Origin of the sequence: Amycolatopsis nalaikhensis (assembly GCF_030264295.1) — a bacterium.
Taxonomy (GTDB): domain Bacteria; phylum Actinomycetota; class Actinomycetes; order Mycobacteriales; family Pseudonocardiaceae; genus Amycolatopsis; species Amycolatopsis nalaikhensis.
This window is the reverse complement of sequence record NZ_CP127173.1, coordinates 745,518-858,850: the sequence shown is the minus strand read 5'-3', so window position 1 is coordinate 858,850 and position 113,333 is coordinate 745,518. Positions and strand designations below refer to the sequence as shown.

Sequence of the window (113,333 nt, the reverse complement as noted above, 5' to 3'; positions counted from 1 at the left end):
CAGCCCATGGGGCCCGGTGAACCACAGGGTGATCCACTCCGCGCCACGCTGCCAGCCGCGCCGGTAGCCCCGCCGGTCGGACAGTTCCGTGATCGGGATCGGCGGCAACGTGCCGTCCAGGTCCCGGTCCGGACGGGGTGTCCATCCGTACGCGTCGAGATCGGCATGGATGCTCGGGTAGGCCATGTCGGTCGCCCGAGCGTCCGCGTAACCGCGCGCCGCGCGGGACAGGGTGTCCGCGCGCTCGTTGAGCTGGGCCGTGAACCGGCGCAGCCGGTCCGGTGGGATCGGCTGGGAGCTGTGCGCGTCGTCGGTGAGATCCGCAACCAGACACCGCACATCCTCGGCCAGGCCCGCCAACTCGGCGAGGCTGGCCGCTTGCAGCCAGCTCACCCCTTCCGCGGCATCGGCGCGTGCGCGTTCGGAGTCAGCATCCGCACGAGCCGCGCGCAGCGCGTCGGACTCGGTCGGGTAGTGCGCAGTCATGACACGAGCTCGCTTTCACGGGAGGTGGACTCGGCGAGAACGCGGTCAAGCTGGTCGAGGAAGTACTCGACGTCGGAACTCGGCCGCATGGCGTCCACGCTGGGCATGTAGTCGGGCGAGTCGACGCGGTCGGTGTAGACGGAGTGGTCGCACTCGCAGCATTCCGGCGCAGTGACCGGCCACAGTTGGCAACCGACATTGAGTGAGGCAGTCGCCAGAGCACGGTCATGGAACGTCGGCGCCGTGTAGGTGGCGATAGCCGTCACGACCCGTGCGTGCGGGAACCGGGCGAACAGCTCCGCCAACACGTCGTAGTGCGCGTGCCAGCACGCGGAAATCGTGCGTCGTCGCCCGTTGGGGCCGGTGCCGCTGCCCGACCAGGACGCGCTGCCCTTGGCACCCGCGCCCGCGCTGTTGAGCGTCCGCAGGGTGAACCTCGCGCGGGGGCCCGCGCGGTTGCTGCGGTCCTCTCCGGTCCGAACGGTCAGATTCCCGTCATACAGGGAGTCGGACACGTCGCGAACGACACTCTGAACATCGCTGATAGACACGCCATACACAAACATGACCGAACTCCTTTACTTGCGAGGTGATACTTTCTCTGGCGTGCGCGCGGATGAGTCGAACAATCCACAACGAGAACCGTTGCAACCATTACGCGCTGTCCAATCCTTTGTGCCGCACGATGGTGCTAGCTCACGCTCCGAATGCGGTATCGCGCTTTCACTTGCGCGGTGAAGCCGTAGGTGGCGCTGGTGCTCACGCTCACGCGCTCGACAACTTCCGCGCCGTTTTCGCGTGCCCACTTGCGCGCCAGTCGGCCGGCCGTCTGAGAGAGGCCGCGAAGCTGTGCCCCTTCCGTGGTGACCACGATCAGGGTGTCGTCCTGTTTCCACACGTGCGAGTACCACACTTGAGTCTCCGTTTCCGTCGTGTCCCAGCGGTTACGGCACGGCACGCGAATCAACACGCGTGCTGTACCGATGGCGCTGGATTCACTTCACCGTGCGCAGGAACGCGCCTTGATTGGGCTTGCAGCCCGTGAGCGTGCGCGCGAGGTAACTGTTGGCCTCGCGCTTGCTGTAGAACACCGTGATGCCCGTGATGCCGCGCGAATGCCACGCATGGCTATCCGTTGTCACGACCTCGTAGCGCGTGACCTTGCGCGTGGCCGTGATGGTCCACTCGTCAAACCACGCGCCGTCCGATGGGTTGACCACCGATCGGTTGCCGATCGATCCGCGCGCTTGGCTTGCCGTGTCCGCCTGCACGTACCGGTAAAAGGTGCGCCACTCGTACGACAGCGAGTCAGAACGACGTGCGTCGATTGTGAGCCTGTAGCTAGGCATACCTGCCCTTCCTTTCCGTTTGGATGGACCGCTGACCGGTCAAGCGGACAAGTGAGCGCGTAGCAGCTTGAACGCGCCATCGAACGAGCGCCGGACACCGAGCGAACGCCGACCGATTCCCTGTTCGGCCGGAACTTCCGCTACGTAGTCGTCGTGGTTGACGATGCGAATCGCACCGAAATACCCGCTGTTTCGCTTCCAGATCTCGACTCCGCGACCAGGAATTCCCGGATCGGGGCGAATCTCGTATTCGATGAAGAATTCCATCTCGGTCATGATCTCGTCCTTTCTGCGTTGGCCCGTTCGATGTGTTTATGCGGCTGACTGGTAACCCGTGCCGGGGCAATTGGCGAGACCGGGCAGATGGTTGGTTCGGAAGTCGTTCCACGCGCGCTCAGAATTCGCGCGGGCCCGGTTGCGTCCCCTGTCCAGTCGGGTGGGGCCGCGCTGTTGCTCGGCTTGCTGGTTGAGCCGTTGCCGTACTAACCACGTCACTGCTTGCGCCTGGTGCGCCGAAACCCGCTTACCCACGCGATCGGAGATCCGCTCCGCGGCTCGGCGGTAGAGGCTCACCACGTGGTCGTAGTGCCGGCGGTTGACAGAGCCGTCCTTGCGCCGGAAGCCGTCGACCGGCGCGGAGTCGTATTCGTCGGAGGTGAGCGCGCGACCATGCGCCACAGACAGCGCGTGCCGATCGATCACTACGCGCGGCGCGTCCGGATCTTGGTCTCCGCCGAATTCGATCAGGTGGGCAAAGTCGCGGATTTTCGGACCGTTGAGGATGTCCTCATACCGTTCACCGGAGAGCAACCGGTCAGCAGCGTTTTTCTGGCCAGTCGTGGCGAACATCCCGGAACCAGGTCCGCCGATTCCTTTGCGTTCACGGAGCACGCGAGCGGCATTAAGGACGTTGCCGATCCATCCCTGTTGTGGTGAGTAAATCGCGAGCATTCCGGCGCCGAGATGTGCGTCACCGTTGGCGATGGCGGTTGCCACGTGATGCGCGTCGGCATACCAGCGCATTCCTTGCGCGATTTCGTCGGGTGTGGCCTGTTCCCAGTGCCACACGATGTTTTCGTGGCTCACAGGGTGCGCCCGGAACCATGGGTGATCGCTGGGGGCAGGCATTTTCTACTCAGTCCTTTAGGTGTGATCCACGCTCACCGGCGAGTCGTCCCACAAGCGGGACCATCCCGTTTGCGTGGAACGTTCGCCGGCCGTTCGTACGTATTTGTCCAGGGCGAGCAATTCGCGTCGGACTTCTCCGACGTCCAATTGCCACAGTTTGCGGGAGATTTCGTCCCGCACACGGTCAAGGTCAATCGCGCCCGATGATGCGAGGGAACACAGCGCGGACGACATACCTCCGTGCCACTCAGAGGCGATACGTCGTGCTTGTCCATCGGTGATCGTGACGGTGACTACACTCATGTTTGCCCCCTGATTCACGCCGCGACCGGGGTCGCAACCGGGATGGATTCCATGGCGGAAAAATCGAAAATGGCGAGCTGGGCGGTTTCCCGCGCGAGGGTCATTGCTTCCGACAGGTCGGCAGTCACGACGGAAACGTCCAGGTAGACGCGACCGGTCGCAGGGTCGTGCCATCCGCCGAGAACGCGACCGGGTAGCGAAAGAGCGTCTTTTGCTTGCGCGATGTATTCGTGAAGATCGTTGCTGGTCACGGGACGGTCGAAAATGCGTTCGTGTTCCGGGTGTACGGCAACCGCATAGCCGGCACGGACGTCCGACCCGTCGTCAGGCTTGACAGAAAAACCGCCATCTGGAACGGACAGAGCGTCCGCCATAGCGCTAATGCGGGCGGACCAATCGATCAGGGTCATAGTCATGGCGGTACTCCTTTTCGTGTGCGACAAGTGGTTGACTAGTTGCGATTCAGGCCAGTTGTGAACTGGCACCGAAACGCGCAACCCTCACCGTTACGAGATCTCCGCAAAGGGGACACATCCTGTATCCGTGCAATACGGCACTACTCGTGTGATGAGGGTTGCGCGTTCCGATGGCACATTTCCCTGAATCTCTGAACTGTTGGGATAAGCCGTTATGTCTAGCGCGCAATGCAAGGAACCATGCCCGTAAGGGTTTGGCGTGCTATGGGCAGGCGAGAGCGACGCTCTCAAGCCAGAAAAACCCAATGTCGGCAACCGCCTAAAACAACCCCGAACGCCTACACATTGCGACGTTTTTCGGTGCTAGACCACCATTGACTTATCTTGGGGACACACCTGTGGCAGGCATGCCATTTATGCGCGCTACTCCGCTCTATAGCAAGAGCTATACAAATGGTGCTGCAAGCGCAGTTACTACACATTCCCTTTCGGAAATGAGCGTTTGGCTACGCGTCGTTCACCATTCCGCTCTGCACGGATTCGCTGCTGACCGCACGGCCCAAGCCGCTGCCCGCGCTATACGGGACTTAAGGTTGTTGTCGTTAGGAAAGTTGCCGTGGTGATCGACTCGCAGGGACGCCGTGCCCTGGTCCTCGCCGCCTCCTCGGCAGCTGTCCTGCTGACATGTCTATTACACACACAAGTAGGACAGTCCGCAAGAAGGTAGCCCCCGTCGTTACCGGGCCGTTACCTGATCTTGTGAGGGCGCTGGTCAGGCGGCATTCGTGCCAGCAACGCCGCGGCTGCATAGGGAGGCGAGCGAAGCGAGCGACCGGCGCGGCGGAGGCCCCAGCGGACGCGACCGGCGCGGCGGAGGCCCCAGCGGACGCGACCGGCGCGGCGGAGGCCCCAGCGGACGCGACCGGCGCGGCGGAGGCCCCAGCGGACGCGACCGGCGCGGCGGAGGCCCCAGCGGACGCGACCGGCGCGGCGGAGGCCCCAGCGGACGCGACCGGCGCGGCGGAGGCCCCAGCGGACGCGACCGGCGCGGCGGAGGCCCCAGCGGACGCGACCGGCGCGGCGGAGGCCCCAGCGGACGCGACCGGCGCGGCGGAGGCCCCAGCGGACGCGACCGGCGCGGCGGAGGCCCCAGCGGACGCGACCGGCGCGGCGGAGGCCCCAGCGGACGCGACCGGCGCGGCGGAGGCCCCAGCGGACGCGACCGGCGCGGCGGAGGCCCCAGCGGACGCGACCGGCGCGGCGGAGGCCCCAGCGGACGGCTCATCCCGAACGAATTCGCGACAGCGACCGATCTAATCGTGTATTTCCCTACTTCTCGGCAATTCGAGAAACCGAATTAGAGCATGTCTTTTGCAAATACGAATAAGGCGTGTCAAAAGTGCACTAATTGGCCTTGTCAAGCACTATTTGTCATGGGTGAGCGAATTGTTATCAGCGAGATGTCGCGAGCGAGAGTTGATCAAGACGTCACCTTGGTCCTGCGCGAGGATCGTGCGCCACGAAGGGCGAGGTAGAAGCGTGGGGAGACCATTGGGCGGCGGAAAGCCGGGGACAAGGAAACCGAATCTATCGCTCCCAAGGTGACCACAGTTTCGCTGCTCACGGCAGGTGACCACCCACTCAAGCCGACTGTTCACATGCCTGCCGGCCACTGAGTCGGGCGAAGCATCGGTAGGGCTTACGCCTGACGTGACCTGCGCCTTCGGGCTGTCGAGGGGCTACCGCTCTAACAGGTAGCTCGACAGGACAGTCGCTAGGTAGATCACCTGGACGCTGCAGGGTGATCACTTTGAGTGAAGTTGATCTACTACGGTGTCACTCAATGCGGTTGCGCTTGGCTGTCCTGAGTAGAAATACGCTGCGCAGCCTCCCCCGTACGGCGTAACGTGGATGGTCCACAACCGTGATCAACAAGGATGGCTGATGACGACCGAATTATACGCCCTCTTTGGTTAGAAAGGAGGCGATTCTCATTTTTGAAGTTCAAGGCTCGCCTATGCCGCGGGGGCGGGGTGTAGGTGGGCCCTCACCATTCGAGTATGGAGCGTATCGATGGTAACGGGGGGCGCCAGGTATCTGCAGCGTGCGCGGGATCTTCGCCACCTGCTGAATGGCGAGTGGATCTCACACATTTTGGTGGCGCTGAGTGGGGGGCCACTGCATTACAAGGAGCTGTACACCGCGGTCAGGGAATCGAGCAAAGCCTTCGATCCATGGACTGGCTCGGAGCATCCGATTCCGCGGAGAACCCTGGGGCGGACGTTGCGGAGGCTGGAGACGGCGGGGTTGGTCCTGCGTCACGAGGAGCGGGTATTTCCGCGGTCGGTGGTTTACTCGCTGACTCCAGCGGCGACGAAGCTGCTGGTCAGCGTGCGCCCGCTCATTGATTGGGCTGAGGAGCACCTGGACCTGATCGAGCGGTTGCAGAAGGCGCAGGCCGCGAAGAAGGGGCGCAAGCACGCCGACGATGAGCCTCCGGACGACGATCTGCTCGACTGGCTCGACGACCGCGGCCATCCTCCGTTCGGTCAGCTCGCTGCGGCGTTGCCCGCCGCAGACGGGCGCGTGCCACGGCGCTGAAGGAACTCGGCGAGGTTGAGCGTGTCGCTGCTCGGCTGTTGGCCGATGTCGTCGAGCGTGCTGCCGAGGAGCGCGAGCGTGCGCGGGATGGCGTCGTACTGGCCGAGGCGGGCCTGGGTGCGGATGATGTCGCGGTAGATGCTCTCGTTGTACGGGTCCAGCTTCCGGGCGCGCTCTAGCAGCACGAGCGCGGTTTCCGGCTCGGTGTCGCCGTGGAGGCGAATCAGCGCGCTTAGGGCGTCGAGAGCATCGCGGCGGAGGGATTCGCGGACGGGTTCGATCCACGCGGCGCTGAGGTCCTCGGCGAGGTCGCCGCGGTAGAGCTGGATGGCCTCGTGCAGCGGCACCAGGGCGTCGTTGCCGCTGCCGGCGCGTGGGGCCTGCAGGGCAGTGTGGAACCGCGCGATGTCGGTGGTGACGAGTTCGTCGTCCAGCTGGTAGCGGCCGTCGTCGTTGCGGACGAGGTTGGTGATCGTGCCGTCGGTGGCCTTGGTGAGTGCGCGACGCAGCAGTGAGAGCGCGTTGTGCAGGGAGTTGAACGGGCGCGGTGGGCGCGCGTCCGGCCAGACGGCGTCGTTGAGGGCTTCGCGGCGTGCGCCGTGGGGATGCAGAGCGAGGTAGACCAGCACCTCACGCTGCTTCGGTGTCAGCGCGCCGCCGAGCTCCCGTTCCTCGCCGTCGACGTGCAGGACCAGCTCGACGCGGCCCAGCACGCGCAGGGCTAGCGGTCGCTGTGGCACCCGCTCGTCGGCTTGCTCGTCTGCTGCTGGCCGCGCGGACTGGGGCGCGGATGCGCTGGTCGTCGCGAACTCGGCTGAGGTGACCTGCGCAGCTGGTTCGCGGTGGTCGGCGTCCGTGACGGGAGCCGCCGCCGTTGAACCTGGCCGGCCAAGGGCCGGGGCGGGTTGGATGTCGAGCCGTTGCACGGCCGAACGCTGTATATGCTGGTCGTCATCCCTGGTGTCGGGCGGCAGGGTTGATTCGAGCTGCCCCGGCTCGTCGACGTGGTTCTGCTCCGAGCGCGGTGGCTGCCCGTTCGCATGGTCGGCTTCAGCGTCGTCAACGGGCCTCTCGTCGCCTTCGTCGTCTGGGTCGACACGACCGCGGCCTGGGTCCTGGGGTTCGAGGTCGACCGGTCCTTCCGCCTCGCAGAGCACCGTGAACAACTCGGTGGCATCGGTGGCAGGCAGCGTGAACAGGCGTGCTCCGGCCAGGCTGTCGCCGGGGCCGGGGCTGGTCGCGCCGATGGTGCCGTCGGAGCGGACGCGGACGGTCGCGCCGGGACGCCATTGGCTGAGGAGGATACCGGCCATGCCGAGGGTGGAGCCGTTGTCGAGCACGCCTTGCAGTCGGCGTTCGGCGTGTGGGGCCGGGCTGCCGAGCAGGACGAGCGTGGCCGCTGACGGCCGTGGTGTGGTCTCGTCGGTCAGGTGGCGCGTCCGGGTGACCAGCTCGGCTTCCATCTCGTCCAGGGCGGCATCGAGAGAGTCGACCACGCACACCGTGGAGGGCAGGCGGGCGGCATTGGCACCATCGAAGATCAGGGGCAGGTCGGAGGCCGGTAGCAGGACGCGGATGCGTTGGCCGTCCCGGATGTGCTGGGCGAGTAGATGCAGCAGGATCGCGCGGGCCGCGGCGCTCGCCCCCGGCCCGAGCAGTCCGAGACCACGGGTGCTGGCGAGGTTGAGCGCGAGCTCGCGGCCACCGCGCACGCCGACCCGCGCGGGCACGGCCACGGGTTCGTTGTCCGGTTCGATGGCGCCGGCCTCGGTGATGTGGATCCGCACCGGCGCAGGTGCGGTCGCCTCGATGACCTCCACGTCATCCAGGTCGTCCAGACCGTCGTCGCCATCGTTGCCGTCGTGGGCGGTGCGCAAGGCGCGGACTACGGGCGCGATCGGTTGGTGCAGGTCGGAGCGGTCGCCGGAGCCGATCCGGTAGTGCCGGCGGCGCCACATCCGCACCGACACCGCGGCGGCGCTGATCACGCCGGCCAGCAGGAGACTGACGAAGGCGCCGGTCAGCAGGTCCAGGCCGGGCTGCCGGTCGGTCTCCTGCTCGCCGGTGGGAGCGGCGGTGTCGGTGGCGGGGGCCTGGCTGGTGCCCGGCGCGGGTTGCGTGGTGGTCGGTGGCGTTGGCGTGGTGGTTTTCGGTGGTTGGCTGGGTGGGGCCGGCGGCTGTTGCGGGTCGGGTGGTGGCTGCACGGCGGGCGGCGCGGGCGCGGGGACGTAGCCGGTGATCTTCCAGCCGGGGCGGACAAGGTGGGGCTGGGTCAGGGCCCGCCCGTCGGCCTGGACCACCCCGCAGTTGAGCTTGTAGAGCTCGGGCCAGCGGTTGCCGTCACCGAACATCCGCTCGGCGACCCGCCACAGGCTGTCGTAGACCACGGTCCCGCCTTCGCGGTGCGGGAGGCGGACCTCCTCGGTGGCCTTCACCGTCCCCGGCGGTGCCGGGGCAGACCAGTCGAGGGTCGTCGTGCTCTGCTGCTGTGCCGTGGTCGCGGGCTGCGCCGGGCCGGGATGCAACGGGGCTGTGACGGCGGCTGGCGTCAGGTCGCTGGTGAGCACCGTCGCGGTGGCCGGCGGCGTGGTAGGGGTTCGGTTGCCGAGGATCGTGAGGACGATGGTGCCGACCAACGCGGCGGCGAGCCCGCGCAGAGGCCCGCTCGGCCGGAAGTCCGGCCAGGTGATGCCGCGGGCCGCGTCGATGGCGCAGAGGGCGACATCGACGGTGAAGAAGAACCACACGATCCAGCACAAGCACGCCAGGGTGTCGAGCAGGAACTGCGCGCTCATCGGGTTGAGCAGGGTGGCCTCGACTTCGTCCCAGGTGGGGATGTGATCAGGCAGGGGCCAGCCGATGTAGTGCGTGAGTGCCCACGGCAGACCCGCCACCAGCGCGAGCAGCGCCACGGTGGCGAGCAGACCTCGCAGGACCCGGCCGGCGAACTGAACGGTGTTGACCAGCGTCCACCAGGCATGGCGGCCCGCAGTTGGTGGGCGCGGCGGGTTGTGGCGAGAAGTAGGTGATGACGCGGTCACGACGTGCTCGATTCGTTGGCAGTACGGGGTTTACGGCTCGATGTGCACCACCCCACGGACGTCTGCGGGCCGGGTTGCCGGATCTGGTATTTGAGTCCGGTCAGCACGGCCAGGCGACGTCACGTCGCCGCCGCGGGTACCCGCGCGGGCGTGTCCGCGGCGCCGACCGGTGAACCATGGGGCACTGGTGCTGTGGACGTCGGGCTCGCTGCCGACGTCTTTGTCGTGGTGGGTACTTGGCTTGCGGCCTTCTTTGTGGCAGCGGTGCTCCCGGCCGTGCGCTTGCGTTTGGTGCGGCTCGTCTTCCGACTGTCGAGCCATCGCGTGAGGTCTGCGGCTGCGATGTCGGTGAACTTCGCCAGTTCGTCGATGCCGATGACGTCCTGGGCGGCGGCGAGGACGTCGCCGAGCTGTCGCTCGATGTCGTCGAGTTGCTCGGCGACGGCGGCCCGACGCTGCGCCAGCTCGCCGATCTGCTTTGCCGCAGCGGACCTCCTTTCGCTGCGAGCAGCGTCGTTCTCTGCGACGCGACGTTCGATCTCTTCAGGTGTAGCCATAACGGCTCCTTCCGTTGAGGCGCTGCATCAGGTGTGATGCACCTGAGTGCGGTCATGGAATGACTCCGGATATTCCGCGCTGTGGTTGGGCTTGGCCGGTCCCGGAGACGGTGATCGAGCCGACGCCGACCAGGCCGAGCAGTTGCGTGGGCTGGCTGATGGTGATCGTGACGTTGACGGTGTTGCCGGCGACGGACACGGTTCCGCTGCGGCCTGCGGAGGCGAGGTAAGCGCGGGCGGCGGCGCTGGCCTGCTGCGGCGCCAAGCGAAGCGTGCCGTCGGCGCGGTAGGCGGCCAGGTCGATCTCCTGCGCGCCGGCTCGCGCGGCTTCCTGTGCCTCGCCGATCGCGCGGACCTTGGCGGCCAGGGCGAGCCCGCCGTCCAGCACCAGACCGCCGAAGGCGAGGACCGCGGTGACGACGATGACGACGAATGCGGTCACGCGGCCGTCCTCGTCGGTCCGCAACCGTTGCCAAGGCTGCTGTCGCATCGCGGTTGTCCGCCGTGTCATGGCGGGCCTCCCGCGTTGGCGAGGGTGCTGCCGCGCCACACATCCACCGGTGAGGAGAAGCTGGACTGGAAGGTGCGGGATCCTGGGACGCCGAGCATCGTCAGATCGCCCAGGCCGACGGTGCAGGAGACGGTGACGGTGACCGTCGATCCGGGACGGAGGCCCTGGGTATCGGTGGTGACGGACAGGGACTGGCAGGTGATGCCCGCGGAGGCCAGGGCCGCGTCGGCGGTGGCTTGAGCGGCAGCTGTGGCTTGGGACGGGGTGCGCGTCAGGGTGGCGGCGCGGGCGGCTTGGTGCGCGACGTCGTTGATCCGGAGCTTCGTGTCGGCCAGGCGTCCGCACAGCACCACGAAGAGCAGCAGCAGAATCAGCAGCGGGGTGAGCAGCGTGAGCTCCGCCGCGGCGGAACCACGTTCGTCCCGGCGTAGTACGGTCAACCGGGCGCGCATCGGGTGAGTGAGCCTGCGCAGGCTCTGCGGACCGGTCATGGCGCGGCTCCAGCACCGGCCGGCGGGGTAAATTTCTCCACGGGCCCAACGGCTTCGGCATGAACAGTGAACGTGACGAAGGGCACGACGCTCGTCACGGTTCCGGTGATGGTCACCGATGCTTGGTTCGCTCCGCGCTGGGCGTTGACTGAACTTCTCTGCAGTGGACCACTTCCGAGTTGAGACAGGACCCGCTGGGCTTCGGCGTTGCCTGCGGCGGCGCTGCCACCGTGTACCCGCGCGGTGGACAGTGCTTGGGATGCTGCGGACTGGGCGATGTGAGTGGCGTGCATGTACAGCGCGAACTGAGCGATCAGCAGAATCAACAGCAGCAGCACGGGTGTGGCGATCACCAGCTCTACCGTCCCGGCGCCCCGCTCGTCCTTCCGCAACCGGCGCAGGCCCGATCGCACACCCGTCCCATGTGGACGCGCAGTGGTAGTTGCTGCTGCTGCGTGTGGCTGTGCGGGCACTCGGGTCACCGGCCTTAGAGGTTGATGCCGTTGGCCTTCTGCGTGACCTTGACGACGATGATCGCGATCACCGCGATCGCCAGTGCCGCCAGCAGCGCGGTCACGACCACGGCCTCCGTGGAGTAGCCGTTCTCGTCGTGACGCAGCCGCTCCAGCTCGGCGCGGATACGGGTGAGAAGGATCTGGACTTCGGTGAACATCAGCTTCTCCCTTGACTAGTGTCTGGTATGGACAGTTCCTAGAGTCCTCCCAACACTTGAGCGAGTGCCGGAAACCCAATGAAGACAAGGAATCCGCCGAACAGCATCACCACGGGCAGGCTCATTCGTTCGGTGGCTGATTGGGCTTCACCTTCGGCGTCGGTAAGTTCGCGGGTGCGCAGGGCCGTGGCCTTGGCCGCGAGGCTGGCGCGGACGCGGGCGCCCTCGGTGCCGGCCAGGCTGATCGAGGCGGCCAGCTCGGACAGCTGGTGCACGTCGAGTTCGGTGCCGAGCTGACCGAGGGTGGCCCACGGCGTAGTGCGCGTGATGTGGGCGGTGATCAATGCTCGGCGCAGTTGTTGGAAGGCCCAGCCGCGGCCGATGCCGACTGCGTCGGACAGCGCTCCGTCGACCCCTGCGCCGCCCGCGAGCAGAACACGGATCAGGTTCAGGTAGGCGCTCAAGGCGTGGCGGAAGTTCGCCCGCCTGCGTTCGGCTTCCTGCCGCACGGTGAGGTCGGGCAGCAGGAAGCCGCCCACCGCGAGCAGCAGCCCGGCCACCGCTGGCACCTCCCACGACAGCCCGAGGCCGGCCAGCACGAGCACCAGTTCGACCAGAACCGGCAGCAGCAGCCCGGTCAAGGCCAAGGTCGCCTTCTCCGCCAGATGGTGTTGCACGCTCTTACCGGTGACGGCCAGATCACCCCGCAACCGGCGATTCGGCAGACCAAGGGATGCCAGCGGTTTGACGAACGGCTTCCCTACCCGCAGGGCCCAGCCGTCGGAGTCCGCGGTGAGGATCGGTGGCGGTGGTGGTGTCGCGTGCAGCCGGTCGACCAAGGCGCGCAGCGGGGGCCGCGGCGGGAACAACCACACCGCCAGCGCCCACAGCCCGACACCCAACCCGGCGCCCCACAGCAACGCAGAGATCATGACGGCGTCCCCTTCTCGGTGAGCAGCGCGTCGACATCGGCGTCGCGGGCGCGGATCGTGGACAGCTCGGTCAAGAACCGATCCGGCTCCCTAAGCCGCGCAATCCTTGCTAGCCAAGCGAAAGCAGCGGCGAACAAGGCGCCGACGAACAGCAGCATGATCTGGCCGAACGCCGAGTCGTACGGGGCGAGGTAGCCCCGGTTGAGCAGCACCAGCCCGATCGCGAACGCGAGTGTGGTGATCACGATGACTCGCACGCTGGTCCGGGTGCGGGCCCGCCCGGCTTCGACCCGCATCCGCATGGACGCCTGCTCGCGGGCCTCGCCGGCCAGCTCGCCGAGCAGATCCGCCAGCTGCCGGGCTTGGTGTTCGGCGGCCAGCACGAGCGCGGAGATCACCAAGTCGGCGGTCGGATCACGGAGCTGGTCGGCAAGGTGACGCAGCGACGGTGCGAGCCGTTCGCCGCGTTCGAGCCGGACGGCCAGCTCGGTGATCTCCTCCCGGATGGCCTCCGGACAGGCCGGGGCGGTGGCGAGGATGGCCTGCTCCAGGCCAGCGGCGGCGACCAGCGTGTCGCGCAGCATCTCCGTCCAAGACGCGATGGCCTCGATTCGTTCGAGGTTGCGCTTGTGGTCGGTGTTGGACCCGAGAATGCGAGGCAGGCTGACCACCGCGAGCGCGGCGAGGATGGCGCCGACTACCCAGCCGGTCACCGCACCCACGGCCAAACCGGTGATCATCGCTGCCGCCAGCCAGCCGGCGAGCTTGCGGTCGTGGTGGGCGGCCCACCAGGCGCGCCACCGCGACGGCGCCGGACCGCTGCGGGCGGGTCGGCCGCGCAGGCCGGTCCAGATGAGCAGGATGCCGGCGGCCAGGCCAGCGCCGAGCAGCCCGAACAACGCCACGGTCGCAGTCAGTGAGGTCATGGCCGCCACCACCCTTCTCGGCGCTCGGCCAGGTCGGGGTCGTAGCCAGCGGCGGCGAGCAGGTCGAGGGTCTCGGTGCGCAGCGGAGCCCCTGGCACGGCGCGCAGGTCCGGGCCTGGCCGCCAGACCTCGTTGGACACGATCTGCCGGTCATCGGCGTCGACGACCTCGCGGATCGAGGAGACCACCCGCTTGCTCGGGTCGTCGCGTGGCTTATCCAGGTGCACGACAAAGTGAAGGGCGCTGGCCACCAGGAGGTTGGTCGCCTCCATCGAGAGCCGCTCCGGTCCCTGCACGGCGTAGGCGGCGCACTTGAGGAACGCGCCCCGGCTGCTGGAGGAGTGCAGGGTGCCCATGGAGCCGTCATTGCCCATGCTCATCGCGTTGCACATAGGGATGACCTCGGGCCCGCGGACCTCGCCGACGATGACCCGATCTGGGGAGTGGCGCAGGGCCTGCCACACCAGGTCCGACATCGAGATTTCGCCGACGCCTTCCAGGTTGGGCTCGCGGGCCTGCATCGCCATCACGTCGGGGTGGGCGTCGGCGTCCTCGCCCAAGCCGAGCTCGAAGACATCCTCGATGGTGATCAGCCGCTCCCACGGCGGGATCGCCGAACCCATGGCACGCAGCATGGTGGTCTTGCCGATCGCGGTGCCGCCGGTGATCAGCACGTTGCGGCGGGCCTTGACCAACGCGGTAAGAAAGGACTCCAGGGCGAGGTCGATGGTGCCGTTCTCGCGTAGCTCGGGCAGGGTGACCTTGGCGAAGCGGTGCCGGCGGATGGACACGGCCGGGCGGGTGGTGACCGCCATGACCGCCGCAACCCGCTCGCCGGTGGCGAGCTGGAAGTTGACGATCGGGCTGCCGCGGTCGAAGCGTCGCTCTTCCACGCCGCTGCGGGTGGCCAGATCCCGGATCAGCTCGACCAGCTCGGTGTCCGAGCCGACCACCGGTGCTAGGCGGGCCCGGCGGCCGTCGGCGTAGCGGACGAACACCCGGTCGCAGCCGTTGATGTTGATGTTCTCGATCTCCGGGTCTGCCAGAAGGGGTTCCAGGCCGCCCAGGCCGAACACCTCGTCGAGTACCGCCTTGATCACGCGCTGCTCGACCTCCGGCGTGACCAGCATCCCGCCGGTCGCCGAGTTCTTCAGCTCCGCCTGCGCGTGGGCCTCGGCGGCATCTTCCAAGATCAAGGTGGCCAGCTGGCGGCGCTGCTGCGCAGCCATTGGGGCGCGGCCGGCGCTCTCGTCAGCCCGGATGCGTTCACTCAGCTTGTCCGACAGCTCCTGGCGCAGCCGTTGCCGCAGCCGCTCCACGGCCGCGGCTTCGCCGGTGGGCCGGTGGGGCAACTCCGCCGGGCCGGGCAGGTGCCGCCGGGCGAGCTGCGGATCGGCCCCGTTTGCGGTGCTGGACACCCGTGCGTCGTCGAAGGCGTGCGTGCTCATGTCCCGGTGCCGTTTCGTGTCTGCGGGCCAAGGGGCTGCAGGGCCTCACCGGGGGCCGGTGTACCGGGAACGGTCATCCGCGGCGGCGTCACTGGTGGCCTGGCGCCGTTGCCCTGGCCGGCGCGCCAGTGGGCCAGCGTCAGCGTCGCGAGCCGGGCGGCCTCCCGGCCCAGCCTGGACTTCGCGGGGCTGTGCCGGCTGTTGCTGTGGCCACCCAGCACGGCGGCGCCCTTGTCATCGCGCGGCACCCGGCCCATCACTGGAATGCCGAGCACCTGGGACACCTCGCGGGTCGGGTAGCCGTCGCCGACCAGGACGAAGCAGGGCCGGCGGGACCAGCGCTGGGCCTCTTGCAACTTGAGTGCGACGTGCGCAAGTTCGTCATCGTGCGGACGGGCCAGCAGCAACATCGCATCGGAACTCCGGATGATCGGCAGGGCCGGTGAGTCCGGATCCACCCGACCGCAGTCGACGATGACCGTCGTGTCCGGCTGGTCGGCACAACGCCGCAACGGCGCGCAGCCGCCGGACGCGAGCACGGCCAGCGCCGAGCGGGCCTGCTCGGCACCCACCGGTCCGATCACCACCCGCAAACCGCCGGGAAGCTGCTGCGCATGCTGGGCGAGCAGCCGCGGATCGGTGCTGCGCCGGGCCGCCACGGCGAGGGTGACCAGGCTGGGTGTGTCGGTCAGGCGGAAGCGGGCCATCAGGTCACCCCCGGCGGGGTCGGCCTCGACCAAGATCGGGTTCTCGCCCGCCGGCCACCGGGCGCCCAGCGCGGTCGCCAACGTGGTGACACCCGGCGATCCCTTGAGTGAACAGACTGCGACGAGCATCAGCGACCACCTCCTGAGATCGCCACCACGCTGAGCTGGCCCGCAGGTGCCGAGGCCAACGCCCGAGCGTCTGATTCGGACAGTTGCAGCGATACGACCGTGGTCTGTTCGGTCTCGCGGGCGGAGATCCCGGTCACCACCGCGGTCCAGACCGAGGTCTGCCCGCTCGGTGTGCCCGTCGTCGCGCCCTGCGGCGGCGTGGTGAGCACCAGCACCCGCGTTCCAGGCGTCAAATCGGGTGGGAACTGCCCCGATTTCAAGCCCACCGCGGCAATCGCTTGGCCCTGGGCGGGAACCTGTGGCGCGCCGAGCACCGACCGCGTCACCAACGCCCCCGCGGGCAAGCTGAACGCGACCGGCTGTCCCACCACTGTGGACGCCGCGGACGCGGGGACCACGTCCATTCCGGAGTCTGCCGCCATGCTCACCTGCTTGAGGTCCTGCGCGGACAGGACCTGGCCAACCGCGACCGGGCGAGCCAACGCCAGCACGCTTTCCCGGTCGCCCAACTGCATCCCGGCCAGCACACCGCCAGCCGAACACGCCACAACCAGCAGCACTCCCAGCAACAGATGGGGGATGCTGCGGCGCCGGTTGGCGCCGCTCAACCGAGAAGGAGCCTTGCCGGTGCCGTCACGGCCACCCCACGCACTCGCCAACGCGTCCTTAGCGGACGAGTCCTGAGTGGCCGAAACCGAGGTAGTCACCACCAACCTCCTTCAGGCACGAAGCCATCGCGACGCGTCGATGTGTTCCTCGACGAGCCTTGTCCTCACAGGGTGTTCCGTTGTGGCTGCCCGCTTCTGCCGCGCGGAGCAGCGTGCTCCTAGCCGGTCGTGATGCCCTGGCTCTCCGCGACGCGGAACGCCACCGACGCCGACGTGGTCATGTTCGGGAAGACACCGCCCTGGCCGGCGCCAGACCACGTCACGGTCCAGTTCACCGTTGCGGTGACCGGGAACGCTTCGCCGCGTTGGCCGGCCGACGACGTGCGATAGGTGTGGCCGCAATCCGGCGAGCCGCGCTTCGGATCACCACCAGCCGGGAACGGCGTGCCGGGCCCGGTGCACGTCACCGTGCCGCCATCGCCCATCGACCAGGTCACCGAGGTCGGCTTGGCCACGGCGGTCACCGACACGCCCGGTACGGACGCGGTCGCGGACACCTCGCCCCAACTGCTGCGGTCCAGCCACAGCCAGGTCGGCAGGTTCACCAACTGGACGCCGACCGGGTTGGCCTGAATCTTCGGGGTCGGCAGACGCAACTGGTTCTTCGCCTGGGCGGCGAGCTCGGCCGGGGACGGCAGTGGTACGCCGCCGGGCTGCTGGCCATCGGGAATCCACACCGGAGGCCGGTACAGCGCATCTCGGTAACCCGCTCCGGTGCACTTGTAGACATACCAGGCACCACCCGACGGCGGCTGCGCCTGCGCCAGCCGCGGCCCCGCCACCGCGAACCGCGCCGTCGCCGGCTCCGACTGCGGCCGGTACACCGCCGGCTGTGCAGTCACCGCGCCGGACCTAGGCGGGACCGTGTAGGACGCCGGCTGCACACCGCCCGGCGGCGGTCCTTGATAGTCGCTGCGGACGTACTCGCAATGCGCCAGGTTCGTGTTCCCGCCGATGATCTTGTCGCCGCCAGCGTCGGCCTGACCGGTGCTCGGGTTCCGATTCCCCGGCGTGCCGGGCTTGGCGTTTCCGTTGCCCTGGTTGCCAGTTCCGGGCCTCGGATGCTTGCCCGCACCAAGTTCACAGCCAGGGTTCGGGAACTGGCTGCAGTCGGTGTAACCCCAGATGTCGTCGGCCAGAGCAGGAACCGCACTGGCCACTAATGCGGCCATCGTCATACCAGCGACGATCCCTAGACGTTTCAACATGAGCCAAGCCCCTCTACCGCGAAGCGGGTCACTCGCCACGAGCCGTCGGACTGCTTTTTGACTTCCGCCGTGATCGCGCGGCGACCGCCTGGGTTGTCGTTGAGCAGCCGGCCGTCCTTGTACTTCAGCGAGGTCGTGCTGTCACCGCAGTCGGAAATCATGACCGTCGTCGGCTCGCCTGGTGGGTCCACACTGGACACCTGAGGGTTGATCTTGGGCGCCCCTTTGGTGACCACCCCATTGAGGTGATCCGTGTACAGGCTGCGCGTGATCACGCCAAGCGCGTCTCCCGTCGCGTACTTCGCGAGCTCGGGCGACTGCCAATCCGACGTCTCACCAGCCTTCGCCATCGCCTGCCACATCCCGGCATACGCGGCCGTCGCGTGCTGCCGCGCGCTGTCGGCCGGAGACGCCGGTGACGGCGACGTGCTACTCGTCGGCGAGGAGCCGGACACCCCAGTCGCGCCCCCAGGAGTCGAAGACGAGTTCGAACCACTGCACGCCACCAACATCAGCGCCGCGAGTCCGGCCAGAACCAGTCCGACGACACGACGCCCGCGGGCAGCGTGTACGTTGCCCTCGACCACGCGCCCCCCTCCCTCTCGAAGCCAGTGAGTAGGTCCCTTTCGATCTACTGTGTTACACCTCACGTCTACCTGGCGACCCCCAGGAGACCGCAACGTCCCCATGAAGGGACACAGGCGTCCCAACAGCGAAAAGTGGTCAAGATTCACCCAAATGGGCTAATGACATCGTGTCCAAATGGCGCTGAGTAGTAGGTTCACTACACGGAAAGCCGTAACCAGGGGGGCTACAGGGGGTACAGCGTTGACGAGCTCTGTCGCTCTCGCGAGCAGGCGAACGGCCCGAGCTCCACGGTGACCGCGGTCAGCATCGCCGGCTGGGGCCTGGTCGGGCTCGTCGTCGCCAGCGTCCTGCGTATCACCGTCCAAGGAAGCTCGCTCCTCCCTACGGGGTGCGAGCGTCTGGCGCCGCCGGCTATGCTGGAACTGGTCACCGCGGTCCTGTTTTCGGCGCTGGCCTGGCGCATCGGCGCCGTTCCCGACGTGTTCGCCTACTCCTGGCTCGCCGCTTCCGGTGTCCTGCTCGCCGCGATCGACTGGAACTCCCGCACGCTACCCACCAAGCTGATCTGGGCCAGCGGGTGCATCCTCGCCGCGCTCTTCGGCATGGCTGCCCTGCTCAACCGTGACCCGTACCCGCTCATTCACTCCGCCGTCGGCATGGTCACGCTCCTCGCGTTCTACGGAGCGCTCTACTTCCTTCGACCTGGCCAGCTCGGCGGCGGGGATCTCCGGCTTGGGGGCATGCTGGGCCTCGCGCTGGGCTGGACTGGGTGGGCGGCCCTGCTGGCGGGAACACTGCTCGGCTGGCTCGGCGCGGCCATTACGTTGGTTGTGTTGCGCACCGCCCGGCGAATGGAACCGACCAAGGAGATCTCCCTCGGACCGTTCCTCGTCGTAGGTGCGCTCGCCGCGATCCTCATCCAGCCGACGACTTGACGTCCACGAGGCCGGTCTTCCCGGTCGGTGCGGAGTGTTGGTCTTGGCGCCCCAAGGTTCGGGCGCACACCGCGACGCACGCGTAGGGACACGTCAGGCCGCACTCGCTCTCGCGGCTATCGCCGACCTGGGGAACCAGGCTGCTCGCTTCGCGCGTGATAGCCCGCCTCCTGCGGACGTCCGACGGCGTCAGAGTGCGCGACAGCGCCTCCCACATCAGGTCCACCGGCACGTCCTGCTCGTTGGACAAGTCCTCAACGGTGGTTCCGGTAATCCACCGCCTGGCCAACGGACGCATCTCCATGGCCGCGAGTTTGATCCGCGCGGCCCGTCGTCGCGCTGCCATCCGTGCGGCGTCGGAGCGGGTCCGTTGCACCCCTGCGTCGCGTACGAGGCTCTCGACGACTCCGCGCGTACGGCCTGTGCGCTCGGCGACCTCCCGAGCGGAGAGGCCCTGTTGGTAAAGAGCGACCAGGCGCCTGGCCTCCTTGATACGGACCTTGGCCATCCTGTTGGGGCCTTGCCGCACAATGGCGTCCGCGGCATCGAGCACGTCGTAAACCACGCGCGAACCGATCTTCAGGTGCTCGGCGACCTTGGGATAGGACCAGCCTGTCGCGGTGTAGAGGTGGATGATCTGTTGCCGCAGTGGGTCAGGCACGTGCGCGCTCAGTGCCTCGCTGATGGTGCGGTTGATACCCGCCTCGGTGACTACTCGATTGATGGTGCTGGGCGGTCGCCCCACGATCTTGCTGATCTCGATGCTGGAAGTCCAGCGGGTACCAGTCCATGTCTGGTACAGCGCGATAATGCGCTTCTTCTCTCCTGTGGTCAGCCGGCGCTTCTTGCCTCGTGCGACGCCGGCTTTCTCGATGGTGTTTTCCACAGCCGTGCGAGAGCGTCCGACTTGACGAGCGATGGCCGTATTCGTTGGCCACCGTCCGTTGACCTTGGTCAGGTACAGGTCGACAATCGTCTGCTTCTCGGCGGCTGTCAGCCGTGGTGCCCGTGGAGACATGCTGTTGTTCCGTTGGTGCCTAACAACTTCGATGCTCAATAGGGCTAGCTCGCTAGCTTCACGGCAGTGGTGCTGCGCTCGGCAAGGACCTCCGAAGGCAGCTGTCCACTTTCTCGCTGGCGGCGGCTCTTACCAACCTGGGCGCAAGACCGTTTCCCAGATGCACGGACGCGGAAGGAAGTGTTGATCTCGGCAAGTTCCAACGAAAGCGTGCGGCATGAACCGCACCGAGCCAGGTGGTCACGAACCTGCTGTGCCTCCCGCATTGGCAGTCCGCGGCGGGTCCAGGCACCGAGCCGATCGATCGTAGGCTGGCAATGTGTTGCCGTTGCTCCTGGGAGATGCTCTTGTAGATATGCCTGCCGAAGTCCTTCGCGTGCCCGATAAGCCAGTGCGGACACACCATTGGCTGTCAGACCGAGTTTCGGAGCGACCTCTGCTGGTGACCTGCTTTCGATCTCGGTTAGCCAAAGTACCGTCTGCCATCGTTCAGGCAGCCGAGCAAACGCCTTCGCCGCAAGCTCCTTCTCAAGACGGGCCGACGCGGTGTCGTTGAACTGGACACTTACGAGTACTGGGTTCACCGCAGTCGTCATGTCCTCGGCCAGCTCAACCTTCCGGTCCCTCCGCGTTTTGTCGTAAGCGGTGTGACGCAAGGCCGTGAGCAGGTAGGCGCGGAACGCCGAGTCCGGGCCTCGGCCAACTTGCAGGGAACTGAGAACCTTGCTGAATGCCTCCGACACCAGGTCGTCCGCCTCGATGGCCGAACGGGCAAGCTGACGAGCAAGGTTGTACGCGGCGCCAACATGTCGTAGGTACAGCTCGCCGTAGGCCGCGATGTTCCCGCTGCGCACGGCTTTGATCAGCCACTCGTCGTCGGGGGCGATCGCCGATCGAATCGACAAGGACTGCGCTGACGCTGCATCCGTTGGCGCAGAGGGGGCTAGCCCACGCTGATTGGATGAACGTGCCAAGCTCCTGCGGCTTCGGTCACTCGCCTGAGCGTGTTCGATGCAGCCCGCAGTCATTGTGCATCCCGACGTTGAAACTCAGTACCGTCCGGGGCAGCGCCAGCGGTACCACCGGCCGCGATTGCAGCCGAAGTCCTCATCGAGTAGCTCATTGATCGCTCTCCTTGTCGAGGTGACCGGCTATCAGTCGGCATACGAGGTAGTAGTTGTCCAGCACGAATCGGCTGGAGAACGGGCGGTCTTTCAGCGCGTCAGCCAGGGCGGCGCCGTCAGGTGTCTTGGGATACTGATTTGCCCGCGCCGCGCGACGCAGCTGCAGCAGTTCCGCGAGGTGGAGTTCCAGCGGGCCGAGGTCCGGCAATGGTGCTCCGAACCACGCCTCTGCGTTGGGACGGTCGATCCATTCCCAGACGATCACGTCGCTGAGTCCTGCCGGACTCTGAACGGAGGCGAAGTGAAACAGTCGGATGAGGGCGTCTCGGGCACCGGGGACGTCTCGCTTAGCGCTTGTCACGAAGGCACCACTGAGCGGGTAAGGACTCTTGTCCAACGTTCGCACAACGCTCAGGTGCTCCGCAAAAACCAGTGCGAGGCGGTCTGCGGCCGTGATAGGCCCGGAAGGTTGCACCGAAACGCCGAGCACGCCGTGGGTGCGGCGTACGTCCTGTGCCAACACGAGCGGTGACTCGGCAGGCAGGTGCAGCACCCACCTGTCGTTGCCAAGGCGCGCATGTCGCACGACTCCTGGCTGCCACATCAAGGGGCACTCGGAGTCGGCCAGAATCAACATGCCGAGGCGACTCGTGCCGGGGAGCACCGGCATATCGGCCGGCATGAATGTTCGTTCAGGTGGGTGGCTGGCCCGGCTACTCATGGATACGCGACCCCGCAATCGTTCTGGTTCAACACGTTCGGATGTTCCGATCGGTCATGGAGGAACTGGAAAGTTGAGGGGACGACGATGTAACCGCACAGACGGCAGATGCATCGGCCTGTCCTCATTGGACGAGCCGGATGCGGTGAGGCGACTGCGACACGGCCGGACAGGTCGGGGCGCGGGCACGGCCGTGTCGCAGTCGGAGGTCAGGCCGGAGCGGAGCCGCTTCGGAGACCGGGCGATCGATCCCGCCTTCAGAGTCTCCTGACACAGTGCGTCTTCGACGCTGTGGCCTGACAGCCGACCTGGCTCTGGCTCGGGGGAGGCGTCCGGCCTGGCCCAGTCGGCGGCATGGTGGTACTTCATGCTTGTCCGCTTCGGACAAGGCGGGCTGGAACATTTGGCGAGGGAGCGATGACCTGGCCAACTCTCGCTGGAGAGCGAAAAGGTTCGGCAGTTTCCAGTCAACCGCCGTCGGCGAGATGCGCCATCGGTGGAGAGGCGCATCGATGGCAGTGGGCGGCAGGACCAGCCGTTCTCCTAGCGTAAGTTGTCGGCCCACAAGATCAGAGTCATCGAGATCGGACCGTCGTTGGCCTGCCGAAGCGAGCAGGTAGTCCGTGCCGTATGGAGCGGCGATGATCGGCCCAAGCAAGCCGGCGATGCGGAGCGAGTGGATCGCATTCCGCGACACCAGGCCGGGAACCTCGATCGCCTCGACGAAAGATCCGCAGGGTAGAAGTATTGGATACGGTGCCCTGGTCCACACTTCCAGGGCTTCTTCGGCATCCGTGATCTGGTCGTCGCAGAACCCCGAAACGGCTGTGGAGGTTAGCGGCGCAGGACGGACCGGCCAACCATGGCGGACGTAGCTGACAGCCGCTTCACGTACCTCGGTAAGCCACAGTCCGGGCATCGGGTGGGGTGCTCGGGTCATCGTTAGCTCACTCCCAATAGGACGATTCTGAGATGCGGACGGCTCGCCGGCAGTCAGGCACTCTCACTCTCGCGAGTGCCGCGCACGTCGCTGAGATTCCTCGTCGAGTTCAATCGGTCCTGTGTCGGCCTCGTTGGCCGGCCATCCGCCTTCCTCGTCGCCGGAGCCGTTCTCGACAAAGAACTCGTCTCGGGTTCTTCGTGCTGCGTCTCGTGCGCAGAGTTCGCCGTAGACGAAGGTGATCACGACGACCAGTACAACGACGACGAGCGTTTGCCAGCCGGTGATCGTCAGCGGTCCGCATTCAGCCATGACTGCGCTCCTCTTGACAGCAGCAGGCTCGCGCAATGGGTCCGCGAATGATTCGAGATGGCTTCGGCCTGCCAGGTGCGTGTGCTTCAGGTCACCGACTTTCGGAGCCTGCGATCCTGATCACGGCAATGACGAACGATTGTTGAGGCAGGTCTCGACCGGCGATCAGTGGCCTCTGCCACTGTCGTATCCCGAGCTGTTCTTCCTCTGGCGTGGGCAGCACCAACCGTTCTCCACCTTTGTGGACAGTCGCACCGAGACGGAGTAAGTCGACCGCCGTGTCATCGTTGATCGAACGTGGCGAGCCGGTAAGGAACGTCCATCGCTTCCTACCGGAGTCGATGACTACTGGCCCTCCGAACATCGCAATGTCCAGACGCTGCAACACATTCGCCCCGATCGGCGCGGGAGTTGTGACAGCCCCAACGAGGCTGCCGACGTTGAGAAAGATGCACCGGGACGGGAAGTCGAGAGCGACCGGGAACCCGTGGTCGTTGTAGTACTCGCTGCAACGCTGTTGCGTGGGACCAAATGTTGGGCCGTGGGCACCGAGCTGGTCGAGATCGTCAAGCGTAGCGACAGCCACTGCTGATCATCTCCTTTGTGGATACCTGGGAGTGTTCAGCGCGAACCACGCACGCGAGGCTACGGTCGTCCCCTTCACGGCCGCGTGACTGGATTTCCAGTGGCCGATGGTCAGAGCCCGAGGATCAGGCTGGGGGCCGGTTGATGCATGTGGGGGTGCGGAACACTCGATCTGAGGTTTCAGGAACCGCGACCGGCAGACGCAGTCCGTCGTGATCGAACAGGAGCACCTCCGTTCGTATGGTGAGAAGTGCGGGCGTGGCGTCCAGTCGGAAGGTCGGTTGAAGGCCGACGGACAGGTGACGGCGACGGCCGGAGCGATCGTTCGTGCTGTGGTACCTCGGCGGGGAGGCCGCTGTCGGGGGTAGCGGCCTCCCCGCCGAGGGGCTCGTTGACGTGCCCGGCCACGATGCGCGCCAACACCTTGGCGCGCGCAGCTTGGCACCGGCGGTCGCGCCGGCTGTCGAGCCACTTGCATGTGGCCCACGCCAGCCAACCCAGGCCGACAAGAACCATTGCGAGGGCCAGCGCCGCTACGAGCACGTAGATCAGCCACTGCGGCATGCGGACCCCTCTCCTTCGTGGCGGTCGACGGACGGTGTACCGTGTCCGGTCATCTAAAGTCAGATTATCGGAACCCTCTCCGACGCTACTCCGATAATCGGAATTTAGATATGCACCCAAACGGGTGGTTCTGCTTGAGTACGCTGTGTGACCAGCGAGGATGGAACGAGCTCACCGTCCGCTCGGGAAGGGCACCGCATGGCCAAGGTCACGCCGACCGCGAAGAAGCTCCTGCTCGGCAAGGAGATCGAGCACCTGCGCGAGCTCGCAGGCTTGTCGCAGGAGGAAGCGGCAGCGCTGATCGAGAAGGGGCAGAGCAAGATCGCCGCCCTGGAAGCAGGGCAGGCCAGCATCACCCCTGGCGACCTGCTCCTCTTGCTCGACGGCCTCGGCGTGACTGAACAGTGGCACAAGGACGTGCTGCTGGAGCTGCGTCGGAACAACCACCAGCGCGGCAAGTGGACCGGCATCCGCAGCCACTGCAGCGAGCAGTTCCGAACGATGGTGGGCCTGGAGGAGCACTGCGACCTCATCCGCACCGTGGAATGCGAGGTGCCTCCGGGTCTGCTGCAGTGCGAGGCGTTCATCCGCGCGCTCTACAAGCACGCTCACGCTGGCACGGACCTGGACGCTCGCGTTCAAGCGCGGCTGGCGCGGCAAGCGATCTACAAGAAGTCCGACCCACCCGAGGTGGCGTTCGTCATCTCGGAGTCCTCGGTCCGCCGGGAGTACGGACCGCCGGAGGTCATGCGCGAGCAGGTCGAGTACATGATCGAGATGTCGAAGCTGCCTAACGTGCGCCTTCAGCTGCTGCCGTTCAAGACACGCGTGCAGAGTGCCTCGATCGGCAACCGCTTCGTCCTGCTGCGGATCCCTTCGCCGGGAGTCGCAGGCCCACTGGAGTTCGCGTACACCGAGAACGAGGGCGAGCTGCGCTATCTCGACGACAAGACGGCTGTGGCTGCTCACGACAGGGCGTGGTCTCGCCTCACCGGCGCCGCTCTGAGCTTCGAGGCGACCCGGAAGTTCCTGCGTCAGGTGGCCAACGAGTACAACTGAAGCACCACCACCGGCTTTTCAGTCAAGGAGCGCCTCGATGGCCAACAACACCCCACCGGACTTTGCCCCTCACGAGTTCAGCAAGTCCAGCTTCAGCGGCGAGAACGGCAACAACTGCGTGATGGTTGCGCAGCGTGACGGTTGGGCTGCGATCTTGGACAGCAAGGCCGGCCTCGACGGTCCTCGGCTCGTCTTCACGGCTGACGAGTTCGACGCCTTCAAGGCTGGCCTGAGCGCCTCGTTCGACGCCCCGAACTGCTGATGCAGGAGGTGCTTCGATCTTCGATGCTGCCTGGCTCCCACCGCGGCCTCGCGGAGTAGAGCGGTGGCGTGCGGTTGCGCGGTCGAGGCCCAGCGGCTCGTGCCGGCGAGCCGCTTCCTTCCCGTATCGGCAGGCAGTCGGTGGTCTATGCAGGTTCGGTCGGCCCCGGCTGCGCGGGGATCCGACTGGTTGCCAGGTGTACCTGATCCCGGCCGTTGTTCTTGGCCTTGTACAGAACCGAGTCAGCAGCCTGGAGGAGCTCTTCGAGCGTGCCGATCTCCGCGCTGGGGTACATGGCAGCGCCGATGGAGACCGTCAGGTCGTTGATCGTGACCGCCTCTCCCTCCTCGGTCCTCGCTGGGATGACCAGGCCATGGATGCGGCGGCGGATACGTTCGGAGATCCCTCTGACGTTCTCGGCGTCGACCTCGGGCAGAAGGACGATGAACTCCTCGCCGCCGAACCTGCCGGCGGTGTCGTAGTCACGGGTTTCGGCCGCGAGTTCCTGCGCCACTGCCCGGAGCACCTGATCACCAACGATGTGGCCGTAGGTGTCGTTGATGACCTTGAAGTGATCGAGGTCGAGCATGAGGACTGCCATGCCCGTCCCTCGAACCTCGGCGCGCTCCAGTGCGCGTTGGGCCATCTGGTGCCACCACTCCGGGGAGTACAAGCCGGTCTTCGCGTCAGTACGGGCGGCCCGCCGGAACTGGGCAAGAAGAACCCCGCGATGCATCGCCACCAATGCGATCACCACTCCGGCGAGAACCACGGAGTCGCGGACCACCAGGGCGGCGGCAACCAGGCCCAGGCCGAATGCCCCGGCCTCAAGCCAGTGCTCGCTGAAGTTCTCGAACAGCTGAGAAGGCTTGATCTTCGGCGACGAGATCAGGATCGCCGCGAGAACCAGCGCACAGTTGATCATCCACCGGAGTGCTGCGGCGCCCGCCACGACGGCGAGGTCGACCAGGCCGGTCGGCAGCGAGTTTTGGGGAACTCCTGGATACTGGCTCATGCCAAGGGCGAGTACCGCAACCGCGGCCTGCGTGCCGCACAGCACCGTCGAGCACGAGAACGTCCAGCGATACAGCGGAACCGGGCGTTGGCGCGGCCAGACCCGGAGCCACGCGACCGCGTAGGTCAGCACCACCATCCCGGTCGCGAGGATCGGCGGGCAGATCAGCACCGCGGCGAAGGACCAGACCGACTTCGTATCCAGGTACGGGCCTGTGCCGGCGACGAACTCGCGTTGTCGCTCGATCGAGCGGGTCAGCTCGATGTACACCAGGGCGGCAACGGCCAAGAAGGCGAAGTGCATCAAGTCGGCGCGAGTGACCGGCTGAAGGAACGCCGTTGCAGTCGACGCGCCAACCGCAACGGCCCCGACGACCAGTACATAGACAACAACGTGCCGCGGAGCCTGCCACAGGCTCCAGTCAGCGACTCCCCTTCATGGTGTCTTCAGCGTCCGCACCAGCCTTCACCTGCACAAACAGTGCAGCTTTCGCCCGATCTTGGCCAATTCGATCCCACCGTAACCGAATCTGTACCCTGCGTGGGCCCGATGACCAGGGACGATGGTCGAATAGCCGGAATGCACCCGGATAGACCAGCGAGTGAGTTCGCATCCTTGTCGGGGAGGAGGTGAACCGCTGTGCGCGACGTGAACTGGTGACGCAACCCGCCTCGTCCGCCGCAGCCCGCGTGACCTGCGGCGTTGACCAACGACTCACGTAGATGAATGTCCCGTTGATCGCGTCGGGCGTACACCGCTCGCGCACTTCGAGCTGCACCAGGAGGTGAACCACCATGCGCGATGACGTCAACTGGACCCGTTGAGCCACTGTCGGTGATCGACCCTAAGCCAACTAGGTCAACGATCCGCTCAATCATGTCCCCGATCGGCCGCATGCGTCAGCCGCTCATGCTCTCGTCGGTCTCGCCTCGCGGAGCCCGTTGAGGCGAGACCGCGCGAGACCACGACAAGGTGGCGGCGCATGCCGCAACAACGCCGCCGAGAGCTGCGAGCGCGATCACCTTCGACGGTTCGAGCACCTGAGCCAGCAAGCCGGCCATCACGATGGCGATGCCTTGGGATGCACGCAGGGCGGCGACGGCAAGCCCCACAGCCTGGGCTCGGGCATGCTCAGGAGCGGCTTGCACATAGGCCGAATTGGTGATCATGTCGTGTGCGCTGGCAGCGCCGCTGACCGCCCACAACACGACGGTGAGGCCCAGGCCCGGCGCCCACCAGGTGGGCACCAGGAGTGCGCAGGTGATGACCGCCAGCGGGCCCAACAGAGCAAGCCGCCGTTCCGGCTGTATGCGCTTCAGCAGCAGCATGCCGATCACCGTGCCGAGGGGGTTGGCAGCCAACAACCACCCGGCGCCCAGCGTGCCGGCGCCGATCTCAGCCGAGTACGGCACAGCCAGGCCCTCGGCGACAACATAGAAGCCCGAGAGACACGCAATTCCGAGCAGAACCCGGAGCCGACGATCATGCGCGACGAGCCGCACGCCAGCGGCTATTGACCGGCTATGAGGCAATCGACGCTCCGCGTCAGATCGAGCTACAGGTCGGTGTGGTCCGACGCCGAGCCTGATCACCAGGGCGGACACGACGAACGTCGCCGAATCCACCAGGAGCGCGCCAGTCGTGCCGAGGCCGGTCACCACTGCGGCACCCGCACCGAAACCCAGCACGAGTGCGAACTGGTAGGTCATGCTGATCAGCCCGATCCCGACCGTCAGCTGATCACCGCGCAGGATGTCGGGAAGGGCTGCCGTGCGCGCCGCCCCGAACGGCACCGCGAGCAGTTGGACCCCGATCAACAGGGCGATCTGACTGATGAGCGACAGCCCTGGAATGACCATCGCTCCGACGAGCGCGGCCCGCGCGAGGTCCGCGGTGACCATCACCGCCCTCCGCGAGTAGCGGTCAGCGACCACCGACAATGCGGCCCCGCCGATCAGGTCGGGAACGAAGGTCACCGCGTAGGTGAGTGCTGCCCAACCCGCAGAGCGGGTTCGGTCGAAAACTAGAACCGTGAGCGCGACTCGGGCGAGCTGGTCACCCGCCACGGACAGGACGTGTGCAGCCCAGAGTGCCCGGAACTCAGAGTTGCCGAACACGTCCCGATAGGTCGCTGGCTGCGTCATGCCCATCAGAGTCTCCACGCGAAGAGTTCACGGCAAGCTGGCTGGGCACGTTGATTGCTGTCGACCTAACGGGGCCGGAAGCGTGCTCCGACCTGGCTTTGCGCCCGCACAACCCAATCCTTCGGAAGAGGCCGGCGAGCCACATCCACCAGCGAGGCTGCTGCGGCTTCGGTCCAGGTTCGGCGGCAGGCTCGGGAATCTGGGCCGCGAGCTTGGCCGCGCGGGCAGCGGTCCTGGTCGCATCCGCGCGTCGGATCGTCATGGGGCGCTGTTCGGCCCGCGGTACATGAAGATCACTGGGAGGTGGATGCTCAGTGGTCGGCGCATCGGGGTGTTCCGGATGGACGAGCCTCAGCATGGCTTTGAGCGTTAGGTCGACATTTCCCTGATAGAACCAGACAATCGTCTCAGGAGAAAAGATATCGACCTCGCCACGCCTGGGTACGCGAGCCGCGGTAACACGGTTCTCGCCACGAATGTTGACGATGTCGACGTAGTCCTCCCACTCGTATGCTCCGACGATTATGGTCGGCTGGCTGCGACCTCCACAGAAGTAGAGACTGAAGCCGTCCCTGGCGAACTCCCAGAGCAGTTCCTCCGTGTCCGCGGATTCCAGCAGTTTCTTGCCCATGCGCCTAGCCGTCCCAGTCCGAGATGGATGACCGGCGGAGGCGGGAAGCCGGGGGGCTAACTTCCCGTCTCCGCCAGCCTCCGACTACGTCCGGCGGTGCTGTCGGGGTTGACGCCGTCGTGTGCCGGAGGATCTCGCTGCCGAACGTGAGCGGAGTCGATGTGGCCGTTGGCACAGGGAGGAGGGTCATGAGGCTTTCCGGGCTGTAGTTGTCGCGATACCTGCAGCCTGCGCCACAAGTGCAAGATCAGCTATCCCAGGAGCCAGCCGTGTTGCTGGACAAGTCGACCATGCGCTGGACAAAATCTGGACACGGGTCGCCTGATCAGGCTAGATCGTCTTGATACCGACGCCTCCGTAGCACAGCGAGCGGCGAGGATCGGCGATCTCCCGGAAGTCAGGGCGCCACAGTGGGAGGAGGACCACGCCAGGCGACACAAGGTCGAACCCGGCGAAGAACTCGACGATCTGCTCTCGTGTGCGAGCGGTGACCGGGCTCTTGGTGTCCTTGTACAGCTCAACCGCTCGCGCGAGATCGTCCGGGTAGTCGTCGTCCGTCGCGTGAGATATGACCAAGGCGCTGTCCGGGCAGAGCGCATCGCGGTAGGCAGCGACGATGTCCGCAGGGCCCTCCTCATCTCCCAAGAAGTGCAGGGCGGCGCACATGAGAACCGCGGTCGGTTCACGGAAGTCGATCAGCCGCAAGGTCTCGTCGTGCCCGAGCACCGTGGTCGGCTGGCGTAGATCGGCCAGGATGGTCGTCGCGTTCCCGTTGTGTTGGAGCATCAGTTCGCCGTGAGCCACGGCCACCGGGTCGTTGTCGACATATACGACGGTGCAATCAGGGTTCTCGTGCTGCGCGACCTCGTGCACGTTGCCGACCGTGGGGACTCCCGAGCCAAGGTCGAGGAACTGCAGGATGCCGGCCTCGTTGACGAGGTAACGCACAGCCCGGCGGAGAAATGATCGATTGATCCGGGCGATGTCCTTGGCGGGGATGACTTCCAACACTTTGTCGGCTAGCTGTCGATCTGCTGCGAAGTTGTGTCCACCGCCGAGGAAGTAGTCATACATTCGAGCCGCGCTCGGGTGCTCAGTGTCCACTCCTGCCGGAACCCAGGTCTCATCATCGTTCATGGCGCCCGCTCCGCGCTGCTCCATCACTTGGACGACCTGAAGCCGTCGAACCGCTCATTGAGGATTGCTCCACGAGTCGAGCATGCTGCGACGTAGCAAGATCAGCTAGCCCATCCGTGGGCCGACTTTGTGGACATGGCCTGGACACGTTCACAGACGTGAACGGGCGGTGGTGGCCTTCGGGCGTCCACGCAGGCTGTCTTCAGTCGGCGCCCGGATCGAGGGCTGGGCGCTCCTCCTGGTCGAACTCGCCGGCGAGGATTCCACGAGTGAACGCGTCCCATTCGGCCGGCGTGAAGACCAGCACTGGACCTGCTGGATCCGCCGAGCTGCGCATCACCGTGTACACGACGCCGTCGGCGTGCTTTACGAACGCAACCTCGACGTGCCGATCGCGCCGACGGTCGGCGTCGTATCGCTGCCACTCGGCGGACGTCAGGTCAAGTTCTGCCCGGACCTCGGCCTTGTCGTCGTAGATCGGCACACTATCTTCCACGAGGCCCATCGTGCCCGTCCCGGTCGGGTCGCCGGGACACGCGCCCAGGATTCCGTGCAGGTGATTACAGAGAGTGTTATTCGACCGCGAAGGGTAATCATCCACGCCCTGCTGACGAGGACTGGGCTAAGGCGTCACAGCGAGCTCGGTCCGCTCGATCACCTGGGGCACACTGGTCAGCGCAGACAGTTACGCGTCTGGTGACGAGGGAGCAGCTGGAATGCAACAGGTGGAGTTGACGTCTATCGACGGCCTGCGGCTCGACGCCGCGTGGCATCCCGCCCGAGCACAAGGGCACCGAGGTGTGGTGGTCCAAGCCCATGGGATCAACGCCAATATGACCGAAGGCGGGATGTTCGTTCGTCTTGCCGAGCGGCTGGCAGAAGCGGACTTCAACGTGTTGCGGTTCTCGTTCCGGGGACACGGTGACAGCCACGGAACACAACGGGGTATGACGATCGCGGGCGAGATGCTCGACCTGCAGGCCGCCGTCGAGCACATGGTCGGCCGTTTCCCAGGTCCGTTGGCGATTGTGGCATCGAGCTTTGGCGCGGTATCCACGTCGATGTCCCTTCCGTGGCTCGGCGACCGTCTCGGTCGGCTCGCTCTCTGGAACCCCGTGCTGGATCTACAACGCACCTTCGTCACCCCAGAACTGCCGTGGGGTAAGGAAAACTTCAACGTGGAACAGCAGAAGCTGTTGGCCACACAGGGTTTTCTGATGCTGGATGGTGAGTTTGAGGTTGGCAGGGTCCTTTTCGAGGAGTTCCATCACTACGAGCCGCTGAAGTACCTCACGGCGAGCGCGGTCCCCGCTCTTGTGGTGCACGGTGACCAGGACACCGCGGTCTCGTACGAGATCGCACAGCAGGCGGCTGCTGTCAAGCCGAACACCGAGTTCCACACGGTTCGCGGTTCAGACCACGGGTTCGACACGCGGGAACGAGAGGACGAGGCCGTCGCGGTCACGGTGGAATGGCTGATCAACGACCGGGAGTCGGCGTGAACAGCACCTCCCTCTACGCACCCGTGAGTCTCGACAGCAGCAGCATCGTGGGTGAGCACTGCGTCCTGGGCTATCCCAAGGAGGCGCGCCTGCGAGCCGAGCAGCAGAACCCTGGCTCTTCTCTGATTGGTGACCAGGTCACGGTCGGACCGAAGTGCTTGCTGGCCAACCATGTCGTGATCTACGAAGGTGTTCAGATCGGCGCGGATTGCGTGATCGAGGACCGCGTGCGAATCGGGTACAACAGCGTGATCGGCGATCGAACCCGCATCGTCTATGGAGCGTACGTATGTGATCGAGTCGCGATCGGCGTCGACGCGACTGTGGCGGGATTCATCTGTGACGGCACGACTATCGGCGATCGATCCACTGTGATGGGCGAACTGGTGCACGAGTACACCCGCCCCCATGAAGGGTGGTGGGACGTTGATGAGGAACCGCCGGTGATCGAGGCCGACTCGGTGGTCGGCTACGGAGCACGGGTGGTGGGCGGAGTCCGCATCGGCCCGCGCAGCTATGTCGCAGCAGGCGCCGTAGTAACCAAGGACGTGCCGCCTGAGTGCGTTGTGACCGGCGTCAACGTCCAGACCCCGGCTGAGGAATGGAAGGGGCGTCGACTGCAGAACCTGATTGGGCACTGGCAGTCGTTGTCGAAGGCCCGCCTGCCGTGAGGAACGACGTCACGGATCTCGCGCAGGACACCAAGGCCGGGTCAGTAGCAGAGCTTCGTGATCTCGATTGGCCGGCCTGCCTGAACGCTCGCGATTTGGGTGGTCTGCCGACCGCGGTGGCTGGCCGCGTCCGCGAGCAAGCACTGATCCGTTCCGACCGGCTCTCGCGTCTTACCGACGACGGCGTCGAAGCTGTTCGGCGGCTCCGCCCCAGCCGGATCATCGACTTGCGTACCTCCACCCAATGCGAACGGGAGCCTAGCCCGTTCGCTGCCGCCGACATGTACTGCCACATGCCACTGTCGATGCCCCTTGACCCTCCTAATCGCCAGGCCCGCTTGATCGACCGCTACAGGTCCAAGTTGGACCTCTACCCCCACAGGTTCGCGCAAGCTGTAGCAGCTGTGGCAGATGCACCGCCGGGCCCGGTTGTAGTGCACTGCCAGGCTGGCAAGGATCGCACCGGGCTTGTGATCGCGCTGGTTCTCAAAGCCGTTGGTGTTCCCGACGACGCCGTCGCAGTCGACTACGCCGTTAGCTCTGCACGACTCGGCGCCTACTACACAGCGAAGCGAGCCGACATCGAGGATCCAGAGCTGCTGGAGCTCGTTCGTGAGCTCCACAGTGCCCGTGCAGACACGATGGCTTGCACGCTGACCTACCTGCGCGACGAGTTCGGCGGCGTCGAGCCTTATCTGCGCCGCGGGGGCCTCGTCGAACGCCAGCTGGAAGCACTTCAAGAGCGGCTGGTCGTGCGGTCACCGCCTTCGAGTACGAAGGCTCACGTCTAGCTACGGCTCGACGAAATCAGAGTCCTCTGTGTCACTGCCGGCTTCGTCCTTGGGACGCTGATGAACCAGTGGTGGATCAAAGGCCAATGCCTTGAGCTGCTTGGGGAAACGCGCCCGTACGTCGGGACGCGGATGGTCGATGTAGAGGGAGGGCAGGAACTCGTCGATCGGCACGATCGCGTGCTCCAAGTTCGTTGCAAGCAGGATGTCGAGCGCGGATCGGGTAAGCAGATAGCCGAAGGTGCAGTGGCTGTAGGCGGGCGACACGAAACCGGCGGTTACTGGCTGATCTTCTTCAGGCTCAAGGGGAAAACGTCCTAGATAGAGCAAGTCGAATGGGTTGCGGGAGACGACGCGATGTAGTCCGACGAGCAGGTCCTCAAGGAATGTGGATCTGACGATCGCATCGTCTTCGAGGATGACGATGAACTTCTCGTCGCCGGTCTCGGCAGCATGCCGCCAGCAGGCTAGATGTGCCAGCGTGCAGCCGATCTCGCCGTACTTCAGGGGCCTGCTCCACCACGGATTGTCGGACTCGATCTTCCACGGAAAGAGCTTGTAGCCGGCGGATTCCAGCTGATTCCGGGTCAGTTCGTGGCCATCGAAGGATCCGGTCCAGTCCGATGTGAAGGTGACCGGCAAGTCGGGCGGCAGAGTTTTGGTCATCCACGTACGCCGATCTGGGCGCCGAGGCAGATTGATCACGTACGTGCGGAGGTCAGCGGGCGTGATCAATGCGACGGATTCCTCTCCCGGTCCGATCGTCGAGGTAGCGATCGGAGTTGTCGACGACCGCGGTAAACGGTTCGTTGTGTCGGCGAGCAAGCAGGAGCAGCGGGTTGACCATGGTCAGGTCCGTGACGTCGGTGATACCGCCGATCCGCCTGGCCTCGGTCACCAGGACGAAGTCAGCGTCGCCAACTTGCTCGGCGACGTAACGCACGCTCCGCGCGCCGCGCTCGGCTTCGAGCAGACAGCGAGCAGAACCCAGCACACCGAGGGTCAAACACCCACCGAGCAAGAAGACCGTAGTGCCCTGCGCGAGTGTGAGGCGGGTGAACACAGCGAGGTCTTCGAGAAGTTCCTGACGCTGAGTCCACCGTGGCCCCAGAGTCAGCCCGCCCAGACCAGGAACAACCAGGGGGTCGTCCTCGCCAAGCGGGTGAGGTTCGAAGTAGAACGGCAACTGGGGCAGGAACTCCCGGTACTTCGCGTTCCACGGCGGGCCGCCGACGACCACCAGGACATCAGCCTGGGTGTCGTAATACTCAGATGGCGCGAAATCTCGGATCGTCACCGTTGGAGCCAACTGCGCGAACCGCGTCCGCAGGTAGATGAGCGTGTCCAGGTCAGCGAACTTGGCGTACCGGAGGTAGTTCCGGTCGGCTGGCGAGGCGTACTCGGGGAGTTCGTTCTCTGGGATCTCCGAGCACACGATGTCGACCCGAGACCCGTTCGACAGCCGCCAGAAGGCACGAAGGTCGTCCTCCCAGTGCGCAGCGTGGCCGGCCTTGGGTTGAATGTGGTCAGGAACCACGCCGTTGCGAGAGGGCAACATCTGGGGTTGCACCGACACACCGTTATTACTCAAGAGTAGGTAAGCGAGAGTGTCCAGAGCCCGGTCGGCGTGACGACGTACGGTCTTCGCCGCGCACTTCCGCAGCCGCGCCAGCGACTCCTGCCGCTCGGTCAGCGTGGGGTACCGATGCTCGGCGACCAAGTTGAAGTCCACCTCGACGTACAACCGCTCGTCGTCAGCAAGGCCCTCGATCGCCCGACGAAGCACCGCCACGAGCTGGTTCACTTCCTCGACTGAACCAGGCTCGCGGACCGCATCGTTGACGAGATATGCCCGAACGGGGTCAGTGAGCGCGGTGAGCAACGCCGTTGGTCGCGCCAGACCATGACCTTGGCGCAAGCGCTTGAGGCCGTCTTTGACCTCTTCGACGGAGAGTGAGGAGCTGGACACCCTGTCCAGCATATGTCCAGCTCCCCGGCCAGTGACCAGCAACACGGCTACTGAATGGCCTAGTCGATCAAGGCACGGCGCAGCAGGCTGGGACCAGGCGGGAATTCACCTGCCATGTGCAACGAGCAGACCGCTCCACATCTGGGCCGGTCGTGGTCTCCGCTCACCCAGGAGGATGAACGTGCCAGTGGCATCGGCGCTCGCGAAGAACGAGTTCCGCAGTGCGCCTACGCAGACGATTGACATCGTCAGGGGCGGCGCTCCAGTGACCACGCCAGTCGCAAGAGAGCACACGCTCGGGCCGACGACAAACGCGGTCTGAATCAGCCCTCCGCCACCAGGTCAACATCTCCGAGAGAGCTCCCATGGAACAGATGCCTGGCGTGTTCGTCAGCGTGGACGGCCCATCTGGCGTCGGCGTCAGCACGACGGTCCGCGCACTCGGCGAGCGCCTGCGTACGGCTGGGGTGCCCCTGCACCTCACGTCCGAACCGAGCGAAACGGACATCGGCGCGTTGGCTCGTGCGAGGGTCCACGTCGACACGTCGGGGCCAGCCCTCGCATGTTTGTTCGCCGCCGATCGATATCAACGCCTTGAAGCTGAGATCCGACCCCGCCTTGCAGCCGGCGACGTTGTCGTGAGTGACCGGTACGTCCCGACCGGCTTGGTGATGCAGCGACTTGACGGCGTCGAACTGGACTTCCTCCAAGCCATCAACGCCCTGGCCGACCCTCCTGATCTTGCCGTCATTCTCACCGCTGACCCGGACAAGATCGCCGAACGCCTACAACGAGGCGGCCTTCGCAGCCGCTACCACCGCCGTCCGGACATCAGCGTGCAGGAGACCGACCTGTACAGGGACGCTTCCCTCGCATTCGCTGCTGCTGGCGTACAGGTGCTTCGACTGGAGACCAGCCTTTACCCGCCGGACACGCTCGCCTCGATGATCTGCACCCGCATCGAGGCTCTTCGCGCACATCGACACACGCCCGTTCAGCCAGCTTCGGAGCTTGCACCGTGACCGTTTCTCATCACTCATTAACGTCACCGAGCGTCGTCCACCTCGGCGATGACCTGGCCGTTCACCAACTCGGTTGTGGTTCGACGCAGCTCGCTGGAGCTGTCCGGCGGGTCGACCACGGCCGGCTGTCAACCATCCAGATCCGCGCCCCGTGGGGAACCGACGACGCCATGGTCACCCGCGTCCAGACCCCGACCTGCCCTGCGGCGGCGTGATCCGATGGGCGGGATCCGCGAGGTCGTTGCCGTGGTCGTCGCGGCTGACAGCCTTACCGGGCAGGTCGCCACGGCGATCAACGAACTGGCCGCGCACCTCCCGCCTCCGGACGAGCCATGGGCGTGCCCCCTGTGCTCGGCCGAGTCATGGCCATGCTCCCGGTTCCAAACCGCCGCCCACCAGGTGATGACTGCCGGGCTACGGCTTCCCGACTGGATACCGAAGGACCTCCACTCCCGGCTGTGGCCGCAGCCGAGATCCCCCGCCCCACAACCCGCACCACGCCCCCAGTCCGCCCCGCAATCGGATCCCTGGTTCGACGAGGAGTCCTCCCATGGATGAGTGCCTGGCCTCGACCCTCGACACGGCAGTTCTCGAACGCCTGGAGTACCTCGACCGGCTGGTCTCCAAATCCGACGAACCGTCCCGCGCCTCCTTGGCGAAAACGGAGATCACCCGATTGGCCGATGCCTGGCGGGCACTGCTGAAACTGCACGCTCCCAACGAGCATGGCCGCTGCTCGGAATGCTCCGGCTGGCTACGCCCACGCCGACACCCCTGCACCGTGTGGAGCACCGCCTACCAGCACCTGATCGCCGCCGACGGTTCCCCCGCGGCTGGAGCCGGTAGGCATGCGGCTGCCGCCGGACGGCCGGCCGTCGAGATGCTGGGGGCCTCCTGACCGGGCGGCGTGCTGTGGCCCCGACCATGGCGCAACCCCTGGTCCGCTCGACCTCGAACCGAGGACCTGTCCGAGAACACGCTCTGAAAGAGTAACTGAATGACTACAGCCCGAGATGTAAACGCCGACGAGACCACGCAGGCCGATGGGTTGCGCGCGGCGATGGTCACCGAGCTCCGCGAGTTGGGGGTGATCCGTAGTGATCGGGTCGCCACCGCTGTGGGCACCGTGCCGCGGCATCTGTTCGCGCCGGGGGAGCCGTTGGAGCGGGCCTACGCGGCCAAGACCATTCTGCAGACCAAGAGGGACGAGCGAGGCGTGGCCATCAGCATGATCTCGGCCGCGGACATTCAGGCCATGATGCTCGAACAGGCCCAGCTCGAACCCGGCATGCGGGTTCTGGAGATCGGCTCGGGCGGGTACAACGCGGCGCTGATCGCGGAGTTGGTGGGCGAAACTGGTCAGGTCACGACGGTCGACATCGACCCCGAGGTGATCGACCGGACCCGGCGCTGCTTGGCGGCGGCGGGGTACGACCGGGTCAAGGCCGTCGTGGCCGACGCCGACGGCGGTGTACCGGACCATGCGCCGTACGACTGCGTGATCGCCACGACCAGCGCGTGGGACATCCCGCCGGCCTGGACGGACCAGCTTGCCGAGGGAGGACGGATCGTCGTCCCGCTGCGGATGCGCGGCCTGACCCGCTCAGTGGTGTTCGAGCGCGACGGGGACCGGCTGGTGAGCCGGGGCTACGAGTTGTGCAGCTTCGTTCCGATGCAGGGCGTCAACGCCCCGGCCGAGCGCGTGATTCCGCTCGCCGGGGACGAGGTCAGCCTTCGCATCGATGGGGACCAACCGGCCGATGCCGACCGTCTTCGGGAGGCGTTGTCCCAGCCCAGGGTGGAGGCATGGTCCGGAGTCACGGTCAGCGGTGTCGGGCGCTCCGACGGCCTGCACCTGTGGCTGGCGCTCAACCTGCCGAAGTTCGGCGTCCTCACGGCCCAGAAGCAGGCCGCAGCGCGCGGCCTGGTAGCCCACGCCTGGGCTCTGGGGATGCCGACTGCGGTAGGCGAGGACAGCTTCGCCTACCTCGGCCTGCGCGGCGTCACCCCAGACAGGTCGACGTGCGAGTTCGGGGCTTACGGACACGGTCCGGACGCCAAGGACCTCGCTGACCAACTGCTCCAGCACATCCAGTCGTGGGACGGCAGCAACCTCGACGCGACGATCGAGGTGTACCCAGCGGACACCCCGGATGGCCAGCTTCCCGAGGAAGCCTTCGTCCTCAACAAGAAGCACACCCGCGTCGTTATTTCCTGGCCCCACCGAAGGGCCTCCTAAGACCGAGTGCGCACGCTCGGAACCGAACACGATCAGGCAAGGAAGGAGGAGTCTGTGACCGTCCTGATGGATCAGGTGGCAACGGTGCCGGCCGCGCCGGCTGCTGACGCGGAGTTCGACCTCGACGTCAGCATTGTCGAGTCCGGCTCGGTGATCACCGAACTGATGCGACTCACCGACGACAACTGCGGCAGCACCTGCGAAAGCGCCTGCAACAGCTGCCCCTAGCACTTCGACTCGATGATCTGTCGCTGATGCGCGGCCCGGTGGCGCGAGGAACTCGGCCACCGGGCCGACGTACCGGACTCAAGGGATTGCCGTTGTACAGAATCGTCGATGCCGCGCTTGTGCGGGCAGGCGCACTACCGTCCTCATTAGACATTCCGTCCTGGCCGGATCTCACCGGCAACACCGATGAGCACGTCGAGCAGTGGCGCACGTGGTTGCGACAAGTCTGGGACATCAGAGCGATCGCTGACGCCGTCGAGGTAGCCAGCCCAGTGCTGGCCCGCCGCATCCCCGAGGTGTGCGACGGAGACCTCCTACCGCCACGCCAGGTACGACGTGCGGCGCTATCGCTCGCCCGATACGTGCTGCGGGCGACGAGCCGACCGACACCGTTCGGGCTATTTGCTGGTGTCGCTCCAGCTCGGTTTGGCCGCGAACTCCACATCCGCTTCGGGGAGCAACATCAGGCCACGGCGCGCGTCGATTCCGAATGGCTAGCGGCTGTGATCACACGCCTGGAAACGTGCTCCGAGCTCCGGCCACGGCTTCCGGTCGTGCTGAACAATCTGGCGTTCGTCCGCGACGGACGAGTGGTGGTGGGCTGCCAGCAGCAGGCTGGCGCATCCAGTTCGACCGCTCCAGCGGAGGTGTCCGTCCGGCACACCAAGGCGGTCGAGACGGTGATGCAGGCCGCACGGTTTCCCATCCTGATGGCTGATCTGGTCGGCAAGCTGCGGGCCGATTTTCCCACGACGTCTGCACCTGTGATCGAGAGAATGCTGGCCGAGCTTGTGACCCAGCGTCTCCTCATCACCAGTCTGCGTGCGCCGATGACGACATCGGACCCGCTGGCCCATGTTGTCGACGAGTTGGTCGCCGTTGGTGCGCTGGATGTACCGGAGGTGGCCGAGCTCGTAGGGCAGCTTCGCGACACCCATCTCGACCTGTCACGGCACACCCGAGTGCGAATGCCGACGATCGAGCGTGACCTTCGAACCGCTGTGGCAACCAGGATGGACGGAATCTCCGCCAGCGAGCGCCCCCTCGGAGTCGATCTCCGGGTCGACTGCGAGCTCGTACTTCCTCAAGTGGTCGCGCGGGAAGCGGAGGCCGCGGCCGAGGTTCTAACGCGCCTGGCGCCGCATCCCAGCGGAACTCCGGCCTGGCGGGACTTCCACTCCAGGTTTCTCGAACGCTACGGCATGTCCGCATTGGTTCCTGTCAGGGAGATCCTCAACAGCGACACGGGGTTGGGATTTCCTTCCGGGTACCGGGATGCACGCCTGAAGTTGCCATCAGGGCCCGGCATGTCCGAGCGGGACGAGACGTTGTTGGCCCTGGCACAGAAGGCAGGCATCGAGAACTGCATCGAAGTCGTGCTCGACGACAAGATGGTCGCCCAGCTCGCGGGAGACGACGTCAATGCGGTGCAGCCTCATACCGAACTGCGCTTCCGACTGCACGCACCAGAACCGGACGCGCTCGATCGGGGCGAGTTCGATCTCGCCGTCGTGGGGGTGTCCCGCGCAGCTGGAAGCACCACCGGTCGGTTCCTCGACATCCTCGACCCGGTGGACCGCGGACGGATGGTCGACGCCTATGCCGGGCTGCCCACGGTGAACGAGGACGCGATACCGGTGCAGGTGTCGTGTCCGACGCTGTACGTGCGCGCCGAGAACGTCGCTCGCAGTCCGGCGGTCCTGCCGCAGTTGGTGTCTCTGGCCGAACACCGCACACCCGGCGGCGAGTTGATCCCTCTGGACGATCTGGCTGTGACCGGTGACGCGGAGCGCCTGTACTTGATGTCGATCTCCCAGCAACGTCCTGTGGAACCGATGGTGTTCAGCGCCGTCGAGTTCACCAATGCTTCTCACCCGTTCCTTCGGTTCCTCTGCGAGATCAGCACGGCACGCGCCGCCGCGTGCGCCCCGTTCTCGTGGGGAGCTGCCAGCAAATTGCCGTTCCTACCTAGGATTCGATACCGACGGACGATTCTGTCGCCAGCACGATGGACCTTGGCGACCTCCGACCTTCCCGGCCCTGCAGCCGCGTGGCCGGACTGGGTCGAGGATCTGACGGCCTGGCGCCGCCGATACTCGGTTCCTACCTTCGTCTACCTGAGCGACGACGACCGCCGTCTTCAGTTGGATCTTGACGAACCCGCGCACCAGCACCTGCTCCGCGCCGATCTGGACCGCACCGGACGCGCCACCCTGCGCGAGGCACCCGACGCCAACACATTGGGCTGGTGCAACGGACGCGCACACGAGATCGTTGTCCCGCTCCTCGCCACCCAACCGTCACGCCCAGCAAGCAGGAATCGGAACGGGCCAGGCCGCGTGATCGGTACCGAACACGGACATCTGCCAGGTGCCAGCGACTGGCTCTACCTGAAGCTCTACGGCCACCCGGACCGGCAGACCACCATCCTCACCACCCACCTGCCCGACCTGCTCGCCACGTGGGAAAGCCCGCTGGAATGGTGGTTCCTCCGATACGAGGACCCCGAACCCCACCTTCGGCTCCGGCTCCGGCTACCAAGCCCAGACCACTTCGGCGAGACCGCGCGGTGCGTCGGCACCTGGACCGCCGGCCTGCGCCGTCTCGGCCTCGTCGGGCAAGCACAGTTGGACACCTACTACCCCGAAACCGGACGCTTCGGCGACGGCCCGGCGATGGCAGCAGCCGAGTCACTGTTCGCTGCCGACTCAACCGCCGCGGTTGCCCAGCTCACCGCAACTGGTCACCGCGGCGCTCCACACCACTACGCGGTGATCGCCGCGAGTGTGGTTGACCTCGTCATATCTTTCACCGGAGAAGCTCGGCAAGGGCATGCGCTGGCTGATCGAGCACGCCAGAACCAGCTCACACGAGGCCGCGGCTCGGGAGGTGCTCAACCAGGCGGTCCGGCTCGCGGACCCACGTGAGGGCTGGGCCGCGCTGCGCGCAACTCCCGGCGGCGTCGAGACCACAACCGCATGGGCCAGGCGACGCACGGCGTTGACCGCCTACCGCGACGCCCTCGTCGTCTCAGGTGAAACCACCCCGGAGGTGCTGCTTCCCGACTTGGTGCACCTGCATGTGGTCCGCATGCTCGGGCTGTCGCCTGATGCCGAGCGCGCCTGTGCTCGCCTGGCGCGTGCCGCCGCCCTGAGCTGGATGAGCCGAGCACAAGGAGCCTCGTGAGCCGTCCCCATCCGCAGGCGCTCGCCACAGCGGCAGCCATCGCTGACCGCCTGGCCCACCCAAATGCAGTCCGAAGCGTTCACCACGGCAACGGCCGGTCCCGGCCGCAATCGCTCGCCGGAGGTGCGGCGGGTATTGCCTTGCTGCACATCGAACGTGCCCGCGCCGGCCACGGCGACTGGAACACGGCGCACACCTGGTTGACCATCGCCGCACGCGACAATCTCAGCGCCGGCCCCAATGCCAACCTGTACTTCGGCGCCCCAACGCTGGCATTCGTCACACGCGCAGCGGCGGACCGGCCCGGCAAACTCGCACGCGCACTGACCGACCTCGACGCGAGCACCATCGCGCTGACCCGCCGCCGCCTCGACGACGCGCACGCGCGCATTGACCGCGGCGACCAGCCCGCGCTGGCCGAGTTCGACCTCATCCGGGGCCTGGCCGGCCTGGGCTCGTACCACCTGCGGCGCCACCCCGACGACGACGTCACCCGAGCCGTGCTGTCCTACCTCGTCCGGTTGACCGAGCCGCTGCCGGACAACCCAGACGGCCTGCCCGGCTGGTGGACCGACGTTTCTCCGAACGGTGACCCTTCGCCGGATTTTCCCGCTGGACACGGCAACCTTGGCATGTCGCACGGTATCGCCGCCCCGCTCGCGTTGCTGTCCCTCGCCATGCTGCGGGGTGTCGTCGTGGAGGAACACGTCGACGCCATCGCGCGGATTTGCGCCTGGCTGGACACATGGCAGCAAGAGCAGCCCTCCGGTTCATGGTGGCCTGGCTACATCACCCTTGACCATGTCTACAAAGGGCATGTTGAGGAGTCCAGCCACCAACGCCCGTCGTGGTGCTACGGCACTCCTGGCATCGCCCGCGCCCAACAACTTGCCGGCCTGGCGACCGGCAATGTCGCACGACAGCGCGCCGCCGAGGCCGCGATGCTCGGCTGTCTTCAAGCCCCTGATCAACTCGACCGACTCCCCGAAACGGGGCTGTGCCACGGCATGGCCGGCCTGTTCCAGGTCGCATGGCGCATGGCGGCCGACGCCGACACACCGGACATCGCGAATGAGTTGCCGGGTCTGACCGAACGACTGCTCGCCGGACTCGAATCGGCGCCCGAGGATGCGGAATTCCTTGACGGCCACGCGGGGGTGGCACTCGCGCTGCAGACCGCCGGAACCGACACCGCCCCGCTCACGCACTGGGACGCGTGCCTGCTTCTCGCCTAACCGGACGAAGGAACTCCACGAGCATGAACGATGACCTCGATTCGCGCCCCGCGAAGCATTCGTGGCGTCAGGTGTTCATCCACTTCCACGACTACACCGCCGCCGAGCGCATCGGGATCGTCCACATCGGCCCAGAGATGGCCGGCGCCGAGACCGCCGGGGAGATCGCGGCGTGGTTCTTCATGCGGAAAAACCCTTGCTGGCGGCTGCGTTTCCTGCCAGCGCACGACACCACCGAGCAGGACGCAGTGGCCCTTATCCATCAGCGACTCGACACGCTGCAGGCGGCCGGCCACATCGCGAACTGGGTCGAGACCATCTACGAACCAGAGGCGTACGTCTTCGGCGGGACGGCTGGCATGGGCCTGGCGCACCACCTATTCCATAACGACAGCCGACAGATCCTCGCTTACCTCGGCACGCCAGGCGCCAGCACGTCCACCGGTCGCGGCGACCAACGGCGCGAACTGTCCGTGTTGCTGTGCAGCACCCTGATGCGCAGTGCGGGCCAGGACTGGTTCGAACAAGGAGACGTTTGGGCGCGCGTCGCCGACGAACTTCGCCCTGATCCACCCGACACGCCATCGGACCGGCTGAACACCCTGGAAACCAACCTACGACGGCTGATGACCGTCGACGCTGGCCCTGACAGCCCTTTGGTGCAGGAGAGTGGGCCGCTGGCCTTTCTCGCCGAGTGGGTTACGGCCTTTGCCGAAGCAGGCCAGTCACTGGGCGATCACGCTCGCAACGGAACGCTCACTCGTGGCGTGCGAGCTGTCCTCGCCCACCACATCATCTTCCACTGGAACCGACTGGGCCTGCCCTCCACTACGCAAAGCCTGCTCGCCCACACCGCCAAGGCTGTCGTCATGGGCCACGCCGAGGAGGCGACGAGCCAATGATCAACCCCACCGGCCAGTTCGCACGACGATTCCCACTCGTCGCGCGACCCCGCCCGGCCTGTACTCCTCTTGCCCGCCGTGTGGCGGACCTGTGCGACCGCGCCCGCGACGCTGAGCGAAACATCGACACCGCAACTGCTTCCGCCGTGCACAACCTTGCCGCGCTGCTCGCGTCGGACTGCGGCCTACCCGAGCTGGCGCGGCAGTGGTGTCACCGTCAGGCGAACGCATACCTGCGCGCCTGTCCCCTGGACGCGCAGGCAGCACGCCACGCCCTTGAACCACTGGTCAATCTCGCCCGCATGCACATCCGCGACGGCCACGGCGAGCGCGCCTTCGACCTCATCGAAGCCCTCTACACCAGCGTTTCCACCCGCACCGAGACCACGATCGACGGTGTCGACGTCCCCGCTCACCTCACCAACTCCGCGGAAACACACCACGAAGTCCGCCGTTGGCTTTGGACGGTCCTACTGGCCACCGGCGCCCGCGCCCTCGCCATTGCCGGACGCTGGCAAGAAGCCTGCACCCGCCTGCGCAACTACAAGGGCATCGGTCGCCGAATGCTCGATGGCCGCCAGGTCGCCGTCATCGCCAACGCGACATCCGGAAACTCCAAGGCCGCCCTCGCTCTTCTGGACGAAACTGAGCCAGGAGAACCCTGGGAGAACGCCGTGACCGCCTGTCTCACGATCCAATGCCGCGGCGGCGTGGGCACCACGCACCTGGACACCCTCCTCAACCGCTACTACGCACTCAACGCGGCGGCACCCGGCCTGGCCGTTTTCCACATCCGGCTGGGATTGTCCTTCATCGACGCCATCGGCACCCTTGACAATCCGCACGCCAGCCAGATTGCCGCCTCGCTGATCAACCGCGCGATCGCTGCCCAAGACGGATACGCCGCCCGCGATGTTCTCGCCCACGGCGGCGTGCACGATCTCCTCTCCAGCACCCAAGCCCGAGAACTGGTCGACCTCGTCGAAACCTGTGCCCTCGACCGCGGCATCTTCCCCGAATCGCTGCTGGCAGACCTCACGATCGCACTAACCCTCACGGAAGAGGTCATCATCCGCGCGGTAACCCGATCTTCCCCAAATCCTGGACCACGACGCGGCGGGACGCCGGGCCTGCTGCTCAACGAGTGAACTCGACACGAAGGGACGCGCGCAGCGCAGCGAAGTAGAGCGGGTCCTGCGTGACACACCACGCCACGAGTTCCTCCTAGCCGGCACCGGTGACAACTGCCGCCCGGACCCCGTCCTCAACCACGCGCGGCCAGGTCAGCACCCAACGTGACGGCCACGGACAGCAGTCGCTCCCGCATATCGAAGGCGGTCGAGCCGTGCTCACCGTCCAGCGACTCAACGAAGATCCGTGCCCGTTTGGGAGCGATCGTCCACGGGCATCCCAAAGACAAGCCGCAACTGACCCTGGCGGAGGTCCCGAGTCACCACGGCGAGTAGTAGGCGGTAACCGAGGGTACTCGCCCGCAGGTCTCGCTGGCAGTCACTTCGTCTGCTCGGGACGAACGAACTCGACAGATCCCCCTGGGACGTGAAACGACGATGACTTCTGTGACTCTGACGCGGCGACGAGGCCGAGACGATGATTTCGCGACACTGTCGCGGGAGGTTCGGCATGCCGGACTGCTCGACCGGCGGCACGCCTACTACCTGGTCAAGATCATCGCGAACCTGGCCGTGTTCGCCGCCGGCTGGGTGGCGTTCGTAGCGATCGGCGACTCGTGGTGGCAGCTGCTCACCGCCGTGTTCTTCGCGGCCATGTTCGCCCAGCTCGCGTTTATCGGCCACGACGCCGGGCACAAGCAGATCTTCCGCGACCGCCGCACCAACGACGCCGTGGGCTACCTGCACGGCGGCCTGGTCGGACTCAGCTACGACTGGTGGGTCGGTAAGCACACCCGCCACCACGCCAACCCCAACCACGAGGACGACGACCCGGACCTCGACATCCCCGCACTGGCCTTCACCCGCGACCAGGCACGGAACAAGCGCGGGTTCCTGCGCTGGATGGCCAAGCACCAAGCTGCCCTGTTCTTCCCGCTGTTGCTGCTCGAAGGGCTGAACCTGCACTGGTCGAGCATCAAGCACGTGTGGCGCGGTGACGGCAGGGCGCGTGGGCTCGAAGCGGGCCTGCTGATCGCACACCTGGCCGCGTACCTGACCGCTGTGTTCGCCGTGCTGTCGCCGCTGACCGGGCTGGCGTTCATCGCCGTGCACCAGGGACTATGGGGTGTCTACATGGGATGTTCCTTCGCGCCCAACCACAAGGGAATGCCCACCCTGCCACCGGGTCACCGGCTGGACTACCTACGCAAACAGGTCCTGACGTCCCGTAACGTGTCCGGCGGCCGATGGGTGGACTTCGTCCTCGGTGGACTCAACTACCAGACCGAGCACCATCTGTTTCCCAGCATGCCGCGCCCCAACCTGCGCCGGGCCCAGGCACTCGTTCAGGGCTTCTGCGACCGCCACCGCATCGACTACGCCCAATGCGGACTCGTGCGCTCCTACGGGTACGTCCTACGCCACCTGCGCGCCGTCGGCGCTCCACTTCGACACGAAACGGAGGCAAGGACGATATGACACGCCATGAACCGCGACTGGAGATGAAACCTGCCGGCGCCGCCATCGGCAGCGTGGACGGCGGCTGGTGGCCACGGTCGGCTCGATCCGACAACGGCGTTTCCCGAACTGGTCTCGGCACTGCACCCCTGGGTCGGCCCGGTCGGCCGCATCGCCTACAACCTCGGCCTCTGGGAGCCGGCTCCACGCAAGCAGACCGTGGATGGCCGTGTGATCCGGTACGAGGGCTTCCACACGATCGACCCCCACACCGTGACCGTGATCGGGACGAACGCCCGTCGAGTGAGTCTGCTGGTCGTGCCGCCACACACGCCGGGTGGCGTGGCCAGGGCGGTAACGCGATCCGCCGCCGGCGCGGACAGCACCGCCACCGTCGCGGACATCCTGGCCAGCAACGGTGTTCCACCCCAGAAGCGCGCTCCTGCCGAGACTATTCGGCCGGGAGCGACGGAGCCGATCCCGGAGCAGCGCTGGGAAGCCGAGGGCGGCTACGTCCGCAACACCGATCGACACCCGACCGCGTCCCCAGCCCCGCCCGATAGGCATCGGATTCGCATCACGTGAATTTGCAAACCGTGGAGGCAGACATGCTCATTCTCGTAGTCGTACTACTCGTGGTCTGGCTGATCGTCTCGATCGTCGGGTTCGCCATGGAGGGACTGATGTGGTTGGGCATCGTCGGCGTCGTTTTGTTCGTCGGAACCGCCGTGATCGGTGCCGTCCGGCGCAAAGCTCTCAGGCGATCGTCCTCCACACCCTGAACCAGCGGCCCGCCGACGAGTTGGTCACGCTCCCTGGGACGTGACCAATCCGTGAACCCTGATGCGCGACGCGGTGTGCTCGACCAGCCGCGCGTCACCGCCTGGTCCGAGACCACCCTCGCCGGCAACGAGTCCCACGATGGGCTCCGGCTCTGCCTGACTCGTCACCGACCCGCGCGTGTGCCGGCTCAAGGTCCACGCCGACGTCCCACCCAAGGTCTGCGACCCGGTACCGGCATGGTGGCGCATGGCCCTAGTCGAGGTGACACGCTGGTCTACGTCATGCAGTCGGCGTGGCCCTGGGCGGACCGGCTCAAGAAACGCGGCCGGTAACCGAAAGTGACGGCACACCGGAATCGTGGTCGTCACCTGAACGGGCGCAAAGGGCAGACCCGCGCGTCGCAGCGCCGCTGTGGCGGTCCGAGTTGCGATCCTGACCCACGACGAGTCAGGAGGCCATGCCGATGAGTTCCGACAGGTCGGCGTTCGACGCGGCAGCCGCACGGGTCCGCACGCTGCACGACGAGCGCGCGGCGCTGCTCGAACAGCTCCTCGCCGCAGAGGACGAGCTGATCCGCCAAGCCGCTGCGGCGCACCGCGCGGGAAACCTGGACGCGCGAGGACTGCTCGCCGCCTACGACCTCGTCCGGGACGGAGGCATCACCGGATTCGCCGCACGCTGGCAAAAGATCATCCCCTACGACCGCCACGCCCTGCGGCGCATGGCCGAGGCCATTCCCAACAGCCCGGATGGCACCTGGAGCGGGAACACCGGCTGGGAAGGACTCGACGATTCGGTGTTCCCGCTTCGTGGCACGCACGTGGTCTACGTGCTGTTCGGCAACGCCGGCACCCCCGTGCGCATCGGCATGACCCATGCGTTCCGGGCGCACCTGAAACGGCTGCACCGCGACGGCGTGGTTTGGCAGTCGTGGAAAGCCTGGCCCTGCGAGAATCGCGAGGACGCCCTGCAGATGCGCAACCGCATCACCGCCCAGCACAACAAGCCGAACATCGCCACCTCGACCACCCACGTGTCACCCGGCGCGGTGTGGCCCATCGGGAACAAGGAACATCCCGCGTTGGAAGCCGCAGTGAATCCTCATGACCGCGTACCTACCCGACCGTCGGCTCCTGCGCCATTCCCGCGGCAGCAACCTTGAGGGGCCGAAGTTGATCTAACGGCGGAACCCGCGATGGCGATCGCGGGGTGCTGTGTTGCCGAACTGGTCGAACAACTGCTCGGCCTCGCGGGGCGATAGTGCTTCTGGGAAGCCGAGCAAGCCTTCGTAATCCTTGTCCTGGAACAGGACGTCCTGCAGGGTGTCCCAGTTGTAGTCGGAACGCGAGGCGGGGAGTTCGGTCTCCAGATCGCTGATGAGTTCGTCTTCGTCGTGGTAGAGGCGTTCAGCATCGCGGATCGCCAGATCCAGGGCGATCTCCTCGGCTGTGCAGGCCGGCGTGGGATGCCGGCCGACCTGTAGATCAGAGCTGAGATCATCGAACGATCGGGCGTAACGGCGCAGGAACCACTCATCCAGGCTCGCGACGCAGGTCGGCACGGCACCCAGGGGGCCAGGTTCGCCACCGCGGCATAGGCCGGTCCTGTAGACATAGTCGTACGCCTCGTCGGCGAGCACGGCCAGCGCGTGCCCGAGCACCGCAGCAGTGCGCGGCGTCAGGGTTACCGGGAGACAGATCTCGCACCCGCCGTCGGCGCATTCCGGGCACGCAACGCAGTCGTCGCGGCAGGTCCCGCAGAACTCGCAGCGGCCAGGGCAGTTGGTCGTCGGGAACAACAGGAAACCCCTGTCGCCGGCCACGGGGAGGTGCCGGACCACGCGTGCCGCGGCCGGATCCTCGGTGGCCGCCTCGATCAAAGTGGGCAGCAACGCGGCGACGGCTACTCGTACCGGATCGGGTGCGTCGTTCAGGACCGCCGCCAGGTGCCGTTCGGCGGCGACCTGGTGCAGCAGGACACCGTTGAGCGCCGACGCCAGCATGGTGGCCGAGAGGGCCTCGGGAAGGCTGACCAGGGTCTCGGCTTCGGGCCCGTCGCCCCGGTCGACCATGGCGAGGACCATGTGCGTGTTCGACGTGTGGTGGGGCATGAACGCCAGGTACGACCTGGTGGTGGCGGGCATGGAGCTCCTCGGTGCGATCCCAGGTGCCAAACCCTACGGCCGAGTGCGTCCTCGACCGACAACGGGCTACGCGCGGATCACCGGGAACGAGTGAAGCGCAGGGCTGCCAGCCGGGTGGCCCTGATGGCGACCACACCGCTGCTAACGTCAGACCCCGCCACGGCGGCCCCCCACGCCGAGCCGGAGCCGACCTTGTTCTGATCGCGCGGCATCCACCGCTCGTCGGCCGCCGGGACCACAATCCCGTCAGCCGACCGCGAGGACTCGCCGCAGAATGCCCACTCCAACCAGCAACGTCACCCCGCGCATCGGCGCCCGCGTGCTGCTGCTCGACCCAGCCGACCGCGTGCTGCTCATCCACGCCCTCGACCCCGCCGACCCCGACCACCACTGGTGGGAACTGCCCGGCGGCGACCTCGACGACGGCGAAGAACTCCGCGACGCCGCCCGCCGCGAACTCGCCGAGGAATCCGGAATCACGCTCACCACCTCGGCCGCGAGCTGTGGGTCCGCGAATCCCGGTTCCGCTACAAGGGGCGCGACCACCACCGCATCGAGCACGTCTTCCTCGGCCGCACCCCCAGCACGGCACCGCAGGTCGCGCTCAAACCCACCGAGAACGAGAAGGCCGGGCTGATCGAACGCCGCTGGTGGTCGGGGCGCACGACCTGCGGCAGTCCACGGACAAGCTCCTGCCCGCTGAATTACCCGACCTGCTCGACGACCTGCTTGCTGAACGGTTCAGCCCCACGCCTCTCACGCTCATCGGCTGAGCGTCTGGCGGATCGTCCCCATGGGTCGCAGATTGGGTGGGTCTCCAACTCCTGCTGCCGGCGCGTCTACGATCGCGTCCTGCGCGTATCGGCCTGGGCCGCATCGTGTTCGGCGTGGGCGCGGTTGAGCAGTGCCATCAGTTGTTCCTGGTCGCGGATCCGGGACCGGTATTTCTCGGGTAGCGTGGCGATCTGGGTTTCCTCGGCGAGCAGTTGGGTGAAGATGCCTTCGCGGATGGCGGGGTCGGTTTCAACGTCGAGGTAGGCGATGGCGTGGCGCCGGGCCGCGGACACCGCGTTCTGGGCTTTGCCCTTGGTGCTGACCAGCGAGGCGATGACGGTGACGGCCAGGGCACCGAGGATCACGCTCAATGACAGGCCGGTGCTGATCTCGACGACCGGGACCGGCCGGCCGTCGTTGATGAACGGCACGGTGTTCTCGTGCAGCGCGTGCAGGACGAGTTTCACCCCGATAAAGGCCAGGATGGCCGCCAGGCCGTAGGTCAGGTAGACCAGGCGGTCGAGCAGTCCGTCGATGAGGAAGTACAGCTGGCGCAGGCCCAGCAGGGAGAACACCGTGGCCGTGACCACCAGGTACACGTTCTGGGTCAGGCCGAAGATGGCCGGGATGGAGTCCAGTGCGAACAGCAGGTCGGTGCCGCCGATGGCCACCATGACCAGCAGCATCGGGGTCATCACCCGCGCACCGTCGCGCATGGTGAACAGCTTGTCGCCGTCGTAGCTGTCCGAGGTGCGAAACAGCCGTTTGGCCAGCCGGATCGGCAGGTTGTCCGCGGAGTGGTTCTCCGACGCTTCGGGTTTGAGCAGGTTGCCGGCGGTGACCAGCAGGACCAGACCGAACAGGTAGAACACCCAGGCAAAGGAGTTGATCAGTGCGGCGCCCAGCAGGATGAAGGCGGTCCGGGCGAGCAGGGAGAAGGCAATGCCGAACAGCAGTACTTTCTGCTGGTCGGCCCGGGGGACCTTGAAGCTGGTCATGATGATGAGGAACACGAACAGGTTGTCCACCGACAGTGCCTTTTCCGTCACGTACCCGGCGAAGTACTCGGTGCCCATCGTGGTACCGCCGACCATCCACACGCCGACACCGAAAATCACCGCGATCCCCACATAGGCCGCCGACCATAGGGCCGCCTCGCGCAGTGTGGGAATGTGTGCCTTGCGGACGTGAAAGAAGAAGTCGAACAGCAGCAGGCCCACGACCCCGACGACCGTCAGCACCCAGACAACAGCGGGTACATCCATTCACGAGCTTCCCGTCTCAACGTCCCGCGCGCTCCTGCCGATCACGGTGATGCTGGTGTTGTCCGCGGGTGGTTCCTGGTGTTCCTTGGCCGGAGGATCCGGTCGGGGTCGGTTGGGGGTGGCGCACGCCGGTCATGTCTGGGGTGGTGCGCTGGGGCTCGGGTGCGGGCTCGTGCGGACCTGGTCGTCGTCCAGCGATCCGTCGATGATCTGTGCGGCGACGTCGCTGAGGCGGCGGTTGTGGCTGCGGGCGTAGGCGCGCATCACCTGGAAGGCGTCGTCCATGCGCAGGCCGGCGCGTTGGGCGAGCACGCCCTTGGCCTGTTCCAGCTGGACGCGGCTGCTCAGGGCGGTCTGCAGCTGGGTGGCCAGCAGTTCGCTGGCGGCGATGGCGCGTTCCTGGATCAGCCCGACGGTGGCCACATCGGCCATGGCCTGGCCGATCCCCAGATCGGCCTCGCTCAGCCGGCCGGGTTGGATGCGGAACAGGTTCAGCGCCCCGATGGTCTCCTCGCGCAGGCGCATCGGGAGTGCCTGCGCCGAGCGGAACCCAAGCCGGTGTAGCTGCTCGGTGAACGTGGGCCACGAGGTGCGCATCGCGGGCAGGTCATCGCGGGCCACGGGACGTCCGGACCGGAAGCAGTCCAGGCACGGGCCTTCGTTGTTCTGTAGCTCGTACAGTTCCAGCAGACGAGCCTCCTCGGCGGAGGAGGCCATCACGTGCAGGCCACCGTGTGGGTCGGCCAGCATGATCCCGGCCGCGTCGACGTTGAGCAGTTGCACGCTGCGGGTGGCCAGCGTGTGCAGGAAGTCGATGACGTCGAAGTCGGCCACCAGCGTGTCGGCCAGGCTCACGAAGGTGCTGGCGAGGAGTTGTTCCCGGCTCGTCATGAGCCCACCACCTGTGTCTCGTCAGGGGGTTATGGCCGATCCCGGCGTGTCGTCGTGCTGCCGGGCTCGCTGTCGTCGAAGTACAGCTGTCGGTCGACCACATCAGCGGCGACGGCCGACACCGTCCGTCCCGTAGCGTACGCGTGCGCTCGCAACCGCAGCATCGCCTCGGCGAGGCTGACACCGAGTTGGATCGTGATCATCCCGGTCGCCTGGTGGATCACGGCTTGGCTGTCGATCGGCCCGGTCAGCGCGGAGTTCACACCACCGTGCTCGTCGTGGTCCTGTAGGTGCAGGACCACGACTGTGGCCGCGTCGGCGAAGGCCAGCGCGTCGGCGAGGTCGAGGGCGCTGAGCGGCCCTGGGGTGTCGCGGTAGAGGTCCAGGACGCCGACGCGGATGGCGCCGACCCGCAGCGGGAACGCGAAGATGGCGTGTACTCCGGCGTCTACCACGGCGGCCCCGAACCGCGGCCACCGCGCCGACCCGGCGACCGTGACGTCCGGTTGCAGCACCGGGCGACCACTGCAGGACGCTTCCACGCACGGGCCTTCCCCGAGAGCGAACTGCAGTTCCTCCAACTGCCGCGCCCGCCCGTCGGTGGCCGCGAGCACGACACCGCTGGGCCCGTCGGCGGTCATCAACGCCACACCGACACCACTGACCGGCAACGTCGACAAGCATTCCGCACACAACCTGGCGGGCAGCGCGCCCTGCCCATCCCCACGAGCAGCGATCACCGACAGGATCTCGGCGACTCGGGGATTTCGCATGGTGTCATCCGCTCCGGCAGAGTCGGGCGTGGGCGAGGTCCGGGTGGATGTCGAGTACCCGGTCCATGCCGGTGATCGTCAGTGGCAGCAGGACCGGGCGGCTGTTGGCGACCACGCAGAGCCTGACCCCCGCCGTCACCGCCGCCTGCCTGGCGGTGACTAGGACGGTGAGACCGGCCGCTGCGAAGAAACCCACGTCGGTGAGGTCGATGACCAACGGTGCGGAAGCGTGCCGCAGGTGGGTGAGGAGCGCGTCCTGCAACAGCGGGCTGGTGCACAAGTCCACCTCACCGCGCACCGCGAGCACGACCGTACCGGGCGGGACCGGCTGTGCCGTAACGGTCAAGGGCTCCGGACCTGGCTGCAGGCCCGGCAGAACGGCGGCGGCATGTGGAAGGCGATCGAACGATACGGACGGGAGGACGGCGGTCATGGCATCTTCTCCTCGGTCGGTGCACCGTTGCGCTCTGCAGTAGTCGCAGTGATGCGGGCCAGTCGTGCGGGGTTGGTCCAGCGCACGTCGGAGATCCAGCGGAGTTTCTCGAAGATCCAGATCACGCGGGCGGAGATGTCGATTTGGCCGGGTAGTACGCCGTGGCGGGCGCAGGTGGGGTCGGCGTGGTGGGAGTTGTGCCAGGACTCGCCCATGGACAGGATCGCCAGCGGCCAGAAGTTCGCCGCCTTGTCCCGGCTGGCGAACGGCCGGTCGCCGATCATGTGGCAGATCGAGTTGATGGACCAGGTCACGTGGTGCAGGAACGACACCCGGACCAAGCCAGCCCAGAAGAACGCGGTCAGCGCGCCCCACCACGACCAGGCGATCAACCCGCCCAGCAGCGTGGGCAGCCCAATAGTCACCGCGACCCACAGCGGGAACAGCCGGTCGATCACCCGCAGGTCCCGGTCGGCCAGCAGGTCCGGGGCGAACCGTTCGGCGTTCGTGCTCACCCTCTCGAACAGCCAGCCCATGTGCGCGTGCCAGAACCCCCTGGCCAGCGCCACCGGCCCGGCGCCGAACAGCCACGGCGAGTGCGGATCGCCCTCGCGATCGGAGAACGCGTGGTGGCGCCGGTGGTCAGCGACCCACCCGATCACCGGCCCTTGCGCGGCCAGCCCACCCGCCACCGCCAACGCGATCCGCAGGCCACGCTTGGCCTTGAACGCGCGATGGGTGAAATGCCGGTGGTAGCCGACCGTCACGCCAAGGCAGGACACCACGTAGAAGCCGGCGGCCAAGGCGAGGTCGGTCCACCCCAGGCCCCATCCCCACGCGATCGGCACTGCCGCGATCAGCGCGGCGAACGGGATCAACACGAAGATCTTGACCAGGATCTGCTCGCTCGTCGACCTGCCGGGAAGGATCATCGGCTTCGGGTCGGGAACGGGTCGAGGTAGCGATCGAGTCGCGGTCGATGTCGTCATCAGACTGTCCTACTGCGACTGGTCAGAACTGCTTCCGATGCAGACCCGCTACCCGCGGAGAGACGACCGTCATTGATGGACAAGGGCAACCTGTGCCTGCGGACTCGGTCGATCAGGAGTTCACCCTCGTCCACGGTGAACAGACCCTGCCCGACCCCGCGCAGGATCACACCGACTGTGCTCTGATGAGGTTCCGCGATCCCCGCGACCGGCACGGAAAGAGAAGTGATGTCGAGATGTGCCATGGGAGTCCCTCGGTCGGCTGGTGTCTACCGGGGTCCAGGGCTCTTACCTGCAACACTACGCGCTCCACCGGCAGTATGGTCCAAACTTCCGGAGAAACTTCTCTAGGCGGCCCGTGACTAGTTCCACAATGGACAGCGCAAAACGACCGGCTTGTCGGTCAGCGGAGCAAAGCCACCGCCGGTCGCTGCCAAGGCTGGGCGCCGAGCAGAGCAGTGTTCACAGGACGCGTTGGGCTGGTTCTTCTGTGGTCAACGGACGGGAATCGGAAACGCTGCGCGCGGTGACGGGCACAACGCCCCTATAGTCCGACTCGATCGGGTCAGTTGGGTTTCCGGCCGGGTAGTGATGCGATCCAGTGCGGCTGTTCTTCTGAATTCGCGCATTTGGCATCAACCCGAGACGTGGACTGGGAGGCTCAGCGCACTTTCTCCGGGATGTGGTCTAGGGCATCCAACACATGCACCGCGAGTTCGTGCGCGGCGTGGTCGCCCAGCGTCGAGTGGTTGGCCAGAGTGTCCTGTACGAGCTTGACCCGTAGGTCGTAGACGGAAACATATTCAACAGTGGTCATCGGGTACTCCTGACAATGTCTGGATCGGAACTCGGGTGCCAGTGGGAGTTGTTCGCTCGGACAGCTCCGGCAGCCGGGATCGTTAGGTACGCTGCGGCACCAGGCCGCCGTCGACCTCCCAACGCTGCACCGCGGGGTCGTCGGGCAGGTCGCGGTCCGCCGGAACCGGCGCGGTCACGGCGGTGGGCGCAAGCAACTCGTCGATGCTGTCGACGTTGTCCCGCCCGGCCGCGGTCATCAGGATGTGATGGGCGGTCGCCGGGTCGGTTTCCGGTGGCAGGACCAGCAGGGTCAGCCGCGTCCCGGTCGGGCCGATCACGTCGATGGCGTGCGGGTGCTGGGCGTGGAATCCACCCAACCGCACGCGGTGACCGTCGATGTTGAGGCGGCGGTCGGCGGGGTTCCAGGTGGTGAGGTTGTAGCTGACCCGGCCGACGCGACCCAGCCGAATAGCCAGCACCGCGAGCAGCGCCGGCAGTTCGGTGGACAGGTCCCGCGAGCGGGGCCACCACGCTCCGTCGACGTGCCCCGTGGTGGGCGCCTTCGGCTTCAACTTCAAGCGGAGCGTCTGCCGAGGCGGCTCGGCGGCCAAGGTGACCGGTGGGGTGGCGATGAGAAGGTGTGGGCCCGACGTCATGTCGGCGCTCCCGTCTCCGGCCGAAACTACGGCCGGTCTGGGTGGATCATCGAGTACGACGGGGGCTTGACCGCTCCCGTGCGAGATGTTCTCGACAACTCGATTCTACCCTGTGGCGAACGTGACTGGGCGATTTCGATCCGAGCTGTGCCTGAGAATACCCCATGAATAATCCGCACCATTGGATAATGGCCGCCGTTAATTCTGCCACACGCCACCTGTCTCTGTGGCTGATCACATTGGCCGCTATTCGGTTCGGATACGTCTCGCGAAATCTGCGGAGCCGCCGCGTGGGTCGCGGCCCGTCGCCGCGGTCTGATCTACTCGTCCACCGCCGTCGAATATCCGAGCCACCCCCCGATCGAGCAGAGGTGTCACCCATTCGGTGGTCAGGTGCGGTTCTTGCGGACCAGGCGGCGCAGCTGGGTGATGCGGGCGGTCCCGAGGACGAGAGTGAGCAGCACGGAGCCGACAGCGGCGATCAGCAATGCGACAGCCAGCGGGGTGCTCGTGGTCATCCACAGGAACGAGATCTCGGTGCTGTGGGTGTTCTGCACCAGGAAGACGATCAACAGGACGGCAAGAAGGGCCGCGGCGATGAGGGCCGCCCAAGCGGCTCCGGTGCGGGTGCGGGGCACTCGTCCGGGTGATCCGGCCACCGACTGGGCCGCCTGCGGTGGAGTGGCCTGCCCGGCCGGCGCCGACATGTCGGCATCCATGGGCTGGGGCTGGCCGTCGCCTTCACGGCGAGTGCGATGGAGGAGGGACATACATACCACTACTTCCACGTGGGCCGGAGGGGCTGGCACCTCGGGAGTGGGATGTCGTCGCGACCGGGTATGTGGCCAGCCTACGCCCTGCAGGGTGATCGGCGCGATAGGCCGGGTGGGGTGACCAGTGCGGCTCGCTGTTCAGGCAACCATGTGGTCATGTCCCGGTGTGGTAATCTGGACCGCCCCGGTGATGTTGGAGGCCGGTTGAGTTGGTTCTAGACCACTGCGCCAGACTCAGTGGCCGTGGCGCGGAACGTCTCCTCGTACTCAGCCGGAGGGGTGTTCCCGCAGAAAGAATGTAGCCGTTCCCTGTTGTACCAGGCAACCCATTCCATGGTGGCCAGCGTCACGTCCGTGGTGTTCTCCCAGTCGCCTCGGTAGTCGATGAGCTCCTTCTTGTAGAGACTGTTGAGCGATTCGGCTGCGGCATTGTCATAGGAATCTCCTGTGCTGCCCACCGAACGCGCCGCGCCGATCTGATCAAGCCGCTCGGCGTAGCGAATGGAGGTATATTGAACGCCTCTATCGGAATGGTGAACAAGACCGTCAATACCGCCTCCGGAACTGCCTCCACGTGCCCAGATTGCCATCTCCAGAGCGTCGAGCGCGAGGTCGGCACCCAGGTGATCGGCGACCTGCCAGCCGAGGATCCGCCGGGAGTACAGGTCCTGGACGAACGCGGTGTACGCCCAGCCGGCCGCGGTGGCGACGTAGGTGATGTCGGCGACCCACCGCTGGTCCGGCGCGTCCGCGGTGAAGTCACGTTCAAGCAGGTCACCTGGCCTGTCCGCAGCCGGGATGGTGGTCCGTGGCCGCTTACGGGGCGCAGTCACCCCGCTGATACCCAGCTCGCGCATCAGCCGCTCGACCGTGCACCGCGCCACCTCGACACCGTCCCGACCGAGCTGGCGCCATACCTTCCGTGCCCCGTACAGGCCACGCCCCGGCCCATGCCACACCCGCAGAATCTCCTTCTTCAGCCATTCGTCCCGGACCGCGCGAGCAGACGGGGCCGACTCCCGTTTCTTCGCCGCCCAATACGTCGACGGCGACACCTCCAGCACGGCACAGATCGGCTCGACACCGAACTGATCCCGGTGGGTATCGATGAACTCGACTAGCGCGGCGGTTTCGGGTCGAGTTCCCGGGCGAAAAACGCCGACGCGGCCTTCAGGATCTCGTTCGCCCGTCGCAGTTCACGATTCTCCCGCTCCAGCTCAGCGATCCGCTGGATATCACTTGTCGACGTACCGGGCCGCTTCCCACCATCGACCTCGGCCTGCCGCACCCAGGTCCGCAACGCCTCCCGATGCACACCAAGCTGGTCAGCGACCCGAGCGATCACACCCGTCCGCTCGCCCTGCTCACGTAGCTCAAAGACCATCCGGACCGCACGTTCCCGCAGCTCAGACGAGTATTTCCTCGGTGGTGCCATAGCTCCTCACCTTTCCAGGTATCAGAGCCTCCAACCAACCCGGGGCGGTCCAATCGATCTCTTCTGACGGGCGCGGGATGCATAGTGCGCGACGCCGACCGCCGCGGCGATCGCTAGGACGAATCCCACGGTCGCCGCAGCGCCGAAACCAGCGCGCACCCGGTCACCCAGGTAGGCCAGCCCGACGAACGAGGCCAGCGCCGTCTTGGTAGTGAGCATGATCGCGGTGACCGCCGTAGGGCCACCCTTCTGCAAGGCCATCGCGAACACCACCGCACCCACGAGCGCGTTGACCACGATGGCCCACACCGACGGCTCCAGCACCAGCCGCCACGACAAGTCCGGAATGGTCAGTGACCGGGCCGAGATACCGACGACACAGAACGCCAACCCGGCGCTGAACGCCAACGCCGAAGCCGCCCAGAAGCCGCCGCGACGCCGCGCGCAGAAGGCGATCACCGCCACTGGCACCACCATGCCCAGCAAGATCCACCGCCATTCCAGGTGCAGCGTCCGGGCCGGGCCCGGATCGGCGGACACGCCCAGCAGGATCAACCCCACCGCGCCGATACCCACCATGCCCCAGCCCGCCGCAGCCAACCGTGCGCCCAGGAACGCCGCGATCGTGGCCGTCACCCCGATGCTGAACGCCAGCAGCGACTGGACCAGGAACAACGGCAGCCAGTGCAACGCCGCAGCCGCACACACGAATCCCACCAGGTCCACGCCCAGACCGAGGAAGTAAACATACTGGTGTCGCAGGCGGACCAGATCCAGCGACGCGCCGCCGTACGCGCCGACACGTCGGATACCGAGCGACTGCAGGATCGAACCACCGCCCGACGCCGCAGCGGCCAGAACAGCGAAAACGTACCCAAGGGCCACCCACCCAGTGTGGCAGCCGTGCGCGCCCTGTCCGGCCGGCTGCGGTTCGCAGTGATGCAGCCTTCTCGGTCGGATAGCCCACGGCCGACGACTCCGACCTCAGCACGGTTCAGTCATGCTCTGCAACGTTTGCGAACTGTTCGACATGTTCGCGACCAGGCGGTTAGTACTGCAACGACACTTCGTGATGGATTGATCCGCGTGTCGGTTAGGCTCTGGTTCGTTGGTCGTGTAGTTGATCTTGTGTGCTGGAGATGGTGACGGACTGGTCGGCGCGTTTCGCTGCGTTCGCGGGGCGGTTCGCGACGCGGTTTTCCCGGGTGGAGCCCCGGCGGCAAATGGTGTCCTACCTGCGGGGCCTGCTGGCGGAAGCCGAGCGCAAGAACGGCTGGACCCTGGCCGAGATGGCGGGCGAGGCGGGTCCGCAGGGCATGCAGCGGCTGCTGAACTTCTACGCCTGGGACGCCGAGGGCATGCGTGATGACGTGCGTGATGCGGTGGTCGACGTGCTCGGGGACGCCGAACGCGGCGTGTTGATCGCCGATGAGACCGGATTCGTGAAGAAGGGCACGAAATCCGCCGGCGTGGCGCGCCAGTATTCGGGCACGGCCGGGCGAGTCGAGAATTCGCAGATCGGCGTGTTCTTGGCGTACGCCTCGGATCGGGGACGAGCTTTGATCGATCGCGAGTTGTACCTGCCGAAAGAGTGGATCGCGGATCGGGGCCGGTGCGCTGCGGCCGGCATTCCCGACGACGTCGGATTCGCGACCAAGCCCGAGTTGGCACAACTGATGGTGGAACGCGCGCTCGCCGCGAGAATCCCGTTTGCGTGGTTCACCGCTGATGAAGCCTACGGGCAGGTCGGGCGGCTGCGGCTCTGGCTGGAAGAACACGATATCGCACATGTACTCGCCGTACCCAAGTCCCAAATGGTGATTTCCATGGATCTGCGGCAACGACGCGCCCGCGCCGTCATCGCGGAGGTCGAACCGGCCGCCTGGCAACGTCTGTCCTGCGGCGATGGAGCGCACGGGCAACGGATCTACGATTGGGCGGTGGTCGACATCCGGCCTCTACGCCGACAAGAAGTCGGCCACTGGCTGCTGGCCCGCCGCTCTGTCAGCGATCCCACCGATATCGCCTATTACATTTGCTTCGGCCCCGCCGGCACCGACATCCGCGAACTGGTGCGCGTCGCCGGAAGCCGCTGGGCAATCGAAGAAAGTTTCCAAACCGCGAAAAACGAAACAGGACTCGACCACTACCAGGTCCGCCGATACGAAGCATGGTATCGGCATATCACCCTCTCCATGGCGGCAGCGGCGTTTCTCGTCCTCACTCGAGACGCCGCGAAAAAAGGGGATCCACACCCGGCCTGATACCGCTCACCTCCAACGAAATTCGCAGACTGCTCAACCGCGTCACCGCACCGATCCGCCGCACAAGCCAGCATGCGATGCACTGGTCACGATGGCGACGAGCCAGCCAAGCCCGGGCGCGTGCCAGCCACTACCGACGACGCGGCCATCACGAAGTGTCGTTGCAGTATTAGGTGTGACGTCGGGCGAGTTTGATCGAGATCGTTTTGGTGGCGTAGCAGGCACGCCCCCGCCGACGTGCGTCGGCGTCCACCTCACGCCGCCAGGGTCGATGAGGCGCCTTGCGACTCGCCCGTGGCATCCACATCAATCTGATCGCGTTGGGCTTGGTACTCCTCGCGAACGGCCTTGACGAGACGTCGCGCCCGAGTCGCGCCAATCCCGAGCCGGACTCGAAGCGTGTCCGCCGAGATCGGTTTCTGGTGAGCAGCGCGGTGAGCGGCGTCCTCCTGCCTCGCCTGCTCTAGGAGCCGCTCCGGTGTGCGCCGCTGAGGTCCCTTTCGGCGACTCTGCGGCGGTTGATCAACCGCCGCAACTTGCGGCCGAACTGGTTCATCCGCGTCGATCGAAGCCTCCGAATGTGCCCGCCCGATGCACGGCGCCTCCAGGTCGCGGGTCTGGACGCAGGACGCGCTGATCGCCTGCAAGAAACCAGGGCCGACTTCGGCCCAACCGATCAGGAGCAGGGGGCCCACGGCGTCGAACGCTGCCTTGCCAAACTCGCCTGCGACGAGCGGGGCGGCCACGTTCAGTGCGAGGGTCACCACGCTGGCAAAGATCAGTAGTCGGCGAGCTGGACGGAGCACATCCGCGGATGCTCCGGCGAGTGCCAGGTGCCGGGTCCCTAGCAGCAGCCCGAGGATCGAGAGATCAACCGCAGGGGCAACGAGCGGGGCGACCCAGGCGGGCACACCGAGCCGGAGGGCAAGGTTGAGGACGTTACCGAAGCCGAACAGGAACGTCAGCCCGACGACAATCCCCATGATCACGGTGACGGCCCGGACGACCGCAGCCTGGTCAGCAGCCGGCCGAGTCGACACGCCGAGTTCAGCGCTGGTCATCAGGCATCACCGCCAGTGCGATTGACCTGCGCAATCTGTGAGGGGAGGCGTCGGATACCCACCGGGCGGATTGCGATCTCCGGGCCCTCGACGAGCACCGAAGAGTTCGGGTTGTGCCACGTTAGGCCCACATCGTAAGGAACCCCTTCGTTTCAGCCTTTCCGGCTGGTCGGAGGGGTTTTCTGCATCCCCGGTTCGATCTTCGGTGATCGGCTTACGGCCTGATCTTGTGCTCCTGGTGGGGCAAAACTGGAGCACTGCCCCAGCCCCGACACGGCACCCGCCCGGTGTTTTCGCTGCTCGTCGGCTCGGCCGGTGGGTGACCCCCATCGTGGCGAAGAGGGGGACAACCGCCGCCATCCGCCCGCTGTCGACCACACTCGGTGACGGCGTCGGCGGTAGCGGGGCCACCGCGTGCCAGCGCCGTTCGAGGTCCTCCAGTAGCCGCTGCTCGACCTCCGGCGCAACGTGGGAGTAGGTCTCGATGACCCGGTTGTCCAAGTGGTGCCCGAGCCGGCGGGCCTGGGCGATCTCCGGCGCGCCGCCGGAGATCAGCCACGTCTTGTGGCTGTGCCGCAACCCGTGGAATGTCAACCCCGGCCGCACCGCCGCGCAGCCCGCCTTGGTCCCGGACGCCTCGCTGCCGTCGACCGCCGGGCGAAAGACGCGCCGCAGGAACGTCGAGCGCCACAACCACGTCCCGCTCGGCGTCGTGAACACGAACTCATACCGGTGCCGCGCAAGGTGCTCCCGCAGCAGCGCGACCAGGAACGGCGGCAGCGCGATCCTCCGCGCCGAAGCTCGGGTCTTCGGCGGCCCGAGCCACCGCATCGACCCCGACTCGTGCAACGCCCCCACCAGCGGATCGATCACGATCACACCCCGCCGGAGATCGACATTGTCCCGGTGCAAGCCGGCCAGCTCACCCCACCGGCAACCGGTCCACGCCGCGGTGATCACCAGCAGCCACGCGATCGGCCCACCGAGCACACCGGCCTGCTCGGCGATCCGCACCACCTGCTCCGGCGTCGCCCACACCCGCTCCGGCACCGCCCGTCGCGACCGCCGGCCGCGACGCCTCCGCCGGTGTACCGGGTTGAACGGGATCAGCCGCTCGTCGGCCGCATCAGTCAGAAGCATCGACAGCAGGTTCAGTTGCGAGCTCACCGTCGACGGGGCGAATCCTGCCCGCTCCAGCTCCCGAGCCCACTCGGCCACCCCCAGCGCCGTAATCGCACCCACCGGCATACCCCCGAACTTCGGGAGGATGTGACACCGCAACCGGCTGCGGTAGCTCTCGATCGTCCGCGGATCCAGATCCAGCGACCGGAACCACCGCGCCACCCACTCCTCCACCGTGACCGCGCTGTCGGCCGGATCGATCCACACTCGCCGACGCCGATCCACCTCCAACCCAGCAGCGTAGGCCGCAGCGTCACGCCGCGAGCCGAAACCGGACACCGAGCGAACACCGCACCCCTGCCGCCGATACCTCACCCGCCACGACCTGCTGCCACACTGCTCCACCCACGCCACAACGACCTCCCGCACCAAGCTGCGAACAACGAAGCGTCGTTCCGCAACAGGTGTAGTTCCCCAGCGCAGACAACTCCAACGGCCACTCCTCACGAGGATGCAGGCGCCGACCGCTATCCAGGAAGCACCAGCCGAACCCGGTCCTGCTGCCCAGTTTTAGGCAGCTGATGACGGACGCTTCTGCGCATTCCGCTTAGGCATCGCCGGACACGCTTGGGTAACACGGTGCCCACGAACGCCGACTGCCAGGTATCGGGCGAAGGCGGCTACCGGATCGGACCACCGTGACCAGCCGGTCCTTGCGAGCCAGGCTCACGCTCGTCTACACCGCCGGCATCTACCTGGCGGGGGTCGTCGTCCTCGCCGTCGTCACGCTGCCCTTCATCGGCATCCAGTCGACCGCACCCGGCCCCGCCTCCACGCCCACGGCGCCGGCCGCGATCACCGGAACCGGCCAGGGAATCGGCCCCACACCAGCTCCTCACCGGATCCGCCGTCGCGCTCGTCGTACTCGCCCCCGTCGCCTTCGCCGGCGGCTGGTTCATCGCCGGCCGGTTCCTCCGGCCACTGCGGGCCATCACCACCGCCGCCAGGGCCATCTACGCCGGCAACCTCGACCAGCGCCTCGACCTCGGCGAGCCCGTCGACGAGCTGACCGAACTGGGCCACATCCTCGACGACCTCTTCGCCCGGCTGCAAGCCTCCTTCACCGCCCAACGGCACTTCGTCGCCAACGCCTCCCACGAGCTGCGAACACCCCTAGCAGGCCTACGGACCCTGCTGGAAGTCGCGCTCGGCGACCCCGATGCCGACACCCGGCACCCTCCGTACGGCCTGTCAGGAAGCTCTGGCCCTCGGCGGGCTCCAGGAACCGCTTGTCACTTCGCTGCTCGCCTTGGCCACCAGCGAACGCGGGGTCACTCACCGGCAACCGGTCGACCTCGCTCACGTCGCCACCGGAATCCTGCGCTCCCGCCGCGACCAGGCCGCCGAGAAAGGCATCGACATCGCCGAACACCTCACCCCCGCAGTGACAACCGGCGACCCGAGACTGATCGAAAGCCTCATCGCCGACCTCGTCGACAACGCCATCCGCCACAACCACCCGGCGGGCCGGGTGGTTGTCACAACCGAAGTTTCACGGCTGGGCGCGGCTATCACGGTCACCAACAGCGGCCCCGACATACCCGAAGACCAGCTCCATCGGCTGTTCCAGCCCTTCCAGCGGCTCTCAGCCGACCGCAACGACCACCACAGCGGCCACGGTCTCGGCCTCGCCATCGTCAACGCCGTGGCCGAAGCCCACCACGCCACCCTCACCACGATCGCACGCCCCCAGGGCGGCTTGACCGTCACCGTCCACTTCGTACCGTTACCTGAGCGTGCCTCGCCGCAGGATGCGCCCGGGGTCATGCGTTGACCGCACGTTGGTTCGGAAGGGAGGGTCCCAAGATCACGGGATAGACCCGCAAATCGCGGCGCGGGCCCTCCCCAAGGGCTAGCGGGCAGGTGCGCCCGCCACGCGGAGTGGTGCGCTCACCTCGTGCAAGTGCTGCAGGACGTAGTAGTAGGTCTTCAGCAGCCCGCACTGGGCGTAGTCGATCCCGTGCTCGGCGCAGAACGCGCGCACCAGGGGCTGCGCGCGGCGCAGGTTGGCCCGCGGCATGCTCGGGAACAGGTGGTGCTCGATCTGGTGGTTCAGCCCCCCGAGCGTGAAGTCCACCCACCGGCGGCCACGGACGTTGCGGCTGCTCAGCACCTGCTTGCGCAGGAAGTCGAGCTCGGTCTTGTCCGTGTAGGTGGGCATGCCCTTGTGCCCCGGTGCGAACGAACAGCCCATGTACACCCCCCACAGCCCCTGGTGCACGGCGATGAACGCCAAGGCGACCGGCGGGGACAACACCACGAACACCGCCCCCAGGTACACCACGACGTGCGCGGACAGCAGCACCGCTTCGAGCCACCGGGTCTTGACCTCCCCGCGCCACACCGCCTGGATGCCCGCCCAGTGCAGGCTCAGGCCTTCCAGCAGCAGCAACGGGAAGAACAACGCCGCCTGGTGCTTCGACGTCCAGCGCACGAACCCGCTCTTGTGCGCCGTCTGCCCGCGGGTGAAGGCCAGCAAGGGGATGTCGATGTCGGGATCGTCGCCCTCGTGGTTGGGGTTGGCGTGGTGGCGGGAGTGCTTGCCCATCCACCAGCCGTAGCTCATGCCGACGATCCCGCCGAACGCGTAACCGGCGCGGTCGTTGGCCCGCCCGGTGCGGAAGACCTGGTTGTGCCCGGCGTCGTGACCGAGGAACGCGACCTGCGCGAACATCACCGCGAAGAACACCGCTGTGAGCAGCTGCCACCACGAATCGCCCAGCAGCACGAACGCCGCACAGCCGCCGGCGAGCGCCAGCAGGGTCAGGCTGATCTTCACCGCGTAGTAGCCGTAGCGCCGGTCAAGCAGGCCTTCATGCCGCACGAGGCGGCCGAGAGTGCCGAAGTCGTTGCGTGACGCCGCCCGGAGGCCGGCGCCCTCGCTCACCGAAGATACGTCCATGGGAGTCCTTCCCCGAGTCCTGCGGGCGCCGGGGACTGGGGCGGCCACTCGATACCGGATCCGGATTCCCGGCCGCGCCACTGATCAAACCAGGGCCGGACCGGCGTCTCAAGCGCTCGGGACGGACTTCCGGCCCCACTCGGTGATGGTGGCCAGCCCGGCGTTGAGCAGGCGCACGACCTGGGACCCGGACCAGCCCGTCTCCGCGGCGACCTCGGCGATCGGCCGGTGCTGGACCGCCACCGACCAGACGGTGAAGCGCTGGCGAGGGGGCAGGAGCACCAGTTCGTCCCGCGCCACGGCGTCGGCCAGGGCGTCGGCGAACACCGCCGGGTCACACCGACGGCTGCGGGCCCGCACGGCGGTCGCCACGGCGACCCGGCCACGCCGCGCCGCGGCCAGGCGGTGACCGGGGGAACCCGCCGCGCCGGCGGACGAGACCACCAGTTCGGGGACCAGGCGGGTGCACAGCCGAGCGGCGGCACCGGGCGACCGGCCGGTGCGGCGCGCGAGGAAGTACACCATCTCGAGGATGCGATCCACGTCGCCGACCTCGGCGCCGCGGACCCACGGAGGTTCGACGGGGTGATGGTCCGCCACTCCGGTCACCGGCCCGGCCCGGCTGGGACGCAGCAGGCGATACCCGCGGCCTCCAGCGCCTTCCTCAGGTCCTCGTCGGCGGTCAGGACCCGGATGCCACCCCGGTCCCGGCCGTCCCGGGTGAAGGCGGCCCGCACGCTGCCGACGACGTCCACGGCCGGGACCGTGCAGGCCGACACGTCGACCAGGACGACGCCGCGGCACAGTTCGGACACCTGCCGCAGTTCTTCCGTCAGCACCTCGGCCGCGCCGGCCCGCGCCCCGCCGGTGGCGGTGAACAGGATCGCGGCATCCGCGACGACCGTTCGCACGACCATCGGGGCGGCGCCGGCCACCGCGTCGTCCAGATGGCGGTGCACGGTCAGGAGCCGGTCCACCCCGGTGAGGTGGAGCGGCCGCCACGAGGCCCGTGAGCCGGCGACCACGGCGAAGCAGGCCCGATCACCGGTCAGCTGATGTGCCGCGAGGAGGACCGACAGGCCGGCGCAGGCGAGGAACGTGGTCGGAGTGAGGTCCACGACGAGCGCCGGTGGCCGTTGAGCGATGGCGTCGGCCAGCGATTCACTCAGGGCGGGGGTCGTGGACAGGTCGACTTCGCCGGCCGCGGTGAGCACGAGGACGTCTTCGCGGCGCATCGACGTGAGCCGCAGCAGCGACCGGGAAACAGAGGTACCCAAGCGTGGTCCGAGGCCATTGCCGAGTTCGGAATGGTTCACGATCAGCTCCTACGCTGACCTCCGCGGAACGGAACACGGCCAGCTGTCGATCGGTGATCGTCGCGAGCGCGTGGTCTCGGCCCTCCCGGCGCGGTACCCCACAGCGTAAGCCCTCACCGGCGTCTCGGCACGCCGGCGACCCGGCGGTCGCGCGCATGCCGTTCGCCCGGTACCCCGGAGAAGGGCCGAAAGCTGCCCGATCGGTGACCAGCGGCCCTTTCTCCGGCGGAGCCGGACCGGCGAGGCTGGGCATTCCGACCGACGGACGGAGCCGGGCCGTGGACGCGCGACTTTTGCCGCCGGAGGGTGACGCCCTCACCTTCGGCGTGGAGGAGGAATTCGTCCTCGCGGACCCCGTGACCGGCGCGGTGGCGCTCGCGGCGCCCCGCATCCTGGAACTGCTCGACGGTGAATCCGCGGTGATGCCGGAGTTCCTGCGCTTCCAGATCGAAACCGCCACCGGCATCCACACCGGCCTCGACGAGCTCCGGACGGAGCTGCTCGGTTTGCGCGGCCTCGTGGCCGGCGCGGCCGCCGACGCCGGGTGCCTGCTGCTGGCGTCCGGCACACCGCCGTGCGGCGACCTACCGGGCCTGCCCGCTGTCACCGCCGAACCGCGGTACCGCGCGCTGGCCGGCCGATTCCCCGCGCTCCTCCCGGAAGCGGGCACGTGCGCCTGCCACGTGCACGTCGGTATCTCCTCCCCGGCGCTCGGCGTCCGGGTCCTGGCCGGGCTGCGTCCTTGGCTTGCCCCGCTCCTCGCGATCAGCGCGAACTCACCTTTCGCCCACGACGTGGACTCCGGGTGGGCCAGCGGGCGGTACCCGCTGTGGTCGCTCTGGCCGACCGCGAAGCCCCCGCGGGACTGGCCGGACGCGGCCGCCTACGCCGCGACCATCGACGACGTGGTTCGCCGTGGTGATGCGTTGGACGACCAAGGCGTCTACTTCTACGCCCGGCTCTCCCCGAACCACCCGACGGTCGAGGTCCGCATCGCGGACGTCGGGCTGACCGCCGAGGACGCCGTGCTGCAGGCGGGACTGGTCCGCGCCCTGGCCGTCACGATCCTCGCGGAGGCCCGGGCGGGCGTCGCACCGCGGCCCGTCCGGGCTCCGCTGGTGGCCGCGTCGCTCACCGCCGCGGCCCGTGCGGGTTACCCCGGCCTCGGCATCGACCCCTTCACCGGCGAATTCCTCCCGCAGGAGGTACTCACCGACCGGCTCCTGGAGTACGTCCGGCCGGCCCTGCGGGCCACCGGGGACCTCGCGGCGATCGACCGGCAGCTCGCCGTGGTGCGGGCGGGCCGAACGGGCGCAGCGCGCCAACGCGCGCTGTTCGCGGGAGCCGGCTCGCCGGCCGCGTTCGTGGCGGAGCTGGCATCGGTGACCCTCGCCGGGGCAGCCGGGCCCGGCTCGCCGCCGGTGCGCCGCCCCGCCGCCGTCCACGACGGCTGATCGGCGCCGGCGACCGGTGCACGAACCGGAAACGCGGCTTCTCTCGGGTGACCCGTCCGGGGGATTCCCGGCCGGTGAACAGTGGACAACGCCTAGGCTGACCGGACCGCCCTGGACCTCGGCGTGCCCGTGGTTCCACGTAACCCGTGGAACCACTCCCACGGCCGAGGAGCAGCCGATGACCGCCGGGCAGCCGGGCCCCAGCGCGACGGCGGGCCCCGGCTTGCCCTTCCCGCCTCGGCGGCAGATCGCGTTCAGCGTCGGGAACTGGCGCGTCACCTACGCCGGGACGGATCCACACTCGCCGCGGACCGGCACCCTGGTCGGGCCGCCCGAGTTCGGCCCCGGGGGAGCCTGTGTCCCCGTCATCGCCGACGGCGGGGACACGGCCTCGGTGCGCTGGGTGGACGTCCAGGACGTCATCGCCGTGACCGCACCGCCGGCCGGGGAACCACCGGCTTCGCGATGTCCTCCGACAGGTGAGAGCCGGCATCCGTGACGCGGAACCGGCGCCCGCCGCGGCCGGTTCCTTCCTCAAGCCGGGCCGAGGATGCCGCTGGTGGTCAGGATCAGCACGGCGGAGCCGCTCGCGTCCGGCGCGGTGGCCGCTGCCAGCGCTCGCTTCGCCGCGGGGGCAGCGGTGTCGGGTGGCACCACCAGCAGGGTCAGCCGGCGGATGCGCGGTCCGATGACGACGATCGTGTACCGGTCCAGGCCGAAGAACCCCGCCAGCTCCACGAAACCGGATTCGAGCGCGAGCTTCCCGGGGGGCAGATCCCACATCGCCGGGTTGAAGCCGATCCGGTCCACCGGGCCCGAATCCACGGCGAGCGCGGTGACCAGGGCGCTGAATTCCGCCACCGGCTCTCGGGAGCGTGGCCACCAGGCGCCGTCGAAGCAGCCCTTGACCGCACCCGGCGTTTTCAGCCGCAGCCGCCGGTCGAGGGCCGGTGAGCCGACAACGGGACCCGCGGCGTCGTCCGGCGCAAAAGTCATGCCCGGCGCTCCTTCCGCGACGACGGCCGGACGAACCGGCCTGCGGGTTCCCCGAAGGCGTTCATGACGAGCCCTTCACTTCGCGACCCGCATCGCCGTGGTCGCCGCGGCGTCCGATGCACCAGTGCACACGCATCCGCGGTGGAACCCGCCCGCCTGCGTTGCCGTGCAGAACCGGCGCGCGATCACATCATGCGATTCCGGGGAATGGGGGCACACCGCGCAGGCGGTCGCGGCCGGATCGCCGATTTCCGCGGCGGCGGCGCCGGTTTCGAGATCGAGGGACGACATGCCGGATCTCCTTCTGCCGGTGCTGATCATCCGGGCGCGGGACCGATGAGCAGCCGGGACTCGCTCGAACTCCCGGCTTCGGACCCGGCTCCAGCGAACACGCCGAGGTCCGGGGCGATACCGCCACCTTACGCCCGTGCCGGCCTGACCACCGGCCGGAGAATCACTCGCCCGGGCGAACCACTCCCGGCGCTTCCCCGCCTAAACTGGATGACCGCGCCCCGGACCCCGGCGATCGATGACGTGCACCCCGAGTGCACCGTGAGCGAAGGCGGCGCCGGTGGACGACGAACAGACCGACCGGCCGTCGGTCGGGCACGCGTACCGCGACTGGCCCACCCGCCACGGCGGTGCCTACCCACCCGGCTGGCTCGTCCGCTACCGCAGCCGCGTGCGCCGGACCGGGTCGCCGTGCGCGGCCCCGGTGTGGTGCGAGAATTTCGGGACCGTCACCGGGCACAGCCTGCGCGACGAACACACCAGCACGACCTGGGTGCCCGTCCGCCCGCAGGGGGCTGCCGCCGATGCACCGGCCGGCCTGGTGCGAGCCACCGACATCCTCGACGCCCACCCACCGCGCTCCGGCGCTTGAGGCCGGAACCGGACCGTCGCCGGCGAGGGGCGCAGCCCCGTGGCGTGGCCGATCGAAGGAGACGGATGACCGCAACGGCAACGGTTTCCCGGGCTGCGCGGCCGGGCCGGTGACCCGGTTGCGAAGGTCCCCGGAGCGTGGCGCACCGAGCCCGCTGAGGACGGTCACGAGCCGGCGTGCCCGTCCTGGTGCCGGATGGAGTCCCCGCCCTTGCGGTGATCCGTCCGGCCGTACATGCTCTCGAGCACGCTCTCGAGTTTGTGCACCGCACCCCGGCACGCCTCGCCGACCGAACCCGCGTGATGGCTGACGGCCACCGTCCGCCGCCCGGCCGGCCGGGCTTCGAGCACGCAGCACCGGTCCTGCCCGTCGTCGGTGGTTTCCTCGCTGAAGTGGGCTTCCAGCCGCGTGATGTGGTCGCTGAACCGCGACAGCCTGGTGGCGAGCTCCACCTCGAAGTGCCGGATCAGCGCCTCGTCGCCGTGCACGGCCTGGTCCGTGCCGATCTGGATCAGCATGCGTGGTTGTCCCCTTCGACGGCCGGCCCGGATGAGCGCGAAGTGGCGTTCCGGTAGCCACCACCTTGCTCGTCCGGGCCACGACTGCCCAGGGTCACACGTCATCTGCCGGGGGGCCGAAGGAACCTTTCGCCGCGCACGAGGTGTGGATGACCAAGGTTTCGTGGAGCCGGACGAGCCGCCGGCTCCTGACTGTCCTCAACAGACCTCAGGCCCGGCGTGCACGTCATCGGTCGCCGGGTCCGGGGCGCGGTCGTCCGGATCGGCAGGATGAGCGGTTCCCGCAGGCGGGTCGTTCTCCGGCCGGGTGGTCAGGCTGCGCACGCCCGAGCTGAAGACGGCGAGCAGCGGGACGGCCAGCAGGGCGCCGACGATCCCGGCGGTGACGAGCCCGATGGCGAGGGCGAGGACGACGGCCAGGGGGTGCAGCCGGACGGCCCGCCCGAGCAGCAGTGGTTGCAGGACATGGCTTTCCACCTGCATCACACCGACGACGACGGCGAGCACGATGACGGCCGTCCAGACGCCGTTGGCCACCAGGGCCACGAGGACGGCGATCCCGCCGGCGATCACCGAGCCGATGACGGGGATGAACGCGCCGAGGAAGACGAGCGTGCTCAGCGGAGCCGCCAAGGGGACCCCGAGGATCACCAGGCCGAGGCCGATACCGGCGGCGTCGACGAACGCGACGGCGGCGGTGCCGCGGACGTAGTGGGCCAGGGTGGTGAACCCGCTGCGCCCGGCGATGTCGGCGCGGTCGCGCAGCCGGGTGGGTACGCCCCGGATCAGGAACGCCCAGATCGGATTTCCCTGGGCGAGGAAGAAGATCAGGCAGAACACCGTGAGCAGGGCTTCGGCGAGCAGTTCCCCGACGGTGACCGCGGTGGTGAGGGCGCCCGAGGCGATCACGGACTTGTTCCGGCCGAGCATGGCGGTCAGGTTGCCGAGCAGCTGGTCTAGCTGGCCCTGGCTCAGGTGCAGGGGGCCGGTGCGCAGCCAGGTGTGCAGGTCGGTCAGGCTCACGGTGACCTGGTCGATCAGCGCGGGCATGCCCACGGTGACGGTGATGACGACGAACGTCACGACCCCGCCGGCCAGCGCGATGCCCACGACGAGCACAATCGCGGTCGCGAGGCCGCGCGGGACCTTCCTGGCCGCGAGCCAGGTGACGGCGGGCGAGAACAGCCCGGCGAGCAGCAGTGCCACCGCGACCGGGACGACCACCGAGGCCAGCCGGGTGGCCACGAAGCCGAGGACGGTCAGGGCCGCCGCCACGACCAGCAGGCGCCACGAGACCGCGGCCGCGACGCGGAGCCCGTACGGCACCGGAGAAGCCCCGGGGCCGCTCTGCGGATCTGCGCGTGGTGCTGAGGGGGAATTCATGAAGAACCTGCTCCTGGCGATGACCGGGCACGAGACCGGTCGGGTGAGAGCGGGGTCTGGGCGCTGTTTCCCGAGCATACCGCCGGGCGGATGCCCCCGCGGGCCGGTGAAGAACCACGGGAGCCGGCCCGCGGTCAGCCGTTCGGGGCGTCGCCGAGGTAGGGCCGCAGCCGCTCGGCCAGCACCCGGCGGGACACGTCCGCAGCCGGTCCGGCCGACGCCTGGCCGTGGGGACGGCCGGCGGCGGTGTCGGCGACGAACCGGGCCACCGCGTCCGGGGCGGGGACGAGGTCGTCGCCGTGGTGCGCGAGGACGACCGCGGCCGCGCCGGGGTCGGTTTCCACCGCGAGGGACCACCCCCGGCGTTCGTTCCAGACCAGCATGACGTCGTGGCCGGGCCTTCCGGGCCACCGCCGCGGCAGCCCGAGGTAGGCGGTGGCGGTGTCGCTGATCTCCACCGTGGTGCTTTCGTCCGGGACACCGACCGCGGCCGCCACCGCCCGCACGTACTCGCCGAGGGCGCGCTCGAGCGTTCGGGCGTCGGGTTCGGGGTGTTCCATGACCGCCACGCTAGAGGGCCGCCGACCGGCGTGCCGGATGGGCCCGGGCCGGTCGGCATTCGAAGGGCCAACCGGACGGGAACCATTCCGGCGGGTCGTTCGTTGTGACTATTGGTTGCTCTCGCTCACGTAGCGGGCCTCAGCGGTGAGGACGTCCCGGCAACCTCCACCATCTCCCGGTTTTGGGCCGCCGTCAGCGGGCTATCCGGAACTTGATCGCCCCAGACCCTGGCGGACAGGTACGTCAAGGAAAGAAGCGATCGATATGACACAAACGCTGCAACGGCCACCCAACACCTCGGAGCCGATGCTCGCGGGCGAAAAGTCCCGCACCGAAACCTTCCTGGTCAAGCTGTTCGCGGTCGTGCCGTTGCTGGCGCTGGCCGCCGCGGTGCCGTTCGCGTGGGGCTGGGGCCTCGGCTGGACCGACGTCGCCCTGGCCATCGGGTTCTACTTCCTGACCGGCCTGGGAGTCACCATCGGCTTCCACCGCTACTTCACCCACGGCGCCTTCAAGGCGAACCGCGGCCTGCGGATCGCCCTCGCCGCCACCGGCAGCATGGCCATGCAGGGCCCGGTGATCGGCTGGGTCGCCGACCACCGCCGCCACCACGCCTTCGCCGACCGCGAGGGTGATCCGCATTCCCCGTGGCGTTACGGCACTTCGGCCGCCGCGCTCGCGAAGGGTTTCTGGCACGCTCACATGGGCTGGTTGTTCGACCGGGAGAAGACCAACGCGCAGCGGTTCGCCCCCGACCTGCTCGCCGACCGCGACATCGCCCGGATCGACCGCTGGTTCCCCGCGCTCACCGTCGTCACCCTGCTGGCCCCGGCCGTGATCGGCGGGCTGGTGACGATGTCCTGGTGGGGCGCGCTGACCGCGTTCTTCTGGGCGAGCCTCGTCCGGGTGGCCGTGCTGCACCACGTCACCTGGTCGGTGAACTCCCTGTGCCACATGATCGGTGACCGGCCCTACGCCGCCCGCGACAAGTCCGCGAACTTCTGGCCGCTGGCCATCGCCTCCATGGGCGAGTCGTGGCACAACTCCCACCACGCCGACCCGACCGGCGCCCGCCACGGCGTCCGCCGCGGCCAGCTCGACATGTCCGCGCGCCTGATCTGGCTGTTCGAAAAGCTCGGCTGGGCCACCGAAGTCCGCTGGCCCAGGCCGGAACGCCTGGCTCGCAAGCTCAACCCCGGCTACACCGCGGCGCCCCGCGGGTTCGGCAAGCCGGAACGCGGTCTGCTCGCCGAGACCCCGGATCGGAGCCGGTCGTGACCACCGTTGGTGACGAGGTCCGCCTGCAGCTGAAACCGGCCGCCGGCGGCGGGTACGTCGACGGCGCGTGGTGGCCGCGGTCCCGCGACGCCCGCGTCGAGTTCCCCGACGTCCTCGCGGCGGTGCGCGACCGGGTGGGCGACGTCGAGCGGATCAGCTACCCGCTGGGCGACGGCTGGGAGATCGCCCACCGCAAGCTCGTGGTGGACGGCCGTATCGTCCGGTTGGAAGGGTTCCACTCCATGCAGGCGGACACCCTCGCACTCGTCGGCACGCAGCAGCGGCGCCTGATCCTGCTCGTCGTCGCGCCGGACACCCCACGCGATGCGGCCACCACCGCCCTGCGGACGGCCGCTGACCCGGACACCACGGCCGGTGCCGAGGACATCCTCGCCGGGGCGAGGCATGCCGGCAGCGATCCCGCGCCGTCCTTGACCACGTGAAGCCATCAGGGCACCCGGCCGGGTACGCTCGCTGCACGCAGCCGCGGCAGCGGTGCTGATCCGGGCCCGGTGTCCGTGTTGGTGTGGCGATCACGAACACCGACCCGGAAGGAACCGGATGCCGGAACGCGGAGCTCGCCGGTGGTGGGTTCGCGGTGGCTGAGGTCGAGGACCTGCGCGCGAGCGTGCTGGCCGCCCTGGGTGAAGCTGGGCCGAGCAGCGGGGTCGACGTCGTCGGCCGGGTGTGCCGGGCGTGTGTGCGCTTGCTGCCGGTCAACGGAGCGGCGGTGTCGGTGGTGGCCGGCACCGGGCACCGCGAGATCGTCTACGCCAGTGACGCGGTGAGCTCGGCGCTGGCGGAACTGCAGTTCTCCCTCGGTGAAGGACCGTGTTTCGAGGCCCACGCCGCGGGTGGGCCGGTCCTGGTGCCGGATCTGGCTGCCGGACCGCCGCCGGCGTGGCCGATTTTCGCCGCGGAGGCCGCGGCGCAGCCGGTGGCCGCGTTGTTCACGTTCCCGGTGCAGATCGGGGCGGTCCGGGTGGCGACCCTCGACACCTACCGCTCGACACCGGGCTCGCTCGATGCCGCCGAGCTGTCGACGGCGTTGCAGGTCGCCGACATCGCCGCACTCGCCTTGTCGGGGCTGCGGGACGGCGGCGAGCGCTGGCTCGACGGTGACGGGCGGTGGATGGAGGGCGCGGGGATGCGGTTCCGGGAGGTGCACCAGGCGACCGGGATGCTGATCGCGCACCTGGACCTGCCCGCCTCGGCCGCGCTGGCCCGGTTGCGGGCCTACGCTTTCGGCCACGGGCGTTCCCTGCGGGAAGTCGCGGCCGACATCGTCGCCGGGCGGCTGCGATTGGACGAGGAGTTCCGGTGAGGATCACCATGAAGGCAGCTGACGATTCAGGAGATGGTGGGCATGCCCGACCGTGAACGACAGGTGACGCGGGCGTTCGTCGCACTCGCGGACACGCTGGTCGACGACTACGACGTCGCGGATCTGCTGCACACTCTGGTGGTGCAGTGCGTGGAGCTGCTCGACGTCGCGGCGGCCGGGCTGACCCTGGCCGACGAGCGGGGCGGCCTGCAGGTGCTGGCGTCGTCCACCGAACAGGCACGGCTGCTGGAGCTGTTCCAGCTCGACATCGACGAGGGGCCGTGCGTCGAGTGCTTCACCACCAGCACACCGGTCCTGGTGGCCGATATCGCCGCGGCGGCGGCACGGTGGCCGCGGTTCGCGGCCGAGGCGGCCAAGGACGGGTTCGCGTCGGTGCACGCGGTACCGATGCGGCTGCGCCGGCAGACGATCGGGGCGTTGAACCTCTTCGGGCACTCCCCGGGTGAGCTGTCGGCCGACGACGTGGCACTGGCGCAGGGGCTGGCCGACACCGCGACCATCGGGATCCTCCACGAACGCGCGTTCCGCCAGGGTGAGCTCCTCTCCGAGCAGCTGCAGACCGCGTTGAACAGCCGGGTGATCATCGAGCAGGCCAAGGGCGTGCTCGCCGTCAGCGGACGGCTGAGCATGGACGCGGCGTTCACGGCCTTGCGCGGCTATGCCCGGCGGAACAACCGCCGGCTCAGCGACGTGGCCCGTGCCCTGGCAGACCGCGACCTCGCGCCCGCGGTCGTGCTGGCGCCGTCGACGGTGAGCCGCCCGCGCTGAGAAGTCCTTTGTGGACTGTCGAGCGAAAGGTGCCGAACGGTCCGCTGGTGGTGACCAACGGCCCTCCCGCCCGCGGACGCGGTGCGGTCATGCTGGGGGACGGCCGACCGGCTCCCGACGGCAGGAGTGCCCATGCGGTTCCGTGATCGCCGGGAGGCGGGCGAACGACTGGCCCTCCGCCTGCGCCCCCTGCGCGGTGACCGCGCCGTGGTCCTCGGCCTGTCCGAGGGCGGCCTCGTGGTCGCCGCCGAGATCGCCGACGTCCTCGGGGCGCCGCTGGACATCCTGCTCACCGCCCGGATCGAGGCCGCCGGACCACCACCGGTGCTGCTCGGTGCCGTCGGGGAGGGCGGCCTGGTCGTCTGGGACCACGGCGCCATCCGCCGGTTCGACATCTCGGCGGACGAGCTCACCCGGCTCGCCGATCAGGCGCGGGGCAGTCTGGCCGGGCAGGTCGCCGTCTACCGGCGCGACGTAGCGCCGGTGCCGATCGCGGGCCGGACGGTGGTACTCGCCGACGACGGCGCCGCCACCGGCACGACCGCGCACACGGCGATCCGCGTCCTGCGCGCCCGCCAGGCGCGCCGGATCGTGCTCGCGGTCCCGGTCGCCCAAGCGCCTGTCCTCGACCGGCTCGCCCGCGAGGTCGACCAGTTCGTCTGCCTGCGCCCGATGCCGTGGCTGCACGCGGTCCGCAACAGCTACCGGAAGTTCCCGGCGGTCGCCGACACCGACGCGCTCGAACTGCTGCACCGCGAACCCCGCCTGCCGACCGAGATCCCGCGGTGACGTCCACAGCGGACTGACAGGTCGCCGACGGCAAGCTCGGCGCGACCGGGGTGGTGATCGCGCCAGGAACGACGGCGGCGGGCCTGCGCCCCGGACAAGATCCGGGCACGGCTGCACGCACGCCTCGACGCCCGCCGCCCGGATCGGGCGGCGGAGCGAACTGAGGACGGCTACCCGCCGGCAGGTCCCGCTTGGGCGGGGATCCGGCCGCCTTCGACCTCCCAGCGCTGCACCGCTGTGTCATCGTCAAGGGCGGCGAGCAGCGTGTCGACGGTGTCGTTGTTGCCCCGGCGCGCCGCGGTCAGCAGCGCGTGGTGGGCGAGATCCGGATCGGCGTCCGGCGGGATCACCAGCAGCGTCAGCCGGCGGCGCGCGCCGAGCCCGATCACGGTCAGGGTGGCGGCGTGCTGCGACCGGAATCCCTCGAGCCGGACGTCGCCGTGCTCGTCCCCGGAACGCAGCCGGCGCGGGGTGGGTGGCCAGGCCGCGAGGTGGTAGGTGACCCGTTCGATCCGGCGCAGCCGGCCGGTCAGTGCCGGGAGCAGCGACGGCAGTTCGGCGGTCAGGTCCAGGGAACGGGGCCACCAGGCGCCGTCGACCCAGCCGGTGGTGGGTGCTTCCGGCTTCAGCCGCAGCCGCGGCGCGTGGTGGCGGAGTTCGTCGGCCGCTTGCGCGAAGCGCATGGCGTGGGTGGTGTGCGGGACCGACTTCATGCCGGTGCTCCCGTCCCCGGCCGGAGGGCACCGGCCGGACTTGGGGGCCGAGAACGACGCGGGCTTGATCGCCAGCGTGCGAAATGCTCTCGGACAATGTCCATTCTACTCCGGGGAAGGGGCGTTTCGTTCCGCGGCAGCGGGCTGTTCGCGCTGCAGTCCCGGCCGGAACGGAATGCCCAGCGCCGCGAAAACGCCGAGCATTTTCGCGTTCTCCGCGCCGGTGTCGGCGACGAGCATCCGCACGCCTTCGTGTTCGGCCGAGACGGCGAGCTGTTCGAGCAGCAGGGCCGCCACGCCGAGGGCCGGGCCGTGGCCGTCGACCACCAGCGCGACCGCCGCTTCGGCCGGGTCGGCCAGGATGTCGTAGCGGGCGACACCGGCCAGCCGGGAGTGCACGAAGCAGCCCACGGCGGTGTGCCCGACGCCAGAGCTGTGGGACAGCTGCGTCGAGAGCTCGGCCAGCCCGGCCACGCCGAGACCGAAGAACCGCACGTGCCGATCGCGCCCGGAAAGCCGGGCCCGCAGCGCGAGGACCGCGGCGGCATCCCCGGCTTCCAGCTTGCGCACCCAGGCGGCTTCGCCGTCCGGGAGCAGGACTCGTACCGGCGGGGTGGCGGTGGTCATGATGTCTCCTCACGGATCCGGTGCGCGACCCGGGTCCACAGTGCTCTGTCCTTTTCGCACAGAACACTGCGGAGTCCCGGGGGCCGGCGGCGGTCAGCGCTCGTCGGCCCTGGTGCCGTTCACGGCCGCGGGCGGCGGCACGATCGCGGCGGTGGCGGCCGGTTTCGGCTGGGCCGCGGCGGCGCTCTCGCGGGCCAGGAACGAGCCGAGTTCGCCGATGGTGCTCATCAGCGGGGCGGGGAACACGACGGTGGTGTTCTTGTCCACGCCGATCTCCACCAGGCTCTGCAGATTGCGCAGCTGCAGCGCGAGCGGGTGCGCCATCATCGTGTCCGACGCGTCGCCGAGTGCGGCGGCGGCGAGGGATTCGCCTTCGGCGCTGATGATCTTGGCGCGCTTTTCGCGTTCCGCTTCGGCCTGCCGGGCCATCGCCCGTTTCATCGTGTCGGGCAGCTGGATGTCCTTCAGTTCCACCAAAGTCACTTCCACGCCCCAGTCGAGCGTGGTGACGTCCAGGATCCGGCGGATGTCGACGTTGATGCTGTCGGTCTCCGACAGCGTCTCGTCCAGCGTGTGCTGCCCGACGACCTTCCGCAGCGTCGTCTGGGCGATCTGGTCGATCGCGGCGTAGACGTTCTCGATCGCGACGACCGACTTCACCGCGTCCCGCACCCGGAAGTAGGCGACGGCGGACACGTCCACGCTCACGTTGTCACGGGTGATGATGCCCTGGGACTGGATCGGCATCGTGATGATCCGCAACGGCACCCGGCGCAGGACGTCGACGACCGGGATGATCAGCCGCAACCCCGGCTCGCGCACGCCCACCACCCGGCCGAGCCGGAACAGGACCCCCTGTTCGTACTGCTTGACGATCCGCACCGCGGACGCCAGGAGAAGCAGCAACGCGGCGGCGATGACGATGATCACGAAAACGTTCATGGTGCTCCAGAGGTCGCGGCTCGTGCCGGGGCGGAGGCTCAGCCGGTGAGCTGCACCTGGTTGTCGACCGCGGTCACGCCGGGGGCGAACCACGCGGTCTGCTCGGCCGACCGGCGTTCGGCCGGGGTGGGGACGGCGCCGGTCAGGGTGATCTGGCCGTCGTCGACGGCGACCTCGACGTCCTGGGCGGACCCGGGCGCGTGCCGGGCCAGCGCCGCGAGGATCCGTGCTTTGGTCTCGGCCGCGGTGGCTCCCGGCGCGGGCCGCAGCGTGATCAGGTTCCGCACGCCGCTGACCCCGGGGAGCGCGGCCACGGCCCGGCGGGCGGCTTCGCGCTCGTGGTTCCAGTCCACTGACCCGCGCAGGGTGATCACCTGGTCGCGCACGTCGACCTGCACCGAATTCTTCGGCACGAGCACCGTGCGGCGGTCGAACACGGCCATGGCTTCGCGGGCGAGGTCCACGTCGGCCGGAATCGCGTGGCCGTGCCGGACGAGGATCCGGTCCACGGTCGTGGTCACGCCGTGCACCCGGGTCGCGGCGCGCAGGGCCGCTTCCTTCTCGGGATAGGTGCCGACGTGCCCGGCCAGCGTCGCGGCACCGCCATCGACGCTCACGGCGATTGCTTCGGCGTTGACACTGGGAGTCCAGGCGAGTTCGTCGGTGACGGCCGTCTTCAGGTGGTGATCGGGCCGGTGCTGGATCTGTGTCATTCCTCCACCGTGGTCCGCCCGCGCCACGCGGTCTAGAGTCGCGGGACCTCGGTTCGGAGGCCGTTCGGCGCGACGGGCGTAGCCTGGGGTGGTGGATGACAGCCCGCAGCACGCTCTGCCCGTCATCACGGTCTTCCTGGTCGACGACCACGAACTCGTCCGGCGCGGCGTCGCCGAACTCGTCGGCGACGAACCCGGCCTGAGCGTCGTCGGGCAGGCGTCGTCGGTGGCCGAATCCCTGGCCAGGGTGCCCGCGCTGCGTCCCGACGTGGCAGTGCTGGACGTCCGGCTCCCCGACGGCAACGGCGTGCAATTGTGCCGCGACCTGCGTGCGCTACTGCCCGGCCTGCGGTGCCTGATGCTGACCTCCTTCACCGACGCGGATTCGATGGTCGATGCGGTCCTGGCCGGCGCCGAGGGGTATGTGATCAAGGACGTGAAGGGGCTGCAGCTGGTCGACGCCATTCGCCGGGTGGGGTCGGGTGAGACCCTGCTGGACGGCCGGGCGGTCACCGCGCTGGTGGCCGAGCTGCGCGCGAAGACCGGGGAACCGGGTCCGCTGGCGGGGTTGAGCGAGCAGGAGCTGGTGCTGCTGGACCTGCTGGGGGAGAGCCTGACGAACCGGCAGATCGCCGAGCGGATGTTTCTGGCCGAGAAGACCGTCAAGAACTACGTGTCCCGCCTGCTGGCGAAACTCGGGCTGGAGCGCCGGTCCCAGGCGGCGGTGCTGGTCACCGGGATCCACGGCGCGCAACGGCGTCCGGGCGGTTAACGGCCGAACGGGTGCTCGTCGCTGATCACGACGTCTTCGAGCTGTGCCTGCGTGGAGGACGCAACGGCGGTGCCGTGGCCGAGACGCAGCATGATCTGCGGCCAGAGCCCGCCCCCGAGCAGCTGCCGCAGTTCGCGCCGGGCCGCCGGTACGGCCATCGCCTGCGAGGAGAGCGCCGCCGAAAGCCCTGCGGCGGCGGCCGTGAGCAGAACCCGCTGCAGGGCCTGACCGGCCTGGAGCCGGCCGAGAGCGGTGTCGTGCAGCGAGCCGATCACCACGACCAGCCGGCCGGGCTCGACCTCGAGGTCGCTTCCGCCACCGGGGCCGGGCGTCGCCGGCGGGACTTCGGTGCGGTGCATGATGTCGCGCAGCTGGGGCACCTGGTCGTCGGTGATGGTGGCCAGCCAGGCGCGTTCCACTTCGGCCGCCCGCCGGAGCTCCCGCTGCACCGCGTCGGGGACGACGGCGGCGGTGAACGGGCGCCGGTTGCTCTGCCGTCCGGCGATGGCCGCCACGAGTTCCCGGTCTTCCGGGGCGATCGTCTCGTAGCCGTTCGGCCGCACGACGGCGAGCAGGTCGGGCCGGTCCGCGGTAGGGAACAGGCGCGTATCGGCGTGGCTGCTCTGCGCCTTGATCGCCAGCCGGAGGTTCAGCAGGGCGGCCCCGCAGTCCAGCATGCGTTCCCGCTGGTCGCTGTCAGTACCGGTGGAGAGCGAATCCGCGTACAGCTCGACGGCGTCCGGCGTGCACTGGAAGCGCCACGGCCGCCCGCGGCGCAGCGGCGGCGGAGCGGTGGCCGCGAGGAGCACGGATCGCATCTGGCTCGCACTGAGGTGCCCGACGGGCATGACACCGGTCTTCATGGACGGCTCCGAGCTGCTGGGTTTCCTGGCTGTCCCGCCACCGTCCGCCCGGGCACCGGCGCGGGCCAAGGGCCGAACGGCACCCGTGGCCGGGCGAAGGTCGCCGGTTGCGAACGTGGTTCGGTTCCCCCTGAACCCGCCACGGGCCGCACCGTCGTGCCACTGTGGTGGCATGCCCGGGGAAACGACGTCGGGCCGGGACCGGATGGATGCGCTGCCGGCGGCCGTGCTCGCCTTCTCCGCCGGTCTGGAAGCTCGAGACCACGCTGCGCCGGATCGTCATCGCCGCAACCGACCTGGTCGGCGCCCGCTGCGGCGCGCTGACCCTGCTCGACGGGGACGGCCGGACCACCGGGTTCGCCGCCACCGGCGTCGACGACGCCACCCCGCGCCGCCTCCCGCCGATGCCGGCAGTCCTCGACGTCCCGCTCGTGGTCCGGGGCGCGGTCCTCGGCCGGCTGCGCCTCGGCCGCGAGCAGGCCTTCACCGCCGACGACGAACGGGCGATCGTCGCGCTGGCGGCGGCGGCCGGGATCGCCGTCGACAACGCGCGGCTCTACGAGCAGAGCCGGGGCAGGCAGCGGTGGCTGGAAGCCACCGGGGAAATCTCCGCCGAACTCCTGGGCGGCACCGATGTCAACACGGTGCTGCGCCTGGTCGCGAGCCGGGCCGCCGAACTCACCGGCGCCGAGGACGCGCTCATCGCACTGCCCGTGCCGCCCGGTGGGTCACTGGTCGTCACGGTGTGCGCCGGCCCCGACGCCGAGGCGCTGACCGGCCGCCGGATCCCGCTCGACGGGTCGACCTCGGGCGCGGTCCTGCGCGACCACGTCCCGCGCAACGTCCCGAACCTGGCGTACGACCTGGGCGCGGACCTCGGGCCGGCCCTGGCGGTGCGGTTGCGCTCCGGCGAGTCCACCGCGGGCGTGCTCCTGGCGATCCGCGCGTCCGGCGCACCGGGTTTCGACGAGCACGGGCTCCAGCTCGTGTCCGCCTTCGCCGACCAGGCCGCGCTGGCGCTGCGGGACGCCGAAAGCCAGGCCGCCCGCCGCGAGCTCGACGTCCTGGTGGACCGCGACCGGATCGCCCGCGACCTGCACGACCACGTCATCCAGCGGCTGTTCGCGGTCGGCATGGGCATCGAGGGCACCCGCCGCCGGACGGATTCGCCCGCGGTCACCGCCCGGCTCACCCAGCACATCGACCAGCTCCAGGATGTCATCGAAGAGATCCGCAGCACGATCTTCGCCCTGCACGTCCGGCCGGGAGCCGGCCAGGGCCTGCGGGCGCGCCTGCAGAACACGATCACCGACGCCTGCGCCGACTCTTCGGTCCGCACGACGGTGCGGCTGTCGGGGGCGTTCGACCGGGTGCCCGCCGGGCTGGCCGAACACGCCGAGGCGGTGGTGCGCGAAGCGGTCAGCAACGTCCTGCGGCACGCGCGTGCGGCGGAGCTGGCGGTCATCGTGTCCCTGGACGAAGACCTGGTCGTCGAAGTCACCGACACCGGGATCGGGATGCCGGAAGACGTGGCGCGCAGCGGGCTGCGCAACCTCGAGCAGCGGGCCGCGGAGGCGGGCGGGTCGTTGCGGCTCGAACGCCCGGCCGGCGGCGGCACTTGTCTCAGGTGGACGGTTCCGGTGCCTTGAGCCGCAGCACATGCGGGTATTCCGTGGCGCGCTGCTGGAAAGAAAGGATCGCGGGGTTGCGGATCGTGCCGTCCCGGATCTCGACGGCCCGTCCCACCGTTCCGGTTTCGTTCCAAGTGGATTGTCCGGAAAGGACTGTCCGCAGGTGCGGCAGCAGCGCTTCGCTGATTTCCCAGGTCGCCGAGTTCCACAGGTAGGAGGGACTGTGGTCGACGGCGTAGTAGGTGACGCCGTGGCCGACCGGGAAGGTCGGCCGGGTGAACGTGGTGGGCCGCGCCCAGCTGAAGCCCATGCCTTCGTCACAGGAGACGTCGACGACGAGGCTGCCGGGGGTGAACGCCGCGAGGTCGTCCTCGATGAGGAAGGTCAGCGGCGCGTCGGTGTCCTGGAGCACGCAGTTGACGACGATGTCGTGCTCGGCGAGGAACCCAGCCAGCGGCACCCGGCCGCGGGCGGTGTGGGCGTGGCTGCGGCGAGGGTCGCCCGGGTGGTTCTTGTCGTGGTCGAAGTGGACCATCGTCGCGGAATGGATCGGCGAGCCGACCGCGCTGAGGCCGCGGGCGGTGAGGACTTCGACGTCGTGGACTCCGTGGGCGTTCAGCGCGGTTACCGCGCCGCGCGCGGTCGCGCCGAAGCCGATCACCACCGCCCGCAAGCGGCGGCCGTAGTCGCCGGTCGAGCCGATCAGCTGCAGGGCGTGCAGGACCGAGCAGTAGCCGGCCAGTTCGTTGTTCTTGTGGAAGACGTGCAGCCCGAACGAGCCGTCGCGCCGCCAGTGGTTCATGGCTTCGAAGGCGATCACGGTCAGCCGCCGGTCGATGGCCAGCTGGGTCAGTTCGGCGTCCTGTACGCAGTGCGGCCAGCCCCACAGCACCTGGCCTTCCCGGAGTTCGGCGACGTCTTCCCGCAGCGGTTTGGCCAGCAGGACCACGTCGGACTCGGCGATGAGCTGCTCGCGCGTGCGCAGCCCCGCGACCGCGCGCGCCAGGTGTTCGTCGGGCACCCCGAAAGGTTCGCCGTAGCCGTGTTCGAGGTAGATGGTTTCCCGGAGATCCGCGTCGATCCGGTCGAGGTGGTGCGGGTGGATCGGTAGCCGCCGTTCGTTCTCCTTGCGGGAACGCGCGACGACGCCGAGACTGAGCTGGTCCACGAGGGCCCCTTTGCTAGAAGCCAGTCTTAACACACCCAGCGCGGCCGTCGTGTACGCTGGGTGTCGACCGAGAGCATTTCGTGCGCAAGTGGTCGAACCTGCGCCGTCCTCGGCCCCAGTCCGGCGCTGCCAGCAGCCGGGGACGGGAGCACCGACATGCCGTCGGACCCGAAAACCACCCTCGCCGAACCGCCCCCGCGCTGAAGCCCGCGCCCGGGCACGTCGCTTGGCGCCCTGCCCGCGGCCCGGCCCCGCCGCTCATACTCCCGACGCCGCCCTCCGGCGGCGTACCCGAAAGGATTTCCTGATCAGTACCCCCACCATGGACAGCTCGTTGTTCAGCCATCCCATCGCGGAACAACCCCGCCCCGGAACACTCACCACACCCCAGGACAGCCGGTACGGGAGCTTGTTCCGCCAGCCGGTGTACACCCCGGCCCCCGCTTCCGGAGACGAGACCGAACGCTTTCCGCAGCACCGGTCCGCCGCGCCCGGCAAGCGGGCGTACGACCCGTCCGGCCGCGCCCGGCGGTGACATCGGTCCTTCGGGACGAAGTGCTTTCCCCGATCCGATGGAGCCGGACATCCCCACCAGCGGATGTCATCGAGAGAGAAGAAGGTCAGACATGGACTTCGTGACCCGTTACGAGCAGCGAGTGAACCTCGTCGAGAACACGGTGAAGGAGAATTCGCCGCTGTCCGCCGAAGAAGCCCGCACGCTGGCGATCCGCCTGCTGCGGACACTCGAAGAGATCCCCGAGAAGATCCGGTGAACGCACCCGTTCGTGGTGGCGACTGATGACCACCACGAATCCAGGGGTACCGGCGCCTCAGTATCTGTTGCCAGACCGATGAGGCGCGGCGCGATACCACCCGAAGAGACCGGCGCCATGGCGCTCACCCCCGAACAGCGGTATCGCGGTGCCCGGCTGGTCGCCTCAGCCGCAAGCGACGCCGAAGATTGCGCTTCGCTGCTCGCCGCGCTCGGTCTGGAAGCCGCCGACGGCGTGTCGGGAGACCATCGGTCCCGGGCCGATGACCGCGGGCGGCGTAGCGGGAGCAAGGCGAGTACATGACTGGTGAAACCGGGTTGCACCTGGTGCCGCGTTACCGGGCGGAGTCGACCGTGGCGACTTTGACCGGCGCCTTCACCGAGGCCGGCTATCGGGAGCTGCGTGACGACGTGCTCAAGCTGGCCACGGGCGCGCCGGAGAGCGTCATCGCCGACATCCACGGTCTCGATGTCGACGACGACAGCCTCATGAGTGTGTTCACCGTCATCGCGCTGCGGATCGGCGACTGGCCCGGGCTTCCGTTCGCGGTGGTCACCGGCCGCGCGGAGCACGCGGCCCAGCTGGCGGCGGGCGGAGCGGAGGTGCCGGTCCACGCCGGCGTCCTCGCGGCCGAACAGGCACGCGGGCGCCCATCCCGCCGGCGGGCGGTGCAGCTGCTGGCCGCATCGGCGCACGCCTCCGCGACCGCCCGGGCGTTCGTCGGCCGGACCTGCGCGCAGTGGAACGTGCGCCGGCACGTCGACGACGCTCTCCTGGTCGCGACCGAGCTGGTGGAGAACGCGATCCTGCACACGACATCGCACCCCCGGCTGCGGCTCGAGCTGCGCCCGGACACCTTCACCATCGCGGTCGCCGACGACGACCCGCGGCGGGCAGTCCTGCGCGAGCGCCCCAGAGAGAACGGTCTCGGACTCCGGCTGGTCGACCAGACCGCGCACCGCTGGGGATGCAGCCCGTCTTGGGGCGGCGGCAAGGCCGTCTGGGCCGTCCTGCGGTCGAATCGGCGGGGACACCCGATCGCCGAAGTGCCCGATCCCCGAGCGTCCGGGCCGGTACGGCGGCGCCACCGTGACAGGTAATCGGAAGCGGTGGGGGCGCGCCGCCGAACCGGTGCCGTGATCGCCGGCGGCATCACCCTGGCGCCTGCTCCGCGGCTCGCCAGCACCCTGGTCACCGTCACCGGGGAAGCTCGACCTCTCCGGTTACCGGTTTCTGCGTGACGGCCTGCTGAAGGTGGCCGCCGATGGCCCGCCCGGGCTGATCGCCGACGTCGACGGGCTGGTCATCGACGCACTGTCCCCCGCCACCGTCTTCCCCCTGGTCGCCCGCCGGATCGGGCACTGGCCCGGCATCCCGTTCACCCTGGTCACCCGTCAGCGGGTGCATCTGCACGCCTTACACGGCCACGGCACCGACCGCCTTGTCGCGGTCTGTGACGACGTCGAGACCGCCGAAAACAGCCAGGAGATCCCCACCCGCCGATGGGCCCAGCGGAAGTTCCCCCGCACCGAGGACGCGCCGGAGCTCGCTCGCACGTTCCTCCGGGACCGCATCACGGATTGGGGCGTGCCCGAGCTGGCCTACGACGGGCTCCTGGTAGTGGGCGAGCTCGTCGACAACACGCTCCAGCACACCAGGTCCGCACCTGACGTGCGCCTCGATCTGCGCCGGGGCCTGTTCACCATCGCCGTCGCCGACGAGCACCACGGTTCGGCGATCCTCCTGGAGCGATCCGGCCTGCGCGACCCGGGCGTCGGCCTGCGGATCGTCACCCAAACCGCGACGGCGTGGGGAAGCAGCCGGCGCTGGTCGGGTGGAAAGGTGGTGTGGGCGACGCTTGCCTCCGCAAGCGGCAGCTGACCCTCGCGCCGGGCGCCGAATCGCGTGCCCGTGACGGGCCTGCACGTCCTGCTCGATACCCGGCGAACGCGTCACCGGATCAGTGTGCGGCAAGGTGCCGGCGCAACGTGGTGAGGGCGCGGTGCTGGCTCACGCGGACCGCGCCCGAACTGGCGACGCCGAGCGCGGCAGCTGTCTCCCGGGCGGACAGGCCGAGCATGACCCGCAGCACCACGACATCGCGCTGTTCCGGCCCCAGCAGGGCCAGCAGGAAGCCGACCCGCTGACACAGCTCGAGCCGTTCGACTTGGCGCAACGGCCCCGGCCGGTCGGAAGTCAGCGGGGCGAACTGCGAAACCGGGCGGCTCGCATCGCTTTCCCGGCGGCGGTGAGCGTCGACGACCTTGTGCGACGCGACGCCGTAGACGAAGCTCATGAACTGGGCAGCACCGTAGCGATAACCCGGCAGCGCACCGAGCACGCCGAGCAGCACCTCCTGCGCGCAGTCGTCCGCGTCGCTGTCGCGGTAGCACCGGTTTCCCAGGCGCGCCTGGCAGTACCGCAGCACACCCGGGCGCAACCAGCCCAGCAGCGCCTCGGTCGCGGCGCGATCCCCTGACATCGCCGAAGCGAGAAGCGCGCCGTCGACCATCGCCATGATGAGCCTTTCGGTCGGTCAGGTCCGGGTGGTCAGGTACGGAGCGGGATCACCGCCGGCCCGGGCGCCGCCGGCCAGCCAGCGGAGGAACCCGCTGCGGTCCCGTCGTTCGATTTCGTCGAGGAAGTCCTGCCGGCGCTCGACGACGAGCCGGCAGGTCGGATGCGAGGAGCAGGAGGAGATAGCCGCGCCGCCAAGCCAGGCACAGCTCGTCGGTCGCCATCTCGGCCACCGGAACGGACGGTGGTACCGAAGGATCCGGGCGGCTCCGCCGCCGCGGGTGCCGGGCCCGCCAGTGGCTCGGGCCCGCTCGCCCTGTTGCCGCGCGCGAGCAAGGGGCGGGCAAAGCCGCGAGCAGCCCGGCGCTGCCGCCGAGCAGCAGCCAGCCGACCTGCGGCAGGGCCGGCGCACCGATCGTGGTCAAGACGCAAGCGGGACCGAGCAGACCGGCCAGCACCACGCGCCCCACCATCGTGTCCTCACGTCCGGTTCGGTTGCCGGCTGACGCCGCCGGCAACGGGAAGCAGGATCGCCGGGGTCTGGGGCGTTGCGGGCAGTCTAGTCCTCGGAAGAGGAAACGGGATTGGTCTCTTCGGTTGCCACCGGGCCGGGATTGCGGGCGTCTTCCGCTCGCCCCCAGACCGCGCGTGAGCCCACCCGGTGGTCTGCTCACCGAGCTGACCGGTCGTGGCCGATGACGAGGACACAGTCACCAGTTGTCGCTGCGTGGGGCGGCTGGACGGGGCAGATGGCCGCCGGTCGGCCTCGTTGTCGGAAAGGGACGCCCGGGGCGCGTACATCGGTCCGCAGAACAAGCTCCACGGTGGACGTCTGCAATGGACCAACGGACCGCAAGCGTGCGCAAGGATCGTCGGCATCGAGGGAAATGCACGCCGCTAGGGTGGCCCGCCGGTGCTGCCGGAGGATGCCGCCGGACAGGCGATGCCGGACTTCGCGCAGCCGAGCACGCCCCACACGACCTTGCCGTCGTCGTGGTGACTGACTCCCCAGGCCGAGCGGTCGAAGCCGGAGTCGCCGGGATAGCTGCCGTCGTTGTTGGCCGGCAGCACGATCCCGTCGGCGTGCAGTGCGTCGAGCGCGTACTTGGCTTCGGCGAGCGCGCCGTCGACATCGGGTAGCGTGGGGTGCGGCGAAGGACCCGAAGCGGCCGGGACGGTCGAGGACGACTTCGGCGGCGAACTCGTTGACGTCGCGGACCCAGCGACGGGCTTCGGCGACGTCGCCGAAGCAGACGCCGGGCGTGGAAAGCAACAGAATCCCGTTGCCACCCATGAACTTCAGTGTGGTGACGGCGCCCACCCATCAGGTGGCGGTCTCTCCGCCCACGGCAGCAGTACTGGTTGCGCCGATCGCTTGCAACAGGCCAGGGCCGACTTCCGACCATCCGATCAGGAGGAGCGGCCCTACCGCGTCGAACGCCGCCTTACCGAATTCGCTCGCTACGAGAGGCTCTGCCACGTTCAGCGCGAGCGTGACCACGCTGGCGAAGATCAGCAGCCGACGCGCCGACCTCAGCACCTCCGGGGATGCACCGGTGAGAGCCAGATGCCGGGTGCCGAGCAGAAGCCCGAGGATCGAAAGGTCAACCGCGGGAGCCACGAGCGGAGCGACCCAAGTGGGCACGCCGAGCCGCAGCGCGAGGTTGAGGACGTTGCCGAAGCCGAAGAGTAAAGTAAGTCCGACGACGACGCCCATGATCACGGTGACGGCCTGCACGACGGAGGCCCCGTCCGAAGCAGATCGCATCGACACAGCTGCACGCCTGGTCATCGAGCAACACCTGCTTCGACGCGCGGACGCCCGTGGGTGTCGCGCGTGGGGATGCCGCGTTCACGCAGTTTGTTCAGCACCGTGGTGTGGTTGACGCCCAGGTGGTCGCCGACTCGGGCCAGTGACCAGCCGAGGTTGTGAGGTGGATGGCGTCATCAACCTGCTCGGGCGAGAGGCCGCGGCGGCGCATCGGCACGCCGTGCCGGTGGAGGATGGTGCCGACCGTTCGCCGTTCGATGCCGAACCGGTCACCGAGCTCGTACACCGTCGCGCCGGACCGGTAGCCGGCGATCAGTTGCTCGACTTGCTCGGGGCCGAGTTTCCGGGCGCGGCCGGGACGATCCCACTTGACTGGCGGCGGCTCGGGGGTATCGAGCCTGGGGGGGCTTCTCGCGAAGCTCTTCCAGAGCCCTGACCTGGTCTTTTATGTTCGAGTTGCGGGTTCGATCTTCGGTGATCGTCTTGCGGCATGATCTTGTGCTCCTGGTGAGTCACCTCGTAGCAGCCAGCCGTAGCTCGGATGTTCATCGAGGACATCTCTTGACTGCCTACCAACTAGAAGGTAGAAATACGACGTGACCACGACAGCGGATCGGATCCTGGACAGCGCTCAGACGCTGGTGCAGGTTCGGGGGTACAACGGCTTCTCCTACGCCGACATCAGTGCCGAGCTGTCCATCACGAAGCCGAGCATCCACCACCACTTCCCCACCAAAGCCGCACTGGCCGAGGCCCTGATCGCACGCTATCGGGAACGGTTCGCCGTAGCGCGAAAGGAAGTCGACGACGAGGCGGCGGGCGCACGGCAGCGCCTGGTGGGTTATGCCGGACTTTACGCCGAGACCTTTGCCCAAGGCGGCCGCATCTGCCTCTGCGGCGTCTTCGCCGTGGACGCGGAGAGCCTGCCCGTTCAGGTACGACAGGCGACGGACGCGTTCTTCGCCGATCAGCGACAATGGGTGGCCGGCGTGCTGGCCGAGGCGGGCATGCCCGCCACCCGGACCGGTGCGGCCGCCGAGGCTTACCTGGCGTCCCTGGAGGGCGCACTGCTCCTGGCCCGCGCTCACGGGCAGCCGGACGGCGCCGCCGGACAAGATCGGGATGTGGTGCGGTCGGTGGCGGCGACCTTGGTCGACGCTCTGCTCTGAAACGCACCACCCAAGGCCGTCACGCGTGGCACCGCGGCGACCTTTTTGCATGACCAATCAACCTTCCAACTAGTAGGTAGTCAGATGAGGAGAACCGCCATGGGACAGGACTTCACCGGTCGAAAGCTCGTCGTCGTCGGCGGCAGCAGCGGCATGGGCCGTCAGATCGCCGAGGACGTCGTCAGCCGCGGCGGCAGCGCGGTCGTCGTCGGTTCCCGCCTCGAGCGGGTCGAGAAGACCGTGGCCGACCTGGCCACCCGCGGACAGGCGTGGGGCGTTACCGCCGACCTGCGCGACCCCGCCGAGGCGACCAGGGTGCGCGAGGAACTGGCCGACCAGCACGCTGACGCCACGTTGCTGGTCAACGCGGCCGGCGTGTTCAAGCCGCTGCCGTTCCTCGACCACACCCCCGCCGACTACGACGCCTACCTGGACCTGAACAAGGCCACCTTCCTGATCACCCAGACCGTGGCGCAGAACATGGTCAACAGCGGCCACGGTGGCGCCATCGTCAACATCGGCAGCATGTGGGCAAAACAGGCCATCGCCGCGACCCCGTCATCGGCGTACTCGATGGCCAAAGCCGGTCTGCACGCCCTGACCCAGCACCTCGCCCTGGAACTGGCCGCTCACAAGATCCGGGTCAATGCCATCTCCCCGGCCGTGGTAGCCACGCCCATCTACGAGGGCTTCATCCCACCGGCCGAGGTCGACACCGTCCTGGCGGGATTCAACGACTTCCACCCGATCGGCCGGATCGGCACCACCGAGGACGTCTCCGCCGTAGCCACCTTCCTCCTCTCCGACCAGGCCGGCTGGGTCACCGGCGCGATCTGGGACGTCGACGGCGGCGTCACAGCAGGCCGAAACCAGTAACCACCGAGGCGCAGCCAGGCCTGTACGGGTTTCACGGTTCGGAGCCCGTACAGGCCCTCACCCCCTTGCGCGCTCAGCAGTTCGCCCACCACAAAGCACAACTGCGGATACCACCGGTTCGAGACCAGCCGAACATCCGCTCATTGGACCGCCCCGGTGATGTTGGAGGCCGGTTGAGTTGGTTCTAGACCACTGCGCCAGACTCAGTGGCCGTGGCGCGGAACGTCTCCTCGTACTCAGCCGGAGGGGTGTTCCCGCAGAAAGAATGTAGCCGTTCCCTGTTGTACCAGGCAACCCATTCCATGGTGGCCAGCGTCACGTCCGTGGTGTTCTCCCAGTCGCCTCGGTAGTCGATGAGCTCCTTCTTGTAGAGACTGTTGAGCGATTCGGCTGCGGCATTGTCATAGGAATCTCCTGTGCTGCCCACCGAACGCGCCGCGCCGATCTGATCAAGCCGCTCGGCGTAGCGAATGGAGGTATATTGAACGCCTCTATCGGAATGGTGAACAAGACCGTCAATACCGCCTCCGGAACTGCCTCCACGTGCCCAGATTGCCATCTCCAGAGCGTCGAGCGCGAGGTCGGCACCCAGGTGATCGGCGACCTGCCAGCCGAGGATCCGCCGGGAGTACAGGTCCTGGACGAACGCGGTGTACGCCCAGCCGGCCGCGGTGGCGACGTAGGTGATGTCGGCGACCCACCGCTGGTCCGGCGCGTCCGCGGTGAAGTCACGTTCAAGCAGGTCACCTGGCCTGTCCGCAGCCGGGATGGTGGTCCGTGGCCGCTTACGGGGCGCAGTCACCCCGCTGATACCCAGCTCGCGCATCAGCCGCTCGACCGTGCACCGCGCCACCTCGACACCGTCCCGACCGAGCTGGCGCCATACCTTCCGTGCCCCGTACAGGCCACGCCCCGGCCCATGCCACACCCGCAGAATCTCCTTCTTCAGCCATTCGTCCCGGACCGCGCGAGCAGACGGGGCCGACTCCCGTTTCTTCGCCGCCCAATACGTCGACGGCGACACCTCCAGCACGGCACAGATCGGCTCGACACCGAACTGATCCCGGTGGGTATCGATGAACTCGACTAGCGCGGCGGTTTCGGGTCGAGTTCCCGGGCGAAAAACGCCGACGCGGCCTTCAGGATCTCGTTCGCCCGTCGCAGTTCACGATTCTCCCGCTCCAGCTCAGCGATCCGCTGGATATCACTTGTCGACGTACCGGGCCGCTTCCCACCATCGACCTCGGCCTGCCGCACCCAGGTCCGCAACGCCTCCCGATGCACACCAAGCTGGTCAGCGACCCGAGCGATCACACCCGTCCGCTCGCCCTGCTCACGTAGCTCAAAGACCATCCGGACCGCACGTTCCCGCAGCTCAGACGAGTATTTCCTCGGTGGTGCCATAGCTCCTCACCTTTCCAGGTATCAGAGCCTCCAACCAACCCGGGGCGGTCCACATGTAGCCGCAGAGCGTGCGCCGCGGTGAGCCACTCTCGGCGGCACCCCTACACGGGAGGACCCTCAAGCAACGCCGCTCATGACAGTGGCCCGGCCACACGACACGGCCCGGCCTGATGTTGCTCGGGTGGATCCAAGCCCGAGTCGCCTGCCGGCTGCGCCGGATGTTCGATACGAGCGCGGCCATTCCTCTCACCAATTTTACTGGGGCACAGCTGGGGCAAACCCCCTGTCACAACTGCACTCACCAACACACAGTTGCCAACAACGGCGATCAAGCACACCATTCCACTAGGCGATTCCCTATCGCCGCAGGTCAGGACCATGATCGGCCCACACTGGCAGTGAGGGGGTCAGGGGTTCGAGTCCCCTTAGCTCCACATCGTACGAAACCCCTTCGGTTAGGCCTTGCGGCTGGCTCCGGAGGGGTTTTTTGCTGTCCGAGGCTGATCTTGGGTGACCCCGCTTCGCTCGGCGCACCGGTGCCCCTGCTGGGGCGTTTCTGACGCGGTGCCGCTCACCGTTCCGCTGGCGCCATGTCGCCGCCGCTCACGGGCAGTGCCTCCGACCTGGTCCCTCTCGCCAGCGGCGATAGGGGCAGCCGGCACCGATCGAGTGTGTTTGGCCGACGGGCTGTCCGCGATCGGCCCGTCGCTGCCGACTTTGGCCTCAGCCCCTTCGGATACGGACTGCGGCTCGCCTTAAGCACCGTCCGCGGATCCAGATCCTGCACCGGCAACCACCGCTCCACCCACGACCGCGGCACAAGCCGACCACCCGCCGGATCAATCCACACCTGCCGACGCTGATCAGACTCCATGTCACCGGCGTACGCCTCCGCACTCCGGAGACTCGAAAACCCCGGCACCGAACCAATCGTCCCGCCGGTACCGGACCCGCCACGAACCTGACCCGTCTGCTCGACCCACGCCATGACAACCTCCACACCACTTTTCAAACTGGGGTTGCCCCGTTTTGACGGACAGGGTCGTTGAGCTGTGGTCAGGCTACGTGACGTGTGGTCGTTTCGTAGCTGGCGGGGCTGAGGTAGCCGAGGCTGGAGTGCAGGCGGCGGGTGTTGTACCAGCCTTCGATGTACTCGAAGATCGCCTTGTGCGCGGCGGTGCGGGTGGGCCAGGCCTGCCGGTCGAGTAATTCGGCCTTAATGGTCGCGAAGAACGACTCGGCGACCGCGTTGTCCCAGCATTGTCCCTTACGTCCCACCGATAACCGCACGCCTTGCTCGTCAGCGAGCGCGTTGAACTGGGCGGAGGTGTACTGGCAGCCGCGGTCGGAGTGGAAGATTACTCCGGGCTCGGGGCGGCGCCGAGCGACAGCGTTGCGTAGGGCGTCGGCGACCAGATCGGTGCGCAGGTGATCCGCGGTGGCCCAGCCGACGACGCGGCGGGAGTCCAGGTCGATGACGGTGGCCAGATACAGCCAGCCTTCCCAGGTGTGGATGTAGGTGATATCCCCGCACCAGCGGGTGTTGATGTTCGTTGCGGTGCAGGAGAAATCCCGCTTGAGCAGGTCGGTGGGCATGGTCGCTGCCGGGTCGGGAGTGGTTGTGGTCCGCCACCGTTTCGGGGTCCGTCCGGCCAGGCCCGCGGTGTGCAGGAGCCGGGCGATCCGCTTGCGGGAATGCCGCCGGCCGCGGGCGCGGAGTTCGGCGTGGACCCGGGGTGTTCCGTAGGTGCCGTTCGACTCGTTGTGGATCGCGACGATCTCGGCTGTCAGCTCCGCGTCGTCGCGTTCGTGTTGGGAGGGGGTGGCGGCGCGGTGGGTGTAGTAGGCGGCTCGGGAGACCTTGAGCAGTTCGCAGGCACGTTTGACGTTGCCGCTACCGCTGGCGTTCTCCGCCTCGATGAACGGGTACACGTTCACCGGGTCTCCTTCGCGAAGAAAGCCGTCGCTCGTTTGAGGATCTCCACGTCCTCGGACAGGCGGCGGTTCTCCCGCCGCAGCCGGGCCAGCTCTTCCCGCTCGTCGCTGGTCAACCCGCCGTCGGTGCGGGTCCCGGCGTCGCGTTCGGCCTGCTTGACCCACTCGCGCACGCCGGTCTCGGTCAAGTCGAAGTCCTTCGCGACCTGACCGATCGAGCGGTCGCCCCGCTGGCACAGCTCGACGATCTCGGCCTTGAACTCAGGCGTGAACGAACGACGAGGCCGAGGCTTCTTCCTGCCCATGGTCTCCATGATGGAACATCCTTCCCGAGGGCGTCAGCCCTGATCGTGGATGTCCGTCAAAACGGGTCAGGCCCACTCTTCCTAGCGGGGCGGGTGTGGGGCGGTGCAGGCTTCGCGCTGGTTCCACATCGCAACGGTGTCGTCGACCCGGCGCTCCTGCGCGCGTGTCGAGCTTACGACCCTGACTACGTGGTCGTGTTCAACCGTACCGTCGCTGAGCAGGAGCACTTCAGTCCAGGAAGCCTCGTCTTTCGCGACGACGAAGGGCGACCCGTCGACGACGCAGCGGCACGCGCAGCCCTTGTCGCTGCGGCTGCCGAGGAGGAGACCGGCCCAGGCGCCGGAGCTGCCGAGGCCCGCGAAGTCGTCGCCCGTGTGTGCTCGCCCTACCGGTTGCCCGGTCCCGGCGAGCGCATTGAAGATGTTCAGTTCTACGAATGCCCATCCCCGGAATTCCCCGCGGCGGAGGCCATCCCGGGAGCGCATGCTGGGCATGTACTTCACTGTCCTCCATCGTGGGGCGGCCTGGTCGGAGCTGCGGTAGCCTCTCATGCTGGCGTACCGGTGGCTCCCGATCTGGGTTCCGGTGAACCTGAGCTTGACCAGGCAACGATGTGGCACCTTCTCTATTGGATTTTCGATCGGATCCAGCCCGCCCTTCCCTACGAGCTCTTGTGGTTTCCCAACGGCGTGGCGACAGGTGTTCTCACGGAGGACGCTGAACTCGCACACATCCGGACGATGACCGGTCTCACCTCTGTTCAATCGGCCAGCGTCGAAGCCTGGCCCGCTGTCGCCGTCCTCGGCGATACTGCCGAAGACTTCGCCCTTGCCCGCCTTATCCGACTGACCTACGGACGGGCAGTCTGGCTGCCCAGCCCGTTCGGAGTTGACGCCGAACAACTTGCGTACCCCCTCGTCACCGGGCTGGCTAACCCAGCCACGCATGGAGGCGTTGGCGCCCCGCGTTCCTTACTGCTGACCTCGACGTCCCGATCCGTCGATGACACGTTGGACTTCGAAAGAAGACTCCGCGACAGCGAGGTCCTCAGAACCTCGAGCAGGCTCCGCACCGACGGTGGCGACTGGACTGTAGGACCTGACGATATTCAGTGGACGCGTACAGGGACAACACACCTTGCTGTCCGTGAACAGTTCGATGACGTACTTTCCGTCCCGACACTCACCGGCACTACAGACTCTCGCGAGATGGCCACTGTGCTGCCACCGCCCATCCTCGATGACCACAGAATCGCTACCCATCCCGATCTTGCCTGGCACGTCGACATCACCTGGACGCAGGAGAATCACGTCCGCGGGCGCGGAGCTTCCCAGCGAACATCTGCTCGCGCCAGAAACCAGTCCGCACCTCACCCTCGTGCGCAATAGCCGCACCGGCATCTCGTACCGGGCCGCCAGGTTCGACTTCGTTGTCGCCGGGATCCAGACGGTCAACCGACTGGCCCGGCCGGCCCTAAGGCACTTGAGTCTCCGATCATTCGTCGATGCCAAAGCCACCGAACATGGCCTCGTAACCCGGATCAGCAGTGCTGGCCAGCGAACTGCTCAACTGACACGAATGGCGGGCGGCCGTCGGCAGTTCACCGACCTGTTCGGAGGTCCGCTATTGCCGGCGCTGCGGGCGTTGCAGCCAAAGGGGAACGACAACGATAGGGCATATCCGGAAGGTGACGGCGTTATCCTCCGCAACTCTGAGGGCTCACTGACTTTCGACGGGATCTGCAGGCGCGTTGATGTTATAAATCGCGACGAGGTGCGCGACTTAGTCGACGCAGCGTTGCGATCAAAGATTCTTCGTCGCGGACTGATTCTGCACTGTCGGGTCTGTCAGACCAAGCAGTTGCAGACGATCGATGCACTCGGCCAGAGTTGGACCTGCCAGCGGTGCGATGGCGCGAACGATCTGGATCGGCATGCTTGGCATCACGCGAGCTATGAGCCAGCTTGGTTTTATGAGCTTCACCCCGTCGGACACCACCTGCTCAACGACCACGGTGATGTTCCCGCTCTCCTGGCCACGCACTTGCTCCGCGACGGTGGTCCACGCCGTCGTCAGTACGAGGACGTCATGGAGATCGAATTCCTGCAGGATGGCACTCCTCGAGTCGAGGTGGATCTAATCGCCTACCTGGACGACACTCTCGTCGTCGCCGAGTGCAAGAGTTCTGCAACCCTCGGCGACACTGCGAGGGCAGATAGGCAAGCTGAGATTTATAAGAAGTGCCGGGTATCGAGCTGGTTGCAGGCAGACGTAGTTGCCTTCGCTACGACGGCTCATGAATGGCAACCTGGCGTGGCGAATTCCATCCGAGGATACGTTCGGAGCTTCGACGGATGGGCCAAGCATGGCCGGCCTGACCTTCACTTGATCACCGGCCTGGGCACGACGTCGGCTGCGACCGAGGTAATTCGACCCTGGTCAAAGCGTCGTTCGAGGGAGAGATCAACATAGAACGCGTGCACAGCTGACAGCCTGGGCGCCTTAGCTGGGCAGGTGCGCGCACACGTCACAGGACGAGCTGCGCCTTGCCGCGAAACCACCCCAGATCGCGAGCGGCCGCGCGACGCCGTCCGGGCGCCCTGGCCACGGAGTGGTGTTCGACAAGGCCGCGATCGAACGGTACCGGGTCACGGAGACCGTTCGAGATGATTCCGATCCGACGCTGAGGAAGGAAAGGCGTGGCCTGAAGCCCAACATGAGAGAAAAGCCCGACCGGACTGATGACACGCGATGCCCGCATTGCCGGCGAACCTCTCACGGTCGGACGACCACTGTCGTGTGAGTTGTCTCGATGTTGTTATCCTGATCCAGTCGAGTCGGCCGTGTGAATCCCTGCGCGACACGCGAGGCTTGACGAACTCAGGTCTCCTAGTCTTCCGTGGTGTCGTCGCTCTTCGTGAACGTCTCGGATGCGGCCTGCCAGTCCTCAGGGTGCGTGATCGGTAGCAAGCTGTATTGCTGCGCGTGGGTGCTGTCGTAGGGCGTGACCGCGTCGAACTTCATTCGGCTGTGGTCGGTGATGAGCAGCATCTCGACCACCTGTGCTGCTGTGCGGAGGTCGTCGGCAATGGTTTCCGGGCCGATGTCGGCGGGGGAGTGCACCGTGTCGCCGTCCTTGTCCAGGTCGACGTAGAAGCCGGCCATCTTGTCGGCGTTGGCTTGCTTGCCGGCGGCTTCAGCTTTGGCTGCCTGCCTGGCGAAGTATGCCTGCCAGTCGGCCTCGGAAGCATCGAGGGGGAGATCTTCGAAGCGCTGGACGCCCCAGAATCCCTCGAGTTCTCGACCGAAGACGAACGCTTCCATGTACTTGACCGCGTGGCTGCGACCGTCGGTCGTTAGCTTCGTCGCCGTGAGCGCTTCTTCCGCGCCGGTGCTCCAGGATTCGGCGAAAGTCTGATACAGCCAGAGCGCCTTGCCCAGTTCCTCCTGGGCCAGGACGGTGAGCGAACGCGCTCGCCCGTACGAGCCGCGCTCAAGGAGGACGTCGGCGTCGGCAATCAGGTTGGTGGCGTTGTCCATGAGCGCTTTCCAGAAGGAGCGCGCTGTGCTCGGTTTCATCTTCATACGGACAGTCTGCTGCAGAACGACCGAGCGACGAAGTGGGTTTCTGACGAAACTTCTCTGCCTATTCGACGCTGGTTGACGAATGCGGCCGAGAGAGAACTGCGTACTCCGTAGCGACCCGATGACCCGGCCGCGCGGTGTCTGACTAACAAAGTGGAGACCGACTCGGGGTGGCGGTGACGGAGAAAGTCATCTCAGCGAACACTCGGATCGGTGACGCGAACGCCGGAAGCGCCGAAATGTCGGTGCCTCGACGTACGCTGTGACCTCAGGTGATCAGTCTGCTGGAAGGTGACGGGTGAAGCTGACGTCGTTCCGGGTGCACCGGTACAAGAACGTGATCGACTCGACGTTGGTCGCGGTGGAGCAGGACGTGACGGCCCTGGTCGGCATGAATGAGTCGGGCAAGTCGACCATGCTCGACGCGCTCTACCGGCTGAACCCCGTCTACGGCGACGAGTTCGTCGAACGGGACGACTACCCGCGCTGGCGCTGGAAGCGCGACGGCAGGAAGGAGGACCTCTCCGTCGTCACGCCAATCGAGGCGACATTCCGGCTGGAACAGGCCGATCTCGATGCCCTCCGCGATGCGTTGGGAGAAGGTGTCTGCACCCCGGACACGGTGAAGTTCGGCCGGCACTATAACGGGCACGTCTGGGCCAGCGTGGACGTCGATGAGGCGCGCTTCGTGAAGAACGCCCTCGACGGACATCCGGACGCCAAGAAGCTCCTGGCCGCCCACGATACGGTCGTGTCGTTAAAGAACGCCTTATCGGACATGGTCGTCACGGAGACGGCTGAGCCGGCGGAGGAGGAAGACCGGCCCGAGGGAGGCCGGACGGACCAGCATTCTCCGAGCGCGGAGGCGCTCGAGCGGATCACGTCGCAACTCAGCGCCGAAGAGGATCTGGGGGCGATCGCGCGGGAGCTCGTTCGTTCGCGGATGCCGAGGTTCTTTCGCTTTGCCTCGTACCAGAACCTCGAGGGACGTGTCGACGTGGCCACCCTGCGCACCCAAGGGGACGAGGAGCCCGGGGCGTCGCCGAAGCAGACCGCGCGCGCCCTCCTCCGGCTGGCGGACACCGACATCGACTCCGTCACCGACGAAGAGTTCGAGTCGCGTACCGCCGAGCTGGAAGCGGTCTCCAGTGACCTGTCACGCGAGATGGCCGAGTACTGGAGTACGAACCCCGAGCTGCGGATCAGGGTGGAGATCGAACCGGAGACCGTCCGAAATCCGAACGGTCAGACGAGCGTGGCGCGGTTCCTCAACTTCCGGGTCGAGGACCGTAAGCACGACTTCACCAACAACTTTTCGCTGCGGTCCTCCGGGTACCAATGGTTCTTCTCCTTCCTGGCAGCATTCAGCGAATTTGAGGACGGCGACGGCAACGTCGTGATCCTGCTCGACGAGCCCGCACTCACGCTCCATGCGAAGGCACAGCGGGATTTTCTGCGCTTCATCAACGAACGTCTCGCGCCGGTCGGCCAGGTTCTGTATACGACCCATTCGCCGTTCATGGTCGAGGAGATCGAGCGGGTACGGGTCGTCGAGGACCGCGGCGATGACATCGGATCGATCACCTCCTCGGACGCTCTGGAGGTCGGAGAAGACAGCGCCTTCCCGCTGCAGGCCGCCCTCGGCTACGACCTGTCACAGAACCTGTTCATCGGCGAGCGAAACCTGCTCGTCGAAGGGCCGTCCGACCTGGCCTACCTTGACGTGATCAGCCGGCATCTCCGCGACCAGGGACGCGAGGGGCTCGACGAGAAGTGGCGGATTCTCCCGGCTGGGGGAGCGTCCAACGTGCCCGCCTTCGTCGCCTTGCTCGGCCGGAAGATCTCGGTGACCGTCCTGCTGGACTCGGGGACAGAAGGCGGCGGGAAGGTCGAGGCGGCGATCAAGGCCAACAAGATCGCCAGCAAACGCGTGGTGTTCGTGGGGTCGGTGCTGACGCAGAAACACAGCGACATCGAAGACTTGTTCACAGCCGGTGACTACCTCGGCCTCTACAACGACGCGTTCGGCACATCGCACAAGGTGAGTGACCTGTCGAAACACCCCGAGCGGCTCATCCTGCGGCTGGAGGCACTGGACGGCAAATTCGACCACTGGCGCCCGGCGGAGGTCCTGCTCCGCAACCCGGCGAAGGTCGCGAAGCTCTCGCAAACCACGTTGGATAACTTCGAAAACCTGGCTCGGAGGATCAATGAGACGCACTCCTAAAGGCACAGCGGGAGCGGGCGGCATCCGGCCAAGTGCGGGCTGGCCGGTGTTCAGGGGCGTAAACCTGCCAGGAGAGATCGGCCTGCTCCGCGCGGGATGGCGGAGGCCGGATCGCCGTCCCGCTCCCGCGGCACAGCCCCGACCAGCAGTACGACCCCGGACTGCAGATCTACCCGGACGTGCCCTTCGCGCTGCGGCTGGTCGACGAACCCGTCATCGACGGTGGCCGCCGCGCCTGCGGGAGTGACCTGCAGCCGGTTCCTCGCCTGATCATCGATACCGTGATGCGTTGCCGCACGTCATCCCCGAACAGTCGTTCGACGACGGGATGCGATGACACGATGAGAGCATGGGTAAGAAGCCGAACGTGACGCCCGCACCGGACAACGTCGTGTGGAGGCGAGGGCTGCGCTGGGTCGAGGGAGCCCAGATGCAGGCACATCGTTTCGAGACTGTCTTTTTCGAGCTGCAAACAGCTCTGGAAGACGCGCGGATGCGTGCACTTCTCATTGACAGCAGCGAGAACAGGGCGTCGTGCATGGAGCAGTACGACAATGACTACGAACTTTTTGATTCACGACGGCCCGTGAAAGTCCCCACCCCGGCGCTCTTGATGCAGGCGATGACGGAGCTCGATTTGCTGATCGTCGCTATTCGGAACGTCCTGCGCGCCCAGGTCCGGCTCCCGGATCAGCTGAAAACCTCGATGGCGGACGATGACGTGCTGGAGCTGCTGCGCAACGTCGCCGAGCACTGGGACGAAGACGGTGGACGATCCATCAACACGCTCACGGAAAAACATCCTGACGTGCTGGTGGACGGCGTTTCCTTCACAAACAAAGAGATTTGGATTGGTGGCAAGGTTCCCCTGTCGCGCATCCGGGCATGGCTGCCTCGCGTACATCACGCCCTTGTTTCGTCCCTTGAGTACGCAGGCGAATTAGTGCGCGACGACATGGCTTCTCTCGTAGCAGGTGACGACGCGCTGAGTTGGCCTCCCGGCCGTCTCCGGTACCGTTACTGGAGGCTGCCTGTGGTCGACGTAAAGGACTGGCCGACTACGGAGATGCCGCCGGAGGTTGCGCACTTGATCCAAGAACGGTTCCGGGGACTTCGAGAGCGCGACGTAGCCGACTAGATGTGCGGCGCTTCGTGCCGCCGACGAGCACCGGAGATCGGTCGTCGGCCGACGGACAGTGACGCTCGGTGGAGAGGCAGGTTGACAGTGGATGTCGAGGGCGGAAGCGATGAGTACCTCTCCAAGTCCGCCTCGGCCGGGCGCATGGGTAAGGCGGTCGAGTACTTGATCGCCTCGGTCTGCATCCTGGCCACGCGGGGCGAACTGAACGTGTCAACCTCACTTGTCGACGACGAAGGCGTCGATCTGGTCTTCAATCGTCGCAACAGCTCCGCCACCCTTGCAGTGCAGGTCAAGGCACGGATGTCGGACAGCAAACGAGTACAGAGCGACGGATTCGTCGCATTCGTACGCAGTCAGACATTCCGACCGCGCGCGGACATGGACCTGCTGTTTGTAGCCGTCGACATCGTCGAAGGCCGGATTATGTGCGCGTGGCTGATCCCAAGCGAGGCGTTCGCAGCAAACGCCGGCAACCCCAACAGCCGCGGACGCTTACGGTTCTCAGCATCGATGCGGGAAACGTCAAGCGACAAGTGGGTGAGCTACCGCCTGACCGCAGCCGCGCTGCCGTCGAAGATCCTTAACCGTCTAGAAGTCTGAGAAAGCTAGGCACCATTAAGTCAGCGGAGACACGAACGGACACGGCCGAAGTATGGCGGGCGGTGGTCATAGCAGGTCGATCAGACGGTCGAGCTTGTAGGTGCCGCTGCGCGCCCACCGGCGACATGGTGAAGCCCACCGTCCTCAGTCTCTGGCCGGAGCGGAACGGTGGGCCTCTCCTTCGAACCCCGGAGACCGGTGTCCGTGGGCGCGCGCCGTCGCCGGCATCCTCGCCGCCGTGGCCGTCCTCGGCCAGCCCTCACCCCGGCCGCGATCGTGGGCTTCGCTCTCGTCACCCGACGTACTCACGGACCGGCACGCGAGCGCATCCCCTAACTGCGGGTCGACGTCGGCTGTCCTGTCAAGAGCCGGGGCGTGACCGCCGGACGAACAGTGGGGAACCGATGAGGAATTCGCCGCCGTCTGGGGCGGGCATGATTGCGCTGACCAAAGCGCAGCCGGCGAGGTTCGGGGCACTGGCTCGGAACCAGGCGGTGTCGACGACGCGCGCGTAGAGTCCGGCGAGGGCGGCTTGTAGGGCGTCGTCGGGGTCGCGCAGGTTGCGGCGGCCGAATTGCCGCCAGAACCGCCAAAGCGGCTCGTTCTCGATAGGAGACGCTTGCTGAACGATGTCCGGGAATGCGCTAGGGTCGGAGAACGGCGAGCTAGGAGCCCCTGGCGGCTCGCTCGCCGGTGCCCGGCCGACGAGGTGTTTCGCCGAACCGTGGAGCAACACCGCCCGGTCCCCGGCCGAGCGGACCTGGCAGAACAGCACGGCGCCGGGCGCGGGTTCGAGATCGACGACGTGGCAGCCGATCCTGCCTTCATAGAACATCCAGTCGCCGACCTCGAGAGAGTCGTCCTCGTACCACTTGCCCGTGGTGCCGGCGTCCCATTCGGCCTTGTTGATCTCGGCACCCAGCCTAAGCAGGGCGGTGGTCTCCAGGTCGACGGCGATCTTCGCGCCCGCGGCTGCCAGGCCCGCCTGCACACGACGGGCTCGCATCCGGCTCCACCACCGCGGATCCCGCGGGATCATGGAGCGAAGTTTGCCGTCGGATAGGTAGACGTACATTTCCCGTTCGTCCACGGACGATCTCCCTTGTCAAGCGTTGAAAGTGGTTCACAGCACGGTGAGTCCCATGGCCCAGTCGCCGGTGAAGCCCTCCTGCGCCGCCACCGCCCGCCCGGCCACGAGCGCGGCGAGCCGCAGCCGCCACGCCGTGCCGGTGCCGAGCGCGACGGCATTGCTGGGCTCGCTGGTCAGGCAGCGCCACACGCCGAAGCCGTCGTCCCCGTGGTTCGCCAGGTGGATCCCGCCGGGGCCCGCGAGCGCGACCGTGACTCCCTCACGGTGACCGCCGCAGGCCACGGCCGCCGGGGTGATGGGTGTTTCGGCGATCTCGGTCAGGAGCCACTGGCCGGCATTGCGGTCAAAGCAAGACACGGTGGGCTGGCCGGCGATGACGCGGTAGCAGCGCAGTTCCCCCACTGGTCGAGGCAGCCCGCGGCGTCGAGAGCGGCGCCGTCGTCGACCCGCTTGACCCCGTCCGGGCGGACGCAGGCGAGACTGCCGTCGGCGGCAAGCACGAACAGCGCTGCGCGGCCGTCCCAGTCGGATGTAGCGGACAGCACCCGGAGCACCGGCCGTCCGGTCGTGGCCCGGTGCGTGGTGGCGTCCAAATCCACCGTGATTGTGGTCAGGTCGCGGGTGGCGGGATCGACCAGGTACGCCACGGCACGGCCCTGCGGATCGCGGACGGCGGCCAGCCCGCCGCCGGCGACCGCTGGACCTTGGCCTGTCCACTGGCCGCGCCGGCCCACCAGGACGGTCCCGCCTTCGTCGATCGCGAAGGTGATCTGGGTTCCTGAGCCGTCCGTCACCGCGGCCAGCGAGGTGGTGGCACGCGGGCTAGTGCGGTCGGTCTGAAGCCGCCACGGCGTACCGACACCGAGCCGTACACTGGCTACGGCCTCAACGCTGGCTGCGGTGATGATGGGCGTCGACGTGCCGTCCATCGTGAGCGCGATGGTGCGGTATTGCGATGGTGCAGACTTGTGGCTGCCCAGCTTCCGCAGGTCGCCGGTCCAGGCGACCAGGCCTGCCGGCCGCATGCCAGGGTCGGTGGCCAGGAGCGCGGCCACGTGGTCGGCAACCTCGACGCCGAATCCATCGCGCAGCAGCACGGCTCGGCTCTCCGCAGCGGCGTTCTCCATGGCAGGTTCGGCCATGGCGAGCAGGAAATACGCCACTGCTCCGAAGGAGTAGCGGTCGGACGGCAGCCCGGCCTGAGCGTTGCGGGCCTCGGGAGCGGTGTAGCCCCGCTTAAGTACTGCGGCTGTGCCGGCCGAGCTGTCCGGCGGGCGGACGAACGTGAAGTCGATCAGCCGCACCTGCCCGTCCGGTCGCACCATCACGTTGTCCGGCGAAATGTCCCGGTGTAGGACCGGTTGGGGCCGCTCGGCCAGGCCATCCACGATGGAAGCCAGGTCGGTCAGCACGTCGCAGATGTCGTCGAACGTGCGGGGACACCGGCTCCGCCACTCTTCGAGGTTGTCCCCGTCGATCCAGCGGGAAACCACGTAGAGACACCGGCCGTGGCCCGGCTCGCCGGGGGAGTGCGGTGCGTCGCCGGGGAAGACCCGGGCTGGTCCGACGATGCCGGGAACGTCGTCCTGCAGCTGCGCGGTCTCGTGCTGGGCTTCGCGGTACCGGTCATGCCAGTGCCGCAACGCCGAGTTCATCGTCTCGTCGCCAGTCCCGAGGAGGTGCTTGGCGTGCAGGATCTTGACCGCCCAGAGGTGGTCGGAGATTCCGTCCTGGCGGATCGTCGCCGCCTGCCATACCTCGCCTTCGCCGCCGACGCGCGCCGGGCGTCTCAGCTCGTAGAGGTCCGGCTTGTCGTCATCGCCGACGCGATAACCGCTCTGCGGTTCCGCCACGTGTCAGTCCTGGTAGAAGAAGCCGGCCGACGACACCGGGTTTGCTTGCCGGGGGGAGACGGGTTCGTGGTCCGGCAGTTTCCCGAGCCGGACGTGCAGCTGCGTCAACTCGTCGCGCAGCCGGTCCATCACGTGCAGGTGGACCTCGGCCGGTGTGTCCGCCCGGACGCTGAATTCGAGGCCGAATCGCGGCGCGACCGGGCCCTGGTGGCGGGACATCGACTCGAGCCGGTCCAGCGTGCCACACCACGCGGCCGTGACCTCGCCGATATCGTCCGCCAGTGCGTTCGGCCGCAGCGTCCGCGCCGCGGTGGCGAGGAAGCGCGTCAGCGCGTCGTCGGTGCTTGTGGACGCGATCATGTGGCGCTGGCACAGGGCGTCCACCCGCTGGACGTCCCAGATCGGGCCCCCAAGCGCACGTTGGCTCTCGTTGCTGCACCGGCCGACCAGTTCGATGATCTGACCGCGCAGTTCGGTGCGGAGCGCCCCGTGGTCCTGGCCTGCCGAGGCGGTCAGCCGGGCCAGGGCGGCGCGGGTGTGGTCCGGCAGCGGGCCGGGTGCCCGTCGTTCGGTGAGCCGGTCACGGATCCGGTGGACCATCCCGGCTGCCAGGCCGGAGAAGTAGTCCTCGAGCACGTCCAGGCCACCGACGGTAGCCGGATCACCGCCTCCGACTTTGACCAGCTCCGCCAGGAGGGTGTGGTTGGGGACCGAGGCCGCGTTGGGCTCCCAGCCGCCTCGCCGGTGGAACAGCTCCGCCGTGCCGATGCCGATGGCGTGCAGCCGGATGCCCATGTCCCGGTGCAGGTGAGCCATCAGGCTCACCGGTTCTTGCACTGCGTAGACGACCTCGCCGCTGCCCTTCTCGCCCTTGGGCGACCAGTCCGCGCCGTCGCTGACGAGCACGATGAGTTTGTCGTTGCCGGCGTGCCCGTGCTGGTAGAGCAGGTTGGCCGCTTCGTGCAGGGCGTTGCCGATGTCGGTGGTGCCGAACGGGCGCAGCAGCGCGACGCCGTGGCGAAACTCGTCGATTTGGTGGCTGGTGGACCCGGCGTCGAGTTGTGCCATTCCGCCGTCGCGCGGAAACCGTTGCCGCGTCTGGTGGTTGAACTCAAGCAGGGCCAGCCGGGAGATTCTGCCAGAGATCTGCAGGCGCATCCGCAGGAGGTCATGGAGTGCCTGCTGAAGTGCCTCCATCCGGGTGAGCCAGCGTGCCCCGCCAGGCGTCAGCCGGCGGCTTTCCCCGCCTGCGGGAAGGTCGTCGATCTGCATCGATCCGCTGCAGTCGGCCAGGATGACGATGTCCACGCCAGCCCGGACCGCTGAGGCGTACAGCTCGATCGCGGTATTCCCGGTGATCACGGCGACGATCCCGGTGCGCCCGCCGACGTCGATGTTGCGGACGCGATGCGGTACCCCACCGACGGTGAGCCAGCAGTCCGAGCCGTCGGCAGGGACCCACAACAACTCGTCAACCAGCCCGGCTCCGGCGATCTCCCGCGCCGAGGCATCCGGCTCGCGCTCGGTGGGCAACTCGAGCGTCAGGGTTCCGATCGGCACCGGGTCGACGCGGGTCAGGGTCCACTCGGCCTGATCGACGTCGATGTCCCATTCGCCGACCAGATCCTCGCCGATTGCCACGACGCCGGACGGAACTTCAGCCAGCGGAACGGCCCGTACCGCGCTGGCTAATTCACCTTCGGCGGAGCGTACGGTGAAGACGCAAGGTCCGGTGCCCGCGGTGCCCCGGGGCACGGCGACGGAGTGTCCGCCGATCGGCCCGCCAGGCGGCACCGGAGCCAGGCGGTGTGCGGCGGAGTCCGCCATACGCGTGCTCATCGGCGGCGCCTCCCTCCTTCGAACTCGATCTCGACTCCCAACCGAGCCGCATAGGCCTTCTTGCGTATACCGCCTTTGCCGATGAACAGCCCCCGCAGGTCATCCGCGAGATTGACGAACAGGACCGGGGTTGGCCGGCCACTACGCATGACAGCGGGCTTGAACTCGGCGAGAGAGAGCGCCGCGGCGATGGCCTGGCCGAACTTCCGGTCTTCGGCCAAGACAAGCTGTTTGAGCTTCTCGACCAGCTGCAGTCCTTCCTGCGCCGCCGCTCCGGTGTCCTGCAGCTGCCGATCCCAAGGCCGCTGCATCTCCGCCATTGCTTCGATCGCCGCCCTCGGGCCACCTCGGCCCAGCGTGCCGGCCAGGTGGCCCAGCATGCTATGGATCTTCCGGTAGTCCAGGGCCAGCTGGGCGTGACCGCCGTTGCGCAACGTATGCGCGATTCCCTGCAGGCTGGGAAGCCGCTGCCGGCGCCGGCGAGCCGATGCGCCGACGACGATCTGGAACATCAGCTGTTCAGCCGACAGATCGCCGAGACCCGCGTGGCGGGAGCACCGGCCGAGCCCCATCCGTTCGCCACCGAACACCTGCCACCGCCGGGCATGGCGGGTGCACATCCGGACTCTGCACAGCTCGTAGGCGGGAGAGGCGTGCTCGCAGGTGACGGTGCCGATGTCCTGGCAGCCAGGCGCTTCGCACCGCGGGAACTCCCGGTCGTAGCACGATGGACAGAAGTCGACGTCCCGGTCCCGAGGATGCGGACGGCGGTGGTCGTCGCACCAGGCGCGCTCCCGATGGCACACCTCCCCGGCGCATCGGAACGTGGCGGGCTGGCCGCAGTCACGGCATGTCGGGCGGTGTTCGGCACAGGTCGCGGTCAGTGACCCGTCCAGAATGCTCACGTGCGCGTCACACACGCGGTGTTCCGCCCCGCCGTCGCGCACCGAACAAGGGAACGGCCCGTAGCAGGCAGTCCCTTCGGCCGAGCACTGCCGGCACCGATAGCGTAGCTGGGCGGATTCGCGGACCGCGACGATGCTGAACCGGGTCGCCGGGGAGACTACGCCCAGCCCGTCTGCGATGCGCACGACCTCCAGCCTGACCGATCCGTCCGCGCCGGTGAGCTGGTGAACCTTCTTGGCCCGGAGGTTCCGGCCGACGAGGGCGGGTTCGAGCTTGGCCCAGAGGGCGCCGTACTCCTTCGCGTCGGTGGGCGCGACCGGCAGATGCCGCACGTCCATGACGAGCTCGACGTCCACGGGCAACGCCTCAGTCATGCGACGACCTCCCGTTGTTGCCGGGTCCACCACTGCCGCCCCGTCGCTGATCGCCACGGGATCGCCGGGCAGGCTTCTCCGGCCGGCCGTCGCGTTCCCGACGAGCCGATCCGCGTGCCCGATCGCGGGCGTGTCTCGGGGCGTCGTTCTTCGGTTTGCGGGTGCGGGCGCCGCCGGAAAGGTTGGCTTCCCAGATATCGAGCGCAACGGACACCCGTCCGGGCGCCGTTTCCCTGGCGTGACCGAGAAGCCGACCACCTGCAGCGGGATTGCCCAGCTCACCGGCCGCCGAGTTGACCAAAGTGGACTCGCCGCGCTCGGACCAGGTGGACAGCAGGTCGTGTTCGGTCGCCAGGCGACGCAGTCCAAGCCGTGGCAGCTCGACCGGCAGGAGCACCGGGGCCAGCTCGTCGGCCGAGGCACCGAGGTTTGCGAATTCCCGGCAGAGGTCCAGCAGCAACTCGCGGACCGCGGTCCGCCCATCCACCTGCCGGGTAGTCCGCGCCTGCCCGCGGCGAGGTGGCCCGTCCCGGTCTTCGAGGACCAACCGGGCACGGAGGCCGTCCGCGATGGCGCGAGCACGGTTTTCCTCCAGTCGTTTCTGCGGCGAGTGGCCGATACGTTGGCCTTCCCGCACCATCCTGCGAGCACGTAATCCCATGGCTGCCAGGACGATCGTGTGAGCGCGCGCTGTGGCCAGGCTCGCGGCGGCGTCCAGGCACCGCACCGTCACGAACAAGCGGCCGTCGGCGCTCTGGCCGGGCACCACGTCCATCCGGTCCAGCCGCGCCACACCGTCCCGCCGCCGCAACTCCGCCTTGACCCGCTCCAGGTGTGCTGGCGCCGTCGAGGCGAAGAACCGAGCCGCGAGATGGGCTCGCGAGGATGTCAGCCAGCGTGACCCGATACGGTCACGGGGATCCCCGGCCGTCGTCACACCGCGTCCAGCCATGGCGATGAGCGTGGGCACTTGGTCACGAAGCAGGTTCGTCAGAACTTCCTGCTCTACCGGCGAAAGGGCTTCGATGACATGGGTATCACCACCTAGAACGGCAGGCTGCCGATTCGTCCCGACCGCAGTCGGCACCAGCACGCCACCGGCTGTCCGCGCAGCGTCCGCGAGCAGGCGAAGGGTCCGCGCCAGCTCGTCGAAAGCTTGATCACGCGCCGGACGGGTACCCAGCCAAGCCGGTTCCTGACGTACCACGAACAAGCCGGGCGCTGCGTCGACCTGCTCGATCCGCCGGGCGAGCTCGTCGCTGCGGGCAGTCCGGGTGAGCTGACCGGTGACCCGGGCAGGGTCGGCGCCGAGGACAGCGACAGCTTTGTCCAGGCCCTGGAGTGTCGCCCCGACCCGCGTCAGACTCAACAACATGCCATGAAGTCGCAACCCGTGCTTCTCTGTTACGCGCGGAGCATGATCGACAGTCGGAGCCGAGCTGACATCGGGTCTGCTGATCGGGATTGCGAAGATCTCGATGCACCGCAAATGCAGCTGGGTGATCTCGGTTCGCAGCGACCGTTCGCAGCGTTCACGGGCGCTTCGGCGCAGCTCCGGCTGGCCCCCAACGACCCTGCAGCTTCTGGTGATCGCCCCTCCGGAGCCGTCCGGCCATGGGCTGCACAGCGGACGGAGGCCCTGGCGTGCGTGCAGCACCGGGCGCTGATCAACCACGCTCCAGTCGAGCACCAGCGGCGTTTACACCATCCTGCTGGTGTGCCGGACGCCCGGCACGCCGAGGGGCTGGCGAGACCGCAGAGCTGCGGTCGCTCGGTCTGGGTATGGCACCGGCAGGGCTCGGCGTCTGGAAGTGGTGCGGTGGCCCGCTGCGGGCTGAGGGGCCACCGCACCGGTCTTCAGAGCCTTGTGGGCGTGACGCCGGAGACTGTCCAGTCGTCATTGGTGAAGTTCACGACTACGCCTTGGCGGCCTGTCAAGGCATTCAGCGGAATGCGCACCTCGAAGGTCTGCCCGTTTCCGGCGCGGACGGTCGAACCGGGAACCGGCTGCCCCGGTGATCCGTCAGGCTCGACCGGCGACCAAGTCAGGACGCCGTCTGTTGTGGTCGATACCGGTACGGTGAGGGTGACTGACGACCGGTCTCGTGCGGTGACCTTCGCCGTGAGCGTCGGGATCGGATTGACCTCCGCGGCCAATCGGGTCCGTTCCTCTCGTGTCGGCTCGGCGAGAGCGCGCTGGTCCGCGAGCGCGATCGGCCCGGGGTAGGTGGTCGAGGACTGGCCGATCAGGTCGCCGCCGTAGAGCAGGGTGCTCCAGTCTTCGTGGGGAGACAGCGTGCGTTTGGTGTTCAAGAACGCGAACCCATCCTTTTGTCGGACGTACCTTGGGAAGTCGATGTTCGCTGAAACTGGGCTGGGCTCGCGTCCGGACTTGCAGTTCCAGTCGATCCCGGCCCCGAGCTTGACGGTCCGCATCTTTCCGTCGGCCGGGCAGTAGTAAAATGTGCGGGCCGCTGCAGGGATCGAATTGTCCAGTTTCTGGATACCGGCGGGCTCCGACAGCGAGTTTTCGTCGAGAACGGGGAGGCTGGCGGGGCCCCATTGGGAGTATGTGAGGCCGATACCGGGTACGCCGCTGTGGGAGAAGTTGTAACTCATGACCGACAGGTAGTTTGGTTTGAACTGGTCTTCCAGGTCGTCGGTGGCCATGGGGCCGGCTCCGCCGTGATGCAAACCGAGGTTGTGGCCCAGTTCGTGCATGAGGTTGGCGGCTTGGTCGGCGTCCGACGCAGCGCACGTGTGGCGGAGACCGCCGCCGAAGAACAGGAACCGGGGCACTCGCCGCGTTCCGCAGTTGTTCACGACGATGAACTGCCCGGGAATTCTGTCCGTTTGGCCCGCGTAGTCGGCTCGGTCCCAGTGAGCGGACACGACGTAGTGGAACGCGTTCAGTTCGGGGTCCGCCTTATAGCGTTCGAAGATCTTCAGCCAGTCCGGATCGTTTTTCGATGCGCGAAGGGCGTCGGACTCGGATTCGGACAGTGTCGTCGTGCCCTTGATCACATGCAACCGGATGCCCGGTTGCTGGTCTTGGTTCTGAACTGGAGCTTTCGCGAAGGCGTCGATGAGCAGTTGTGTCGCCTTGTCGCTGAGCTCGGCGCCTTTCTCGCTATCGATGTGGAGGAAGATGTCTTTGTGCAGGCTGCTGGCACCGAGGGAGTGCAGCGCGCCGTCGAACACTCCTCCGCCGAGGTCGCGCCCAGGCGAGTCCTCCCAGCTGTCGGGGATCCCGTCTCCGTCGGTGTCCTTGGCGAGGTGCCCTGGGCGTGCGGTGAGGGACGCCGCGGTCAAAGCGCCTTCCAGCGAGAAGTACGAACTGCTGCCGGGGGCGAGCGGGGTGGTGAAGTCCACCTCCGCAGAGTCCGGAATCGCCGGGTCGGTGGTGAACGTGTTGTCCGGCCCTTCGTAGCCGGTAGGAGCCGGATACGAACAGCCGACGTAAGTGCAGAGCCCGTCCCCGTCGAAACCGGACAGATCGCTGCCGGTCCCGGTGACGGTGACAGCGTCGACAGCGGTCGACGACAGGTTCACGATGCCGATCAGGCTGTCGTCAGCTCCGTCGTAGGGGCCGACTCCGTTGTCGCCGGCCACGGAAACGGTTCTGTCCGCGTTGACGATCAGCAGGATGGCACAACCTGGTGCCGAGCCGACGGCCGGGCATTGGTGAAATGGGGGCGTCGTCGACGTCGGCGTGTCCGCCGACGCTGTGGCCGCGCCGCCACCCAAGGCCATGGTCAGAGCAGCGGCCAGGATGACGCACATGCCTCGCCTGTACTTGCGGTTCTGCCGAGCTCTGGTTCGTCCCTTGACGAGGGATCGGGGACCTCGTAAATCATCGGGTGCTGACATTTGTCACCAGCTTCACGGTTGACGGTGAGTAGTTCGGTCCTCTTCGTCGACGGATCGAGCTTGTTCAGAGTCGGAAGCTGCCGAGTATTGTTACGCACGTCGATAATTTCCGTGCTGAAGGTGGTTTGACATGGAGAAATTTGTGACGCTGCCGCTTCGTTGTATGGTATTGCGTGACTGTCGGACAGCTCGGTCGGGTAATTGTTTGCGGTCCGTATACCCTTCGCGCTTACATTTCAGCCGGGTGCGGTGACCTCGCGCCGCTTACATCGGCCGTGTCGGCTTCGCACCTTCTAGAACGGAGTACACCCCG

116 protein-coding genes and 3 pseudogenes (1 of these 119 only partly in view) are annotated in these 113,333 nt (G+C 67.5%); 45 read left to right on the top strand and 74 right to left on the bottom strand.

Annotation, left to right across the window (positions count from 1 at the left end; all coding sequences use genetic code 11):
* From QP939_RS04210 to QP939_RS04180, 7 genes are all read right to left on the bottom strand, one after another.
* On the bottom strand, nt 1-486 hold the 5' portion of the coding sequence (locus tag QP939_RS04210) for a hypothetical protein (RefSeq protein ID WP_285455214.1). It extends 393 nt beyond the left edge of the window; 486 of the gene's 879 nt are visible here — the first part of the coding sequence; its start codon is at nt 484-486; its stop codon lies off the left edge, out of view.
* The gene (locus tag QP939_RS04205; protein ID WP_285455212.1) at nt 483-1,052 is read right to left on the bottom strand and encodes a hypothetical protein; all 570 of its coding nucleotides are present in this window, start codon (nt 1,050-1,052) and stop codon (nt 483-485) included. Before QP939_RS04205 ends, QP939_RS04210 begins: the two co-directional genes overlap by 4 nt.
* 125 nt (nt 1,053-1,177) lie before the next feature.
* Entirely contained in the window at nt 1,178-1,399 is a 222-nt protein-coding gene (locus tag QP939_RS04200; protein ID WP_285455211.1) for a hypothetical protein, read from the bottom strand.
* A gap of 82 nt (nt 1,400-1,481) precedes the next feature.
* Nucleotides 1,482-1,835: a hypothetical protein gene (locus QP939_RS04195; protein ID WP_285455210.1), complete on the bottom strand. Its 354-nt coding sequence runs from the start codon at nt 1,833-1,835 to the stop codon at nt 1,482-1,484.
* 39 nt (nt 1,836-1,874) lie between these two features.
* Nucleotides 1,875-2,111 carry a hypothetical protein gene (locus QP939_RS04190; RefSeq protein ID WP_285455209.1) on the bottom strand — a complete coding sequence of 79 codons (237 nt, stop codon included), beginning with the start codon at nt 2,109-2,111 and terminating at the stop codon, nt 1,875-1,877.
* 36 nt (nt 2,112-2,147) lie between these two features.
* Entirely contained in the window at nt 2,148-2,921 is a 774-nt protein-coding gene (locus tag QP939_RS04185; RefSeq protein WP_285455208.1) for a DUF7178 family protein, read from the bottom strand.
* A 359-nt stretch (nt 2,922-3,280) separates the two neighbouring features.
* Nucleotides 3,281-3,682: a hypothetical protein gene (locus QP939_RS04180; protein ID WP_285455207.1), complete on the bottom strand. Its 402-nt coding sequence runs from the start codon at nt 3,680-3,682 to the stop codon at nt 3,281-3,283.
* 759 nt (nt 3,683-4,441) lie between these two features.
* Here QP939_RS04180 and QP939_RS04175 point away from each other — a divergent pair.
* Nucleotides 4,442-4,999, top strand: coding sequence for a hypothetical protein (locus QP939_RS04175; protein ID WP_285455206.1), 558 nt, complete (start codon nt 4,442-4,444; stop codon nt 4,997-4,999).
* 756 nt (nt 5,000-5,755) lie between these two features.
* The gene (locus QP939_RS04170) at nt 5,756-6,283 is read left to right on the top strand and encodes a winged helix-turn-helix transcriptional regulator (protein ID WP_285455205.1); all 528 of its coding nucleotides are present in this window, start codon (nt 5,756-5,758) and stop codon (nt 6,281-6,283) included.
* Here QP939_RS04170 and QP939_RS04165 read toward each other — a convergent pair.
* The 13 genes from QP939_RS04165 to QP939_RS04105 form a co-directional block, all read right to left on the bottom strand.
* Nucleotides 6,232-9,195, bottom strand: a complete 2,964-nt coding sequence (locus QP939_RS04165; protein WP_285455203.1) for a BTAD domain-containing putative transcriptional regulator — start codon at nt 9,193-9,195, stop codon at nt 6,232-6,234. The genes QP939_RS04170 and QP939_RS04165 overlap by 52 nt on opposite strands.
* A gap of 248 nt (nt 9,196-9,443) precedes the next feature.
* Nucleotides 9,444-9,881: a hypothetical protein gene (locus QP939_RS04160; RefSeq protein ID WP_285455202.1), complete on the bottom strand. Its 438-nt coding sequence runs from the start codon at nt 9,879-9,881 to the stop codon at nt 9,444-9,446.
* Between the two features lie 52 nt (nt 9,882-9,933).
* Nucleotides 9,934-10,323, bottom strand: a complete 390-nt coding sequence (locus QP939_RS04155) for a pilus assembly protein TadG-related protein (protein ID WP_285455201.1) — start codon at nt 10,321-10,323, stop codon at nt 9,934-9,936.
* 65 nt (nt 10,324-10,388) lie between these two features.
* Complete coding sequence (locus QP939_RS04150) at nt 10,389-10,883, bottom strand: TadE/TadG family type IV pilus assembly protein (RefSeq protein ID WP_285455200.1); 495 nt, start codon at nt 10,881-10,883, stop codon at nt 10,389-10,391.
* A complete protein-coding gene (locus QP939_RS04145; RefSeq protein WP_285455199.1) occupies nt 10,880-11,296 on the bottom strand; it encodes a TadE/TadG family type IV pilus assembly protein in 417 nt (138 codons plus the stop codon). Before QP939_RS04145 ends, QP939_RS04150 begins: the two co-directional genes overlap by 4 nt.
* 74 nt (nt 11,297-11,370) lie before the next feature.
* Nucleotides 11,371-11,556, bottom strand: coding sequence for a hypothetical protein (locus QP939_RS04140; RefSeq protein WP_285455198.1), 186 nt, complete (start codon nt 11,554-11,556; stop codon nt 11,371-11,373).
* Between the two features lie 38 nt (nt 11,557-11,594).
* Nucleotides 11,595-12,488, bottom strand: a complete 894-nt coding sequence (locus QP939_RS04135) for a type II secretion system F family protein (RefSeq protein WP_285455197.1) — start codon at nt 12,486-12,488, stop codon at nt 11,595-11,597.
* A complete protein-coding gene (locus tag QP939_RS04130) occupies nt 12,485-13,414 on the bottom strand; it encodes a type II secretion system F family protein (protein WP_285455196.1) in 930 nt (309 codons plus the stop codon). Before QP939_RS04130 ends, QP939_RS04135 begins: the two co-directional genes overlap by 4 nt.
* On the bottom strand, nt 13,411-14,862 hold the full coding sequence (locus QP939_RS04125; RefSeq protein ID WP_285455195.1) for a TadA family conjugal transfer-associated ATPase: 1,452 nt from the start codon (nt 14,860-14,862) through the stop codon (nt 13,411-13,413). The genes QP939_RS04130 and QP939_RS04125 overlap by 4 nt, the downstream gene beginning before the upstream one ends.
* Complete coding sequence (locus QP939_RS04120; protein WP_285455194.1) at nt 14,859-15,698, bottom strand: CpaE/TadZ family protein; 840 nt, start codon at nt 15,696-15,698, stop codon at nt 14,859-14,861. The genes QP939_RS04125 and QP939_RS04120 overlap by 4 nt, the downstream gene beginning before the upstream one ends.
* Complete coding sequence (locus tag QP939_RS04115) at nt 15,698-16,405, bottom strand: SAF domain-containing protein (RefSeq protein ID WP_285455193.1); 708 nt, start codon at nt 16,403-16,405, stop codon at nt 15,698-15,700. Before QP939_RS04115 ends, QP939_RS04120 begins: the two co-directional genes overlap by 1 nt.
* Before the next feature lie 119 nt (nt 16,406-16,524).
* A complete protein-coding gene (locus QP939_RS04110; RefSeq protein WP_285455192.1) occupies nt 16,525-17,544 on the bottom strand; it encodes a hypothetical protein in 1,020 nt (339 codons plus the stop codon).
* Between the two features lie 23 nt (nt 17,545-17,567).
* Nucleotides 17,568-18,161, bottom strand: coding sequence for a hypothetical protein (locus QP939_RS04105; protein WP_285455182.1), 594 nt, complete (start codon nt 18,159-18,161; stop codon nt 17,568-17,570).
* 291 nt (nt 18,162-18,452) lie between these two features.
* On the opposite strand from QP939_RS04105, the gene QP939_RS04100 reads away from it, so the two are divergent.
* A complete protein-coding gene (locus tag QP939_RS04100) occupies nt 18,453-19,097 on the top strand; it encodes a prepilin peptidase (RefSeq protein WP_285455181.1) in 645 nt (214 codons plus the stop codon).
* Here the strand turns inward: QP939_RS04100 and QP939_RS04095 are convergent.
* The 5 genes and pseudogenes from QP939_RS04095 to QP939_RS04075 form a co-directional block, all read right to left on the bottom strand.
* The gene (locus tag QP939_RS04095) at nt 19,078-20,115 is read right to left on the bottom strand and encodes a helix-turn-helix domain-containing protein (protein WP_285455180.1); all 1,038 of its coding nucleotides are present in this window, start codon (nt 20,113-20,115) and stop codon (nt 19,078-19,080) included. The genes QP939_RS04100 and QP939_RS04095 overlap by 20 nt on opposite strands.
* A 170-nt stretch (nt 20,116-20,285) precedes the next feature.
* Nucleotides 20,286-21,020: pseudogene (locus QP939_RS04090) on the bottom strand (sigma-70 family RNA polymerase sigma factor); the annotation flags it as partial.
* A 214-nt stretch (nt 21,021-21,234) separates the two neighbouring features.
* Nucleotides 21,235-21,921 (bottom strand): hypothetical protein, encoded by a 687-nt coding sequence (locus tag QP939_RS04085; RefSeq protein WP_285455179.1) that lies wholly within the window; start codon nt 21,919-21,921, stop codon nt 21,235-21,237.
* Nucleotides 21,922-22,963: 1,042 nt separating this feature from the next.
* Entirely contained in the window at nt 22,964-23,212 is a 249-nt protein-coding gene (locus QP939_RS04080; protein WP_285455178.1) for a hypothetical protein, read from the bottom strand.
* Nucleotides 23,213-23,303: 91 nt separating this feature from the next.
* Entirely contained in the window at nt 23,304-23,798 is a 495-nt protein-coding gene (locus QP939_RS04075; RefSeq protein WP_285455177.1) for a hypothetical protein, read from the bottom strand.
* 761 nt (nt 23,799-24,559) lie between these two features.
* On the opposite strand from QP939_RS04075, the gene QP939_RS04070 reads away from it, so the two are divergent.
* Entirely contained in the window at nt 24,560-25,420 is an 861-nt protein-coding gene (locus tag QP939_RS04070) for a helix-turn-helix domain-containing protein (RefSeq protein WP_285455175.1), read from the top strand.
* A gap of 37 nt (nt 25,421-25,457) precedes the next feature.
* The gene (locus QP939_RS04065; protein ID WP_285455174.1) at nt 25,458-25,682 is read left to right on the top strand and encodes a DUF397 domain-containing protein; all 225 of its coding nucleotides are present in this window, start codon (nt 25,458-25,460) and stop codon (nt 25,680-25,682) included.
* 145 nt (nt 25,683-25,827) lie between these two features.
* Here the strand turns inward: QP939_RS04065 and QP939_RS04060 are convergent, their stop codons facing one another.
* From QP939_RS04060 to QP939_RS04040, 5 genes are all read right to left on the bottom strand, one after another.
* Nucleotides 25,828-27,000 carry a GGDEF domain-containing protein gene (locus QP939_RS04060; protein WP_285455173.1) on the bottom strand — a complete coding sequence of 391 codons (1,173 nt, stop codon included), beginning with the start codon at nt 26,998-27,000 and terminating at the stop codon, nt 25,828-25,830.
* 596 nt (nt 27,001-27,596) lie between these two features.
* On the bottom strand, nt 27,597-28,841 hold the full coding sequence (locus QP939_RS04055; RefSeq protein WP_285459638.1) for an MFS transporter: 1,245 nt from the start codon (nt 28,839-28,841) through the stop codon (nt 27,597-27,599).
* A complete protein-coding gene (locus QP939_RS04050; protein WP_285455171.1) occupies nt 28,798-29,472 on the bottom strand; it encodes a hypothetical protein in 675 nt (224 codons plus the stop codon). Before QP939_RS04050 ends, QP939_RS04055 begins: the two co-directional genes overlap by 44 nt.
* A gap of 330 nt (nt 29,473-29,802) precedes the next feature.
* A complete protein-coding gene (locus tag QP939_RS04045; protein WP_285459637.1) occupies nt 29,803-30,633 on the bottom strand; it encodes an SAM-dependent methyltransferase in 831 nt (276 codons plus the stop codon).
* 178 nt (nt 30,634-30,811) lie between these two features.
* Nucleotides 30,812-31,093: a DUF397 domain-containing protein gene (locus QP939_RS04040; protein ID WP_352250284.1), complete on the bottom strand. Its 282-nt coding sequence runs from the start codon at nt 31,091-31,093 to the stop codon at nt 30,812-30,814.
* 232 nt (nt 31,094-31,325) lie between these two features.
* Between QP939_RS04040 and QP939_RS04035 the strand changes: the two genes are divergently transcribed.
* Genes QP939_RS04035 through QP939_RS04025 form a run of 3 tightly spaced genes read left to right on the top strand, consistent with a single transcriptional unit; the run spans nt 31,326 to nt 33,573 of the window.
* Nucleotides 31,326-32,111 carry an alpha/beta hydrolase gene (locus QP939_RS04035; protein ID WP_285455169.1) on the top strand — a complete coding sequence of 262 codons (786 nt, stop codon included), beginning with the start codon at nt 31,326-31,328 and terminating at the stop codon, nt 32,109-32,111.
* A complete protein-coding gene (locus QP939_RS04030) occupies nt 32,108-32,782 on the top strand; it encodes a DapH/DapD/GlmU-related protein (protein ID WP_285455168.1) in 675 nt (224 codons plus the stop codon). The genes QP939_RS04035 and QP939_RS04030 overlap by 4 nt, the downstream gene beginning before the upstream one ends.
* Complete coding sequence (locus tag QP939_RS04025; protein WP_285455165.1) at nt 32,779-33,573, top strand: tyrosine-protein phosphatase; 795 nt, start codon at nt 32,779-32,781, stop codon at nt 33,571-33,573. Before QP939_RS04030 ends, QP939_RS04025 begins: the two co-directional genes overlap by 4 nt.
* Here QP939_RS04025 and QP939_RS04020 read toward each other — a convergent pair whose 3' ends face one another.
* Nucleotides 33,574-34,278 (bottom strand): glycosyltransferase family 25 protein, encoded by a 705-nt coding sequence (locus tag QP939_RS04020; protein ID WP_285459635.1) that lies wholly within the window; start codon nt 34,276-34,278, stop codon nt 33,574-33,576.
* 13 nt (nt 34,279-34,291) lie between these two features.
* Nucleotides 34,292-35,542 (bottom strand): hypothetical protein, encoded by a 1,251-nt coding sequence (locus QP939_RS04015; RefSeq protein WP_285455163.1) that lies wholly within the window; start codon nt 35,540-35,542, stop codon nt 34,292-34,294.
* Between the two features lie 365 nt (nt 35,543-35,907).
* Here QP939_RS04015 and QP939_RS04010 point away from each other — a divergent pair, with 365 nt between their 5' ends.
* The 13 genes from QP939_RS04010 (at nt 35,908) to QP939_RS03950 (ending at nt 48,887) form a co-directional block, all read left to right on the top strand.
* Nucleotides 35,908-36,564, top strand: coding sequence for a dTMP kinase (locus tag QP939_RS04010; RefSeq protein WP_285455161.1), 657 nt, complete (start codon nt 35,908-35,910; stop codon nt 36,562-36,564).
* 550 nt (nt 36,565-37,114) lie between these two features.
* Complete coding sequence (locus QP939_RS04005) at nt 37,115-37,462, top strand: hypothetical protein (protein WP_285455160.1); 348 nt, start codon at nt 37,115-37,117, stop codon at nt 37,460-37,462.
* 99 nt (nt 37,463-37,561) lie between these two features.
* The gene (fxlM, locus tag QP939_RS04000; RefSeq protein WP_285455159.1) at nt 37,562-38,803 is read left to right on the top strand and encodes a methyltransferase, FxLD system; all 1,242 of its coding nucleotides are present in this window, start codon (nt 37,562-37,564) and stop codon (nt 38,801-38,803) included.
* Between the two features lie 54 nt (nt 38,804-38,857).
* Nucleotides 38,858-39,031: an FxLD family lanthipeptide gene (locus tag QP939_RS03995; RefSeq protein ID WP_285455158.1), complete on the top strand. Its 174-nt coding sequence runs from the start codon at nt 38,858-38,860 to the stop codon at nt 39,029-39,031.
* A 92-nt stretch (nt 39,032-39,123) separates the two neighbouring features.
* Nucleotides 39,124-41,958 (top strand): lantibiotic dehydratase, encoded by a 2,835-nt coding sequence (locus QP939_RS03990; RefSeq protein WP_285455157.1) that lies wholly within the window; start codon nt 39,124-39,126, stop codon nt 41,956-41,958.
* Nucleotides 41,864-42,217: a thiopeptide-type bacteriocin biosynthesis protein gene (locus QP939_RS03985; protein WP_285455156.1), complete on the top strand. Its 354-nt coding sequence runs from the start codon at nt 41,864-41,866 to the stop codon at nt 42,215-42,217. Before QP939_RS03990 ends, QP939_RS03985 begins: the two co-directional genes overlap by 95 nt.
* Nucleotides 42,214-43,452 (top strand): lanthionine synthetase C family protein, encoded by a 1,239-nt coding sequence (locus QP939_RS03980; RefSeq protein WP_285455155.1) that lies wholly within the window; start codon nt 42,214-42,216, stop codon nt 43,450-43,452. The genes QP939_RS03985 and QP939_RS03980 overlap by 4 nt, the downstream gene beginning before the upstream one ends.
* A gap of 23 nt (nt 43,453-43,475) precedes the next feature.
* Nucleotides 43,476-44,354: a thiopeptide-type bacteriocin biosynthesis protein gene (locus tag QP939_RS03975; protein ID WP_285455153.1), complete on the top strand. Its 879-nt coding sequence runs from the start codon at nt 43,476-43,478 to the stop codon at nt 44,352-44,354.
* Nucleotides 44,351-45,502 carry a hypothetical protein gene (locus QP939_RS03970; protein ID WP_285455152.1) on the top strand — a complete coding sequence of 384 codons (1,152 nt, stop codon included), beginning with the start codon at nt 44,351-44,353 and terminating at the stop codon, nt 45,500-45,502. Before QP939_RS03975 ends, QP939_RS03970 begins: the two co-directional genes overlap by 4 nt.
* Before the next feature lie 420 nt (nt 45,503-45,922).
* Nucleotides 45,923-46,963, top strand: a complete 1,041-nt coding sequence (locus QP939_RS03965; RefSeq protein WP_285455151.1) for a fatty acid desaturase family protein — start codon at nt 45,923-45,925, stop codon at nt 46,961-46,963.
* A 30-nt stretch (nt 46,964-46,993) separates the two neighbouring features.
* Entirely contained in the window at nt 46,994-47,527 is a 534-nt protein-coding gene (locus QP939_RS03960; protein ID WP_352252577.1) for a DUF5994 family protein, read from the top strand.
* A 23-nt stretch (nt 47,528-47,550) separates the two neighbouring features.
* A complete protein-coding gene (locus QP939_RS03955) occupies nt 47,551-47,724 on the top strand; it encodes a hypothetical protein (RefSeq protein ID WP_285455149.1) in 174 nt (57 codons plus the stop codon).
* 464 nt (nt 47,725-48,188) lie between these two features.
* A complete protein-coding gene (locus QP939_RS03950; RefSeq protein ID WP_285455147.1) occupies nt 48,189-48,887 on the top strand; it encodes a hypothetical protein in 699 nt (232 codons plus the stop codon).
* A 15-nt stretch (nt 48,888-48,902) separates the two neighbouring features.
* Here the strand turns inward: QP939_RS03950 and QP939_RS03945 are convergent, their stop codons facing one another.
* On the bottom strand, nt 48,903-49,868 hold the full coding sequence (locus QP939_RS03945; protein ID WP_285455146.1) for a hypothetical protein: 966 nt from the start codon (nt 49,866-49,868) through the stop codon (nt 48,903-48,905).
* Between the two features lie 274 nt (nt 49,869-50,142).
* Between QP939_RS03945 and QP939_RS03940 the strand changes: the two genes are divergently transcribed.
* Nucleotides 50,143-50,505, top strand: coding sequence for an NUDIX domain-containing protein (locus QP939_RS03940; protein ID WP_285455145.1), 363 nt, complete (start codon nt 50,143-50,145; stop codon nt 50,503-50,505).
* A 202-nt stretch (nt 50,506-50,707) separates the two neighbouring features.
* Here QP939_RS03940 and QP939_RS03935 read toward each other — a convergent pair whose 3' ends face one another.
* From QP939_RS03935 to QP939_RS03890, 10 genes are all read right to left on the bottom strand, one after another.
* Nucleotides 50,708-51,907 (bottom strand): TerC family protein, encoded by a 1,200-nt coding sequence (locus tag QP939_RS03935; protein WP_285455144.1) that lies wholly within the window; start codon nt 51,905-51,907, stop codon nt 50,708-50,710.
* Nucleotides 51,908-52,039: 132 nt separating this feature from the next.
* Complete coding sequence (locus tag QP939_RS03930; RefSeq protein WP_285455143.1) at nt 52,040-52,798, bottom strand: GAF and ANTAR domain-containing protein; 759 nt, start codon at nt 52,796-52,798, stop codon at nt 52,040-52,042.
* A 29-nt stretch (nt 52,799-52,827) separates the two neighbouring features.
* Nucleotides 52,828-53,571 (bottom strand): GAF and ANTAR domain-containing protein, encoded by a 744-nt coding sequence (locus QP939_RS03925; protein ID WP_285455142.1) that lies wholly within the window; start codon nt 53,569-53,571, stop codon nt 52,828-52,830.
* 4 nt (nt 53,572-53,575) lie between these two features.
* On the bottom strand, nt 53,576-54,004 hold the full coding sequence (locus QP939_RS03920; protein WP_285455141.1) for an STAS domain-containing protein: 429 nt from the start codon (nt 54,002-54,004) through the stop codon (nt 53,576-53,578).
* Nucleotides 54,001-54,993, bottom strand: coding sequence for an acyl-CoA desaturase (locus QP939_RS03915; protein WP_285455140.1), 993 nt, complete (start codon nt 54,991-54,993; stop codon nt 54,001-54,003). Before QP939_RS03915 ends, QP939_RS03920 begins: the two co-directional genes overlap by 4 nt.
* 661 nt (nt 54,994-55,654) lie before the next feature.
* The gene (locus tag QP939_RS03910; RefSeq protein WP_285455139.1) at nt 55,655-55,810 is read right to left on the bottom strand and encodes a DUF6307 family protein; all 156 of its coding nucleotides are present in this window, start codon (nt 55,808-55,810) and stop codon (nt 55,655-55,657) included.
* An 82-nt stretch (nt 55,811-55,892) separates the two neighbouring features.
* A complete protein-coding gene (locus tag QP939_RS03905) occupies nt 55,893-56,369 on the bottom strand; it encodes a DUF5994 family protein (protein ID WP_285455138.1) in 477 nt (158 codons plus the stop codon).
* A gap of 467 nt (nt 56,370-56,836) precedes the next feature.
* Nucleotides 56,837-57,166 carry a LapA family protein gene (locus QP939_RS03900; RefSeq protein ID WP_285455137.1) on the bottom strand — a complete coding sequence of 110 codons (330 nt, stop codon included), beginning with the start codon at nt 57,164-57,166 and terminating at the stop codon, nt 56,837-56,839.
* Between the two features lie 269 nt (nt 57,167-57,435).
* Nucleotides 57,436-58,655 (bottom strand): IS3 family transposase gene (locus QP939_RS03895; RefSeq protein ID WP_434219583.1). Its coding sequence is split into 2 segments (ribosomal slippage): nt 57,436-58,373 and nt 58,373-58,655, totalling 1,221 coding nucleotides; the frame shifts between segments, so codons are not numbered across the junction.
* A 21-nt stretch (nt 58,656-58,676) separates the two neighbouring features.
* Nucleotides 58,677-59,540, bottom strand: coding sequence for a DMT family protein (locus QP939_RS03890; protein WP_285455136.1), 864 nt, complete (start codon nt 59,538-59,540; stop codon nt 58,677-58,679).
* Between the two features lie 254 nt (nt 59,541-59,794).
* On the opposite strand from QP939_RS03890, the gene QP939_RS03885 reads away from it, so the two are divergent.
* Entirely contained in the window at nt 59,795-60,919 is a 1,125-nt protein-coding gene (locus QP939_RS03885) for an IS701 family transposase (RefSeq protein WP_434219669.1), read from the top strand.
* Nucleotides 60,920-61,173: 254 nt separating this feature from the next.
* Here the strand turns inward: QP939_RS03885 and QP939_RS03880 are convergent, their stop codons facing one another.
* Nucleotides 61,174-61,980, bottom strand: coding sequence for an MATE family efflux transporter (locus QP939_RS03880; protein ID WP_285455135.1), 807 nt, complete (start codon nt 61,978-61,980; stop codon nt 61,174-61,176).
* Between the two features lie 6 nt (nt 61,981-61,986).
* Complete coding sequence (locus tag QP939_RS03875; RefSeq protein ID WP_285455134.1) at nt 61,987-63,369, bottom strand: tyrosine-type recombinase/integrase; 1,383 nt, start codon at nt 63,367-63,369, stop codon at nt 61,987-61,989.
* 690 nt (nt 63,370-64,059) lie between these two features.
* On the opposite strand from QP939_RS03875, the pseudogene QP939_RS51765 reads away from it, so the two are divergent.
* Nucleotides 64,060-64,275, top strand: a pseudogene (locus QP939_RS51765) (HAMP domain-containing protein); the annotation flags it as partial.
* A 136-nt stretch (nt 64,276-64,411) separates the two neighbouring features.
* A complete protein-coding gene (locus QP939_RS03865) occupies nt 64,412-64,936 on the top strand; it encodes a sensor histidine kinase (protein ID WP_285455132.1) in 525 nt (174 codons plus the stop codon).
* A gap of 78 nt (nt 64,937-65,014) precedes the next feature.
* Here QP939_RS03865 and QP939_RS03860 read toward each other — a convergent pair whose 3' ends face one another.
* The 3 genes from QP939_RS03860 to QP939_RS03850 form a co-directional block, all read right to left on the bottom strand.
* Nucleotides 65,015-66,064 (bottom strand): fatty acid desaturase family protein, encoded by a 1,050-nt coding sequence (locus QP939_RS03860; protein ID WP_285455131.1) that lies wholly within the window; start codon nt 66,062-66,064, stop codon nt 65,015-65,017.
* 108 nt (nt 66,065-66,172) lie between these two features.
* Nucleotides 66,173-66,607, bottom strand: coding sequence for a hypothetical protein (locus QP939_RS03855; protein WP_285455130.1), 435 nt, complete (start codon nt 66,605-66,607; stop codon nt 66,173-66,175).
* A 62-nt stretch (nt 66,608-66,669) separates the two neighbouring features.
* Complete coding sequence (locus QP939_RS03850; protein ID WP_285455129.1) at nt 66,670-67,380, bottom strand: STAS domain-containing protein; 711 nt, start codon at nt 67,378-67,380, stop codon at nt 66,670-66,672.
* A gap of 278 nt (nt 67,381-67,658) precedes the next feature.
* Here QP939_RS03850 and QP939_RS03845 point away from each other — a divergent pair, with 278 nt between their 5' ends.
* Entirely contained in the window at nt 67,659-68,834 is a 1,176-nt protein-coding gene (locus tag QP939_RS03845) for a carboxylate-amine ligase (RefSeq protein WP_285455128.1), read from the top strand.
* 178 nt (nt 68,835-69,012) lie between these two features.
* On the top strand, nt 69,013-69,333 hold the full coding sequence (locus QP939_RS03840; protein ID WP_285455127.1) for a hypothetical protein: 321 nt from the start codon (nt 69,013-69,015) through the stop codon (nt 69,331-69,333).
* Between the two features lie 35 nt (nt 69,334-69,368).
* Here the strand turns inward: QP939_RS03840 and QP939_RS03835 are convergent, their stop codons facing one another.
* Both QP939_RS03835 and QP939_RS03830 read right to left on the bottom strand, forming a co-directional pair.
* Nucleotides 69,369-69,830, bottom strand: a complete 462-nt coding sequence (locus QP939_RS03835; protein WP_285455125.1) for a DUF5994 family protein — start codon at nt 69,828-69,830, stop codon at nt 69,369-69,371.
* Between the two features lie 75 nt (nt 69,831-69,905).
* Nucleotides 69,906-70,121, bottom strand: coding sequence for an RGCVC family protein (locus QP939_RS03830; protein ID WP_285455124.1), 216 nt, complete (start codon nt 70,119-70,121; stop codon nt 69,906-69,908).
* Nucleotides 70,122-70,401: 280 nt separating this feature from the next.
* Here QP939_RS03830 and QP939_RS03825 point away from each other — a divergent pair, with 280 nt between their 5' ends.
* Complete coding sequence (locus tag QP939_RS03825; RefSeq protein ID WP_206797667.1) at nt 70,402-70,713, top strand: hypothetical protein; 312 nt, start codon at nt 70,402-70,404, stop codon at nt 70,711-70,713.
* A 164-nt stretch (nt 70,714-70,877) separates the two neighbouring features.
* On the opposite strand, the gene QP939_RS03820 is transcribed toward QP939_RS03825, so the two are convergent.
* The 3 genes from QP939_RS03820 to QP939_RS03810 form a co-directional block, all read right to left on the bottom strand.
* A complete protein-coding gene (locus QP939_RS03820; protein WP_285455123.1) occupies nt 70,878-71,231 on the bottom strand; it encodes an HPF/RaiA family ribosome-associated protein in 354 nt (117 codons plus the stop codon).
* 198 nt (nt 71,232-71,429) lie between these two features.
* A complete protein-coding gene (locus QP939_RS03815) occupies nt 71,430-72,614 on the bottom strand; it encodes an AI-2E family transporter (protein WP_434219629.1) in 1,185 nt (394 codons plus the stop codon).
* A gap of 134 nt (nt 72,615-72,748) precedes the next feature.
* On the bottom strand, nt 72,749-73,174 hold the full coding sequence (locus tag QP939_RS03810) for a DUF6292 family protein (protein ID WP_285455121.1): 426 nt from the start codon (nt 73,172-73,174) through the stop codon (nt 72,749-72,751).
* Between the two features lie 265 nt (nt 73,175-73,439).
* Here QP939_RS03810 and QP939_RS03805 point away from each other — a divergent pair, with 265 nt between their 5' ends.
* From QP939_RS03805 to QP939_RS03785, 5 genes are all read left to right on the top strand, one after another.
* A complete protein-coding gene (locus tag QP939_RS03805) occupies nt 73,440-74,453 on the top strand; it encodes an acyl-CoA desaturase (protein ID WP_285455120.1) in 1,014 nt (337 codons plus the stop codon).
* A complete protein-coding gene (locus QP939_RS03800) occupies nt 74,450-74,896 on the top strand; it encodes a DUF5994 family protein (RefSeq protein WP_285455119.1) in 447 nt (148 codons plus the stop codon). The genes QP939_RS03805 and QP939_RS03800 overlap by 4 nt, the downstream gene beginning before the upstream one ends.
* Nucleotides 74,897-75,051: 155 nt before the next feature.
* A complete protein-coding gene (locus tag QP939_RS03795) occupies nt 75,052-75,777 on the top strand; it encodes a GAF domain-containing protein (RefSeq protein ID WP_285455118.1) in 726 nt (241 codons plus the stop codon).
* Between the two features lie 42 nt (nt 75,778-75,819).
* The gene (locus QP939_RS03790; RefSeq protein ID WP_285455117.1) at nt 75,820-76,566 is read left to right on the top strand and encodes a GAF and ANTAR domain-containing protein; all 747 of its coding nucleotides are present in this window, start codon (nt 75,820-75,822) and stop codon (nt 76,564-76,566) included.
* 132 nt (nt 76,567-76,698) lie between these two features.
* Nucleotides 76,699-77,355 carry a phosphoribosyltransferase gene (locus QP939_RS03785; RefSeq protein WP_285455116.1) on the top strand — a complete coding sequence of 219 codons (657 nt, stop codon included), beginning with the start codon at nt 76,699-76,701 and terminating at the stop codon, nt 77,353-77,355.
* Nucleotides 77,356-77,525: 170 nt separating this feature from the next.
* Here the strand turns inward: QP939_RS03785 and QP939_RS03780 are convergent, their stop codons facing one another.
* From QP939_RS03780 to QP939_RS03765, 4 genes are all read right to left on the bottom strand, one after another.
* Nucleotides 77,526-78,068: a DUF5994 family protein gene (locus QP939_RS03780; RefSeq protein WP_285455115.1), complete on the bottom strand. Its 543-nt coding sequence runs from the start codon at nt 78,066-78,068 to the stop codon at nt 77,526-77,528.
* A gap of 105 nt (nt 78,069-78,173) precedes the next feature.
* Nucleotides 78,174-78,695, bottom strand: coding sequence for a GNAT family N-acetyltransferase (locus QP939_RS03775; protein WP_285455114.1), 522 nt, complete (start codon nt 78,693-78,695; stop codon nt 78,174-78,176).
* A 93-nt stretch (nt 78,696-78,788) separates the two neighbouring features.
* The gene (locus tag QP939_RS03770) at nt 78,789-79,637 is read right to left on the bottom strand and encodes a slipin family protein (protein WP_091315897.1); all 849 of its coding nucleotides are present in this window, start codon (nt 79,635-79,637) and stop codon (nt 78,789-78,791) included.
* A gap of 38 nt (nt 79,638-79,675) precedes the next feature.
* Nucleotides 79,676-80,350 carry a BON domain-containing protein gene (locus tag QP939_RS03765; RefSeq protein ID WP_285455113.1) on the bottom strand — a complete coding sequence of 225 codons (675 nt, stop codon included), beginning with the start codon at nt 80,348-80,350 and terminating at the stop codon, nt 79,676-79,678.
* A 91-nt stretch (nt 80,351-80,441) separates the two neighbouring features.
* Between QP939_RS03765 and QP939_RS03760 the strand changes: the two genes are divergently transcribed.
* The gene (locus QP939_RS03760) at nt 80,442-81,122 is read left to right on the top strand and encodes a response regulator (protein ID WP_285455112.1); all 681 of its coding nucleotides are present in this window, start codon (nt 80,442-80,444) and stop codon (nt 81,120-81,122) included.
* Here the strand turns inward: QP939_RS03760 and QP939_RS03755 are convergent.
* Nucleotides 81,119-81,985 (bottom strand): hypothetical protein, encoded by an 867-nt coding sequence (locus QP939_RS03755; protein ID WP_285455111.1) that lies wholly within the window; start codon nt 81,983-81,985, stop codon nt 81,119-81,121. The two genes, QP939_RS03760 and QP939_RS03755, sit on opposite strands and share 4 nt — an antisense overlap.
* 209 nt (nt 81,986-82,194) lie before the next feature.
* Between QP939_RS03755 and QP939_RS03750 the strand changes: the two genes are divergently transcribed.
* Nucleotides 82,195-83,634 (top strand): GAF domain-containing sensor histidine kinase, encoded by a 1,440-nt coding sequence (locus tag QP939_RS03750; protein WP_285455110.1) that lies wholly within the window; start codon nt 82,195-82,197, stop codon nt 83,632-83,634.
* On the opposite strand, the gene QP939_RS03745 is transcribed toward QP939_RS03750, so the two are convergent.
* Nucleotides 83,609-84,784, bottom strand: coding sequence for a N(5)-(carboxyethyl)ornithine synthase (locus tag QP939_RS03745; RefSeq protein WP_285455109.1), 1,176 nt, complete (start codon nt 84,782-84,784; stop codon nt 83,609-83,611). The two genes, QP939_RS03750 and QP939_RS03745, sit on opposite strands and share 26 nt — an antisense overlap.
* Nucleotides 84,785-85,410: 626 nt before the next feature.
* On the opposite strand from QP939_RS03745, the gene QP939_RS03740 reads away from it, so the two are divergent.
* The 3 genes from QP939_RS03740 (at nt 85,411) to QP939_RS03725 (ending at nt 87,438) form a co-directional block, all read left to right on the top strand.
* Nucleotides 85,411-85,557, top strand: a complete 147-nt coding sequence (locus QP939_RS03740) for a DUF6307 family protein (RefSeq protein ID WP_176172605.1) — start codon at nt 85,411-85,413, stop codon at nt 85,555-85,557.
* Between the two features lie 299 nt (nt 85,558-85,856).
* Nucleotides 85,857-86,657, top strand: a complete 801-nt coding sequence (locus QP939_RS03730) for an ATP-binding protein (RefSeq protein ID WP_285455107.1) — start codon at nt 85,857-85,859, stop codon at nt 86,655-86,657.
* Between the two features lie 154 nt (nt 86,658-86,811).
* Nucleotides 86,812-87,438, top strand: a complete 627-nt coding sequence (locus QP939_RS03725; RefSeq protein WP_285455106.1) for an ATP-binding protein — start codon at nt 86,812-86,814, stop codon at nt 87,436-87,438.
* A gap of 79 nt (nt 87,439-87,517) precedes the next feature.
* Here the strand turns inward: QP939_RS03725 and QP939_RS03720 are convergent, their stop codons facing one another.
* The 3 genes and pseudogenes from QP939_RS03720 to QP939_RS03710 all read right to left on the bottom strand — a co-directional run.
* The gene (locus tag QP939_RS03720; RefSeq protein ID WP_091315912.1) at nt 87,518-88,075 is read right to left on the bottom strand and encodes a sigma-70 family RNA polymerase sigma factor; all 558 of its coding nucleotides are present in this window, start codon (nt 88,073-88,075) and stop codon (nt 87,518-87,520) included.
* Between the two features lie 896 nt (nt 88,076-88,971).
* Nucleotides 88,972-89,364: a hypothetical protein gene (locus QP939_RS03715; RefSeq protein ID WP_285455105.1), complete on the bottom strand. Its 393-nt coding sequence runs from the start codon at nt 89,362-89,364 to the stop codon at nt 88,972-88,974.
* A 67-nt stretch (nt 89,365-89,431) separates the two neighbouring features.
* Nucleotides 89,432-89,866: pseudogene (locus QP939_RS03710) on the bottom strand (hypothetical protein); the annotation flags it as partial.
* A 142-nt stretch (nt 89,867-90,008) separates the two neighbouring features.
* On the opposite strand from QP939_RS03710, the gene QP939_RS51760 reads away from it, so the two are divergent.
* The 3 genes from QP939_RS51760 to QP939_RS03695 all read left to right on the top strand — a co-directional run bounded on the left by QP939_RS51760 (nt 90,009) and on the right by QP939_RS03695 (nt 91,890).
* Nucleotides 90,009-90,281 carry a hypothetical protein gene (locus QP939_RS51760; protein ID WP_352250252.1) on the top strand — a complete coding sequence of 91 codons (273 nt, stop codon included), beginning with the start codon at nt 90,009-90,011 and terminating at the stop codon, nt 90,279-90,281.
* A 160-nt stretch (nt 90,282-90,441) separates the two neighbouring features.
* On the top strand, nt 90,442-91,014 hold the full coding sequence (locus tag QP939_RS03700; protein ID WP_176172610.1) for a TetR/AcrR family transcriptional regulator: 573 nt from the start codon (nt 90,442-90,444) through the stop codon (nt 91,012-91,014).
* Between the two features lie 99 nt (nt 91,015-91,113).
* Nucleotides 91,114-91,890 (top strand): SDR family NAD(P)-dependent oxidoreductase, encoded by a 777-nt coding sequence (locus QP939_RS03695; protein WP_091315920.1) that lies wholly within the window; start codon nt 91,114-91,116, stop codon nt 91,888-91,890.
* A gap of 184 nt (nt 91,891-92,074) precedes the next feature.
* Here the strand turns inward: QP939_RS03695 and QP939_RS03690 are convergent.
* The 4 genes from QP939_RS03690 to QP939_RS03675 all read right to left on the bottom strand — a co-directional run bounded on the left by QP939_RS03690 (nt 92,075) and on the right by QP939_RS03675 (nt 96,038).
* A protein-coding gene (locus QP939_RS03690) for an IS3 family transposase (protein ID WP_434219583.1) occupies nt 92,075-93,294 on the bottom strand; the annotation gives its coding sequence in 2 pieces (ribosomal slippage) (nt 92,075-93,012 and nt 93,012-93,294; 1,221 coding nt in all).
* A gap of 1,056 nt (nt 93,295-94,350) precedes the next feature.
* Nucleotides 94,351-95,232 (bottom strand): IS3 family transposase, encoded by an 882-nt coding sequence (locus QP939_RS03685; protein WP_285455104.1) that lies wholly within the window; start codon nt 95,230-95,232, stop codon nt 94,351-94,353.
* Nucleotides 95,229-95,534, bottom strand: a complete 306-nt coding sequence (locus QP939_RS03680; RefSeq protein WP_434219576.1) for a transposase — start codon at nt 95,532-95,534, stop codon at nt 95,229-95,231. The genes QP939_RS03685 and QP939_RS03680 overlap by 4 nt, the downstream gene beginning before the upstream one ends.
* Before the next feature lie 81 nt (nt 95,535-95,615).
* Nucleotides 95,616-96,038, bottom strand: a complete 423-nt coding sequence (locus QP939_RS03675) for a hypothetical protein (protein WP_285455103.1) — start codon at nt 96,036-96,038, stop codon at nt 95,616-95,618.
* A 736-nt stretch (nt 96,039-96,774) separates the two neighbouring features.
* On the opposite strand from QP939_RS03675, the gene QP939_RS03670 reads away from it, so the two are divergent.
* Entirely contained in the window at nt 96,775-98,007 is a 1,233-nt protein-coding gene (locus QP939_RS03670) for a hypothetical protein (protein ID WP_285455102.1), read from the top strand.
* Nucleotides 98,008-98,424: 417 nt separating this feature from the next.
* Here the strand turns inward: QP939_RS03670 and QP939_RS03665 are convergent, their stop codons facing one another.
* A complete protein-coding gene (locus QP939_RS03665) occupies nt 98,425-99,120 on the bottom strand; it encodes an AbiV family abortive infection protein (RefSeq protein WP_285455101.1) in 696 nt (231 codons plus the stop codon).
* A gap of 298 nt (nt 99,121-99,418) precedes the next feature.
* Between QP939_RS03665 and QP939_RS03660 the strand changes: the two genes are divergently transcribed.
* From QP939_RS03660 to QP939_RS03650, 3 genes are all read left to right on the top strand, one after another.
* Nucleotides 99,419-101,347, top strand: coding sequence for an AAA family ATPase (locus QP939_RS03660; RefSeq protein WP_285455100.1), 1,929 nt, complete (start codon nt 99,419-99,421; stop codon nt 101,345-101,347).
* 349 nt (nt 101,348-101,696) lie between these two features.
* On the top strand, nt 101,697-102,485 hold the full coding sequence (locus QP939_RS03655; RefSeq protein WP_285455099.1) for a hypothetical protein: 789 nt from the start codon (nt 101,697-101,699) through the stop codon (nt 102,483-102,485).
* Between the two features lie 87 nt (nt 102,486-102,572).
* Nucleotides 102,573-103,088, top strand: a complete 516-nt coding sequence (locus tag QP939_RS03650; protein WP_285455098.1) for a hypothetical protein — start codon at nt 102,573-102,575, stop codon at nt 103,086-103,088.
* 361 nt (nt 103,089-103,449) lie between these two features.
* Here the strand turns inward: QP939_RS03650 and QP939_RS03645 are convergent, their stop codons facing one another.
* The 7 genes from QP939_RS03645 to QP939_RS03615 all read right to left on the bottom strand — a co-directional run bounded on the left by QP939_RS03645 (nt 103,450) and on the right by QP939_RS03615 (nt 112,933).
* The gene (locus tag QP939_RS03645) at nt 103,450-104,178 is read right to left on the bottom strand and encodes an SAVMC3_10250 family protein (protein ID WP_285455097.1); all 729 of its coding nucleotides are present in this window, start codon (nt 104,176-104,178) and stop codon (nt 103,450-103,452) included.
* A gap of 33 nt (nt 104,179-104,211) precedes the next feature.
* Nucleotides 104,212-104,460 carry a hypothetical protein gene (locus QP939_RS03640; protein WP_285455096.1) on the bottom strand — a complete coding sequence of 83 codons (249 nt, stop codon included), beginning with the start codon at nt 104,458-104,460 and terminating at the stop codon, nt 104,212-104,214.
* 35 nt (nt 104,461-104,495) lie between these two features.
* Nucleotides 104,496-106,031, bottom strand: a complete 1,536-nt coding sequence (locus tag QP939_RS03635) for a serine/threonine protein kinase (protein WP_285455095.1) — start codon at nt 106,029-106,031, stop codon at nt 104,496-104,498.
* A 3-nt stretch (nt 106,032-106,034) separates the two neighbouring features.
* Entirely contained in the window at nt 106,035-107,870 is a 1,836-nt protein-coding gene (locus tag QP939_RS03630) for a vWA domain-containing protein (RefSeq protein ID WP_285455094.1), read from the bottom strand.
* A complete protein-coding gene (locus tag QP939_RS03625; protein ID WP_285455093.1) occupies nt 107,867-109,150 on the bottom strand; it encodes a hypothetical protein in 1,284 nt (427 codons plus the stop codon). Before QP939_RS03625 ends, QP939_RS03630 begins: the two co-directional genes overlap by 4 nt.
* A complete protein-coding gene (locus tag QP939_RS03620; RefSeq protein ID WP_285455092.1) occupies nt 109,143-110,840 on the bottom strand; it encodes a hypothetical protein in 1,698 nt (565 codons plus the stop codon). The genes QP939_RS03625 and QP939_RS03620 overlap by 8 nt, the downstream gene beginning before the upstream one ends.
* A 167-nt stretch (nt 110,841-111,007) precedes the next feature.
* Nucleotides 111,008-112,933, bottom strand: a complete 1,926-nt coding sequence (locus QP939_RS03615; RefSeq protein WP_285455091.1) for a zinc metalloprotease — start codon at nt 112,931-112,933, stop codon at nt 111,008-111,010.
* Nucleotides 112,934-113,333 lie beyond the last annotated feature (400 nt).

Coding starts and splice junctions, on each gene's coding strand:
- QP939_RS04205 (WP_285455212.1), bottom strand. CDS start 1,052: ATGTTTGTGTATGGCGTGTCTATCAGCGATGTTCAGAGTGTCGTTCGC.
- QP939_RS04195 (WP_285455210.1), bottom strand. CDS start 1,835: ATGCCTAGCTACAGGCTCACAATCGACGCACGTCGTTCTGACTCGCTG.
- QP939_RS04190 (WP_285455209.1), bottom strand. CDS start 2,111: ATGACCGAGATGGAATTCTTCATCGAATACGAGATTCGCCCCGATCCG.
- QP939_RS04180 (WP_285455207.1), bottom strand. CDS start 3,682: ATGACTATGACCCTGATCGATTGGTCCGCCCGCATTAGCGCTATGGCG.
- QP939_RS04170 (WP_285455205.1), top strand. CDS start 5,756: ATGGTAACGGGGGGCGCCAGGTATCTGCAGCGTGCGCGGGATCTTCGC.
- QP939_RS04160 (WP_285455202.1), bottom strand. CDS start 9,881: ATGGCTACACCTGAAGAGATCGAACGTCGCGTCGCAGAGAACGACGCT.
- QP939_RS04150 (WP_285455200.1), bottom strand. CDS start 10,883: ATGACCGGTCCGCAGAGCCTGCGCAGGCTCACTCACCCGATGCGCGCC.
- QP939_RS04140 (WP_285455198.1), bottom strand. CDS start 11,556: ATGTTCACCGAAGTCCAGATCCTTCTCACCCGTATCCGCGCCGAGCTG.
- QP939_RS04135 (WP_285455197.1), bottom strand. CDS start 12,488: ATGATCTCTGCGTTGCTGTGGGGCGCCGGGTTGGGTGTCGGGCTGTGG.
- QP939_RS04130 (WP_285455196.1), bottom strand. CDS start 13,414: ATGACCTCACTGACTGCGACCGTGGCGTTGTTCGGGCTGCTCGGCGCT.
- QP939_RS04125 (WP_285455195.1), bottom strand. CDS start 14,862: ATGAGCACGCACGCCTTCGACGACGCACGGGTGTCCAGCACCGCAAAC.
- QP939_RS04120 (WP_285455194.1), bottom strand. CDS start 15,698: ATGCTCGTCGCAGTCTGTTCACTCAAGGGATCGCCGGGTGTCACCACG.
- QP939_RS04110 (WP_285455192.1), bottom strand. CDS start 17,544: ATGACGATGGCCGCATTAGTGGCCAGTGCGGTTCCTGCTCTGGCCGAC.
- QP939_RS04095 (WP_285455180.1), bottom strand. CDS start 20,115: ATGTCTCCACGGGCACCACGGCTGACAGCCGCCGAGAAGCAGACGATT.
- QP939_RS04085 (WP_285455179.1), bottom strand. CDS start 21,921: ATGCCGGCCGATATGCCGGTGCTCCCCGGCACGAGTCGCCTCGGCATG.
- QP939_RS04080 (WP_285455178.1), bottom strand. CDS start 23,212: ATGGCTGAATGCGGACCGCTGACGATCACCGGCTGGCAAACGCTCGTC.
- QP939_RS04070 (WP_285455175.1), top strand. CDS start 24,560: ATGGCCAAGGTCACGCCGACCGCGAAGAAGCTCCTGCTCGGCAAGGAG.
- QP939_RS04065 (WP_285455174.1), top strand. CDS start 25,458: ATGGCCAACAACACCCCACCGGACTTTGCCCCTCACGAGTTCAGCAAG.
- QP939_RS04060 (WP_285455173.1), bottom strand. CDS start 27,000: ATGCACTTCGCCTTCTTGGCCGTTGCCGCCCTGGTGTACATCGAGCTG.
- QP939_RS04055 (WP_285459638.1), bottom strand. CDS start 28,841: ATGACGCAGCCAGCGACCTATCGGGACGTGTTCGGCAACTCTGAGTTC.
- QP939_RS04050 (WP_285455171.1), bottom strand. CDS start 29,472: ATGGGCAAGAAACTGCTGGAATCCGCGGACACGGAGGAACTGCTCTGG.
- QP939_RS04045 (WP_285459637.1), bottom strand. CDS start 30,633: ATGGAGCAGCGCGGAGCGGGCGCCATGAACGATGATGAGACCTGGGTT.
- QP939_RS04035 (WP_285455169.1), top strand. CDS start 31,326: ATGCAACAGGTGGAGTTGACGTCTATCGACGGCCTGCGGCTCGACGCC.
- QP939_RS04010 (WP_285455161.1), top strand. CDS start 35,908: ATGGAACAGATGCCTGGCGTGTTCGTCAGCGTGGACGGCCCATCTGGC.
- QP939_RS04005 (WP_285455160.1), top strand. CDS start 37,115: ATGGATGAGTGCCTGGCCTCGACCCTCGACACGGCAGTTCTCGAACGC.
- fxlM (WP_285455159.1), top strand. CDS start 37,562: ATGACTACAGCCCGAGATGTAAACGCCGACGAGACCACGCAGGCCGAT.
- QP939_RS03985 (WP_285455156.1), top strand. CDS start 41,864: ATGCGCTGGCTGATCGAGCACGCCAGAACCAGCTCACACGAGGCCGCG.
- QP939_RS03975 (WP_285455153.1), top strand. CDS start 43,476: ATGAACGATGACCTCGATTCGCGCCCCGCGAAGCATTCGTGGCGTCAG.
- QP939_RS03970 (WP_285455152.1), top strand. CDS start 44,351: ATGATCAACCCCACCGGCCAGTTCGCACGACGATTCCCACTCGTCGCG.
- QP939_RS03965 (WP_285455151.1), top strand. CDS start 45,923: ATGACTTCTGTGACTCTGACGCGGCGACGAGGCCGAGACGATGATTTC.
- QP939_RS03955 (WP_285455149.1), top strand. CDS start 47,551: ATGCTCATTCTCGTAGTCGTACTACTCGTGGTCTGGCTGATCGTCTCG.
- QP939_RS03950 (WP_285455147.1), top strand. CDS start 48,189: ATGAGTTCCGACAGGTCGGCGTTCGACGCGGCAGCCGCACGGGTCCGC.
- QP939_RS03945 (WP_285455146.1), bottom strand. CDS start 49,868: ATGCCCGCCACCACCAGGTCGTACCTGGCGTTCATGCCCCACCACACG.
- QP939_RS03940 (WP_285455145.1), top strand. CDS start 50,143: ATGCCCACTCCAACCAGCAACGTCACCCCGCGCATCGGCGCCCGCGTG.
- QP939_RS03935 (WP_285455144.1), bottom strand. CDS start 51,907: ATGGATGTACCCGCTGTTGTCTGGGTGCTGACGGTCGTCGGGGTCGTG.
- QP939_RS03930 (WP_285455143.1), bottom strand. CDS start 52,798: ATGACGAGCCGGGAACAACTCCTCGCCAGCACCTTCGTGAGCCTGGCC.
- QP939_RS03925 (WP_285455142.1), bottom strand. CDS start 53,571: ATGCGAAATCCCCGAGTCGCCGAGATCCTGTCGGTGATCGCTGCTCGT.
- QP939_RS03920 (WP_285455141.1), bottom strand. CDS start 54,004: ATGACCGCCGTCCTCCCGTCCGTATCGTTCGATCGCCTTCCACATGCC.
- QP939_RS03915 (WP_285455140.1), bottom strand. CDS start 54,993: ATGACGACATCGACCGCGACTCGATCGCTACCTCGACCCGTTCCCGAC.
- QP939_RS03910 (WP_285455139.1), bottom strand. CDS start 55,810: ATGACCACTGTTGAATATGTTTCCGTCTACGACCTACGGGTCAAGCTC.
- QP939_RS03900 (WP_285455137.1), bottom strand. CDS start 57,166: ATGGATGCCGACATGTCGGCGCCGGCCGGGCAGGCCACTCCACCGCAG.
- QP939_RS03885 (WP_434219669.1), top strand. CDS start 59,795: ATGGTGACGGACTGGTCGGCGCGTTTCGCTGCGTTCGCGGGGCGGTTC.
- QP939_RS03880 (WP_285455135.1), bottom strand. CDS start 61,980: ATGACCAGCGCTGAACTCGGCGTGTCGACTCGGCCGGCTGCTGACCAG.
- QP939_RS03860 (WP_285455131.1), bottom strand. CDS start 66,064: ATGGACGTATCTTCGGTGAGCGAGGGCGCCGGCCTCCGGGCGGCGTCA.
- QP939_RS03840 (WP_285455127.1), top strand. CDS start 69,013: ATGACCGCCGGGCAGCCGGGCCCCAGCGCGACGGCGGGCCCCGGCTTG.
- QP939_RS03835 (WP_285455125.1), bottom strand. CDS start 69,830: ATGACTTTTGCGCCGGACGACGCCGCGGGTCCCGTTGTCGGCTCACCG.
- QP939_RS03830 (WP_285455124.1), bottom strand. CDS start 70,121: ATGTCGTCCCTCGATCTCGAAACCGGCGCCGCCGCCGCGGAAATCGGC.
- QP939_RS03820 (WP_285455123.1), bottom strand. CDS start 71,231: ATGCTGATCCAGATCGGCACGGACCAGGCCGTGCACGGCGACGAGGCG.
- QP939_RS03815 (WP_434219629.1), bottom strand. CDS start 72,614: ATGAATTCCCCCTCAGCACCACGCGCAGATCCGCAGAGCGGCCCCGGG.
- QP939_RS03810 (WP_285455121.1), bottom strand. CDS start 73,174: ATGGAACACCCCGAACCCGACGCCCGAACGCTCGAGCGCGCCCTCGGC.
- QP939_RS03805 (WP_285455120.1), top strand. CDS start 73,440: ATGACACAAACGCTGCAACGGCCACCCAACACCTCGGAGCCGATGCTC.
- QP939_RS03790 (WP_285455117.1), top strand. CDS start 75,820: ATGCCCGACCGTGAACGACAGGTGACGCGGGCGTTCGTCGCACTCGCG.
- QP939_RS03785 (WP_285455116.1), top strand. CDS start 76,699: ATGCGGTTCCGTGATCGCCGGGAGGCGGGCGAACGACTGGCCCTCCGC.
- QP939_RS03780 (WP_285455115.1), bottom strand. CDS start 78,068: ATGAAGTCGGTCCCGCACACCACCCACGCCATGCGCTTCGCGCAAGCG.
- QP939_RS03775 (WP_285455114.1), bottom strand. CDS start 78,695: ATGACCACCGCCACCCCGCCGGTACGAGTCCTGCTCCCGGACGGCGAA.
- QP939_RS03770 (WP_091315897.1), bottom strand. CDS start 79,637: ATGAACGTTTTCGTGATCATCGTCATCGCCGCCGCGTTGCTGCTTCTC.
- QP939_RS03765 (WP_285455113.1), bottom strand. CDS start 80,350: ATGACACAGATCCAGCACCGGCCCGATCACCACCTGAAGACGGCCGTC.
- QP939_RS03755 (WP_285455111.1), bottom strand. CDS start 81,985: ATGAAGACCGGTGTCATGCCCGTCGGGCACCTCAGTGCGAGCCAGATG.
- QP939_RS03750 (WP_285455110.1), top strand. CDS start 82,195: ATGCGCTGCCGGCGGCCGTGCTCGCCTTCTCCGCCGGTCTGGAAGCTC.
- QP939_RS03740 (WP_176172605.1), top strand. CDS start 85,411: ATGGACTTCGTGACCCGTTACGAGCAGCGAGTGAACCTCGTCGAGAAC.
- QP939_RS03730 (WP_285455107.1), top strand. CDS start 85,857: ATGACTGGTGAAACCGGGTTGCACCTGGTGCCGCGTTACCGGGCGGAG.
- QP939_RS03720 (WP_091315912.1), bottom strand. CDS start 88,075: ATGGCGATGGTCGACGGCGCGCTTCTCGCTTCGGCGATGTCAGGGGAT.
- QP939_RS03695 (WP_091315920.1), top strand. CDS start 91,114: ATGGGACAGGACTTCACCGGTCGAAAGCTCGTCGTCGTCGGCGGCAGC.
- QP939_RS03680 (WP_434219576.1), bottom strand. CDS start 95,534: ATGGGCAGGAAGAAGCCTCGGCCTCGTCGTTCGTTCACGCCTGAGTTC.
- QP939_RS03670 (WP_285455102.1), top strand. CDS start 96,775: ATGACCACAGAATCGCTACCCATCCCGATCTTGCCTGGCACGTCGACA.
- QP939_RS03665 (WP_285455101.1), bottom strand. CDS start 99,120: ATGAAGATGAAACCGAGCACAGCGCGCTCCTTCTGGAAAGCGCTCATG.
- QP939_RS03655 (WP_285455099.1), top strand. CDS start 101,697: ATGGGTAAGAAGCCGAACGTGACGCCCGCACCGGACAACGTCGTGTGG.
- QP939_RS03630 (WP_285455094.1), bottom strand. CDS start 107,870: ATGAGCACGCGTATGGCGGACTCCGCCGCACACCGCCTGGCTCCGGTG.
- QP939_RS03625 (WP_285455093.1), bottom strand. CDS start 109,150: ATGACTGAGGCGTTGCCCGTGGACGTCGAGCTCGTCATGGACGTGCGG.
- QP939_RS03615 (WP_285455091.1), bottom strand. CDS start 112,933: ATGTGCGTCATCCTGGCCGCTGCTCTGACCATGGCCTTGGGTGGCGGC.